Genomic DNA, 115343 nt, shown 5'->3' on the forward strand with positions numbered 1-115343 from the left:
GATCAATTAGAAGCCGCTGGTATTGTAGGTCCTTTCGAAGGTAGCAAAGCACGACAAGTACTTGTACCAGACTTAATTGCTTTAGAGCAATTATTAGAAAGTGAAAAGAATTAATAATTATAAACTATTCCGAAAGTGGAAATAAGAAAGACGATGAAAAAAATAGGATTATTATTTATTGGATTATGTATTAGCATTAGTGCTATGGGACAAACAGATTCTTCTGAAGCAAAAAAACTGTTAGATGAAGTTTCAAATAAAATGGGTACCTACAGAAACATGGTTATAGGTTTTAATTCTTCTTTAATTAACAAAGAAGCGGGTATCACAAATGACCCTCCAATAAGAGGAGAAATTACACTCTCTGGTGAAAAATATAACCTAGACTATCTTGGAAACACCTTTATTTTTGATGGAAAAAAATTAGTTGTTATTAACCAAGATGAAAAGGAGGTTAGTATTAACAATGGTAATTTAGATGAAGAAGATGGCTTTATTTACCCTTCTAAATTATTAACTTTTTACAAAGAAGGTTATAATTACCAAATGGGGGCTTTAAAGAACAGTAATGGACGTAAAGTTCAGTACATAGACCTTACTCCTATTGATAGTAACTCTGATATTGTAAAAGTTCAATTAGGTATCGATGCTAAAACAAAACATATTTATAAACTTACCCAAATAGGCTCTAACGGAGCTGAAACTACTTTTACAATTACTAAATTTAAAAGTAATCAACCTATATCTGCTCAACTTTTTTCTTTTGATAGAACTAAGTATGCTAAGCAAGGATATTATATCGACTAAAAAATTACATAAAAGTTTTGTTACTGATTTGCTCAAAAATCATTAACAAAACTTTTGTGTTTATATGCCACTAACCTACTACCTTTGCATCTGTGAAAACATTAGACAGATATATATTAAAAAGCTTCTTAGTTCCTTTTTTAGCAACCTTCTTTATCATTTTGTTTGTATTAGTAATGCAAGTATTATGGTTAGCTTTTGATAATTTTGCTGGTAAAGGTATTAGCGCAGGAATTATTTTAAAATTCTTGTGGTACACAACTCTTATTGTCACTCCTCAAGCTTTACCTATTGGTGTTTTATTATCTTCTATTATGACACTGGGTAGTTTATCTGAAAATTATGAATTTGCTGCAGCAAAATCTGCAGGTGTGTCTTTACAGCGTATGGTACGCCCTATTGTTTTCTTAGCTATTTTTTTAAGTAGTATTAACTTTTTGTTTCTTAACTATGTATACCCATACGCAATGCTTAAGCAATTAAACATGAAGGTAAACATTAAAAAGAAACAACCTGCAATAGCGTTAGTTGCAGGAAGTTTTAACACTGAAATCCCTAATTTTCAAATAAAATTTAAAGAAAAGTACGGTAAAGATGATAACCTTTTAAAAGAAGTGATGATTTACGACTTATCTTCTAAAAAAGGAAACAATAAAATAATTACTGCAGAACGTGGTGAAATTCTTTCAGAAGAAGGTAGTCGTTATATGACATTGGTTTTAAAAAATGGACATTATTTTGAACATCATTTGAAAAACGGAGCTTCTTATAAAGAGCGAGAAAAAATGCCAGCTTCCTACGCAACTTTTAAAGAATATACTATTAACATTGATATCTCTTCATTTAATGATGATGGTTTGGAAGATGAAAAGTATAAAACAAATTACAATATGTTAAGTTTGGCTCAGTTAAAAGACACTTTGCCAACAATGAAACAAAATTATGATGCTTTTGTTAGTAGTAGAGCTAAAAACTTGTTTTTAAGTATTGATGTAGAAGATTTATACCAACACCCTGACTCATTAATAAACAAAAACCTTTCTCTAGACATTCTTGAAAACTTTGAATTAAAAGAAAAGCAAAATATTCTTTCGGTAGCTACCTCTAAATTAGAACGTACAATCAACAATAATAAATCCAACAAAGACATCTTAAAAAACAAACGAAAATATTTAAATTTATATGATATAGAGTTTTTTAATCGTATGGCCTTTTCTCTTTCTTGTTTATTACTTTTCTTTATTGGTGCTCCCTTAGGTTCTATTATTAGAAAAGGAGGAATGGGCTTACCTATGATTTTGGCAATTGCCATTTATGTACTATATTTTTTCTCCAATACCTTCGGAAGAAACTTAGCAGAAGAAAGCTCACTTACAGCTATTACTGGCTCTTGGCTAAGTGTATTTTTAATGCTACCTTTGGCTATTATTTTAACAGTTAGAGCTACCAAAGATAAAGGTCTTTTTGATATTAATAGCTTTTTTGCTCCAATACGAAACTTTGTAAAAAACTTATTCTCTAAAAAGAGAAAACCGCAACATAATGACAACACAAACACCAACTAATATTCAATTAAACACAATTGAAGAAGCTATTGAAGATATAAAAAACGGTAAAGTTATTATCGTAGTTGATGATGAAGATCGTGAAAATGAAGGTGACTTTTTAGCAGCTGCAGAAAAAATCACCCCAGAAATGATCAACTTTATGGCAACTCATGGTCGTGGGTTAATTTGTACCCCTCTTACTGAAACTCGTTGTAAAGAATTAGAGTTAGGAATGATGGTTAGTAACAATACCGACCCTATGGAAACTGCTTTTACTGTATCGGTTGACTTACGTGGAAATGGTGTTACTACAGGTATTTCTGCTTCTGATAGAGCTAAAACTGTACAAGCTTTAATTAATTCTGATACAAAACCTTTTGATTTAGCTAGACCAGGGCATATTTTTCCTTTAAAAGCTAAAAACGGAGGTGTATTACGTAGAACCGGTCATACAGAAGCTGCTATAGATTTTGCTCGTTTAGCTGGTTTAGAGCCTGCTGGCGTTATCGTTGAAATTATGAATGAAGACGGTACCATGGCACGCTTGCCTCAACTAATGAAAGTTGCTAAGAAATTTGATTTAAAAATTGTTTCTATTGAAGATTTAGTTGCTTATAGAATGGAGCACGACTCGTTAATTGAAAAGAAAGAAGATTTTAACATTCAAACTCGTTTTGGTGATTTCCGCCTTCGTGCATATAAACAAACTACTAATAACCAAGTACACATTGCCCTAACCAAAGGTACTTGGAGTAAAAATGAGCCTATTTTAACTCGTGTTAATTCTACTTTAGTTAACAATGATATCTTAGGAACCTTAACCAATAATGCTGACAAAAAATTAGATCAAATGTTCAAAGTTATTAATGATGAAGGTAGAGGCGCTATATTATTTATTAACCAACAAATGCAAGCATTAAACCTTTTAAATAGACTTCGCATTTTAAAAGAGAACCAAACAAAAGGTGAAATGAAAGCTCCTAATGTAGTCATGGACAACAAAGACTTTGGTATTGGTGCACAAATTTTACACGATTTACACATTCATAAACTACGTTTGGTTTCTAATACTAAACAAACTAAACGTGTAGGTATGATTGGTTACGGGCTAGAAATTGTTGATTATGTAAATTATTAATAAAAATTAGGAAGAACTACTGTTTCAATTTTTGAAATCGCCTCATCTAAAGATGTGTCTGACTTTCGTAAATGTAAGGCCATGTGGTTTACACCGGCGTCTTCGTAAGCTTTTAGTAATTCAGTTAAATGATTAATACCAACTGAACCACCAAAACGATGTGGTTTAAACATAGTATTATCATCTTGTAACAGATTTAAATGAAATGCCGAAATATAAGGTTTGCAGGCTTGATCTGTATCGTATAATGCTTCGCACCATCGTTTACGGTTTAAATAGGTTTCTTCAGGTGTTCTTGGATAATTAAACCAACCATTAGCATTTTTGGCAATCCACTCAAGACTTTGTCCGGAATGTCCAGCAACGACTAGCGGAATTTGATGTTTTGGCTTCGGGTATACCGCAACACCTTTATTTAAAAACGGATATATGGCCGATAAATCACTGTTGGTTTTCCAAGCTTCTTGCATAATATTTAGATGATCTCTAAACAATTTTGGTCGCTCTTGATAATCGATACCATACATTGGAAACTCAACAGGTCTATCACCCAAACCTAAGCCTAAAATAAGTCGGCTGTCACTTAGATGTTCTATCGTAGCGGTTGCTTTTGCTAGTTTTATAGGTTGATGTAATGGAGAAACTATTGCGGCTGTACCTAACAACACATTTTTAGTTGCGGCAGATAAATACCCTAAATAACTTAAGGTGTCAAATAACTGTGCGCCATCACCAAAATTAGGATCGTAAACTGGTACTTCTCTAATCCAAACTGCAGCAAAACCAGCCTTATCAATTTGTTTAACGTACTGTAAATGCTTACTAATATCTGGCACACCAAATGGTCTGCCATCTTCCTTTCGTTTTTTATCGCCTTCTAAAGACCAATCGTTATCTAAAGGAAATTCAATACCAAGCGTCATTTTACCTGGTTTGTATAGTTTATCAAAATTTTTCATAAAATTAAAAAAATTGAACTACATCAAACAGTTTAAAACTTAAATAAGTAAACATGTCTGATGTAGTTTTGTTCTTAGTCATTCCAGATACCCTCTGCTGTATACGGACCTTTTTCAACTTCCCAAAAAGTACCATCTATAAAACGATGATTTTTATCTAAAGCTTCAATACGTTTCATATCGTCTTCATTCAATTCAAAAGCAATAGTATTAAAGTTTTCTTGAAGGCGTTTTGGGTTAACCGATTTTGGTATTACCGAAACACCACGTTGTATATCCCAAGCTAAAAGTACCTGTGCTGCAGTCATGTTATTAGCAGTTGAAATATCGTTAATAGTCTTGTTTTTCAACAAATTTAAATCATCATCATCATTTGCACCAGAACCTATTGGTGCATAAGCCGTCATGTGAATGCGATGTGCTTTAGCGAATTCTAACAGTTCGTTTTGTTGTAAAAACGGATGCACTTCTACCTGAAGCATTTCTGGTAAATGTTTAGCATGATCAATAATATCTGTTAAATCATTTTGGTTGAAATTACTCATCCCAATATGCTTAGCTAAGCCTTGTTCTAAAGCATCTTCCATACCTTTCCAAGTGTCTGTAAGTGGTTGGTCTTCAAGCGGAATAAATTCTTCTGCTGTTTTAGGAAACTCGACACCTTTTTTAAAGGCAATTGGCCAATGGATTAGGTATAAATCTAAATACTCTAACTGTAAATCGTTTAAGGTGTTTTGTAACGCAGGAATAACGTTTTCTCTTCCATGAGAATCGCTCCATAATTTTGAAGTAATCCATAGGTCTTCACGTGTAACAATACCTTCTTTAATGGCATCTGCGATAGCGTTTCCTACTTCTTTTTCGTTACCATATACTGATGCACAATCAATATGTCGGTAACCTATTTTAATAGCTTCGTATACCGACGTGTACACTTCGTTAGGTTCTGATCTAAAGGTACCAAGACCTAAAATTGGCATTTCGTCGTTATTTCTAAATTGTAAAGTTTTCATTGTTTTAAAGTTTTTCTTTTTTGTATAAAATCAAAGTGATTAAAAAGCCGACTATTACTAATATACTACCTACCCAAGGTGTTGCGCCAACACCAAGTGAAGATTCAATAATAAGTCCGCCAACATAAGCACCAATTGCAATACCTACATTAAAGGCTGCTATATTTAAAGCTGATGAAACATCTTCGGTACCTGGCAAGTACTTTTCAGACATTTTTACTACATACAATTGTAATGCTGGCACGTTAGAAAAGGCTAATATGCCCATAAAAAATAGTGTAACCACTGACCATATTTGGCTAGATGCTGTAAAATAAAGTATTAACAATACTATAGCTTGTAAGGCAAACATAACCATTAAGGCTTTCCCTGGTTTTTTATTAGATACTTTACCGCCTATTACATTACCTAATGCAATTGCAATACCGTAAACTAGTAATAAAATACTCGTCATATTTGCTGAAAAACCAGTAACTTCTTCTAATAAAGAAGCTAAATAGGTAAAGGTTACAAAAGTACCACCATAACCTAAAGCTGTGATAGAAAGTACCAGCAAAATAGAACGGTTTTTAAGTACTTTTAACTGATCTACAATACGAAGTGGTTTTGATGTTTTAATCGACGCTGGTACCAAAAAGTAACTTGCTACCGCACCGATAATTCCTAAGATAGCAACACCTATAAAGGTGGCACGCCATCCAAAGTTTTGTCCTATATAGGTTCCTAATGGTACACCAGTAACGATTGCTACAGTTAAACCTGCAAACATTATAGAAATGGCAGAAGCACGTTTATCTTCCGGCACTAAACTAGCTGCAATTGTTGAGCCTATTGAAAAAAACACACCATGTGCAAAACCTGTTAAGATTCTAGCTAAAATTAGTAAGATAAAACTAGGTGCAATAGCTGCCAATCCGTTACCAATTATAAATAATAGCATTATGGCTATTAGCAGTCGTTTTCTTGCAATTTGACTTGTTAATGCGGTTAATACTGGCGCACCAATTGCAACGCCAACGGCGTACAGACTTACTAATAAACCTGCAGAGGATATTGAGGTGTTTAAATCGTTTGCTACTGTTGGCAGTAAGCCAACAATAACAAATTCTGTAGTACCGATACCAAATGCACTTATGGTTAATGCCCATAATGCAGCTGGTAGGCTTTTACGTTTTGATTTTGCTTTTAAAGTTCCTATTTGCGTTTCCATTTTTAGTGTTTAGCCTTTAAAAGTTCTACAATTTTTTCTGCTGCTAATTTTGCAGAAGCAGGATTTTGACCTGTTACTAAACGCTCATCTACGCTTACTTTTTCTTGCCACATAGCTGCTTTATCTACAGTCGCACCACGTTCAATAAGTTTGTTTTCTAATAAAAATGGCACAACGTTTTCCAATTTTACATTGGCTTCTTCTTCATTTGTAAATACACTTACCGTTTTACCATCGACTAAATAATTACCATTAGATAATTTAATATTTACTAAAGCCGAAGGACCATGACAAACAGCTGCTACAATACCATCATTTTCGTAAATTTTTGCAGCAATTTTTGCTAGTTTTTTATTGCTTGGGAAATCCCACATTGTTCCATGTCCACCAGCATAATAAATAGCGTCGTAATCTTTAGCTTTTACTTTTGAAGCTTTTAATGTGTTTTGAAGTTTGTTCTGAAATGTTGCATCATTCCAATATTTATTATTCACTTCATCCTTAAGATCAAAACCATCTACTGGCGGGTTTCCTCCTTTTGGACTAACTAGTGTTATCTCATAATTATTAGCTTCAAAAACCTCATAAGCATGCGTAACTTCACTTAAATAGTAGCCAGTTTCTTTTCCGGTTTTACCTAATTCTTGGTGACTAGATAGTACCATTAACACGCTTGGTTTGTTTTGTTTTTTTTGTGCTATTAATGCAGTGCTAAAAAATAAAGCAAGTATGAATGTATAAAATCTTGTTTTCATTGTTTTGTTTTTTGTTTAAATTTCTTAGACAAAATTCAATGAAAACCTTAGCATATACGAGGATGTATGTCACAATTTTAAAGTGATGTATCGCAATATAAAAATGTGATGTATATCATTTTTTAACCTTTAAAACGACTTAAAGTTTCTCTAGAAACTCCTAAGTAAGCTGCTATTAATTTTTTGGGTACGCGTTGTACTAGCTTAGGTAATTTAAATAATAGAGCATCATAACGTTCTTCAGCTGTTTGAGTTAATAAAGATAAAATTCGTTGCTGTAGGTTAATAAAACCGTAATTAGATTTAACCCTAAAAAAGTTTGCTATTGCAGGAATTTTTTCGCAGATAATTTCTCTTGATTCAAATGATAAACAGAAAAATTCTGAATCTTCAATACAATCTACTATAGTTGTCGCTAACTCTTTATACTGAAATGCATAATAATCACTAACCCAATACTCTTCCATAGCAAATTGAAGAATATGCTCGTGCCCTTTTTCATCTATAATATATGATTTTATGAGCCCTTTAATAATCCAAAACTCACAATCTACTGGTTGTTCTGTTTGTATTAAAAACTGGTGCTTTTTAAGTTTTTTAAATTGAAAATGAGGTTTTATAATATTCCATTCCTCATCTGTAACCTTAACAATTTCTTCAAAATGCCTCCTCAGTAATTCATATTTATCTTGCATTCGACAAATTTAAATAATAATTTCAATAGAGTTTATATACAAAAAACAACACATTATTTATATAAACAAAGTGTTTAATAACTTTTCACAGAACTTTAATATAATTTATACTAAAAAGAAAATAATTTTGTCCTTTGCAATTAACTTTATAAATTATAAAACAATGAAAACATATCCTAAACGATTTTCTCATATTGGAATTACAGTACCTGATATTAATAAAGCTGCTAAGTTTTATTCAGAAGTAATGGGCTGGTATACTATTATGCCTCCATCTCTAGTAAAAAAAGAAACTGATACAGCCATAGGGCAAATGTGTATTGATGTATTTGGTGACGATTGGGAAACCTTTGAAATTGCCCATTTAGCAACCTCTGACGGAATAGGTGTTGAGCTTTTTAGTTTTCCTCACGGCAAAAAAGAAGCTCCAAAATTTAACCCATTCAATACAGGGTTGTTTCATTTTTGCATCCAAGATCCTAATATTGAAGGCTTAATTGAAAAAATAGTTGCAGCTGGAGGAAAACAACGTATGCCTATTAGAGAATATTATCCGAACGACAAACCCTATAAAATGTGTTATGTAGAAGACCCTTTTGGAATTGTTTTCGAAATTTACACACACAGCTACGAGTTAACATATTCTTCTGGTGCTTATGCTAATGAAGAAAAGTAAAATATTTTAAAATGAAAAAAATACTCATACTATCGCTATCTATTTTCTCTCTTATTACTTGTAAAAACGAAACTAAAAGAGAAACTAAAAAACCTGAAAACAAGCAATCTATTTCAGAAAACAAATCAAACATTACAGAGATTGCTAGCTTTAAAGGGCAGCAAGTTACAGGAGTTACTGTAACTCAAGACGGTCGTGTATTTGCTAATTTTCCTAGATGGCGAGATTCAGTAAAATATTCAGTAGTCGAAGTGTTTAAAAATGGTTCGTATAAACCTTACCCAAACGAGGTTTGGAATCTTTGGCAACTAGGAAAACACCCAAAAGAAGATCAATTTCTTGCTATACAATCTGTTGTTGCTTTTGAAGATAAACTATACATTTTAGACACGAGAAACCCAAAATTTAATGGTGTTGTAGATGCTCCTAGAGTGTTTATGTTCAACTTGAATACTAATATTTTAGAGCAAACGTATAAATTAGAAAAGGACAGCTATCATACCGATTCTTACATTAACGATTTACGTGTAGATAAGACCAATAACAAACTATATCTTACAGATTCTAACCACGCAGGATTAGTCGCTTTAAATTTAAACACAGGAAAAAGTACCCGTATTTTAGATAATCATAAAAGTACCATGGCTGAAGTATCTGAACTTACGTTTGACAACACAGTTTGGAAAAACGTTGTGCATTCCGATGGAATTGCGTTTGATCAAAAAAATCAACGTTTATTTTACCATGCACTTTCAGGTTATAGCTTGTACTCTATTCCAGTAAATAGTTTCAATTTAAAAGACAAATCTAAAATAGAAGCTTCTGTAAAATTTGAAGCTAAAACGTCTGCGCCAGATGGAATGATTTTTGACCAAAAAGGTAATCTTTATTATGGCGATTTAGAGCACAACAAAATTAATTATATTACTCCAAATGGTACTATTAAAACTTTAATAGAAGGTGAAAAAGTAAAATGGGCAGATACTTTTAGTATATACGATGGAGATTTGTATTATACCAATTCTAGAATTAATGAAGCCTCAGGCGATATCAGTAACCTAAATTTTACCATTAATAAAATTGCATTGCCAAAATAATGTAATATCAATACATCTTTATTAAAGTATTATCGTCTACTAAGTGAATATGAAAAATAATTCACCTATGAAAATAGACAAACATTGTAATCGTTAAAACAAAAAATCGGCTTAAGTTTTTTGAAATTTTAAGCCGATTTTTTATACTGAGACATTACTACAAAGTCCATTTGAGACATCTATACACTAAACACTTTTTTAATAAATAAAAAAGTATTGTAAACTATATTTATAAGTAAAAAATAAAGTTGAAATAAATGACTTTTAGATAGCAAACGCTTCTAATATTTATTAATACATTGAAAAAAAATGGAAATAATAGTTATTTAGTTGATAAACTTCAAGATAAAATGACTGTAAAATATAAAAATAATCAACGTCTTAATTATATAGTTTTGTAAAGTCTATTGTTTAGTTTCGTCTTTAAATAGTATGCAACACTTTAAAAATATAGCCGCTTATTGTAAGGCAATTAATATTTCACCACCAAAGCATCCCGATTTTGACATCAGAAGCTTTAAAGACAATATGCCTACAATAGTTAGTCAAATGCCCGCTTTTAGGCATGAGTTTTATGCTATTGCTATAAAAGTTGAAGGTAGTGGCATTGCTATTACAGGTCATTTTAAAGATTTTCCAGACGGTTCTGTTATTTTTTTTAACTCGCCTTTTCAACTTATTTCCTGGGATATTATTCCAGATTGGAATGGTTATTATCTGATGTTTTCTAAAGATTTTATCGCTAAATCTAATTTTCTTCAAGATATTTTAAGTCATTTTTCGTTTTTAAAAATTGAAAAAAGCATGCCTTTTGAAGTAAATAAAGACGATGTGACTAAAATACTGTCTATATATAATGCTATTTACAATGAATACCACAGCGATAACGTTGACAAGTTTCAACTTATCGAATCGTATTTATTACTATTACTAAATGTGGTAAAACGGTACTTTCACAAAAACATTAGCAATACAAATGCTGCTGCCGAAATACGTAAAACCGATTTAAAAATTCTATCTCGTTTTCAATCACAAATTGAAATAAGCTTTTACCCTAACTCAATTATTTCTAATAAAACCAATCCGCACACCACACGATTTTATGCCGAATTATTAAATATTCATCCTAATCATCTAAATGCTGTAGTAAAGCTAATTACTGGTCAAACTGCAAAACAAACTATACAAAAACACGTCTTGCATTTGGCTAAATCACGTTTAATACATTCAGAAGCCAGTATTAAAGAAATTGCTTATGGTTTGCATTTCGATACACCAAACAGTTTTAGTAGTTTCTTTAAAAAACAAACTCAAAAAACACCAGCTAACTACCGTAAAATAGCTAATCTTTGATTTTCCTACCTCTTGCTTTGATTCTATAAATTTTTCTTCGCTGTTCCGTAGCATCTTTGTACCGTAAAACAAGATTATGAAATATTTATTAACGATTGCTACTCTCTTAGTGGCAATTACAATACAAGGCAAAACAATGACATCACCAAAAGACATCGTTTTAAAGTTATTTAAAGCATCTGATGAAAGGGATTGGTCTCAAGTAGAAGACTGTTTTAACACCGAAGTTGTATTAGATTATTCCTCTATGGGAAGTCCAGCAACGACCTTAAAACCATCAGAAATTACCAGCACTTGGAAAACCATTTTACCAGGTTTTACCTACACTCATCATCAAATAAGCAACCTTACGGAAACCATAAATGGTGAAACTGCCAAAGTGTTTGCTTATGGCACAGCAACCCATTATTTAGAAGACGACAAAGGACATCTTTGGACGGTAGTTGGCACTTATAATTTAGACTTAAAACTAATAAATAAACAATGGAAAATCACTAAAATGATATTTAATTTTAAATATCAAGATGGTAACCTTTCCTTACCGCAAAAAGCTATCAATAATGTTACAGGACATGTAAAAGAATTATCAACTTCAGAAAAAAACATCCGTACGGTTAAAGCATTCTTTAAAGCACTTGAAGATGAAAATGCAGGAACTGTAGCCAATCTTTTTGCAGAAGATGGTAAGCAAATTAATCCATACCATTCAGACCTTTTTCCTAAAGGAGCGCAAGGACAAGCAGGAATAAAAGCCTATTGGGAACCTGTTTTTCCAAATTTTGATGGAATGACATTTAACATTGAAGACATTTTTGCAATGGAAAATACTGCAATGGTATATGCAAAATACACAGGACACATAAAACTAAAACATAATGCAGGCATATACAGTAACAACTATTATTCAACTTTTAAATTCAATACTGAAGGTAAAATTACCGAATATGTCGAAATTTTCAACCCAATAGTAGCCGCAAGAGGTTTTGGCTTAATCGATAAAATCAAATAAACATGAAAATATTAACAATAGCACTTACAGCATTTATAGCAATTACTGGCTATAAAGCCATCACAAAAAACAGCCCACAAAAACTAACAAAGACAAAAGAAATAACACATAAAAAGATGAAAAAAGTAACATTTAAAAGCGATGGATTAAACTTAGTAGGCCATTTATATTACCCAGCAAATTATAGAGAAGGAAACACGTATCCTGCAGTAGTCGTTTCAGGAAGTTGGACAACCGTTAAAGAACAAATGGCTGGTTTATATGCTGAAAAACTAGCGGAAAAAGGGTTAATTACATTAGCTTTTGATTTTAGAAATTATGGTGAAAGTGAAGGTGAACCACGTTTTTACGAAAGCCCAAATCTTAAGAAAGAAGATATAAAAAATGCAGTCTCTTTTTTAGAAAGTTTAAAAGAAGTAGATAATTCAAAAATTGGTGCATTTGGTGTTTGCGCAGGTGCAATGTATACCTTAATAGCTTCTTCAGAAGACAACCGCATTAAATCTGTAGTCACTACAGCATCTTGGTTACACGATGCAGAAGCTGTAAAATTATTTTATGGAGGTAAAGAAGGTGTGCAGGCAAAAATTAAGGCAGCACAACAGGCAAAAAAAATGTATGGAGAAACAGGGGAAGTAGCTTATATTCTAACCATTTCAAAAACAGACTCAACTGCCGCAATGTACGGACCATACGATTATTATTTAAATAAAGATCGTGGTGCTGTAAAACAATGGAGTAACGATAAATTTGCTGTAGCAAGTTGGGAAGATTGGTTAACAGTAGATCCAATGCCAACTGCAAAAAAATTAAATAAACCTGTATTAATGATACATTCAGACGGTGCTGTGCTACCAGCATATACCAAAAAATATTTTAATAACATTGCAGCAACCGACAAAGAATTGTATTGGATGGATACAGAGTTAGAATCACCATTTCATCAATTCGCATACTACGACCAAGATGCCGAAGTTATTGAAGCTGTAAAAAAAGCAAGTAACTGGTTTGTTAATAAAATGTAAAAAAGAAATAGGTTATAATAGTGATTTAAATAGTATTTAAATCACTATTATAATTTTAAGTTAAAAAATTGTATGTACAACTAATTACATATAACTTTGTCTCATAATTTTAATAAAAAAATGAGTACACCTTTAAAGTCTTTTCAGGAATGCTGTTTGTATTTTACTACAAACACTCTATCAAGGTATATAGGTAAACTGGCAGAAGATGCCTTCAGAGTTACTAGTCTAGCACCATCTTATGCTCATTTAATGTTATTAATAATTGATGAACCTAATTTAAGTCAAAACGAATTAAGTAAGCGTATAAATGTAAAAGCATCTACAATGACTCGTTTTATAGATAAATTAGTTCTGATGCAATTAGTAGAACGAACTCACGAAGGCAGAAACACACTTATTATTCCTACTGAAAAAGGTAAGAACCTAAAACCTTCATTAGACGAAGCACTGGGTAACTTATATAAAGCTTACTGTAATTTATTAGGAGAAGAATTTGCTGTAAAACTAACTGCTGACATGCATTTAGCTAATACAAAACTTAACGAAGTAGAATAAAAGTCTATCAATACTTTGATAAATGAAAGGCTCTAAATTAAATTGTATGTACAACTAATTTAAATACTAATGAATACAAAAACTATAGAGTATGAACAACTAATGCATACTTTTCGAAATAGAAAATTTACTAAAAATGATATTAAAAGCTTTGTTTACAAAATATTTTCTATGTATGAACGGGCTACTTGTAATAACGAACATGTATCTGCAGAAGCTTTCAATAAATTAATTGCAGATGATATTTTCGTAGACTTTCCAGCTTACAAAAATATACATTCAAAATCTGAATTTTTGGAATGGCATAGATGGATACATGATTTACTCATTTCTGATGATCATGACATCGAAAAAATAGATGTAAGTTACCTTAGTAACGGTAAGTATATGGCTCAATTTATTGTACACTGGCGGGCTCTTTTTAAAGACAACACTTACTCTGATCTCCGTGTAGATCAACAATGGATAATGCGAGAAGATACCAATGAACCATTACCTATTATAGAACGCTATTTGGTAACGGGCGCCACAAATTTTAAACAAAAATGAAAACATTAATGATTTTAGCGCATCCAAATCTTAAAGATTCGGTAGCCAATAAACATATATCAACAGAAATTGCAGCACAATTTAATCATTTTGAGATCAGTGATATCTTCAACCAATATCCCGATTTTAAAATAGATGTAGAAGCCGAACAAGCCAAACTACTTGCTGCAGATACGATTATTTTTCAATTTCCATTTTTTTGGTACAATATGCCAGCCATTTTAAAACAATGGTTTGATGAAGTGTTTAGTTTCAACTTTGCATATGGTTCTAAAGGTGATAAATTAAGAGGTAAAAACTTTTTGTTAAGCATTACCGTTGGCGGACCAGAAGAGGCATACACGCCAATAGGTTACAATCATTTTGCCATAGAAGAACTAATCAGACCCTTACAACAAACGGCATATTTAAGTCAAATGAATTATCTAAAACCGGTTTATACACATGGTTTAACTTATGTTCCGGGTGTGTATAATACCAAAGAGGTTGTTTTGCAACGTGCCGATAATCATATTAAAAAATTAGCTGCTGTTTTAGAGGAAATAACCAATACTAGTGCAGAAGTACGTATTGAGCGCTTTGTAAAAGATTGGTTTGCCAAATTTGATGTTTTGGCAGATGCATCTTCATTTACGCCTTATATAAATAACGATACGCAATTTCAATTTGTTGAGGGAGAATTTACTGGTATTAAAGGGTTTGAAACTTGGTACACCAACATTAAAAATACCTTAAAACCCAATAATGAACATCGTATTGAGTCCATAATCATTCAAGAAGAAAACAATGCTTTTGATGTGTATTTAACTATTAAGCTAAAAGCAGAAAAAGTATCTGGTGAATTATTACAGCTCAATGTTAAAGAACATTGGAAGCTAGTCCTAACAACTAATGGTCAAATACAAATTAAAGAATATATAGTAAACGAATTATAAAAATGAAAAAAGTAATTATAGTCGGTGCAACAGGCATCATTGGTTCAAAAGTACAAGATATTTTATGTAAAGATTATGAAATTATTACTATTAATCGTACAAGTGGCAATTATAAATTAGACATGGCAAATGCAGAAGCAGTAGATACTACGCTTAAAAGCATTGGTGGTTTTGATGCACTAATAGCAACAAGCGGTTATGGTAAATGGGGAAACATAGAAGAACATAGTATTCAAGATTTTCACGACGGTTTGCAAAGTAAGTTAATGGGGCAAATAAACTTAGTTATGCTGGGTAGAAAGTATGCCAATCCAGGTGCGACTTTCGTATTATCTTCTGGTATCTTAGCAAAACAACCAATGGTTGGTGGTTTATCTTTAAGCGTTATTAATGCAGGTGTAGAAGCGTTTGTAAAAGCAGCTACCGTAGAAAGCAAAGAATTTAAAATTAATGCGGTAAGTCCATCTTTTGCAAAAGAAACTATGGAACAAATGGGAATGGATTCTACCTATGGTGTACCAGCAATTGAGTTTGCCAAATTGTATAAACAAGCCATAGAAGATGATAAAACAGGTATGATCTATCACATAAACCAATAAACATATTAGTATGAAAAAAAAACAGTTTTTAATGGTAATTTTTACAGCCTTAATGCTGTTAAATTGCACCCAAAATCAAATAAAATCTTTAGAAAAAAAAGAAATTAAAACCATGCAACAAACAGCTACAGGTTTACCACAGCTCCATCAAGCTATTATAGATAATGATGAAGTTAAAGTACACGAACTAATTGCCAATGGTGCCGATATTAATCAATTAGATAGTCGTATGGGTAATGCTCCATTACATATTGCTTCGCAGACCGATAATCCAAAAATGATCGATATTTTAATTAAAAACGGTGCTTTTGTAAACCAAATTACACCACGTGCTGGGCACTCACCTTTAATGGTTGCTGCTTGGTACAGTAAAGGTGAAAATATAAAAGCTCTTTTAAAAGCAAAAGATATTAATATTTATGTAAAAAGCCCTAACGGTGGCATTATGGCTAGAGATATGATTGGTGGCTGGGATTCCTCTCCAAACGATAATGACCAGAAGAGGTATGATTCTCTTCGCAAGATAATTGATGATTATGAGGTGGATTTGAAAGAAAAAATAGCTGAGCAAAAAATATATCAGGTAGTAATAAACAAACAGCTAACCGAAGACCAAAAGCTTGAAAAAGTAACTGCTTTAATAGCAGCAGGAGAGCCTGTAAATACTGAATCGTATATAACAGGAACAGGTAACGATAAACATTCTCCGCTATTAGTAGCTTCTAGGAATAATTATCCTAAACTTGTTAATGTATTACTGAATGCTGGTGCAAACATTGGTCAGCGTGGTTACCCAATGAATGCAATTGCGTTTCATAAAGGTGGTTATAAAGGCAATCCAGAAGTTTTAGAGTTATTGGTAGCGCACAAAGACGCCCAAAAATATATAGACGATCAAGGATTGAATAATGGCTACACACCTTTGCATGATGCTATTTGGCACAACAATCCAAAAGCGGCACAGGTGCTAATAGATGCAGGAGCACGGTTAGATCTAAAAACCTATGAAGGCGATACGCCTTTAGATTTGGCGAAACGTTATAACTATACTGAAATAATTAAGGCTATTGAAGTAAAATAGAAATAAACTTAAGACAAAAGTCATTAAGTTTATTTACTCTTTAACGAACCATTAACTACTATATTATTTATTTGTAACACGATTGATGTTACCTTTGGAGTTTACATATAATCTATGAATTTTAAGCATATAATACTTTACCTTCTTGGCATTAGTTTATTACTTTTTGGTAATCGTAATTTATGGGATAAGTGGCAAGAATCTCGAGAAAAATATAAACGAGAAAAAGCACTTGCTACTGTTAATGACAATGTTGAAAAACGTTTTGAAACTCAAAAAATCACCTACGACACCATTACAAAAACATGGAAAAATTCTAATTTTTATTTTCAAACAATAAATTTAGGAAATGTAAACTTCAAAGCTTTACGAAAAAAAGGACGAACAACTATAGAATTGGATGGAGATGAAAATGCCTCAAGTAGCCAGTAAAGCCTATATTACACAAACCCGGTTTCTATTTCATTGTCATATTAAAATTAAAATTCCTGCAAATTATCCAGAAACTTTGTTAGAGGATTGTTTCTCTTTATTAGAAATAGTAGATAGCACCTACAATTCGTATCAAAAAGGTTCTTATTTTAATCAAATTAATACCAATGCAGGTTATTGGGTTACGGTTGATAATGTTACAATTAATTTACTAAAGCAAACCATAAAAATAGCAGAAATAACAAATGGAAGTTATGATATTTCTGCTATGCCCTTAATACGTTTATGGGGATTTTATAAGGAAAAACCTACTCAACCCCCTAAAGAAACAGCAATAGTAAGATGTTTAAAACAAGTAAATTATAAAAACATTCAAATACATGGTAATCATGTAAAAATAGCACCACAACAAGAGTTAATTACAGGATCGTTTATAAAAGCCTATGCTGTAGATCAACTTGTAGCCTTTTTAAAAAACAAAGGTGTTACAGATGCTATTATAAATGCTGGTGGTAGTACTATTTATGGCTTATCAGATAACACACACCCACAATGGTATATTAAAATACCACATCCTAATTTAGATAATAACTTTAAACGCTTGTCGATACAAAATACTTGCTTTTCATTATCATCTACTCAAACTCAGTTTTTAGAAATTAATGGTAAAAAATATAGTCATATTATAAATGCACAAACCGGATTTCCCTCGCAAAACTTACAAGTTGGTTTATGTTCAAAATCGGCATGTTTAGGCGATATGATTTCTACAGCCTTATTTGGGGCAGACATATCTCAATTTAAAACTATAGTGTCTCAACTTCAAAAAGTGTTTGATTTTGAAGTTTATATTATAGACCACCAAATGCAACTACATTCGCAATATTTTAAACCCTTTTTAAGCTTATGATGCATATTCCATCATTAAAATCGAAAACAAAATCAAAAACAATAAAAACACTTGCGACTCCAAAATACTTATATATGCCTTTACAAGCTTACCGAGGTAATTTGAAGCCTTTGGTAGGTATAGGTGACAATATTTTGAAACATCAAAAAATCGCTAGTTCCGAAGGTATTTTTGCGTCATCAATACATGCACCAGTATCAGGCACTGTGATAGACATAATAAGCAATGATGGTTCATCTTATATTAAAATTGAAAATAATTTTAGGGAAGAAGAAGTTTCTAAAAAACCAATTAATATTGAAGCTTTAACAAAGGAACAAATTCTTACGTTTATAAAAGAATATGGTATTGAAGGTAGTGGTGGCGCGCGTTTTCCTTCTGCAACAAAATATCAAACCAATACGCAATCTATATCGTATTTTTTAATTAATGGTGCCGAGTGCGAACCTTATTTGAGTGCAGATTATGCGGTTATGCAACAAGACGCAGAAGCATTAATTAAAGCCATTAAAGTTGTACAAAAAGTAATTAAAGCTAAACACATTATTTTTGGTATTGAAAAACAACACAAAGAATTAAAATCTCATTTGCAAAATGTAGCCTCTAGATTAGGCATTACAATTCAAGTAAAATTATTACCTAACACTTATCCTCAAGGTGGTGAATTACAGCTTATAAAATCATTAACTAAAAAAGAAATATCAAAAGGTAGTATTCCTGCAAATCATGGTATTATGGTTAATAATGTTGGTACTTTATGGGCATTGTATCAAGCATTTTATAAACAACAACCTTATACCGAACGTATTGTTACAATTTCTGGCGAGAAGGCTGTAAACCATGGTAATTATAGAGTAGCTATTGGTACACCTTTAAATCATATTTTAGAAACATTAGGTCAACCATGGGATAACGATATGCAAACGGTTATTTTGGGAGGTCCCATGATGGGAAAGGCTGTACACCATCCAGAAACACCTATAAACAAAGGTAGTGGAGGCTTATTGACTATGCCAAACCCTAAGAACAAACGTTATAACTGTATCCAATGCGGATATTGTACCGATGTTTGTCCGCAGCGTTTAATGCCAATGGAGTTTGCGCGTCATGCTGCAAATAAAGATACTCAAAAGTTAAACGATTTTAACTTAATGGACTGTATAGAATGTGGTGCTTGTGCGTATATATGTCCTAGTGATGTGCCTTTAATGCAAAGTATTTTTTCTGGTAAAACCTTAATACAACAAGCATGAGTTTAAACCCATATATAAAACCAAAATTTGGTAGTACTTCTGCTGTGATGTTAGATGTTATTATTGCATTATTACCTTTATCCATTATTAGTATCATTGCGTTTGGTATGCTTGCTTTAAGCTTACTGTTAGTGGCCATAGGAACTGCTTTATTAACAGAACTTGTTTGCGCGTTCTTATACACAAAAAATTATAAAAGTATTTTAGATGGCTCTGCTATTGTAACTGCTTTGTTAATGTGTTTTACAATTTCGCCAATAACACCTTGGTATATCGTTGCTTTTGGTGCTGCTGCTGCGATTATTTTTGGTAAAGTAGTTTGGGGCGGATTAGGTAAAAATAGATTTAATCCTGCATTAGTAGGACGAGAATTTATGACTACTTTCTATCCTGTAATTATGACCTCGGCAAGTATTTGGGCAACCAAAAGCTTTGTTAACACACCAAGTATTAACTTATTCTCGGGTTTAGAACATCCATTTTTGTCTCAATATTTAAACCAACTAGTTTATAATACTAGTGGAGCTATGGGAGAATATTCAATATTGGCTATTAGCTTAGGTGGACTATATTTATTATTTAAAAATAGAATATCTTGGCATATTCCGCTAGCGTTATTATCTGTATTTTTTCTTGGTTTTTGGTTAATAGATGGTGGTGAAAATTATCATTTTTCTTTAGCAGGCGTATTATTAGGTACTATTTTTATGGCTACCGATATGCCTTCTAGCCCTACCAATACCAATGGTAAACTGTATTACGGCGCTATGATTGGACTTGTAGCTTTTTTATTGCTTTTAGGCAACGTTAGTTACGAGTATATGTCTTTTTCAATTTTAATCCTTAATGGGTTTTCATACTTAATTTCACAAGCATTTAAACCTAAAGTTTGGGGTAAAAGCATAAATAGAAAAATACAAATAGAACAGCTGTTTTTTCTTACGCTAGCTATTATAGGTGTTACTTTATCTGTTATTACCCTTAACTATTATCATTTAACCGCTTACGTTGTATATCTATACATTATATATATTATTTTAAAATTTAATTTTTCATTTAGTAAAAAAATATTCAATCCAATACAGTAGTAATTATGAAGAAGTTTTTGTTTTTAGCTCTTAGTATAGCTTTATTTTCTTGTGAAGAAAAGCCCGTAGAAAAAACAACCTATTCTGGGTCACAACGCGAAGCCATTATAGACAATATTTTAACACGCCGATCTATTAGAAAATATACAGATCAACAGGTTAGTAAAGCCCAATTAGATACAGTTATGAAAAGCGCTTTATTTGCGCCAAGTGCATTGAATAAACAACCTTGGGAAGTACGCGTTATTCAGAATCAAGAATTATTAATCGAAATTAATAATCGTTTTTTAAATTACGCACAAGGCAAAGAGTTTCAAGGTAGTGCCGCACGTTATAGAGAACCTGGTTTTAGCATTTTTCATAGCGCCCCAACGCTTATTGTTATAGCTAGAAATAAAAGTAGTAATATTAGCTATTTAGATAGTGGTATTATTTTACAAAACATTTTATTAAGTGCGCATGCTATAGATTTAGGCACGTGCCCATTAGGGACTTTAGTACCAATTTTAAATCTAGAAGAAAATAAAGACATTTTAGAACTACTAAACATTCCTGAAGGTTTTGAAGTCGCTATTAATGTTGCTTTGGGGTATCCTGACGAACAACCTGTAGCACCAAAACGTTACCCAGATCGCATTAAAATTATAGAATAGATTAAAATATTTTTTATATTTAGTGTTCTCAAAATTGCTATATATTTCTTCATTATATTTTTTAGTTGTCAGTAAGATTTGTTAGCAATTTTATTAAACTCATAAGTATTTTATGAATGAAAAGAAAAATTTAATCAAAAATTAAAATATGATAGAAATATTAGCATTAGTTTTTTTAGGTAAGAAAATAGCTGAATTAGCAGGAGAAAAAGGAGAAAGCCCTAATAAATGGAGAGGTATAATGATTGGCTCTTGGTTTGGAGCAGAAATTTTGGGAATTGTAATATTTGCCTCTACAATTGGAATAGGTGATGATACTATTTTTCCTGCTGCAATGGTAGGGCTAGTTTGTGGCTTAACTAGTTATTTTGTTGTAAGAAGCATATTGACTTCTAAACCTGATGCTGTAAAGGAGTTATCTTAACAATAAAGTATAATAAAAAGGCATAACATTCTAAAGAATGTCATGCCTTTTATGTTTTACAATATTTTAGTCAACAGGTATACAAATATCTACAATACATTTTCCTTCGGGGTGTTCATTAGGGTTGTTATAAAAAATTTCATATGGATCTTGGTCAGCTTTTTTGAAACCATGTTCACTCATCCACACAAAGCTACTTTCCCATGCTTGTTGAAATTCTGACGGAGTAATTTCTAAACGAGATACTATACATTTTAATTCAGGTATTTCTTTTACACTTACTTCTCCTTCAGTTTTTACCTCTGAATTTAAAGTTAAACAAACACTCATTCTTATTTTGTCTTCATCAGTAATTTTAGGACTGTCGTGATATACCGTTAACATTCTTAAATTTTCCTGCTGCATTAACCCTTTAGGATAAGCCCACTCCATTAGCTTATGGTAAGCATTTTCTACTGCATCCATTTTTCCTTGATGTGTTAAATAGGCTACTTTTAAGGTTGGCATTTTTTTTACTTCGGTTTTAGCTTTCATTTGCATCCATTTTAAGTTTGTATTTATATTACAAATGTATTGCTCAAACTGTGTTTCTATTTTTCCATTCTTGCTTTCTGTTTTACAAATCTTGCTATATTTAGATGGACTTTCTTTTTTAAATTCAGCAGGACTCATTCCGTAAAACTTTTTAAAAGCTCTTGAAAATGATGACAAGGTTACAAAACCTACTATTTCGGATACTTCTGTAACTGTTTTATCTTTTTTATTTAGTAAAAAAGAAGCTGACTTTTCTACTCTCTTTCTCGTTATAAAATCATTAACCGTTTCTTTGGTTACGGCTTTAAAAAGCCTATGAAAATGATATGGAGAGAAGTATGCCTTTTCTGCTATTTCTTCTAAAACAAGTTTTTTATCCAAATTTCTTTCAATAAAATCAATAGCATTACTTATACGGATTACTGTTTTATTGGGTATTTTTTTAGTTGAGTTCATAACTACTTCTTATTTAGAAACACCTACTTATCAAGAATTAATTTCCTTTTCTTGCAAAATTAAAAATACAAAACCTCCAATAAAATATAAAATAACATCAAATATGTCCGCTGTATATCTTTCCATATATTTCGGTATTATAAACTCAAAAAAAAATGAATATAATGCACATATATAAACCATTACCCCTAATGGTATTTGATAATGTTTATTATTCTTACTCCATCTTAAAATATAAAGGCATATAGTTAATATTATAGGAATTATTAAAAAGTCGTTTACATAATTATTAACTAATGTAGGTAGTTTTATAATTAACTTTTGTGCTATATAAATTAGACTCCCTATTAGTATTGAAATAGCAAAATAATATGTAAGTATCTTTTGTTTCACGCTACCCTACCCTGCTGCTACCATTGCTATAAACCATGCTATTAAAGCTCCAATAGCACTCACCAATAAATATGCTGAATATAAAACCCAACCAACAATACGGTACAGCCAAAACGAATGTTTTTTTAACCGTTCTGCTAAATTAGGATTTTCTATTTCATGCTTCGCTTTTTTGAGTTCTTCTTGCTTATAAGCTGTAACTTTTTCTTCTTGTTTTTTTTCAAAAGAAATTAATGTATTACAGTTTTTACAGTAATCTCTATTTTTATTGAAAACTCCACAGTTAGGACACTTAATATTTCTAGTGATTGCCATTTTCTTGTTCTTTAAAGCTATACTTATTTTTCTTTTTATAAGGGCGAATAATTAACCTTGTTTCTCTATCAAAACGTATGTAGTTATATACCCAATTCATAAACACTACCGCTTTATTTCTAAATCCGATGAGTGAAAATAGATGTACAAACATCCATATAAACCATGCAAAAACTCCTTGAAATTTCCAACGAGATAAATCTACTACCGCTTTATTTCTTCCAATGGTTGCCATAGATCCTTTGTTGTTGTACACAAATGGTTTTTGTTTTTTGCTTTTTATTTTGGCTAAGATATTTTTACCCAATAATCGTCCTTGTTGAATCGCTGGTTGCGCCATCATTGGATGCCCCCTTTTATAAGTTTTAGTTTCCATACATGCTACATCTCCAATAGCATAAATATTATTGTAGCCTATTACTTTGTTGTATTCATCTACTTTAAATCGATTAGCTCTTTCAACTACACATTCTTCATTTAAACCATTAACAGCAGCTCCTTTTACTCCTGCTGCCCAAATAACCGTTTGTGCTTTAAAATGATCTTCTCCGTTTGTAGTAACAGTTTCTCCATCATAATCAAGTACACGAAGATTTTTCCACACATCTACTCCTAATTTTATTAAAAAATCTTCCGCTTTTTTAGAAGCTCCATTACTCATTCCTTTTAATAGCTCTCCTGAGCTTTGAATGAGATTAATTTTCATCTGCCGAATATCTAAGTCTGGGTAGTCTTTAGGTAAAATTCCTTTTTTCATTTCTGCCAAAGCTCCTGCCAACTCCACTCCTGTTGGCCCACCTCCAACGATAACAAAATTCATTAATGCTCTTCGCTTTTCTAAATCGGTTACCAATAATGCTTCTTCAAAATTCTCTAAAACCAAACTACGAATATTTAATGCTTGTGGAACCGATTTCATTTCCATAGCATACTTTTGAATATTTGTATTTCCAAAAAAGTTTGTTGTTGAACCTGTGGCTATAATCAACTCATCATACTCTAAATTTCCTATCGTAGTTTCTATATAGTTTTTCTCGGCATGTATTTGGGTTACTTTTGCTAATCTGAAGAAAAAGTTTTCTACATCATTAAACCTTTTTCTCAAAGGGAACGCTATACTGTCAGGCTCCAATCCTCCTGTGGCTACTTGATATAGTAAAGGTTGAAAAGTATGGTAATTGTGCTTATCTATTAATACTACTTGTAAATCTTGGTTTTCTAGAGCTCTTGCTACTGCCAATCCTGCAAACCCACCTCCTATAATTATTATTCGAGGAAAACTTGTTTGAGGTATGTTCATTGTTTATTAGGATTTTAAATCTAATTAGCAAATTTAACTAAAAGAGAAAGGAGTTAGTTAAAATTTATTTTTTAGTTTTACGCTCGCCCCCGTTAATCAAATCAATAACTGTCATGTTTAATTTTTTTAAAAAGAAAAAAGTAACGAGTTTAACTATTATATGTGATACTAACATTATACATGTTAATAATAAACCTCTTACATTTCCTACTAATTATAATACTTTAATTGATGTTTTAGGCAAACCTAGTAGAGAATTAAAAAAAAGTAATAATTATATTATTTGGGATACACATGGTATTTTTTGCGGTTATACTGATAGAGATAATATTTTATCCATAAATGTTTATCAAAATAAAAAAGATAGAAGTGAGTATAACACCCAAAAGCAGTTTAAAGGAAAGCTTTTTTTAAATAATGAAGAAATTACTAATAATGAGTTTGGTAAAATTCCATTAGGTAAAGTAGCTATTCACAGACTTGGTAGAGAGAGTGACACCCGTTTTGGATTTAGTCTTGGCGTTAATAGAGATTATAAAGATTTATAACTCTAATTTAACTTGCTGTAAGGTTTTGTTTGTTGTGATGAGTTTGTCAATTATTTTTCTTCTTAAAGTTTCAATATCCTCTTCATAATAACGTGCCCACTTGTATTCTTTAAACAGAGTTTGAATTTGTTTTAAACGCTGATGTGCAAACTCTGAAGTCATTAAAAAATGAGCTTCTTCTGAATTATTTTGAACTCTTTTAATATTCACTTTATGCACTGTATAACCTACTTCTAAATAGAATACTTTATCAGTACTATTTAATGGATAAAAATCAGACCAATTTGCGTACCCTACATAATAATTTTGATTTTTATAGTTTTCTATTCCCTGAATCTTCCAACGACAATTGGCAACTCTACCCCAGTGATTTGAATAACGAAAAACACCCTCCGCTGTGTAATAGTAATAACTACCTGATTTACTTTGAAAATGTGCCTTCATATCATCAAAGAAATTGACATTTTGCATTTCAAACTCACAGTACGTACTTCTGTAAAAATTGAATTTATGATACTTCATTTAATTTCCAAAAGCGGTTAGTACTATTTTTCTTTTACCTCCATAATTTCTGTGCTCACCTAAGTATATTCCTTGCCAAGTTCCTAAGTTGAGATTTCCATTGGTAATTGGAATTTGTACCTGACATCCTAACATAGAACTTTTAATATGTGCTGGCATATCATCGGCACCTTCATAATCGTGTTTATAGTATGGCATATTTTCAGGAATCATTTTATTGATATGCGATTCGAAATCTATTCGAACGGTAGGATCTGCATTTTCATTAATAGTTAAACTAGCAGAAGTATGCTTTATAAATACCTGTAACTGTCCTATTTGAATATTTTCAAGCTCTGGAAGTGCTTCTAACAAAACATCTGTAATTAAGTGATAGCCTCTATTAAATACTGGTAATTGAATTTCTTTTTGGTAAAATTGCATTTTACAAATCTAAAATACTTCTTTTATAATTTTTAGAAATTCTTGCTTTTTTGTTTTTGAAATAGGAATTGTTGTTTGATTTTGCATTAGTAAAAAATCTCCGTCTTTTTTAACAAATTTTTCTAAATAATGAAGGTTTATTAAGTAAGATCTATGACATCTAAAAAATAAGTTGTTTCCCTGAAGTTGATTTTCAAAGTATGCTAGTGGTTTACAAATTAATTCTCTTTCTCTATTTGCTAAATGTACTTTTGTATACATTCCATCTGCTTCTAAGTATAAAATATCTTCATGCGAAACAAAAATAATTTCTCCTGGTACTTCTAAAGCTATTTTATGTGATGATAATGATTGAATGGCTTTTTTTAACTCTGAAAATTGTGCTGTTACCTTTTTTTGGTTAATATTAACTTTTGCTTTATTTATAGCTACTCGTAACTCTTCTCTGTCAATTGGTTTAACCAAATAATCTATTGCAGATAATTTTAGTGCTTCTAATGCGTATTGTTGATATGCTGTTGTAAAAATTAATTGAAACTCTATAGGCTCTGAAATAAAATCTAATATTTCTAAACCTGAGTACTCAGGCATTTCAATATCTAAAAAAACAATGTCTGGATTGTTTTCTTTAATTGACTTTACTCCATCTACTAAGTTATCTGCTGTAATAACATTTTTTATTTCAGGAAAAAACTCTGTAAGCATCGTTTTCATTACACTACGTGCTTTTGCCTCATCATCAATTATTAAAGCTTTCATTATTAAATTCTTTTTATTTTTAGTGTTACTATCGTTCCTGTAGCATTATTGTTTTCATCTACTTTATCCGTAAAATCTACTGAAATATCAAATAACTTTTCTTTCTTATACAACGAAACTCGCTCTTGGGTAGCGTTTACAGCAAAAGACTTATGCCCTTTTCTTTTCTTATTAATTTCTGAAGATTTTTTTCGTCCAACACCATCATCTTTTATCGTTATAATTAAAACCTTGTTAATATTTTCTTCTATTGTTATCCATAAATTCCCTCGGTCTTTCTTATGAACAAGTCCGTGTTTTATAGCATTTTCTACAAAAGGTTGTATAAACAACGGCGGAACTTCAATTTGATCTTTATTTATGTTTTTATCTACTAAGAAGTGAACCTTAAATTTATTTTCAAATCGTAATTGCTCTAATGATATATAAATCTCGAGTGAACTAAGTTCTTCTTTGAGTAGTATTACATTTACTCTACTATGATTTAAATACATTCTTATTAAACGAGAAAATTTAACTAAGTAATCACTTGCTAAATATTTCTCATTCTTCATTACATAATCTTGAATAGCTCCTAAGGAATTAAAAATAAAATGAGGGTTCATTTGTGAGCGTAAGTTTTCTAGCCTTAACTTACTTATTCTACTATCTAAAATTACCCTTTCTAGTTCTCGTTCTCCTTCCTCTTCTTTCCATTTTAATTTAATTCGGTAATATATTATTATTCCTAAAACAGATATTATAAATATTGTCACAATAAACCACCAACTTTCCCAAAAAGGCTTTTGTACAATTATTTTAACTCCTTTACTTTCTTTTCCTATACTTCCATCTAAACTTTTAGTTCTAAGTAAAAACTTATATCTTCCTGATGGAATTCCAATATATCTTACTACATCATCGTTTAACTCAGATGTTTGCCATTCTGTATTAAAACCTAAAAGTTTATATTGAAAAACATTTTTACTACTAGATTTAAATCCATTAGCATTAAAGTTAAATGTAATGTCGTTAGTTTTGTAAGGCAGTTTGTATTTTGTTTTTATTTCTTGTTCTATTCCTCCAATTTTAACATTACTTATGTAGGCTAACGGAGCTAATTTTGGTTCTATTAACTCTGGAACAGATGTGTTTATTCTACATAAAAAATTGTTACCAGGTATCCATAAATAATTATTTTGTATTACTGGAGTTTTAAATTTTATAGCACTTTTATCAGTTAAGTTTATTGTATTTATTATTTTTTTATCTGTATCGTATCGCTGTATTCCTTTTTCAGTAACAATCCATAGAAAATTGTCCTTCCCTAAAATTCCTTTTATTTGAGATTTTAACAATCCGTTTAAACAGGTTATGCTATCAGTTACTTTTCCTGCCTCTAAAGCTAAAATTTTATCTCTTGTAGTTGCCCATATTTTACCGTTAGTAATTTGAGTGTATTCAGAAAAAATAATAGGTTTATTTTGATGATGTACTGGAATAGTTTGTAATTTATTGTTATAGGCTACTGTTCCATCAATATAAGTAACGTAAATAAGTTTGTTTTTTGAATCGTAATGAGTACTAATAGGTCTTTTGTTTTCTAAAACTATATAATCTTTATTTCTAGAAAGTTGAGTATAAATAATAGCACGTCGATATGATAGATACACCAATGAATCTTTATTTATTTTCGTAAAACCTTTAGCTGTGGTAAACTGATTTCCTACATTAGTAATTTTCAACTTTTTTATATCATATGTATAGCTACTGGTTCCGTTTGTGCTTATATATGCTTTTTGTAGGTTTTTATTATATTTTATTCTATTAACAGGTCGTTGATTAGATAAACTGATAATTTTATAATAATTATCTTCTGTATTGTAATCTATTAAGTTACCATTTTGAGTTCCTAATAATAATCTATTATTACCAATGGTTTCTATTGAGATAATATCTTCTTTTATTTCCACAAAACTTTTCTTCGTTATTTCTAAACTTGGCACAACGAAAATTCCATTTTGCAGTGTTGCAAGCCAATAATTATTCTCATTATCTTTTAGAACATCAGTTATATGATAATCTTTAAAAATTTGTTTAGTATTATTTACTTTGTTTTTGTTTAAAGTTATATAAATACCTTTTGATGTTAACAACCAGTTTTCTTTAAACTTTTTGGTATTATAAACTTGTGCTTTTTTAAGAGCTTCAGGAAGTTTTGTGGTAGTTATTTTTCTCGTATGTATATTAACTGAAAATATCTTTGAGTTCTCCTTTTCTACTTTAACAACAACATCATCAAACCATTCAAACATTTGAAGCTTTCCTTCATTTAAAAAGTTTTTTTCTATATCAAAGTTTATTTTTTTAAAAACTGCTTGCCCACTTTCTTCATAAACTTGAGTTATAGTATTAGCTTCTTTTAAATTGTAGTAAAAAAAACCATTTTTTGTTTTTGCTATTTTAGAAATATTGGCATTTAGGTCTTTTTTTATCGACGCAGTTTTTTTATCTATTTGGTAACTTTTTCTTTGTGATATAAAGAACACATCATCATTAAAAACAATTAAGCTTGCAAATGCTCCTTTCAATTCATTTGAAAAATCTTTAAATAATTGTAGTTCTTTATTTACTACTTTATAAATATGTCCTGAAATGGTCGAACACCAAATTTGTCCTTCCTTATCTATTTGTAAGTTAAAAATACTTTTTGTGGTAGAAATAGTATTTTTAACTTGCCTAAATCTTTTACCGTTGTAATAAAACAAACCTTGCTCCCCTCCAACCCAAACTAGGTTATTTTTATCTTGTATAATATTATAATTTGCTAAAGATACTAATCCATCATCAGATGTAAATTGTGTATAAAAAGGCTCCTGTGAAAATACATTTTCAAAGAGAAAAGAAATAAAGATTAGTATATAAAAAGTTTTTTTCACAAATTTAATTTTATTACAAAAAAAGGTGGTTATGCAATAATACGCAAAACACCACCTTTTAGAACTATTCTTAACTTAAAGTCTGTATTTTAGTTTTTAGGTTTAGCATCACATTTTACATACCCTCCATAAGGAGCTCTAATACTTCCTCTGTTAATTCCATTAAAAAAAGGACTCCCATATTTTCCTCCACCTATATAATCTTTTCTTACTATAAACTGTTGCAACATACATTGCCCATCTGAATTTTTCTGTACAACAGCTCCTACAGCCCATTGATATAAAGGTACCCCTGTTACCTTATGTTTTACAGTTGACCATTTATCAGATGTCATGTATTGATATATATTTTTCATACTCATTTTACCATAATATTTATTCAATCCACTTACAGCTGCATTTTTAATTGCTGAGTTTTTATCAAAACTCCCTTTTGCTGGCATTGTTACACTATTTAACTTTGCTCCTAACCAATCTTTACGTAAGTTATCAAACTTAGCAAAAGTTGTTTGAGATGTTAATTCAGGATTTTTATAATACTTCTTAATTTTTTCTGGATTTTTTGCAGCTATTACAAACTGCTTTGGTTGAGCATTATTCATCCACTTATGACCAACGTTATCGTTTTTATGATATACCTCTGCTCCAATTAATAATACTCCTGGTTCCAATAAGAGAACATTAGCATTAGTCCATTCTGGTCCGCCTCCCATTCCAAATTGGAACTGAATATTACCTTTATCGGCAGATTTTCTATATTTTTCAGGAACCACACCATAACGTTTTTGGTTTGGTGAAAAATATGCATTTAACTGATATGATGTTGGATCATATTCAATAGAAAAGCCTTCGTAAATATCACCTGGATTGCTATCAAAATGACTTGAAGGATTTCTAACAAAGTATTGTGATAAATGGTAGTAACCAGACAGTTCCATCTTATCAGAAAAACCACCATCATAAGCAGGCATTTTTTTAAATTTCGTTCTGTTTAATACATAAATTTGATTGTCTTTAAATTTATCATTTTCACTACTTTCTATAGGTGAAGGAATTTCGCTCACAACTGTTCCTTTACTATTTTCTTTAGCTAATAAAGCTTCTTTTTCCGCTACTTGTTTTTGTTGATATTCTTTATACTTTTTAAAATAAAAATCTTGCTTTTCTTTGTCGTTGGGATACTTTTTAGCTAACTCTTTCTTAAACTCTTCATCTGAATACTCATTTGTATTAGACGTTGAATTAGTATCTGAACTTGTAGTTGATTTTTCTATTGATGAAGAAGCTTTCTCTTCTATTTTTTTTGTTACTTTTTGCTTAGCTTTTTTTAACATATTACCAAACTGAGCATTGGCTGTTTGATGAAACAAAAAACTAGCTAAGAATAAACAAACTAATATTGTATATTTTTTCATTTCTATTATTGTTTTTATGCTATTAGAAGCTACCTGCTTTTTACACAGGTAACTTTCTTTCTTGAATTACTATTTAAAGGGAATGTTTTTTATTGACATGCGACTGTATTCCAAGAAGCTCCAGATGGCTTAACCCATTGGTTTGCTTGTGTATTTGGTGGATTCAAAGGATCAAAACCAGCATCATGTTGAATACATGTTAAGTTATCATTTCCATCTGCAATCATATAAATGAAATTTACATTATTACCATTTGCTACGTTTAAACTTGTTAAATTATTATTTCTTAAATGCAATGAAATTACTCTTGAATTATTAGAAATATCCATGCTTGATAAGTTGTTATTATAAGCAACAAGTGTTCTTAAATCTGGATACATAGAAACATCTAACGTACTAATTTGATTCTGTTCTAAATATAAAGTTCTTAAACCGTTTGCAATAGTAGGTAACACTAACGTAGAAATATTGTTACCTCCACATTGAAAATTCACTAAGCTAGAATGATTTGTTAAATCTATTGTACTAATACTATTTTGCTGAATTAATATTGTTTGTAAAGCTGTATTAGCTGAAAGATCTAATGAAGTTAAGTTATTGTTTTTTAACGACAAATGTGTTATTGCTGTGTTTTGGCTTAAATCTATACTTGTTAAAGAGTTGTTCATTGCATGAAATTGTGAAATATTTTCAAAAACCTCTAAACCAGTAGCATCTGAAATACTAAGACCATCTACACGAATGACACCTGTGTAAGCTTGTGCTTCTGAAACCTGAATTTCACCATCTCCATTTGTATTTATCGATGAATCCCCTACCAATGCTGACTTAAAGTTGGCATCTGGTATGTTTACAATATTACCTGTAGCAGCTTGCAACCCCTTTCCACTAATAATAATAGCATAACTCGGTTTTGTAGGATCATTACTTTCTACAACTATCATTGCCTGCTTTTGTCCTTCAGATTGTGGTGTAAAACGTGCTGTTACTTCATAAAAGCTATTAGGAGCAATCGTTTGTGGTGCAGATACATTTACCAAAGTAAAGTTATTAGCATTGGCTCCGCTCATTCTAATATTACTTACCTCTAAATTTCCTTGACCATTATTCTGAATAGCAAAAGTTAAATCATTTCCAGAGTTCCCTACAGTAACATCACCAAAGTTTAATCCTGTTTCACTAAAAGCAATTGCAGGTTGTGCTGGCGCTGTTCCTGTTCCATTCATTGGTAAAAACACTTCATTTTCACTAGAGTTATTAAAAAATCTAATAGATGCTGAAGCAAATCCTTGTGAACTTGGCGTGAACTTAACTTCAAAAGTATATGTATCACCTGGAGCAATAGTTCTTATTAATGAACTTGTTCCTCCTATTACTGTAAAAGATGATGATGAACTACCTCCTATAATATTCACATTAGTAATCTCTAAATCTGTATTTCCTGTATTAGAAACTATAATATTTTTAGATAAGTCTTCACCTACTTCAACATTCCCAAAACTTATAGGTGATTCACTAAACTCTATAACTGACATAGGTGTTGCTGTAGCTTTACCGCTTAAGGCAATGGCTTTAACACCTGCATTAGTTGTCACCTCTAAACTTGCTGTTTTTTCTCCTACATTGGTTGGCTCAAATACTACCGTAATGGTTTTAGTTTCTCCTGCAGCTAAAGTTTCTGTTGTTGCTGAAGTTGAAAAGTTAGCAGCATTGGTCCCTTTTATTTCAAAGCCTGTAATTTCTAAGTCTGCATCTCCACTATTAGTTATAGTAAACGTAGCGTCTTTTGTTTGATTAATCTCTACGTTTCCAAAAACCAAAGCCGTTTCACTTAAATCAACACCTGGTAATGGTTTTGGTTTTGCAATTCCTGTTACTTTTACTTCTTTTTTCCCTATATTAGTCGTAATTTCTAAGATAGCCTTTTTTTCTCCTTCTGTTAAAGGAGCAAAGGTAATTTCAAAAGTATACGATTCTTCCTTTTTAATTACTTTTGGTACTGCACTAGTTGAAAAATCAGCAGCATTTGTTCCTTTTAATACAAATTCATCTATTTCTAAATCTGAACCTCCCTCATTTGTTACTTTAAACGAATAGTTAATAGTTTGTTCTACTTCTACTGCTCCAAAATCCTTTTCTATATCAGTAATAGAAAACTCTGCTGGAATAATTTCTTCATCCTTATCACAACTTGTGATACTTACAAGTACAAAAAGAATAGCACTTGCATACATGTTAATTTTTTTTCTCATGTGTGTTTATTTTTCTGATTTATTTTTTGTGCTTCCTTATAGTTATAAAGCACTTCTCCCTTATATTGGAAGTAAAATTACACACAGGATACCTCTTACAGTGAAAAAACTGCTGAAGTGATTTTATCTTTTTCTAAAACACTTTTTTTTTTTTCTAAAACACCTAATATCTATTTAAAAGCAAAAAAGCCCGTCAAATGACGAGCTTTTTTACATCTACAGTCCTAATAAAACTTGTAATGCTTTTTAGGATAATACAATCAAATTTATTTTACTTCTTCAAAATCTACATCTTCTACATTATCTCCTCCTTCAGCTGAAGCTCCTGCATCTGCACTTCCTTGCGCACCAGCTCCATTTGCTTGTGCATCTTGTTGTGCTTTATACATCTCTTCAGAAGCAACTTTCCAAGCTTCGTTAATCTTTTCCATTGCAGCATCGATAGCAGCAAGGTCTTTAGATTCGTGTGCTTTCTTTAACTCTTCTAAAGCAGCCTCGATTGGTTCTTTCTTATCTGCTGATAATTTATCACCAAACTCTTTTAATTGCTTTTCAGTTTGGAAAATCATAGAATCTGCTCCGTTAATTTTATCTGCAGTTTCTTTAGCCTTTGCATCTGCATCTGCATTTGCTTCTGCATCTGCTTTCATCTTTTGAATTTCTTCATCTGTTAATCCAGAAGAAGCTTCGATACGGATGTTTTGAGATTTACCTGTTGCTTTATCCGCTGCAGATACGTTGATGATTCCGTTTGCATCAATATCAAAAGTTACTTCAATTTGAGGAACTCCTCTTGGTGCTGGTGGAATATCTGTTAATTGGAAACGACCAATTGTTTTATTGTCTGCTGCCATCGCTCTTTCACCTTGTAATACGTGAATATCTACCGATGGTTGGTTATCTACTGCTGTAGAGAATACTTGCGACTTTTTAGTTGGAATGGTTGTATTTGCATCGATTAACTTTGTAAATACATTACCCATTGTTTCAATTCCTAATGATAATGGTGTTACATCTAATAATAATACGTCTTTTACATCACCAGTTAACACTCCTCCTTGAATTGCTGCTCCTAACGATACAACTTCGTCTGGATTTACTCCTTTACTTGGCGCTTTTCCGAAGAACTTCTCAACTGCTTCTTGAATTGCAGGAATACGAGTTGAACCTCCTACTAAGATAATCTCATCGATATCAGAAGTTGATAAATCAGCATTTTTTAACGCTGTTTGACAAGGCTCGATAGTTCTTTTTACTAAATCGTCAATTAATTGCTCAAACTTAGCTCTACTTAACGTTCTTACCAAGTGCTTTGGTCCACTAGCTGTAGCAGTGATATATGGTAAGTTAATTTCTGTAGAAGTTGTGCTTGATAATTCTATCTTCGCTTTTTCAGCAGCTTCTTTTAAACGTTGTAATGCCATAGGATCTTTACGTAAATCCATATTTTCTTCAGCATTAAACTCATCTGCTAACCAGTTAATGATTTTTTCATCTACATCATCGCCTCCTAAGTGCGTATCTCCATCAGTAGCTAATACTTCAAATACTCCATCTCCTAATTCTAAGATAGAAACATCATGTGTACCTCCACCAAAGTCAAATACTACAATTTTCTTATCATCATTTGCTTTATCTAATCCATAAGCTAAAGCTGCAGCTGTAGGCTCGTTAATAATACGACGAACTTTTAATCCTGCAATCTCTCCTGCTTCTTTAGTTGCCTGACGTTGAGCATCGTTAAAATATGCTGGCACAGTAATTACAGCTTCAGAAACTCCTTGACCTAAGTAATCTTCAGCAGTTTTCTTCATTTTCTGTAATATCATTGCAGAAATTTCCTGAGGTGTATACATACGATCATCAATTTTAACTCTTGGTGTATCGTTATCACCTTTTGCTACCTCATAAGGAACTCTTTCTGCTTCTCTTTGAGACTCAGAATATTTATTCCCCATAAAACGTTTAATAGAATAAACTGTTTTAGTTGGGTTTGTTACTGCTTGACGCTTTGCAGGATCTCCTACTTTACGTTCACCTCCTTCTACAAATGCAACTATAGAAGGGGTTGTTCTTTTTCCTTCTGCATTTGGAATTACTACAGGCTCATTACCTTCCATCACAGACACACATGAGTTCGTAGTACCTAAATCTATACCTATAATTTTACTCATAATCTTTATTTATCTTTTTTTAAGTTTTAAATTCAATTTTACGAGTAGTATTAGTCAAAGTGTATGCCATTGGTTTTTTATTTGTATTTTGACAGAAAAAGACACAAAACCAATCATTTTTTATGACAGAGTGTCATTAATCGATGTTATCTAGATAAGATTCATAGACCATTACTATATTAGCAAATGTATTCTGTAATGCTTCAATTGTTTCTTTTTTATTTTTAAACTCTGCTTTTGTAATACCTTCTTCTAATTGAGGGGTTAAACTTCCTTCATAATTAGAAAACATTAAATACCAGTGTGTTTCTTTTAATCGATATTCATTTTGTTGTATAAACAAATGGTATGTAATAAGGAGTTCTTTATTAATAATTAGTTTTTCAATACCACATTCTTCTTCCACTTCTCTTATTGCTGCTTCCATTAAGTTCTCTCCTTCCTCAACACGTCCTTTGGGTAAATCCCATTTATTTCCTCTGTAAATAAACAATACTTTTTTACTTCCGTTTAAAACCAAACCTCCAGCAGCAATTATTACTTTAAATTTAACCTTAAAATCTTTCCAATCTTCAATTAAATTATTAGAATAGATATAAAAACCGTTTAACTTACCTACTTTTAACTTATAAATAAGTTCTTGAATAATTGTATTTTTGTAAATATAAACTGGAAAATCTTCTTCATTTTTAAATGAAGTTGTAAAGATTATTGGTTTATCATTAACAAAAACTTTATACATTTGCGCTATGGATTTTAACAAAGATACAGCAAAAAAAACTGCCGAGCTTCTTTTGCAAATTAAGGCTATAAAATTAAGTCCCCAAGAACCTTTCACATGGGCTTCTGGCTGGAAATCACCTATTTACTGTGATAATAGAATCACGTTATCATACCCTCCTGTTAGAAACTTTTTAAAACAAGAAATTGCTAAACTGGTAGAAGAAAAACATGGTAAACCCGATGTTATTGCAGGAGTTGCTACTGGTGCTATTGCTATTGGTATATTAGTTGCTCAAGAACTTGGAGTACCTTTTGTGTACGTTAGACCAGAACCTAAAAAACATGGTAGACAAAATCAAATTGAAGGACATATAGAAAGTGGTCAAAACGTTGTAGTGATTGAGGATTTAATTAGTACAGGAAAAAGTAGTTTAAATGCTGTAAAAGCACTTAAAGAAGCACATACCAATGTAAAAGGAATGATAGCTATTTTTTCTTACGGATTTAATATTGCCACTGAGAATTTTAAAAATGATAAAGTAGAGCTTACTACTTTGAGTAATTATGAACATTTATTAGAACAAGCCTTAGATAGTAAATATATTACTAGTGAAGAACTTCGAACATTAGAAGATTGGAGAATTGCCCCTAGTGAATGGAATCAAAACAATAAATAACAGCACAACAATGAATATAGAAGGAAATACAGTTACTGTAAAAAAATCATCTAAAGATTTATTTGAGTTTCTAACTAAATTAGAAAACTTTGAACAACTAATGCCTGAAAACACTCAAAAATTCGAGGTTGATGGTGACAGCTTTATTTTTGGTTTAAAAGGTATGCCAGAAATTCGCTTAATCATGAAAGAAAAAACAGAATATTCTAATGTTACTTTAGGCGCTGCAAGCAGTAAACTACCTTTTACATTAGCTGCTGATATTAATGAAATTAACGATAGTGAAAGTAAAGTTACTTTAAAGTTTAATGGCGAATTTAATGCTATGATGGCTATGATGGTTAAAGCTCCTTTAACAAAGTTTATAGGTACATTAACTGAAAATTTAGAAAAGTTATAAAGTAGCAAACGAAATTTCTTTCAAACCAAATTCTTGAATCGTTTCGTTTTCTAATTCTATTTGGAGGTTTCCACTTTTTGAAACTCCAATAATTTTCCCCATAAATAAAGTGTTCTGACTATTTTTAAACATTGTTGGAACATTTTTTTTATACAATACTTTTAAGTAAGCCTTTTCTAGTAAGTCATATTCTTTTTTTTCTAAGAGATTAAAATAATCTTTTAGCTTCATTAAAATACTTTCTAGCAACATTTCTAAATCAAACTCTTTTCCTAGAATCATTTTTATAGAAGACGCATTTGGTAAATTTTCGGGAAATAATGCTTGATTTACATTGACCCCTATACCAATTACAGAAGACACTAAATCATTCCCTTTAAGAGTATTTTCAATTAATATACCCACTATTTTTTTATTTCCTGACAGAATGTCGTTTGGCCATTTTACCGACAATTTTGGTATTCCTAATGCTTTTAAAGCTTGAAAAACACTTAATGAAACACTAAAATTTAAGTACTTGTGCTCTCGAATATTTAACCCTACAAACCTTGAAAACACACTAAAAGTAAGGTTTTTTCCCTCTTCAACAACCCATTCAGAGTTCATTTGACCTCTACCTTTAGTTTGTGTTTTTGCGACTACCACCGTAAAATCATCAACTACCACTTTTGACACCATATTCTTTAAAAAACTGTTGGTAGATTCGATGGCATTAAGTTTGATTATTTTCATATGAATTTAGCGTGTAAAACAAGTATCAATATTACATAAATTACTCGCAAAAAAATAATAACTTTGCTAAAACTTAATTTTTTTTAATGACAATAAAACAAACAAACACAGACGATCTTTTAGCTGTGATTATTAAAGGGATTGATGATGTAAAAGGAGAAGATATCCAATTACTAGATCTAAGAGAGATAGAAAACACTGTTTGTGATTATTTTGTAGTTTGTTCTGCTAATTCGAACACACAAGTTAATGCCATTTCCGGCTCTGTACAAAAAATAGTAAGTAAAGAACTAAAAGATAAACCTTGGCACATTGAAGGGCAAGGAAACTCTGAATGGGTTCTTATGGATTACGTAAATGTTGTTGTACACATCTTTCAAAAACAAGTTCGTGAATTTTACGATATTGAAAGCCTTTGGGGAGATGCAAAAATTACAGAAATCAACCCAGCATAATTGCTAACATTTTATACACCTTTTTATGAGTGATAATAAAAAAAATGCGCCAAAATTTAGTTTTAATTCATTTTGGCTATACATACCAATAATAGTTATCCTACTAGGATTAAGCTTTTTTAATTCTGGTAATTTAGGTTCTCGTAATATTACAAAAAACGAGTTTACTAAAATTCTTCAAGCAAACGATATTAAAGAAATCGTTGTAGAAAACAATAATGTTGCTCAAATATTTTTAAAGCCTGAAGCTGAGAAAAAAGAAGAGCATAAAAAACTAGCAGATTCTCCATTTTACAGAAAAGGATCTCCTCTTTACACTTACAACTTTGGTGATTTACAAAATTTTGAAAATGAAATTAACAAAGAAAAAGAGGATAAAAATCTTGACTTCGATAAAGTTAATGTTGAAAGGACTAGCATGATGGATACCATTATTAGCTTCCTTCCTTTTATTTTATTGATTGTTATTTGGCTTTTCTTTATGAGAAGAATGTCTGGAGCTGCTGGAGGCGGTGGTGCTGGAGGGCAAATTTTTAACATTGGTAAATCTAAAGCTAAGCTTTTTGACGAAAACACTAAAGTTAAAACTACCTTTAAAAATGTAGCTGGCTTAGAAGGTGCTAAAGAAGAAGTTCAAGAAATTGTAGACTTCTTAAAGAGCCCTGAAAAATACACCAAATTAGGAGGTAAAATTCCTAAAGGAGCTTTATTAGTAGGACCTCCTGGTACAGGTAAAACCTTATTAGCAAAAGCTGTTGCTGGTGAAGCTGGAGTTCCTTTTTTCTCTTTATCTGGTTCAGATTTTGTTGAAATGTTTGTTGGTGTTGGTGCCTCACGTGTACGTGACTTATTTAAACAAGCACAACAAAAATCTCCTTCAATCATTTTTATTGATGAAATTGATGCTATTGGACGTGCTAGAGGTAAGAACAGTATGACTGGTGGTAATGACGAACGTGAGAATACCTTAAACCAATTATTAACTGAAATGGATGGTTTTGGTACTGATACTAATGTAATTGTATTAGCTGCTACCAACCGCGCTGATGTATTAGACAAAGCTTTGATGCGTGCTGGTCGTTTTGATCGTCAAATTTATGTTGACTTACCAGACTTACACGAACGTAGAGAAATTTTTGAGGTTCACATTAAACCTTTAAAATTAGCTGCTAATGCCGATTTAGAATTTTTAGCACAACAAACACCAGGATTCTCAGGTGCAGATATCGCTAACTTGTGTAATGAAGCCGCTTTAATTGCTGCAAGAAAAGGTAAAGAAGCTATTGAACATCAAGATTTTTTAGACGCTGTTGATAGAATCGTAGGTGGATTAGAAAAGAAAAATAAGGTTATTACTCCTAAAGAAAAGAAAGTAATTGCTTTTCATGAAGCTGGTCACGCAACTGTTAGTTGGATGTTAGAACATGCTGCCCCTTTAGTAAAAGTAACTATTGTTCCTCGTGGTCAATCGTTAGGAGCTGCTTGGTACCTTCCTGAAGAGAGAAAAATTGTTCAAACAGAACAAATGCTTGATGAGATGTGTGCTACTATGGGAGGTAGAGCAGCTGAAAAACTAATTTTTAATAAAATCTCAACTGGAGCGTTAAGTGATTTAGAAAAGGTTACTAAACAAGCTCGAGCTATGGTTACTGTTTATGGCTTAAATGATAAAGTAGGAAACGTTACTTACTATGATTCTTCAGGTAATGATTCATTTGTAAAACCATACAGTGAAGCAACTGCACAAAAAATTGATGAAGAAATCTCTGAAATAATAGAGAATCAATACAAAAGAGCTGTTGACATACTAGATCAAAACAGAGATAAATTAACTGAATTAGCTGATTTATTACTTGAAAAAGAAGTTATATTTAAAGACGATTTAGTAAAAATATTTGGAGACAGACCTTTTGGAAAAGAAGAAAAACCTCAAATTACAACAGAAGAATAGTTTTTATTTTAATGAATTTTTTCAAAAAAATATTTAAAATATATCAAGAATCATCTAAAGAAAAAAAAGCCAACGAACAAGAAGTTTATTTGTCTTTAGATGATTCTTTTGTTCATCATTTTATTAATAAAGGAGGAAAATTTTTATACTGTACATCAATAAACGAAGTAAGTAATAATTTAAAGAACATCTTACAAGAAAACAATTGGCGCAAAATTACTTGTACCGATTTTGATTTATTAAAGATTACTGAAAAAATTGATATTTCTGTACAAAACCATTCCTCAGAATCTGTACCTTTTTTTACTTCTTGTGAACATTTAATTGCCGATAAAGGAGAAATTTTATTTTCATCCAATCAATTAGGCAGTCATAAAATAGCTTCTCTTTCTAAACATTTTATAGTTTATGCAACTACGAGCCAGCTTGTAAAAAACACTGGAGAAGGATTAACAGGTATTAAAACACATTTTAGCGGTAATATTCCAACAAATATCAGTTCTGTTAAGAATTATAAATTTGAAGTTGAGGATGATAATTTTTTGAGTTATGGTAATAATAACACAAAAGATTTATATTTGCTGCTCTTTGAAGACCTTTAAAATATGTCTAACCTTTTTGTAAGAAGTCTTTCCGCACTTGTTTATGCTATTCTATTTATTTCTGCTATTCTTTTTTCTGCAGAAACATACATAGGATTACTTGCTTTGTTTGCTACTGTTTGTATTTGGGAACTTTCTAAAATTATACAAACAAAAAATATAATTCCATATATACTTTTAGCTAGTGTTGTTTATTTAACTTTTAAGAATACAACTTTTAAGTACACTGATTTTTTATTTGGCATTACTATAGTTGGATCTACTGCTTTGATTTATTTACTTATTAGCTCCAAACTAATTAAAACAGATACTTTAGCTAAAAAACTTTTTTTACAAGTTATATATTTAGTATTACCATTTTACTTCTTAATGAACCTTCCTTTCATTAATGGTTCTTATCATCCAAACATAGTTATTTATATAATATTTATTATTTGGACTAATGATAGTTTTGCCTTTTTAGTGGGTAAAAATTTTGGAAAACGAAAATTATTTGAAAAAGTATCTCCTAAAAAAACAATTGAAGGGTTTATAGGCGGTTTATTATTTTCAATAATTGCAGGTTTTGCTATTGGTCAATACTCTGGAATTTTTTCTATCTTAAACTGGATAGTCATTGCTATCATAGTTGCTATTTTTGGTTCTTTAGGGGATTTAGTAGAATCTAAGTTTAAAAGACAAGCTAACGTGAAAGATAGTGGTACAATTATGCCAGGTCATGGAGGCTTATTAGATAGGCTAGACAGCTTGTTTTTCCTTGCTCCCTTCGTATATTTGTACATTCATTACATAATGTAAACTATCTATAGGCACAAACCTCAATTATGAAAGATGATTTAGATTTAAAGTTTAAAGAAGCTTATCAAAAAGCATCTAAACTAGAGGAAAAGCTTCCTCCTGATGTTATGCTACGTTTATATGCTTACTATAAACAAGCTGTAAAAGGAGACAGGTTTACATTTAATGATAATAGTGACTTACGAAATGCCTTTAAATTTAATGCTTGGATGCAGCTTAGAGGTATGAGTGAGTCAGAAGCAAAAAAAGAATACATTAAACTAGTAAACTCAATTATAAAATAAACCTCATGAAAAAAATCGTTTATTCTTTAGTTATTTGTTTTACAGCTTTTCAAATGACATCTTGTAAATCTGAAGCAAAAAAAGAAACAAAAACTACAAATAAGGAAATTAAAGTAGAAAACAAGGCTGCATTCGTATTACAAGATGCTGACAATGTTATAAACTGGACAGCTTACAAAACTACTGAGAAAATACCAGTAAATGGAGAATTTAAAAAAGTAAACATTACCGCTGGTGGTGAAGCTAACACAGCTAAAGACGCTATAAATAATGCTGAATTCTCTATTCCTGTAAGTAGTATTTTCACAAAAGACACTAGTAGAGACTTTAAAATTAAAAAGTTTTTCTTTGGAGTAATGGATAAAACTGAATTACTTTCTGGAAAATTAGTTCTAGAAAATGACTCTATTGGTTATGCTAATATTACCATGAATGGTGTTAGTAAAAAACTTCCTTTTAACTACACATTAAACGGAAAAAAGTTTAGTTTAAATGCAACTATGAAAATTACAGACTGGCAAGCTAATAAAGCATTAGAGTCTTTAAATACTGCATGTAAAGACTTACATAAAGGTGCTGATGGTGTTTCTAAAACTTGGGATGAAGTTGCTTTAAACATTACATCTGTTTTTAAATAAAAACCGATTAAACATATATTTGAAAGCCTCAGAGTAATTTCTGAGGCTTTTTTAGTTTTAATGTACTTCAAACATCCATTTTTTTACAGGCTTATAAAAAGCAATGACTAATAAACCTATTATTACTGATATTACTCCTAGGTTGGCATACACAGAAACATATGAGTACAATTGGTGAAAAACCTCAGGTTGCCCCATAACGGTTGTGGATGATAAACCGGTTAATAATTCAGTTACTTTTCCAAAAAAGCCCTTAGAAAATACTCCTAGACTACCGTTAACAACTGTTGTTAAATTGGCTATTTTACCTGCAAAAAAATGACCATAAAAGTTTGCTGAAAACCATACGCCCATTATAAAAGCAATATACTTTCCTGGAGATAACTCTGTCATTTTAGATAATCCAATAGGAGATAAAAACAGTTCTCCTGTTGTTAGTATAAAGTACCCTAAAATCAAATACATCATTGGAGTTTTAGCTAATTCATCAACTTGATAACCTGACAAACCAAAAGTTATAAAACCTACCCCTAAAAACAATAACCCTAATCCAAATTTCACAACAGAGTTTGGATTCTTATGTATTTTATGCAAATACCCCCAAAGCATTGAAAATGGGATTGCCATTAGAATTATAAAAGTAGAATTAATACTATTTGTTTGAGCTGCATTTATTCCTACTAAGTTGACATTTCTATCTGCAAATAAAGTCAGTGAACTACCTGCTTGTTCAAAAATTGCTGCAAACAACGTATACAAAACGGTAAAAAATATAGCTACAGAAAGTTTTTTACGCTCTTTTGAAGTCACAGTTCGTAAAATCTTAATTAAAAACAATATCAGAAATAACGAAACTACCCAAACCAAGTAATGCTCAAACTCATGGTAATAAACTATCAATGCAAATACAGGAACAGACAAAAGTGCTGCAATTGTTATTAAGTTTCCTTTTTTTACTCCAAATTGTTTCTCATCAAATAATTCTTGATTTGGTACTAAGCCTTTATCTTCAAAAACATTTTTCTTAAGTCCACCTTTAAAAACTAACAAGCCTAACAACATTCCTATTCCAGCCAAAACAAACCCATAATGCCAACCATATAATTCAGCTAACCAAGCACATAATAATGGAGCTACTGCTCCACCAATATTAATTCCCATATAAAATATGGTAAATCCTGCATCTCTCCTATTATCTCCATCAGCATATAACTTTCCAACAAACGAAGATATATTGGGTTTAAAAAAACCGTTTCCAACGATAATTAAAGATAACGAACCATAAAAAAATATCGGATGTTCAAATGTCAAAAAGAAATGTCCTAATGCCATTAGCACACCTCCTAAAACAATTGCTTTTCTAAATCCTAATATTTTATCAGCAAGCATACCTCCTATCATAGGAGTCACATACACTAACGACATATATGCTGCATACACACCAAAAGACATTTCATCAGAAAAAAGTAAATGTTTTGTCATATACAACACCAATAAAGCTCGCATTCCATAAAAAGAAAAGCGTTCCCATAATTCAGCAAAAAATAAGTATAAAAGTCCCCTTGGATGCCCTAAAACATCAGTTCTTGAATTCATATATTCCATAAATTTTAAGTTTATACGAATATATTTTTCGACATCTAAAACCTAAAGGTATGTAGTTAATTGTAGTAAAAAATAAGCTTTTGTAAGTTTTTGTAACCAAAAAATTAACATCTTATTAATATCTACAAACGCTTATTTAATAGTTTTACTATTATATTTGCGCTATTAATTTTTATTTATGAAAAATTTACTATCAAATTTAAAAATAGAGATCCCTTCAGGAATATACATCAAAGACCCTGAAACCTCTGATTTGGGTAAAAGAATAATAGAGAACAGTATTATACTTATTGAAGAAATTGGTTTTGAGAATTTTAATTTTAAAAAACTAGGAAAGTTAATAGGCTCTAACGAAAGTTCTATTTATCGTTACTTTGAAAGTAAACATAAACTTTTAGTTTACTTAACTTCTTGGTATTGGGGGTGGATTCAATATTTATTGGTAATCGAAACTTACAGTATTAGTAACCCAAAAGAGAAATTAATTAAAGCCATAGAAGTTCTAGCTAGAAAAGCTGAGAAAGACAATAATTTTTCACATATTAATGAGGCATTACTTAACTTAATTGTAATTAACGAGAACTCAAAATCATACTCTACTAAAGAAGTAGATACAGAAAATAAAGAAGGTTTTTTTAAATTGTACAAAGAAGTAGTAAAACGTTTTGCTGAAATAATTAGTAATTATAACAATAATTATAAACATCCATTAACACTTGCAAGTACTATAATTGAAGGTATATTACATCAGCAATTTGTAAAATCTCATTTTAAATCACTAACTAATTGTGATAAAAGTACAACTACCACTTCCTTTTTTATTGAACTAACTTTAAACGTACTTTCTAATGAAAGAAAAAAATAAACTAACTCCATGGCAGCGATTTCTAGGATTAATAAATCTAGAAAAAAAAGACACCTTACAAATAGCATATTATGCCATTTTTGAAGGAATTGTTGCACTATCATTACCCTTGGGAGTACAGGCCATTATAAACTTGTTACAAGCGGCACAAGTATCAGCTTCCTGGATTGTTTTAGTCATCTTAGTTACTTCTGGTGTTGTTTTTAGTGGAATATTAAAACTAATGCAATTTAGAATTATTGAAACCATACAACAAAGAATTTTTACAAGAGCATCCATAGAACTTAGTTATCGTTTTCCTAAAATTAAAATGATAGAATTAAGAAACTACTATCCACCTGAACTTGCCAATCGTTTTTTTGATACGCTAACCATTCAAAAAGGTATTTCTAAAATATTGATTGATGCTCCATCAGCCATATTACAAATTGTTTTTGCTTTATTACTATTATCTTTTTATCATCCATTTTTTATTGTTTTTGGATTTTTAGTTATGTTACTAATTTATGTTGTATTTAAATATACAGCACAAAAAGGTTTAGATACTAGTTTAAAAGAATCTAAAAACAAGTATAAAGTTGCTCATTGGTTACAAGAAATAGCTAGAACTATAATAAGTTTCAAATTATCAGGAAAGACAAGGTTAGCCCTTGAAAAAAGCGATATTTTAGTAGATAATTATTTAAAATCTAGAGAAAGTCATTTTAAAGTGCTTGTTATGCAATATATTCAAATGATTAGTTTTAAAGTTATTATTACTGCTGGGTTACTTCTTATAGGTGGTTTTTTGGTTCTTACTCAACAAATGAATATTGGTCAATTTGTTGCTGCAGAAATTATTATAATTTTAATTATGAACTCTGTAGAGAAACTAATACTTGGACTCGAATCTTTTTATGATGTACTTACATCTATAGAAAAGCTTGGGGAAGTTATTGACAAACCTATAGAGCCACAAAAAGGCAGTAACATTAATAAAGATAAGCCTTTTAAAATTGAACTTCAAGATGTTTCCTACATTGTAAATAATAGACAAAAACCTGTCATAAATAAAATTTCATTTGAAATTAATCCACAAGATAGAATTTTAATTCAAGGAAGTAGCAACTCAGGAAAATCTAGTTTAATTCAACTTATCTCTGGTTTAATAGAGCCTACTTCTGGTAATATATTTGTAAATGATTTATCTTTAAAGGGCATTTTTATTAATAATTACAGATCTAACTTGGGCTTGTCTCTTTCTGAAGAAACTCCTTTTAAAGGAACTATTAGAGAAAATATAACTTTTGGTGACTCTTCAATAACTGATGAAGAAATATATAGCATCTTTAAAGTTGTGGGATTAACAGAATTTTTAAAGCAGCAACCTAAAGGTTTAGATACTTATTTAAAACCTGAAGGAAAACTTATTGCCTATACTGTAGCAAAAAAAATCATCCTTTCAAGGGCTATTATTAAAAGACCAAAACTACTTATTTTAGAAGACCCTCTAGACCAATTTGAAAAAAATGAAGCTAAGAAAATTATCGATTTTATTACCAATATTTCTCAACCATGGAGCTTAATTATTGTAAGCCGTAATGAACATTGGAAAGAAAAATGTAACAAACAAATTACCCTTGAAAAAGGCAGTATTACTAACTTTAAATCGTAAGTAATCATGTTAAACATATCAAAAAATACAGTTTCGGACCAAATAGATATTACGAAATTCAAATCTGGAAAAGAAATTTTTAACAAAGAGTATCATAAGTTATTTAAAAGCTTTTTATTAGTTTTTTCTGTAATTTTAATAATTATTTTATTTCTACCCTGGACACAAAATGTATCTAGCGAAGGGCTTGTTACTACGTTAAAACCTAACCAAAGACCACAAACATTACAATCTCAAATACCTGGGCGTATAGAAGAATGGTTTGTACAAGAAGGTGATTTTGTTAAAAAAGGAGATACTATTTTAAGAATTTCTGAGATAAAAAGTGGTTATTTTGATACTAAGCTTGCCGAAAGAACTGGTAAACAGTTAAACTCTAAAACACTTTCTGCTAAAGCATATAACAATAAGATTAGTGCCTTGCAAAATCAGATTATAGCTATTAAAAGAGAACGTAAATTAAAACTAGAGCAAGCAAAAAACAAATTAAAACAAGCCTACTTAAAAGCTAAAAGTGATAGTATTGATTTTGAAGCTATTAAAATTAAGCAAAAAATAGCTCAAACTCAATTTGATAGAACTGTTACCTTAGAAAAAGAAGGTTTAAAAGCTGTAAAGGATGTTGAAGAAAAAAGAGCAAAACTTCAAGAGTTATCCGCTAAATTAATTTCTCAAGAAAACAAATTCTTTACTTCTAAAAACAATATTATTAATGCACAATTAGCTATTAGTAGTACACAAGCTTCTTATGCTGATAAATTATCTAAAACAGAAAGCAGCTTGTATAGTGCACAATCTGGTGCTTATGAAGCTGATGTTCAAGTTTCAAAACTTGAAACTAGCTTAGCTAATTACAACAAGCGAAGCTCTTTATTATTCATTACTGCTCCACAAGACGGTTACATTAATAAAGCTATAAAATCTGGTATTGGTGAAACTTTTAAAGAAGGTGAAAAATTAGTAAACATTATGCCTGCAAATTACGATTTAGCTGTTGAAATGTATATACAACCTATAGATTTACCTCTAATTCATATTGGTGAAGAGGTGCGTGTTGAGTTTGATGGTTGGCCCGCAATGGTTTTTAGTGGCTGGCCTAATGTATCATACGGAACTTATGGTGCTAAAATTGTAGCTATTGAAAACTTTATTAGTAGCAATGGAAAATACCGTGTTCTAATTGTTCCTAATGAAAAAGAAGAACCTTGGCCGAAAGCCATTAGAGTAGGTTCAGGTGCAAAAACTATTGCTTTATTAGAAAATGTACCTATTTGGTTTGAGTTATGGAGACAAATTAATAGCTTTCCTCCCAACTTTTATCAACCAGATAACAAAGGAGGTGATAAAAAAGCTAAAAAAGAGGAATAATAAACTTCTTAGTAGATTAAAGCAAGTTAAAACATCACTCTAACTAATAATTAAAAAGACAACTAAATGAAAAGGCTATACATCCTTTTTTTGTTACTAAGCTTTATAGCTACAGCACAAGATAATTTAAGTACTCAACTTAGTTTAGAAGAGTATTTAGGTTATGTAAAGAAACACCATCCCGTTATTAAACAAGCGGAACTTATTACAAGTACCAATGAGGCTAAATTATTAAAAGCTAGAGGTGGTTTTGACCCTAAAATAGAAGTAGATTACGATAGAAAAGAGTTTAAAGGTAAAGACTATTACAAAAAGTTAAACTCAACCTTTAAAATTCCGACTTGGTATGGAATAGAGCTAAAAGGTAGTTATGAGAATAATTCTGGTCAATATTTAAACCCTGAACACAATACTCCAGAAAAAGGACTATATAATGTTGGTGTATCGGTTTCTTTAGCAAAAAACTTATTCATTAATAAAAGAATGGCTACTTTAAAACAAGCTAAACTCTACACACAGCAAGGTAAACTAGAACAACAGTTACTCGTTAACGATATTTTATTTGAAGCCATCAACACCTATTTAAACTGGTTACAGTACTACCAAAGTTATAATATTTATAAAGATTATTATGCCAATGCTGATATCAGACTAAAGAACATAAAAAAAAGTTTTACAGCAGGTGATAAACCAGCTATTGATACTTTAGAAGCTAACATCAATTTAAAAAACAGAAAGTTAGACCTAGAAAAAGCAAATATTAAATACATTAAATCTAAGTTAGAGCTTTCTAATTATTTATGGATAGGCAATAATATTCCTATGGAAATAAAAGAGGAAATAATTCCTGATAGTAGCACTTTTTCTAATATTGATATTATTCTAAATACTTCTGTAACCACCTTATTTGATAATGAGTTTGAAAACCATCCTAAATTAAAGTTACTAGAGTTAAAGAAAAGAAACCTAGAAATAAATAAGCAACTAAAAGTAAACAACCTATTACCTAAAGTAGATTTTCAGTATAACTTCCTTGCTTCAAAAGTGGATAATTTTGATGCTTTTAGCACCGCTAATTATAAAAATTCTCTTCAAGTTAGCATTCCTCTATTCTTACGTAAATCTAGAGGAGATTTAAAACTTGCTAAGCTAAAACTACAAGATATCGACTTTGAAATTGCATCAACTAAAGTTTCTTTACAAAACAAAATAACGGCTACCAAGCAAGAAATTACATCATACAAAAAGCAAAATGATATTTTAAAAAACCTTGTGAAAGACTATCATACAATTGTAAAGAGTGAAGAACGTAAATTTTCTTTAGGAGAAAGCTCTATTTTTTTAATTAACTATAGAGAAGTAAAATTAATAGAAAGTAAATTGAAAGAAATTAAAAACCAGTACGAATACGCTAAAACTAAAGGAAAACTCATAAAGCTATTAGGAGAACTAAATAATTTATAATTGTTGTTTGTACTCTTCTAACAATGCTTCATCAATAATTATATGCTCAGGAAGAATTCGCAAACGATATTTACTTTCACCTACAAACGTAATTAGATCTTTACGATCTAATTTTTCTTCTTCTAGGTTTAAAATTGAATTTATATTATCTATAATTCGTGTAACATAGGTTTGACTTTTTATATCACCTCCTGAATTAACTATAATTGATTGTTTTTCCGCCTCTAAAAACTTTCTTCTATAAGCAAATGTTAGTAGGTTTTTATACTGTGTTGTTTTTGAGCCAAAATCTACTTTAGCATTGACTATTCCTTTAGATGGAATGGTAAGCTTTATCAGTGACCAGTCTAAAAACTGAATTTTCATTTCATTAGGTTTTGGTGTATGAGCCAGTTGTATTACCCAACTTGTTGCCAATACTAAAAAAACCGATACTAACGATGTTTTTGCTACAACCCTAATTAATTGATTTGCAAATTCATTATCAAAACCAATAAAAATGTCCGACAATTGGGAAACGAACAACAAAAAGATTACTATAACTGATATAAAAGCTACCAACTTTAAGTCTCGATGCATAAAAGTCTTGTAAAAAGAAACTCCCATTAAAAAACATAAAAAAGTTGTTAGTAAAACATCTGGAAGTGCTGCTATTTTTATTCCATAATAAAAATCATTACCATATAAAAAAGAAAATGATAAAGTTATGGAAGCCACAATAACAATTATAATCGCTATAATTTTTACATTCTTTTCATTTCTATAAATAAATTGGGGGGCATCGTGCACATAATATAATGCCATTAACCAAAATAAGTTATTTATTGTAGACAGAATGTTTATTCCTACTTGATGAATTGTTGTTTTTTCAAAAGTAAAATAACTTGCAGAAAGTGCCCAAATACCAGAAACCACCCAAACCAACATTCCAAAGCTAAAATACAACAAGCCTTTATCAACTCTTTTAATTGAATTTCCTTCTTCTAAAACTTCTTTAAATCGCTTTGTAATATTATAGTAGATTGCTAATAATAACACAGCTCCAATAAAAGAAATACACGTATGTAATAGGTTATGAAACTGTGTTACTTCAGCCATTTATTGTAAAATTTTAGATACTAAATCTTTTTTCGCTTTTTTATCATCTCCAAACAACCACTGTAACACATTATCTTCCCACATTTCGTCTTTCTCTTGCTCATTAATAATCTTTCTATCAATAGCTAAATCTAAAATTTTCCCTGGATATGATGATTGAATTTCACTCTCCATCTCTCCTAGTGGATATGGATCATCCAACCCTATTAATACTTGTTTAGATCCTTGATTTTTAATCAACAAATCCAAAGAACCAGTATCATGAACCAATGTATCAAAGAAGATGTTTTTATGTCCTACAGCTTTACGAGGGTGTTGTTTTCCTTCAAACAAATCAGGTCTTCCATCAAATCCTTGAATACGACGCCCTAAATTCATTTGTGCTAACTGACCTCCATGCGCAAAACAAACTCGCATATTAGGATATTTTTCATAATATCCATTTAACGTTAAAAAGTGATAGGCATCTGCGCATTGTGCCAACATCCAAATTAAGTGAAAGCGCCAACTTGTATTTTGTAGTTTAATGAATTTCTCCCCGTCATACGGATGAATTTCAACTGCTAAATTATACTTATCTGCTAATTCAAAAATAGGTTCATTTTCCTCGTCAAAAATACAACGCCATGTACCAATAGTGTCCATATAGTGTGTTGGCAAACACAACAAACGCATCCCTAACACCTCAACACACCGCTCTATTTCCCACAAAGCTCCACGAACAAACCCCGGATGCACCACAAAACCACAAGTAAACTTCCCCGGATTATCATGTTGAACACGTGCATTAAAATCGTTTTGAAAACGTAACGCTTGCTTCATTTCTTCTAAACGAAGTCCATTACCATATAATTGAGATAGGTTCAAAACGACTGCATGATCAATTTTAAAATGTTCCATCCATGCTAGTTTTTCATCTAAAAAGAAACTAGAATCCGTCACGGGACGACTCCAGTCTTTTTGTAACATGAATTTTCTATCCTTATCTACCCAAAAAATCCCTTTGTCTTTCATAAACTGCGGAATTTGCTCTGGATAAGGCAATAAATGCGAATGTCCGTTTATTCTTAATTTGCGTTTTTTCATTTTAGTTTCTATTGCAAAATTTATGCTTTGTTTGGTGCTTCCATCACAGTACCACATTTATCACAAGTACATTTCTCTTTGTCAGAATAGTACTTATCAAAAATTATTGGCATATCAGTTTCAATATTATCTAAAGCAAATTCTTCTCGGTATAATTGATGTCCACAATTTTCACAATACCATTCCAAGGCATCCATCATTCCTTCATCACGTGGATATTCAATAACTAAACCTACTGTATTCGCTTTACGTTGTGGTGAGTGTGGCACCTTCCCTGGTAACAAATAAATATCTCCTTCATTAATTTCAACATCAATCATTTCACCCTTATCATCAATAATTTTCAGTACCATATCTCCTTCTAACTGATAGAAAAATTCTGGAGTTTCATTGTAGTGATAATCTTTACGATTGTTAGGTCCTCCAACAACCATTACGATATACTCCCCATTATCCCAAACTTGTTTATTTCCAACTGGTGGTTTTAATAAATGACGATTTTCATCAATCCACTTTTTAAAATTTAAAGGTTGTACTAACTTGCTCATTTTATTTAGATTTTTAGACTTTTAAACACAAGAGTTAAGATTGTTTTAAAGATACTTAAATAGTCTTATTTCAAAAAGTCTTTATTTTTGATCTCTTTTATAAAGATTTTGTTCTTCCTCCATCAACAGGAACATTAATTCCGTTGATAAAACTTGCTCTTTCACTTGCTAAAAATACAATAGCATTAGCTACTTCTTCAGGTTTTGCAAAACGTTTTGCTGGTGATGCATTTTTCATCATTTCTGCTACCTCTTCTATCGATTTACCTGTTTTAGCGGCTTTATTATTGATAATTTCTGTCAAACGTTCTGTCGCTGTTGCCCCAGGTAATACATTATTTACAGTAACTCCGAACTGTCCTAACTCATTCGCTAATGTTTTACTCCAATTGGCAACTGCGCCACGTATGGTATTTGAAACTCCTAAACCATCTAACGGTTGTTTTACTGATGTAGAGATCACATTAATTACTCTACCATAACCTTCCTCTTTCATAAAAGGAACTACCGCTTGCACCAACACATGATTGCATTTTAAATGCATGGTAAAAGCACGTTCAAACTCTTCTAACTTGGCATTAAATACTGGACCTCCTGCAGGTCCTCCTGTATTATTCACCAAAATATGAAACTGTAAGTTAATCGCTTCTAATTTCTCTTTTAAATCTACTGGATTGGTGAAATCAGCAACTAAATACCCATGATTTTGTTTATTGTTTGGTAATTCTGTCAACACAGCTTTCAGCTTTTCTTCACTACGAGCCACTAAGGTTACATTTACTCCTTCTTGGGCTAATTGTATTGCTGCTGCTTTTCCTATTCCTTGCGTACTACCACATACTAAGGCATTTTTATGTTGTATCTCTAAATTCATCTCTATTCGTTATTCTGAATCATTTGTTTAATCTTAACTGCTTTCTCAAAATGATCTAATTGATGCGTTTGAATCCACCAAGTAGCCACTTCCATTAATATTTTCGGATTGTCATTTTTATTTTTGAAAAATGCATAAAACGAAAGCCCTACATTTTCTCCTTTTTTAGCAATCTTCTCTTCACATACAGCAATTATTTTTTCCTTTATTTCTTTATTCATATTTTATACATACATTTTTGGGTTCTGTAAAAAAGCGTAATGCTTCAAAACCTCCTTCACGCCCTACTCCACTCGCTTTTTGACCTCCAAAAGGTGTTCTTAAATCACGTAATAACCAAGTATTCACCCAAACAATTCCTGTATGTAATTCTTTAGACATACGCATGGTTCTTGTCAAATTGTTTGTCCATAGTGTTGATGACAATCCATACACCACGTCATTAGCTAACTGTAAAGCTTCTTCTTCTGTTTTAAAAGACATTAAAGTAACTACAGGCCCAAAAATCTCTTCTTGATTTAACCTACACTTATTACTTGAAACTTCAATAATCGTCGGTTGTAAATAGTAACCGTTCTCACAATTCTTAACAGTGACTCTGTCACCTCCGTATAAAATCTTCCCTCCTTCTTGTTCCGCAATATCTATGTATGATTTTACCTTTTCTAAATGTGGTTTCGATACCAAGGCTCCAATATTTGTATCTTGATCAAAAGGATTTCCTATTTTTAATTGCGATACTTTTTGAACAAAATCTTTTTTGAATTGCTCGTAAATACTTTCCTCTACAAAAATTCTACTTCCGCACAAACAAATCTGACCTTGATTTGCAAACGATGAACGTACAGTAGTTTCTAACATTTTATCATAATCACAATCGGCGAAAATGATGTTTGGATTTTTACCTCCTAACTCTAATGATAATTTCTTAAACATTGGCGCTGCTGTACGAGCTATGTGTGCTCCTGTAGCTGTTCCTCCTGTAAATGAAATCGCTTTAATATTTGGATGCTCAATAATGGCTTGTCCTGTGGTAGTTCCTAATCCGTGAACTATGTTTAATACCCCTTTAGGTAAACCTGCTTCATTACAAATCTCCCCTAACAAATAGGCTGTCATAGGTGTAACTTCACTCGGTTTTGCTACAACACAATTTCCTGCAGCTATTGCTGGAGCTATTTTCCACGTAAATAGGTAAAGTGGCAAATTCCATGGAGAAATACATGCAACTACACCAATCGGTTGACGTAACGTAAAGTTCATCGCTCCTAAACCTACACTTTCGTGAGCTTCGGATGAAAATTGCGTAATTGCATCTGCAAAATATTGAAAATTAGATGAAGCTCTCGGAATATCAATCGCTGTAGCTAAACTTAATGGTTTTCCATTATCCTTTGCCTCAGCTTCTGCCAATTCAGGTAACCTTTGCTGAATTAACTGTGCTATTTTAGAAAGAATATCCCTACGTTCGTTTAAGGTAGTGTTTGACCAAGACGGAAAAGCTTTCTTAGCTGCTTCATATGCTAACGCTACATCTTCTTTAGTAGAATTAGGAATTTGACCATACACTTCTCCAATAGATGGATTATAATTATCAATATAATTATTTGCTACCGGTATAACGAATTCTCCGTTTATATAATTTTTAATAGTCATTTCATTCACAGATTAAAGAAACCAAGAGAGGAAAAAGTCTCTTTTCTTTTCTAATGGTTCTTTGTTCTTTATTCTTGCTTTTTGTACGCTACCACTTTAATTTCAATCAATAAATGAGGATGTGGTAATTGATGTACAGCTACTGTTGTTCTAGTTGGTCCGTTATAATCAAAATATTCAGCATATACTTCATTATAACCTCCAAAATCATTCATATTCACCAAAAATGAAGTTACATCTACAATATCTGATAAGTCTGCTCCTACTTCTTGTAAAATATCTCGAATGTTTTCAATTACCGCTCGGGTTTGCTTTTTAATATCTAAGTTGGTCGTTCCAAATTTATCTACGGCAACACCTTCAAAAGAATTATCAGGTCTACGTGAACTGGTTCCAGATACATAAATAAAATCTCCTACTTGTTTTACATGCGGAAACTTTCCTCTTGGTATTGCTTTTCCTTTGATTACTTTACTATCCATGTTTTATATTTTTTAATTTCAAATGCATTTTTCATGAGATTTCTCCCTTTGATAGAAATGACATTTACGAACTGGCTAACTCTATTAATTTATTCGTGGTTTTAAAGTTACGAGTAGTTGCTGAAACTTTTAACTTTCTTTCAAAAAAATTATTCGTCAATTTTGTTTTCCCATACCCTCCAGCTGCATTTACATAAACCACATCTTTTAAGATGGTGTATTCATCTTCTTTCGCATCTACTTCTATCTCTTTTATTGTAGTTTCATTGAATAAGAAAGTAAAATATATTTGTTTTTCGTTTAAATTACTATAAGGGTTGTTTTGAAGAATCTCTTTTATTTCTTTTACTTCTTTTGCTAGAACAAGAACATCATAATCATATTTTTCTTTAATTTTTGTATGAATATTCTTTTCTACCTCTTTTGAGTCTTCTCTAGTTTTTAACACAATATTGCCACTTTGGATATAGGTCTTTATAGTATTATATCCCAGTTCTTCTAACAGTGTTTTTAATTCTTGCATCGGAATTTTATTTTTCCCTGAAACATTAATCCCTCTTAACAAAATAATTATTGTGTTCATTTTATCCTTGCAATCCTTTTCTTAAAACCTCTTTAATACCTTCTAAATTATCTGAAAATGACATCATTTGGTTTAATATTTGAGCCATTTCATTTTTATTCCCCAAACCTTTTAGCTTATTATTCTTAACAAAAATTTCTTTTATATCATTCCATCGGTTTGCTTCGTTTTCTGATATATCTCCTATTAATTCTTTATACTTCAATAAATTTGCTTCAGCAGAAGATGTTAATGTTTGAGATTCACTTTCATAATGAGACAATACCAGTCTTTTTAACTCATTATCATTCATTATTGGTACTACTTTAGCTACTAACTTATTCATGTCTCGATATGAACCTTGTAACTTAAAAGAGGGTTCTGTTCTATATTCATCTTCCTTTGCAGCCGACTCAATATATGCTTTATTTACTTTTAAGATGGTATTCCTTATAGTTATTACTTTTTCTAATACCGAAATATAATCTTGAATCTCTTGCTTTGTATGATTTCCTTTCAACTCCCCTTCTTCAGTATTATTTTCAACTCTATTTATCAAAGCATAAACATCTTCAAAATATTTACTACTTAACTGGTGTAGTATAGGATTTGATGTTAATGAGTTTTCTATTAAACTAAGTTTAAATAAATGATCTGTATCTCCTATAATATCTCCTAAGTTATATATATCAGCTCGGTTAGCCAACATATCAGGTATTTGAAACTTATCTCCACTTTCAGTATATGGGTTTCCAGCCATAATTACACAAAACTTCTTTCCTCTTAAATCATATGTTTTTGGCTTTCCGTTATATACTCCTTCTATTTTTCTTGTTCCATCTGAAAGAGAAATGAATTTTTGTAAAAACTCAGGATTACAATGCTGAATATCATCTAAATACAACATTACGTTATCTCCCATTTCAAAAGCTAAATTTAACTTTTTGAGTTCTTCTCTAGAAGCTGAATTTGTTGCTGCTTCCGGGTCGACTGAGGTTACCTCATGACCAATGGCAGGTCCATTAATTTTCATAAAGATTAATCCTAACCTATTGGCTAGGTACTCCATCAAAGTAGTTTTTCCATAACCTGGGGGTGATATTAAAAGTAACATCCCCATTCTGTCTGTACGTTTATTATCTCCAACCGTTCCTAACTGCTTAGATAAGTTATCTCCTATCAAGGGAAAGTAAACTTCATCTATTAGCTTATTTCGAACAAAGGAAGATAATACTCTTGGCTTAAATTCATTTAACTTTAATGTCTCTTTTAAATTTTCTACCAATAGGTGTTTCGCCTCTTTGTATGCTAAAAAATTAGGTACGTCTTCTTTTGAAAAAACCTCTAATCTTTCAATAAAACTATGATAATTAAATTCAAAACTTCCTTCAATAATAGTATCGTGTTCTCCTCTTAACTCTTTAATGGTTTCTTCAGGGTTTGCATGTAAAACAGCATTAGGCTCATGGTGAAATAATAATAACGAAATTACTTCATCTGTGTAATTTTCATTTCCATCAATAGATGTTATAAATGAGCTTACCCATTGTTTAGTCAGCTGAATTTTTGCGCTATAATCTGTAGTCTTTTCAAGATTACTTTTAAACACATGTAATGCATCTTGTTTTGTTAGATACTTTATAAAGTCTTCTTTTATTCCCAACGCAATAGCGCTTATTATAAATGAATTAGTGCTTTTTAATTGGTTAAATAGGTAACTAGCTATTGTTTTTCCTACCTCTTTAGAAAACAATAAAGTTTCTTCTGAAAGAGTAGTTATTTCTTTTTGTAATTTATTTATTAAAAAATCGTATTCTTTACTTTCAGGAAAGAATCGTAGGACATCTCCTGATGCTTTTATTGAAAAATTATAATAATCTTGATGCTCTTTAGGCAAAGAATTCCAAAAATATTGAGCGTATGCTCTAGTGTTTGAAGCGTATGTTAATAAACCTAATTCGTGATGTTTATGGACTAGTGTATACAATATTTTAAAAGCATCAATATCGTGCACGCCTTTTACATATCCTTCTGCAAACAAGCTTCCACTTTCATTTTGAACTAACGCTAATAAACCTTGTTCGTTTAGCTTTAATAATTCATCTATTGAATACGAAGTAAATAATTTATACGCCAAATAAGAAGATCTATACACTAAATCGTTCTCAGAAACTAGTTCTTGATTCCAATATTTTTCAGATTTAAGTAAAATTTCATTTTCAACTTCTTGATAGAAATTGGTTCCTGTTAAATGATAATGTAACGTTTGATCTTTGTAAACTATTGATAAATCCAACGGTTGTTTATTAACTCCAAACTTGTGTTTTCCTAAGCGAATTATATTCTCACCATCTTCATATAACTCTTGTTTATCTTTTAATTTTCTTAATGCATCTTCTTTAGCTACTTTAAGTTGTGTTTCTATAGCTTCAGCTTTACCAACTGACTCTAAATCTTTTAATTGATTAACAATATCTCTAACTTTGTTAATCATTAAATCAGCAGCAAAATATCCGTTAATATCTTCAACTGAGGGGTAACTTTGTGCCTTTTTTGCTATACTTTTTAAAATTCTTTCAGAAGCAGCGCTTAATGCTTCTATTTTCTTATTTCTTTTTTCGAGTATTGTACTCTTTCGGGCATCAAAAGCATTATGAACTTCTTCTCTCTTCTCTATAATTAAGGAAATAAATTCTTCAAAATCGGCAAACTTACCTTCAATTTCCTCTAACTGAATTGCTATTTTTGTGAGGAACTCATCACATTTTTCTGGCGTAGTAGCCATATCAATGTAATTAATAATACTTTGATCTATAAGTTTTAATTGAGCAGAAAAATCTGCCTTAGCTTCTTTACTTCCTAAAGTTTTAATTGTATTTTTAATTCCTGCTTTTAATTGATTTAATGTAGCAAAGATTAAAGAGATATTATCAATAATTCTAGTCGATTGAGAAGTATCTTCTATTTCTAAATTTGTTACAATTTCAATTAAAAGTTCTAAATCTGTTGTTATTTGATCTACTTCTTTTTCAAGTTTTTTAGCTTCTACTACCTTTTTTATAGATGTTAAATCATCTTGCCTTTCTTGAACGCGTTTATGGTAGGGTTTTAGAGCTTGATCATTCAACAAAAATTCTACACATCTTTTTGATATTATTGTGTTTTGTTCTTCAATTGAGTTTTCAATTTCTTCTAATATATCAATTGCTATATAACGAACATCTTTCAAGCTTATGACCTGCCCTCTTAATACTCGTAGTTGATTTAATAAGTCAACAAAATCTTCTATGGTCTTAAAAGAAGTACTTTTGATCTTACTTAAAAGTTCATTAGATTTTTCTTGAATAATCTTGCCTTCTTTAGCTGCTTGTTGCTTTAATTGAGTTACCTTTTCAAATTCATCAATAGCAGCATTTGCTGCATCGTTAATTTCTGCAACAGGTACACTTAACTGTTCTGTTTCGGGCTCATTTATCCAGTAATAACTACTATTAATATCATTAGATTTCTTAGCTATATCACTATATAAACCAGCATAACTATCTTCTTTATTTAAAAGTGTTATTAATTCATGGCACTCTGCCATTGCTTTTACAATATCTTTATTACCAATCTTATAAAGTAAGGTATCTTCATGTAATGATGGAATACTGTCTGTTTTTACATAAGGTGTTTGCCAAATTTGAACAACATGGTGTTTTGTTTGCTCATTTTCAGTTTTGAAGTAACACAATTCTCCATTCTCTAAAATTGTAAAACCATTGCAAACAATAGGTGTTTTTACCTCTTGCTCAATAATGTTATAAGACATTAATATATATAGCCCTCTTATTGTAGCATAAAACACATATAAAAAGTCTTCTCCGTTGGGAGAAACTATTTTCTCTTGGAACTTAACGTCTTTAGCGTTATTTTCAAAAAGTTTATACTGCCCTGTTTGTAAATAATATCCATCAGGAAAAATAAGACCTTGATCGTCTGGTAATAATACAGCACAGTCTTTAACACTATTTACTTTTTGAACTTCTTGTAACTTATGATTATAAATAAAATAACGAGCTTCTTCCTGAAATGGTTTTATCTCTAATAAAATAAGGTTTCCTAAATCGGCATAACGAAACTGACCATCATCTAATGTTTGATCAACATGTTCTACTGGCTCTTCAAGAATTCCTTTTCCTTCATCAGTGTTATCTTCTATCTTAATAGTTAAATCACCTCCGATAGTTTCGACAAAAACTTTATCTAAAATAGAAATATGAGAGTAAGTACCATAACGGTGCATATCTCGGGTTACTTCTTGCCAATTAAATTCATGTTGCTTTGGAAACCTGTATTCATGCTCACTTCTATTATCAACATATACTAATTCATTTTCCTTTATTAACCACTTAAAAGTTTTCACATCGGTTTTACTCTCACTTAACTGGAAAACCATGTGAAGGTAATTATCTATAATTGCAAATTTTGCAAAAATAGTATTTCGATAATACTTGTATAGGTTAGTAAAGTCAGTTATGAAAGTTTCATTATGAAGAAAATCTAATGATTTAGGCTGAAAACGATTGTCTTTAAACTCATAAGCGCTGAAAACATCCGATAACTTAATATCTGTTCTTAGTCCAAAATGAACATTATACCCAAAGATTGAAGTGTTTCCTAGAGATACAATATCTCTAGCTATACAGTTGTTTTCTGTGTTAATTCTATCATTTGCTATAAGCTTTGTTTCAATTGTACCAAACACATGCTTTCTAGCATCATTTAATCTTTGTAACCTATTTAGTAGCTCTTTTTTTTGTTTTTGAAGACGGCTCTGAATAATCTCATAAGTTCCGCCATCAAGTTGTTGATTATCCATATAAAATTACGAGTTAAAATTAATTTTAAAACACTTATTAAAAGAAATCCCGAGTGTTGAAAAATCAATACCCGGGCAAGTGTTATTCTAACTCATTTTTTTATTAGATATATCTAAACCTTTTGCTAAGCTAAAAAGGTTTCCTAAAAGCGTTTGATCGTCATCAGATGTTGCTCTTTCTTTAAGAGTCATTAATAAGTTAGCAATTGTTAGGTTTTTAATATCATCAGAAGAAATTCCGTATTTTACAGCAAAATCTCTAACGCGTTCCATTAAGTTTCCTTTCACATCATCACTACTTAAAATAGCATCCTTTACCTCTTGTAAATTACTACTATTTTCAATCATCTTATCTAGTCCTTTAGCCTTAGTAATTTGTCCCATTATTTGCTCAAAGAACATAGTCTCTCCTCCTACTATATCAATTTTAGCAGATTTTAATGCTTGTGCAATAACATCAGCTTGTGCATCTGCAATATCTTTTTGTATGTTGATGTGCGCTAAATCTACTTTTAAATCTTTTTCTAGACGCAGTTTAAACTCTTCGTGTTCTTTACCTACACCATCTAATTTTTTCATTGCTGCTGCTTTTTCTTCAATTCCAGCTGCATCTGCTAAGGCTTTTTCTCTTATAATTTCCGCTTCAGCCATTCCTTCTTTTCTTAGTGCTTCAGCTTTTGCTTCAATACCTACAGCCTCTGCTTTTGCTTTCTTCTCAATAATAAGTGCCTCCATTGTACCAAATCGTTCACTAGCATCTGCTTTGGCATGCATTACTTGAGCTTCTGACATTCCTAAAGTAGCTTCTTCTTTTGCTTTTGCATCTGCTAATGTCTTACGAGCATCAGCTTCTTTTTCACTTGCTTCTTTATGTGCCTGCGCTTCAATGTTTATTTCTTCTGCTTTTTGTTTTGCAGCTTCTTTTTGAGCCTCAGCTTCTTTAATTGTTTTAATTAAATCTTCTTGAGCTTTTGCTTCAGCTAACGTAATGGTAACTTGCTTTTCTCTTTCTGCTGTTTTAAACGCCTGAATATCTTTCATATTCTCTTGTTCTTCAACAACTCCTTTTTCTAAAGTAACACGATCACGAATAACATCTTGTATGTTTTTCTTTTCTACTTCAACTACCTTTTCTTTTTCTATTTGAGCTAATGTAACAATTCTTTCACGCTCAGTAGCTTCTAACATTCTATCTTTTTCTACTCTTTCAGTTTCAACAACATCTGTACGTAATTTATTCTTAGCCGCTACAATAACTTGTCGTTGTTTATTTTCTTCTGCTACTTGTACTTTTTCCTCTGTTGCTATTCTTGCTGATTCTGATTTTAATAGCTCTTCTTGATTAACTTTTAAGATTTCAGCTTCTTCTCTTGCTTTAACGTTGGCTATTTCTCTTTTTTGTTGTTCTTCTTTTTCCGCTAATTGTTTATCTAATTCTAAAATAGCTTCACGAGCTTCTACATCTTGCTTTCGAATAGTTTTCTCTTCATCTCTTTTTATCAAGTTTGCTTTAATATTTTGTGCAGCTGTTAATTCAGTAATTTTTTTAATTCCTTCTGCATCTAAAATATTATCTGCTTTTAAATAAGATACTGATGTTTGCTCCAAGTAGTCAATTGCACAGTCTTCCAGTGTGTATCCATTTAAGTCAGTTCCTATTATATCAACAATTTCATCTCTAAACTCTCTACGAGCTTCATACAACTCTGTGAAGTCAAATTTTTTCCCTACCGTTTTTAAAGCTTCAGAAAACTTAGCTTCAAATAAATCTTCTAGAGTTGAAATGTCTGATGCTCTATCGCAACCTATAGTTTGTGCTACTTTTTTAATAAATTCTACTTCATTGTTTACTCTTACAAAAAAGGCAACTTTAATATCTGCTCGCATGTTATCCTTACAAAGCAATCCATCATTACCTAAACGTTCTATTTGAATTTTCTTTACAGAAATATCCATAATTTCTACTCTGTGAAATACAGGTATTACATACATTCCTTTATCTGTTGCTACTTTAGTTCCTCCGAAACCTGTACGTATCAATGCTTGCCCTTGCGGTACTTTTTTGTAAAACATTGCTATTATAGCAAAGTATAGAATAATAAGGAATAGAATTAAACCTACACCTACTCCAATAACCTGTAATAAACTGTTTGTCATAGTTCTTTTTTTTTAAAATAATTTGTTTTTAATTTATATATGATTGTGCGTAATAAAAAGACTTATCTTGGCTTTGTTTTATAATCAAGATTTGCTCTCTAAATTGTATAGGACTCCCATCTAACGATTTAATATTTATTGATAAGTGAGTCCCTTCAGCTTTTACTTCAGCTGAACCTAATTTTTTTTCTTTGATGTTCGATAAAGAAACTCCTACTCTACCTACTATATCTATCGGTAAATCTCCGTGTTGATTTAAGTTCTTAAAAAAACTTTTAAAAGGTGTTGTAAAAATTTTATTGATAAACAACGAGGGTAAAAAACCTATTAACATTAATGCAAAACCAAAGCTATTGTTTATACTTCCTGTTAAAACAGTAGAAAATGCCGTACAAATCCACCAAATAAAAATCCAACAGGTAAACGTAAACATAAAAGGTAACCCTACAAAATTGAAGTAAATCAGAAAAATTTGCCACCATTTTAATGGTTTTCTTCTCTTGCCTAGTACATCTTCTTTATTTACTTCTGCATTTGAAACATCATGAAAATCTGCATTCCCTCCTTCTATTCCTGAATCTGTATCAATATCAAAATCTGCATCGATATCTACGTCTATATCTAAATCGAAATCAACTCCTGAAATCATTGTCACTATCCAATACAACAAAAGTATAATTACCAGTATTGTAAGTGGCAAGTTAACAGATGAAAATATAATATCAGTAAAAGTGTTCAATTTTATTCTTCTTTACTATTTAACCCTAATTTTTCTTTTAATTTTGACAGACTTTCTTCTGCCGAAGTTTCAGTTACATCTGCTGCCTCTGACAGCTCCTTATCTATTGATTTAGATGATTTCGCTATTTCTCCATAAGCTTCAGCCAAAGCTTCTTCTTGTTTCACTTTCTCCTTCATACGCTCTAACATAGCAACAGTACTAGCACTATCAATATCAGCCATTTGTTTATTCAAATTCTTAGTTGCCTTAGAAACTTTAACTCTTGCTTTTAATGTTTTTAATTCATTTTCCCATTTACTAATATTCTGTTTAATCTCTTGAATATTGTGCTCTAATTTACTTACTGAGTCATTAAACTGAGCTTCTTCTTTTTTTACCATTCCTATTTTATGGTTTGTCTCTTCTTTTTTCATTAGAGCTTCTTTTGCTAATCGATCTGCTTCAGATACTTCTATATCACCATTTTGTCCTTTCTTTAAAATCAACACAGCTTTTTGCTCATAATCTTGACTCTTATATGTTAATTCTTCTACATCATTTTTAGCTCTAATAGCCAACGCCTTTACTTGCGCTAAGGATTCTAAACTCTTCTCTAAATTCAGTTTTAAGTCTCTAATTCCTTGTTCTGTCATTTTAATAGGATCCTCCATTTTATCTATCGCAGAATTTGCTTCTGATTGCCCTATTTTAAAAAGTCTTTTAAAAAAATTCATATCTATTTTTTTTAATATTTTGAAAAATTAATAATGTGATCTGAGTATTCACTTAAGAGTAAGCTAAGTGAGTTTAAACTCGCTTCAAACTCATTGGCGTCTAAATTCTCTAATTGAAGTGTATCTCTAAAAATAACACGCTCTCCACTTTCATCTAAGACAAAAGCTCCGTGGATTATATCTCTATTCTTTTGCAGTAAACTCCTAAAAACTTCTTGATTAGGCTCTTTAATTTTAAAGATATATTGTTCAAAAATTATAATTGGATTTGCAACTCCTATAATTAAGTTTTTAATTCCTTCGTTTTCTTTCTCAACAACAAAAATACCTTCTTCTTGATTTTCTTTTATTATATTGAAATTTAACCCAAGTAAAAACTCCTTTACCTTACTAAAATGTGTATTCATTTTTAAGCAGTTTGATTAGTTAATATAGCATTCTTTTTAAGCGATAATATTACAAAAAGTTTCTAAAATCAAAGACACTTAACATAATATTATTAGCAATATAGATTCAAAAAATTAATTTTAAACATCCCCCTACTAATTTTTAAACTAAGAAAATTAGCAAAAACAAAAATAATTAGCTAATATTGTTTACTCAAATATACAAAAATAAAAACATTTAGCAAATAAAATTAGCAAAAACATGTCGTTCTTTGGTAAAAACATAAAAAAAATCAGAAGTGTTAAACGTTTAAGCCAGCAAGCTTTTGCAGAACTCTTCAACCTTAAGAGAGCTACACTGGGCGCTTATGAAGAAGGCAGAAGCGAACCAAAAATTGATACCATTATAAAAATTGCTAATTATTTTAGCATTCCTATAGACAATTTATTAACTTCAGAGCTCACAGTTAATAATTTACTTCAGTTTAAAGAGGATTTAACCCTAGAAACTGAAAAACTATCAAAAGAAACCTTCACCATTATACCCTGCATAACCGAAAAGACAATTACAGAATACATAAAACACCACAACAAAACTTCTTTTATTGATGATTTATCCAAAATTCAACTCCCTATTAACTCTCAAAAAAAACTCAGAGCTTATACTGTTTCTAATTTAGAAATGGCTAATCACAATAATGGATTATACCCTAACGACATAGTAATAGGCCAGTTTACACCAAACAATACTATTAAGAACTTAAAAAATGGAGAACTCACACTAACTCTTGTTAAAAATGAATTGATTCTACGCAAACTATACATTGAAAACGATTCTGTAACTCTACGTGCAAACCATAAAAACATCCCCGATAAAACATTTTCTATTACAGATATTAAAGAATTGTGGAAAATACAATATGTATTTTTCAATAGAATTCCTGACCTTAACACCTCTATAGAAAACAAACTTTCTTTTTTAGAACAAGAACTTTTGAAACTAAAAAGAGAACTACAATAAACAACTATCTAAAACCCGCTATTTTATCTTCTTCTAAAATTTCGTTGGTTTCTTCTTGCACCTTTTTTAATACCTCATTCAAATCGGTGATTGCATCTAAATCATGATGAGCCACCATATTTAACAGAGCTTTATCTTGCGCACGTCCTTTTTTCATCGCTTCTGCATACGGAATCTCTTCATTAAAAGTTACCATAGAGTACTTTGAAAAATATTCTATTGGAAACGTCTTCTCTAAGTCCATTTCTAACTTCCTCTTTTGCTTAAATAATGGATTTGCTACATGATCACGCATTTCGTAAAAATTATCGATAGCTAAATCAGCAATCGCATCAGTATCTTCTTTACGTGCTTTTTCATACGCTTTAAAAGTAGCTTGCCAATCTCCTTCGTGCGTATCTAGAATCGTATCAAATACGGTTACATCTTCAAACGAAGCATTCATTCCTTGTCCATAAAACGGAACAATCGCATGTGCTGCATCTCCCATTAACAAAGTTTTGTTTTGATAATGCCAAGGCGAGCATTTTACCGTTCCTAAAGCTCCTGTTGGATTGTTTAAAAACTCATCTTTAATACTCGGTATCAACGCTAAGGCATCTGAAAATTCTTTTTCAAAAAACTCAGTTATCTTTTCTTCGGAAGTTAAATTATTGAAATTGTATTTCCCTTCATCAAAACTTAAAAACAAGGTTACCGTAAAGCTTCCATCTAAGTTCGGCAATGCAATTAACATGTACTCTCCACGAGGCCAAATATGCAAATGATCTTTACTTATTTGGTGTTTTCCTGACTTGTCTGCAGGAATTTCTAATTCCTTGTATCCGTGTGTTAAGAAATTCTGCGAATAGCTAAACAAGAATTTTCTTTCTAAATAGTAGCTTTTCCTCAATGCAGATCCTGCACCATCTGTTCCAAAAATCACATCTCCATCTACTGAAAACTCTTCCTTCGTATTGTAGTTTTTAAAATGCGCTACCGTATTTTCAATATCAACCGAAGTACATTCTGTATTAAAATGAATGCTTACATTTTCGTGTGCTTCCGCTTCGTTTAATAAGATTCCGTTTAAGTCTCCTCTCGAAATAGAATTGATATATTCTCCTTCTCTACCTGAATAATTAGAAGCAAACGTATTCCCTTCTCTATCGTGCATTAAACGTCCGTACATCGGAATACAAATTTCACGCGCTTTTTCTTCTACACCACATAAACGAAGTGCTTTAAAACCGCGATCAGATAATGCTAAGTTGATAGAACGTCCTGCTGAAATATCGGTAACTCGTAAATCTGGACGACTTTCATACATTGCTACCTTATAGCCTCTTTGTGCTAAACGAAGTGCTAATAAACTTCCGCATAAACCAGCACCTATAATTACTATGTTATCTTTTTTACTCATTTATTATTTGAATCGCTTTTTTATATGTTTCTTCACTTGTTTTCGTGTGAATTTCAGGAATAAATTTTTCTCTTGGCGTACCGCTTGCATGAAACAGTTTTTCAACAGGAAAACATAAATTGATCTTAGTATTTGGTAATCTATCACATTCAATAGCTCCTAACAATTTTGCCATCTCAGTTCCCACTACTGTTGCCGATTTTATGTTATCAAAACCTTGTGCTATTGCTTCTCCTACACTTCCTGTCCACCTTCCTGCTAATACAATAACTGGTTTTTTATATGGATTTTTTAAAGGTGTTAATAACTCAATCCAACTTCTTTTTATACCAAACTCTCTTTCTAAACTTACTTTTTCATGTTTTTGATATGGAATTGTTTCCGATATAAACTTTCCCATAATACTTTTAGCTACTTCAGCATTACCTCCACTTGGTGTATCTCTTAAATCTACAATTATCGCTTTAGTATCTCTAAACTCATCTACCTTTTTAGGAAAAGCTTTAATTACCTCATTGTTTCCTAAAGAATTATTTAGCTTTATATAACCTATATTTCCTTTTATAATTCTTGAACTTAAAGTTCCGTTTTCTTTTTTTGAAGCTGTAGGTTTGTTTAGTTTATATTGTTTTTCTTTTCCATTTTCTAGCACTAGAACCACTCTTTCTTCATTATGCTTTCCAGCAAACCATAAATTGGCAAAAAACTCTTTTACATCGCCTTTTGGGTTTTTAAAAGATTTTGGCAGTACTTCCTCTACTAAATCTTCAATTTTACGATTGTTAATACGAAGTAATTCATCTCCAACTTTTAATCCTGTTTCTTCAATTTCAAAACCCGATCTAATGTCAGCTATGTAATATTTCCCATCTTTTATTTTTATCCACGCATCAGTTGATGTTGGAATTAGTCGGAATGAAGACTTTAAATTTCGATTAATCCCCGTATGAGGGTCGTATAGTTCGTACGTTATATTCTCTATTAACCTAATAAACTGAGAATCATCCGAAACATTTTCTACCTCTTTTTGATAAATCTTTTTTACCTCATCCCAATTTGTTTGTTTTTGATCAAAGTAAGCGTAGAAGCTATCAAACATACTCCACAGATAATCAAAATCTTTTTGATACTTGGTTTGAGCTATACTACTAAAGCTACATAGAACTAAGAAAACAATAAGTACTTTTTTCATTTATAATAATGTTTTTAAAATTTCAACCATTCTGTATACATCTTTAAAACTGTTATACATTGGCACCGGAGCACAGCGAATTACATCTGGTTCTCTCCAGTCGGTTATGATATTGTTTTCGGTTAGTTTTTTGTGTAAACTTTTATCTGCATGCTGCACTTGGATAGATAATTGACACCCTCTTTCTTTCGGATTAGATGGCGTAATTATTTTAATTCTATCGGTATCAATCTGATTGATTAGATATTCAAAATAGCCTGTTAATTTTTCCGATTTAGCTCTCAGCGCTTCCATTCCAACTTCTTCAAACATATCTAACGAAGCTCTAATGGCTGCCATTGATAAAATAGGCGGATTTGACAACTGCCATCCCTCTGCTCCTGGCATCACATCAAAGGGTTGACGCATGTTGAAACGAGTTTCTTTGTTATGATTCCACCAGCCTGCAAAACGTGGTAATTCTTTATTATGTGCATGCTTTTCATGTACAAATAACCCTGCTAAACTTCCCGGACCCGAATTCAAATATTTATAGGTACACCAAGCTGCAAAATCTACTCCGCTATCATGCAATTCTGGCGAAATGTTTCCCGCACCGTGTGCTAAGTCAATCCCTACCATACAGTTTTTTGCGTGTCCTATTTCTGCAATACGTTTGATATCTAAATACTGCCCTGTATAATAATTCACTCCTCCAATCAACAACAAAGCAATTTCATCACCTTGCTCATCTACTATTTTCTCTAAATCTTCAATACGCAATAATTCTTCTCCTTCACGAGGTTTCCATTCTATCAGTCCTTCTTCTGTATCAAATCCATGGAATTTTAATTGCGATTGTACTGCATATCTATCCGAAGGAAAAGCATCACTTTCTATAACGATTTTATACTTTGTTTTACTCGGTTGATAGAACGACACCATTAACAAATGTAAGTTGGTCGTAAGCGTGTTCATCACCACTACTTCAATTGGTTTAGCTCCCACTATTTTTGCCATTGAATTGGTTAAAAACTCATGATATGGCATCCATGGGTTTCGAGCTTCAAAATGACCCTCTACTCCATATTTTGCCCAATCGTCTAATTCTTGTTGAATGTATTGTTGTGTTTGTTTTGGTTGCAACCCAAGAGAGTTTCCTGTAAAATACAACCAATCATTCCCTTTTGCATCTTTAGGAATATGAAACTGTGCTCTTAAGTGTGCTAATTTATCTTCTTTATCTTGTTGCTGTGCGTAATCAAGTGTTGGTTTGTACATACTTATCTTTATTTCTAAAAACCATTTCAAAACACTAAAGATACTTCATTTTTGATTCTAAATAAAAAACTAAAGTGTTTCATATAATAAAACGTTGTTTCATAAATCTACATAACTTTATTATATTAGTCAATAATTTTCCAAAAAAATGAAGCTAGATTCCAAAAGTTTAAATCAATCCATCATCAAAGCATTTACGGTTTTAGATGCTTTTACCAGTAATAAAAAAGAATGGGGTGTTAGAGAACTAGCTGCTAAAACTGGCTATAACAAGAGTACGGTATACCGATTACTAAGCACATTAGTTTCGTTGAATGTTGTACAACAGAATGATAATGAGAAATACCAACTGGGCAGTAAGTTGTTTGAATTAGGCAATCGAGTTTCAATATACAAATCACTAAGAAATTTAACTAATGAACCTATACAAAAGGTAGCTTTAGAAATTCAAGAAACGGTTTTATTGGGTATTTTAAAAGAGCAGCAAGTGCTACACATTAATAAAGCTGATAGTTTACAAGGACTAAAAATAAGTACTTCTATAGGTTCTTATACTCCCATTAATGGAAGTGCTATTGGAAAATTATTACTAGCTTTTGCTTCACCAGAAGCACAAGAATACTTTCTAGATTCGGTTACTCTAAGACCTTTTACCAAAAACACCATCACCTCTATTTCAAAATTCAAAGAAGAATTACTACTAATTCAACAACAAAAATTTGCATTAGACATAGAAGAATCAGAATTAGGCTTGGTATGTATTGCTATTCCAATTTATAATAACAAAGGAAAAGTGATTGCTGGAATCAGTTCTTCTGGACCTTTAAGTAGGTTTAAAATGGAGAACGTAACAAGTTATATTCAAATTTTACAGAAAGGAGCCAATATCATAGAACAGAATTTAAGTGACTTTGATAGTTTATAAAATTATGGAACAAATAAAAACACTCTTGCAATCTTTTGCTGACATCTCTGAAAAGGATTCAAACTATTTTTGCTCTAAACTCCAAAAAGTGACACTTCAGAAGAAAGAAATTGTATTAACCAAAGGAACCACTGAAAACTATCTTTCTTTTGTTGAAACAGGAATTTTAAGGTTATTCATTCCTAAAATTGAAAATGATGTAACATTTGGTTTTGTTTTTAAAAACAGCTTTATCAGTGCTTATGACTCTTTTTTAGCACAAACTCCTTCTGAATATAGTATTGAAACGTTAACCCCTACTATTTTATGGAGATTATCTTTTAATGATTTAGAAGACATTTATCAAAACACCTCCATTGGCAATGAAGTAGGAAGGAAAAACGCGGAGAATTTATTTTTACTAAAATCGAAACGAGAACTTTCTCTTTTAAACAATACACCTGAAGAAAGATACCTCAACCTTTTTCAAGAAAGGCCTGAATTAATCCAACACATTCCATTAAAATACATAGCATCTTATATTGGAATAACTCCACAAGCACTGAGTAGAATTAGAAAACGAATTTATTAACCCAAGTTCATTGACTCCTTCTTAAAGTTTCTTCAATTTTGGATAAAACTTTTTAGGCAATGAAACCATTATTTATTTTACTTCTAACTTTTATAGTTTCTATAGGAATACAAAGACTTATTTCAAAAAACATTAACTACCTGATTTCTGCCAGAATAGCCATGTGCACTATGCTATTGTTTACTGCATTAGGGCATTTTCTATTTACTGATGGCATGAGTAAAATGATTCCAAACTTTATTCCTTTAAAGCCAACTTTAGTATTAGCAACAGGAATTTTAGAAATTATATTAGCTATAGGCTTATTATTACCTGTTTACCAGAAAACAACTGCTTGGATTCTTATCTTTTTCTTACTACTTATGGTCCCTGCAAACATAAAAGCTAGTTTAGAAAACTTGAATTATCAAACGGGAACTTATAACGGAAAAGGACTTTCTTATTTGTGGTTTAGAATCCCATTACAACTCTTTTTTATTGCTTGGGTTTACTTTTCCACCTTAAAGAAATAACTATAAACAAAAACAAGGTCTACATTTTACTGCAAACCTCGAATAGTAAAAATTACATAGAATACGTTTTTAATACAGTACTCTAAATTTAATTGTTCCTTCAACTTTTTTAAGCTTTGTTATTACTTCTTGATTATATTCTTTATCAACATCAGTAATTACATACCCTACTTTTTCATCTGTAGAAAGATATTGTCCTGTAATATTCAATTCATATTTTGCTAACACCTTATTAATCTTTGCCATTATTCCAGGTACATTTTTATGAATATGTAAAAAACGATGTGCATTTTTATGCTTAGGTAAACGAATATTTGGGAAATTAACCGCATCAACCGTATTCCCTGAATTGATATACGCCATAATTTTGTTCGGAACAAAATCAGCAATATCTCTTTGAGCTTCTTCTGTACTACCTCCCACATGTGGAGTTAAAATCACATTATCTAATCCTTTTAACTCAGTATAAAACTCACCATTTTTTCTTGGCTCTTCAGGATACACATCTACAGCAGCACCTGCAAGTTTACCTGATTTCAACGCATCCACCAATGCTTCAATATCTACTACAAATCCGCGAGAAAGGTTTACCAAATGCGCTCCATCTTTCATTTCAGCTAACTCTTCCTTTCCTATATAGTTTTTGTTTGCTGAATTATCATCTACATGCAAGGTTACCACATCAGAAATATTCAACAACTCTTTTAATGTATCTAATCTTGTTGCGTTCCCTAAAGCTAATTTATCTTCAACATCATAATAGTACACGTCCATTCCTAAAGCTTCTGCCAATACAGATAATTGTTTTCCTATGTTTCCGTATCCAACAATTCCTAACTTTTTACCACGCACCTCTCTTGAACCTTGTGCTGTTTTATTCCATTGACCGTTGTGAATTTCTGTACTTCTTTGAAACACACTACGCATCAACATAATGATTTCTCCAATTGCTAATTCTACTACCGAACGAGTGTTACTATATGGTGCATTAAAAACTACTACTCCATTTTCTTTACATGCTTCTAAATCGATTTGCTTCGTTCCAATACAAAAAGCAGAAACCACCATTAACTTTTCAGCAGCTTCAATTACTTTACGAGTTACTTGTGTTTTAGAACGGATTCCTAACACATGAACATCTTTTAATTTTTCAATCAATTCATCTTCCGATAAACTTCTTGAAACAGTTTCTACAGAAAATCCATCACCTGTCAACTTTGTAAAAGCATCAGGGTGCACGTTTTCTAATAATAATATTTTAATTCTGTTCTTTGGGTATGATAGGTTTCTAGGCAATTTGTTAACGTATAAAAATTCATCTAAATTTGGGGTAATATGGTCGGCATTTGCGATTGTCTTATCTCTCGACACATTTTCTGTATAAGCAAAAAAAGTATCAGCAACACCAGCTTCTTTAGTTACAGCATCACTATAGCCATCTCCAATTACTTGTACTTCACCTTCTAAATTTAAGGATTTTAAACAATCTATCTTTCCGTTGTGCTTAGATAATGGATTTTGGGTATCAAATCCAACAATAACTCCATCTTTGTCAAACTCAAAAGTATTTGCGAATACTCTTTCCGACGGAATGTTATACTCGGCAACGATTGGGTCGATAAATTCTTTAAAGCCTGCTGAAATCACATAAATATCATCAGAAAAACTTTCAAAAAACTCTTTATTTCTCTCTATAGAAGGAGATACTTTTTGCTTTAGCTCCTCTATTAATAAAGGTAAATCAGACTTTTTTGCACTTAATAACTGAATACGTTTTTCTAAGGACTCAGTAAAAGAAATATCTCCATCAACTCCTTGATTAGTGATATGGATTACCTCTTGAATAATCTCATCTTTTTTCGGACTCCCATTTAAGGTGATTTCGGCTAAAACATCTAATGCTTCCACACTGGTAAGTGTACTATCGAAATCGAAAACGAAATTTCGTTTTACTAAATTCATGTTACTCAATTTGTGTTTTTGTTGTTGTGTTGTTAAGCCAACGAATGTACAAAGGTTTTCTTAAAAACACATATTACAAAACCCTTAAGTTTCAGTTTTTAACTATAAAAAACACGCTGCTTACAAGCTATTACTTTTTAGATTTCAACACCTGCTAAAAGCTTCAATCTTAAACTAACAAAAATAACCACCAAAAAATGGGAATTGCCTCAACCCAAAAAGAACTGTAGTATTTAGACTGATTTACTCTTGCTCTCATCAATAAAATTAACAATACGGAAAACACCAATAAAAAAGCTGTACGGTATTGAGTATTCGGACTAATCATAAACTCCAACACCAAACACACCCCAAGCAAAACAACCCCAAACTTTTTAGTGTTTTCTAAACCTATTTTTTTAGGAATTGTTTGTAAAGAAATAGCATCGTATTGCACATCTCTAATATCAAAAGGAAGGATTAATATTATTACCAACAAAAAACGCTGTATTACACACAAGTACACCTCAGTTGTGAAAGAAATTTCACTAGCATATATTGGCAATAACACCGTAGTTACTGCCCATACCAAGGCCACTACTATTATTTTTAAATAGCCAACACTTCGTAAGTTTTTTTGAAATCCACTTAAAAAAGGTACTGCATATAAAAAAGTTAAAACCCCTAAAGGCACGAAAAACAATAAAGTTCTTAAAGGTAGTAACCATGCATAATAACACATTAGCAAGAAACAAATCAACGAAAATATTTGAATGATTTGCAAGTTTTTAGTCAAACTTCGATGATGGAGTTTCGCTACTCCTGCATATTTAACAAAATTATACCCAGTAATTGTGGCAAAAAACACAAAAAAAACGAGTGATTCATCATACGAAAAACCAAAGTATAATTCAGTAATTATAAACAAAGAAATCACCGATAAGGCTACATGGATACTAGAATTTATATAAAAGTCAAGTACTTTTTTAAAAAGGTTCATCTAACAAAAATAACTTTTCTGTTTATAACCAGCTGTTTTGGTTAATAAAATATTGTTTTTAACAAAAAAATATGTAGTATCAAATCAACCAATTTCACTATTTTTGAGGCACGAAAAACAACAACACAATAATGAACACAAATTCATTTCAACTTAGGCATATAGGTCCTCGTGTTAAAGATCAGGATCAAATGCTTCAAACAATTGGCATTGAGAATTTAGACCAATTGATTTATGAAACTATTCCCGACGATATTCGTTTACAAAAAGAGCTTGATTTAGCTCCTGCCATGAGCGAATATGAATACCTAAATCACATTAATGAATTAGGTGCAAAAAACAAAGTTTTTAAAAGTTATATAGGTTTAGGATACCACGAAGCTATTTTACCTAGTGTTATCCAACGTAATATTTTAGAAAACCCAGGATGGTATACTGCCTATACCCCTTACCAAGCTGAAATAGCACAAGGACGTTTAGAAGCCTTGTTAAATTACCAAACTATGATTTGTGATTTAACAGGAATGGAATTAGCTAACGCTTCATTATTAGATGAAAGTACTGCAGCTGCAGAAGCCATGGCTTTATTATTTGATGTTCGTGAAAGAGCACAAAAAAAAGCAAGCGTAAACAAGTTCTTTGTTTCAGAAGAAATTTTACCACAAACCTTATCGGTATTACAAACACGTGCTATTCCTATCGGAATTGAATTAGTTGTTGGTAACCACGAAGAATTTGATTTTTCAGAAGAGTTCTTTGGCGCTATCGTACAATATCCTGGTAAGCACGGACAAGTATATGATTATACCGATTTCGTTGCTAACTGTAACGCAAATAATATCAAAGTAGCGGTTGCTGCTGATATTTTATCATTAGTAAAGTTAAAAGCTCCTGCTGAATTTGGTGCTGACGTTGTCGTAGGTACTACACAACGTTTTGGTATTCCTTTAGGATATGGAGGACCTCACGCTGGATATTTTGCTACTAAAGAAGCTTACAAGCGTAGTATACCTGGTCGTATTATTGGAGTTACCAAAGATGTTGATGGTGGTCGTGCGTTACGTATGGCATTACAAACGCGTGAGCAACACATTAAACGTGAAAAAGCAACTTCAAACATTTGTACTGCACAAGTATTATTAGCGGTTATGGCAGGTATGTATGCTGTATACCACGGTAAAAATGGTTTACAATACATTGCAGATCGTGTACACACAAGCACTACAACCTTAGCAAAAGCCTTAAACGATTTAGGTTTCAAACAAAAGAATAGTGCTTATTTCGATACTATTTTAGTGGAAGTTGAAGCAGACAAGTTACGCCCAGTAGCAGAAGCAAACGGAATAAACTTTAATTATATCGATGCAGAACATGTTTCAATCTCTGTAAACGAAACAGTAGGTTTAAAGGAAATCAATGAAATTGTTGATTGTTTTGAACAAGCATTCAATATCAAAGATATTTTAGTTACTGAATTTACTTCAACAGATGTAATTCCTGCAGACGTAAAAAGAGCTACTTCTTTCTTAGATAACGAAATATTTAACACGTATCAATCAGAAACTGATATGATGCGTTATATCAAAAAATTAGAACGTAAAGATTTAGCATTAAATCACTCAATGATTTCTTTAGGGTCTTGTACCATGAAGTTAAATGCTGCTTCTGAAATGTTACCATTGAGTAATCCTCAATGGGGAAATATTCACCCATTTGCTCCATTAAACCAAGCAGAAGGATACCAAATCATGTTAAGCAACCTTGAAAACCAATTAAATGTGATTACTGGTTTTGCAGGTACTTCTTTACAACCTAACTCTGGTGCGCAAGGTGAATTTGCCGGATTAATGACTATTAGAGCCTATCACGAAGCAAATGGAGATACCCACAGAAACATCTGTTTAATTCCTGCATCAGCTCACGGAACGAACCCTGCATCTGCTGTTATGGCGGGTATGAAAGTGGTGGTTACCAAAACTGATGAAAGAGGAAACATCGATGTAGAAGATTTACGTGCTAAAGCTGAAAAACACGCTGATAATTTAGCTGCTTTAATGGTAACCTACCCATCTACTCACGGAGTATTTGAAAAGGCGATTAAAGAAATTACGCAAATTATTCACGATAATGGTGGACAAGTATATATGGACGGTGCAAACATGAACGCACAGGTAGGATTAACAAATCCTGCAACTATTGGTGCCGATGTTTGTCACTTAAACCTACATAAAACATTTGCGATTCCTCACGGTGGTGGTGGACCAGGTGTTGGACCAATTTGTGTGGCTCCTCAATTAGTTCCATTTTTACCTACCAACCCTGTAATAGCAACTGGTGGTAACAATGCCATTACGGCTATCTCAGCAGCTCCTTGGGGTTCTGCATTGGTATGTTTAATCTCTTACGGATACATTACCATGTTAGGTGCTGACGGGTTAACAAACTCTACTAAGAACGCTATTTTAAACGCAAACTATATTAAAGAGCGTTTAAGCGGACATTATAGCACTTTATATACTGGTGAAATGAACCGTGCTGCTCACGAAATGATTTTAGACTGTCGTGAGTTTAAACAAAACGGAATTGAAGTTACTGACATTGCGAAACGTTTAATGGACTACGGATTCCACGCGCCTACGGTATCTTTCCCTGTAGCGGGTACAATTATGGTAGAGCCAACCGAATCGGAAGGTGTCGCTGAATTAGACCGTTTTTGTGATGCGTTAATCTCTATTAGAAAAGAGATTGCCGAAGCGAGTAAAGAAAATCCTAACAACCCGCTTAAAAATGCACCACATACGCAAGAAATGTTAACTGCTGATGAGTGGGATTTACCATACTCTCGTAAACAAGCAGCATTTCCTTTAGATTATATTGCAGACAATAAGTTTTGGCCTTCAGTACGCCGTGTAGACGATGCTTTTGGTGACCGTAATTTAATTTGTTCTTGTAATCCTATTGAAGATTATATGGAAGCAGAAGCTTAATAAATATAACACCTATAAAAAAGACCTCGAAATTTCGAGGTCTTTTTTATTTATGCAACTCTTACAATTCTTTCTAATGGAATAATAGTAGATTCTTTTAAAATTACCGAGGCATCAGTAATACCCCAAACGGTTGTTTCTACTCTCTTTAAACCATCCACATCCATAAAAAATATTTTTACCTTTTCTCTTTCTAAATTTCCTAAAGACAAAGCCCGCTGTAAATCTAAAATACGATTTACTATTGCTTTCTTTTTGTTTAACACCTCTTCTTTTGGGAATTTTAAGAACTTGATCTGTTCTTTTGCTACAGTTATAAAACCTGTTTTTGTAGTCATATTATTGGGGAATTTAAGGTTACTACTTTATAAAATTAAGATTTAAGTTATAGAACTAAAATCTCATTGCCAATGTATACATTTCGAACTTTATTTACAAACAATACAACAAAACAATATAAAATTTAACATTTACACAAAATAAGGAGTTGATTTTTAACAAACACTCAATAAAACCAATACTAAACTACAAAACACTCAAAAACAGAAACTTAAATATTATTACTAAAGAAGATTGTTTCGTTTCCCTCACAATAACTATAAATAAAACGTCATTACGAAGGAGGTTACGACTGAAGTAATCTCTCCATCAACTAGCAGATTGCTTCGTTCTACTCGCAATGACGAAACATACCGTCATCTCGAACTGAAGCAGCGCGGAATGTGAGAGATCTTAAGAATAGAAGTTACTCTCTTCATGAGATTCCTCACATCCGTTTGGAATGACGTTAAGTTAATTAGAATGACCATACCTAAACGTCATAGCGAGGAGGCTCATTGAGCGAAGTCGAAATGAACGACGTGGCTATCTTCTACTCGGTACACCATATACAGATTGCTTCATTCCATTCGCAATGACGCTTGTACTCTACCCTATTTTTATATATTTGAAAAAAAAATTACTAGTAGTCTCAATGCTATTTTAAATGACTTATTTATCTATAATTATACTCGTAGGTATTTTTCTTGTATTCAAAAAAAGCACCTCAACACCAAAGTGGAAACAACCTACAACTCCTTTTCCAAACAAATGGAAAGTTATTTTAACTAAAAAAGTCGCTTTTTACAACGCACTCACTCCTGATGAAAAAGAATTGTTTGAATTCAAAGTTTTTGAATTCCTGTTAAATCATGAAGTTATTGGTGTTGATGTTACAGTTACGATTACGGACAAACTTCTGATAGCTTCTAGTGCTGTAATTCCTATTTTTAATTTTCCTGAATGGCGTTATCCTAATATCAAAGAAATTATTTTATACCCTGCTATGTTCAACGAGCATTTTGAAACCGAAGGAGACAACCGAAGAATTTTAGGAATGGTAGGTAACGGGTATTTAGAAGGAAAAATGGTTTTATCGAAACCTGCTTTACATCTAGGTTTTGAGAATGAAACCGATAAAAAGAATACCGCTATCCATGAGTTTGTGCATTTAATTGACAAACTAGATGGAAATATTGACGGAGTTCCGCATGTATTATTAGAAAAACAATACAGCATTCCGTGGGTAGATTTAATCAACAAAAAGATTGAAGAAATATATAACGACGCTTCCGATATCAATCCGTATGGCGGAACTAACAAAGCGGAATTTTTCTCGGTAGCTAGTGAATACTTTTTTGAGCGTCCGAAGTTATTAGCTAGAAAACATCCTGAGCTTTATGCATTGCTAGAGCAAATCTTTAAACAAGATATGGACGACATGAACCTGCATTTAAAACGTCTTGATATTTCCAGAAACGATCCTTGTCCTTGTGATAGTGGAGTGAAGTACAAGAAGTGTTGTGGGGTAAACTAATTGTCTCCTCTTCTCGTCATTACGAAGGAGGTTACGACTGAAGTAATCTCTCCATCTACTAGCAGATTGCTTCGTTCCACTCGCAATGACGATAACTTAGACATCATTTCGACAGAGCGATTTTATGAGCGACGAGAAATCTCAACAATGGGAGTTACTCACATGAATAAGATTTCTCGTTATCACTCGAAATGACAGTAATCGAGACGTCATAGTAAGGAGGCTCATTGAGCGAAGTCGAAATGAACGACTTGGCTATCTTTTACTCGGTACACGATATACAGATTGCTTCGTTCCACTCGCAATGACGTTTTTTACAGGTCAATCTCCTTTAACGCTTTGATGTTGTTACGTTCTAAGAAAGCATCAATCGTTTCAAAGTGTTCGATAACGCGTTGGTCTTTAAATTCAAATACTTTTTGAGATAATCCTTGTAAGAAATCACGATCGTGAGATACTAAAATCAACGTTCCGTCGAAGTGTAATAAGGCTTCTTTAATTACTTCTTTCGATTTTAAATCTAAGTGGTTTGTAGGCTCATCTAAAATCAACACGTTTACAGGCTCTAGTAACAATTTCACCATTGCTAAACGGGTTTTCTCTCCTCCAGAAAGTACTTTTACCTTCTTTTCTAAATCATCGCCCGAGAACATAAAACGTCCTAATATATTTTTGATTTGTGTTCTAATGTCTCCTTCAGCAACCTCATCTACGGTTTGGAAAATTGTTAGTTCAGGATCTAACAATGATGCTTGATTCTGTGCAAAGTATCCCACTTTAGCGTTGTGTCCTAAGCCACATTCACCCTCAAAATCAATTTCTCCCATAATTGCTTTAATCATGGTCGATTTTCCTTCTCCGTTTCTTCCTACAAACGATACTTTTTCTCCACGAGCTATAGAGAAACTTGCGTCTTTAAATACTGTTAAGTCTCCGTATTGCTTCGTCAATCCTTCTACTTTTACAGGATAATCTCCTGAACGTGGTGACGGTGGAAAACGCAGTTTTAATGCTGAGGTATCTACCTCATCAATTTCTACAGGAACCAATTTTTCTAACATACGCTCACGTGAAGCTACTTGATTCGTTTTTGAATAGGTTCCTTTAAAACGTTCGATAAATGCTTTGGTATCGGCAATAAACTTTTGTTGTTCTTGGTAGGCTTTTAACTGATGTGCACGACGCTCTTTACGCAACTCTAAATAGTGTGAGTAGTTCGCTTTGTAATCGTGAATGGTTCCCATCGTTACCTCAATGGTTCTGTTGGTAATATTATCGATAAACGCTTTATCGTGCGAAATTACTACTACCGCCTTGGCTTTGTTTAATAAAAAGTTTTCCAACCAAATTACCGATTCGATATCTACGTGGTTGGTAGGCTCATCTAACAAAATTAAATCGGGTTTTTGCAGTAAGATTTTCGCCAACTCAATACGCATACGCCAACCTCCACTAAACTCTGAGGTTGCTCTTTCAAAATCTTCTTGTTTAAATCCTAACCCTTTTAAAGCTTTTTCTACCTCTGCTTCGTAGTTTATTTCTTCTAACGCGTAGTACTTCTCCCCTAAATCCGATACACGCTCAATGATTTTCATATAATCATCCGATTCGTAATCGGTACGAGTTTCTAATTGTTTGTTGAGGTCGTCCATTTCGGCTTTCATGGCAAAAATAGATGCAAATGCTTTGGATGCTTCTTCTTTTACCGTGCAGTTGTCTTCCATTAACAAGTGCTGCGGTAAGTAAGCGATTACGGTATCTTTCGGACTACGAACGCCACCTTTAGTTGGTTTAGAAACTCCTGCTATAATTTTCATCATGGTGGATTTTCCTGCGCCATTTTTACCCATTAAGGCAATTTTATCGTTCTCGTTTATTACAAACGAAACGTCGCTAAACAGGGTGTTACCACTAAACTCAACCGTTAATTGATCTACCGTAATCATACAAAATATTTTAAGCGGCGAAATTAGCAAAAATGGTGTATACCTTTGATAAAATTTTGGTATAACCTGAGTTTTATAAATTAACTAAAATCAATAGGGTGTTATGTCGATAGCATAAAATATGAGTGATGAGACATCTCAACAATAGATGTTACTCACTTTAATGAGATCCCTCTTTTCAATCGAGATGATACTTTCAAGTAATCTTTAATGGTAAAAACCAATACTGTTTACAGCTGCTAACTCATACTACAACTAACAAAATTCTACTTTTAAGTATTGGTTGGTAGCTTTTTCTTAAGCTCTTTTAATGTTTTCTCCGAGAGCTTTTATGAAATCTGTTGGGATTTGAGGCTACGGCTAGCAATGCTGTCAACTTTTTTACGAGTGCTATTAATTTATCTATTGCCGTAGTATTAGCACTCCATGCCGTAGTGTCAACGGAGCATGCCGTGATATCAGCGACCCATGCAAGGGAGTATTCAATAAAGTGTGGGGAGTATTCAATAAAGTGTGTCAACTTGTTTTTTGATTTTCTAAATAAGGTGTCAGAGATCGTTAATAACAACTAAAACTACTTTTAGTATCTAAATAGTTGCGATTATGGGTTTCCGTAAGAAAATTAAATTATTATTAGTAAGTTCGTAAATGTATAAACAAACATAAAATACAATCATAGACCTACCTAAACAGGTGTATAACGATGTATTTTACATCTATATAAACAAGTTGTGTGCCATAAGAAAAATCACTTTAGAGATTGAATAAACTTTTAAAATATCGAGAAAAACTAAATCTGACTCAAGAGGAATTAGCAGAAAAAGCAGGAGTTTCAACCAGAACCATTCAACGGATTGAAAAAGGAACTGAACCCAAAGGACATACTTTAAAAGTTTTGGCTAAGACTCTTGGAGTTACAGAAGATGAATTAAAAGAAAATATAGCGGAACCTAAAACAGAAACCATAAACTATCAACTCACTAAACAAATTAATCTTTCTTCTATTTTAGGTATCATTCTTCCACCAATTAATATACTGCTTCCTTGGTTTATTATGAAGCGGAAAAATCAAGTGAATGAAATAACAAAACAAATTATTTCTGTTCAAATATTCTACACAATTATTGCTTTAGTATGTATTCTATTAAGTCCGTTTATAAGTAAGTGGTTCGGATTAACTAAACAAATAACTTTAATACTATTAATCGTTTCAGTTATCATAAATCTATATGTAATCATTAGAAATACTATTGAATTAGATAAAAACCAAAAACTATATATAAGACTGAATTTCAGTTTTTTATAACGCCTGTCAGATAATTGTCATCTAATTGTCAGGTAAATTTTTGTTTTTTATTAATTGGTATCAAGAGATTTGCAATTTCAAATATCAATCAAAATTTAATATGAAAACATATAAACTAATTTTTGCAGTCCTATTAATTCTAACAGCTAAAAACAGTGTTGCTCAAGTCGCTAATAATTCAAATTTATTTATTGAGCTAAAAAAAGCAGATAGCCTTATTTTTAATGAGGGGTTTAACAAATGTAATTATTCTGCTTTAAAAAAAGTTCTTCATAGGGATTTAGAGTTTTTTCACGACCAGAATGGAACTCAAAATTTAGAGCAATTTTATAAATCTTTTTCAAATAGCATTTGCTCTAACCCCAATTTCAAACCTATTAGAAGATTAGTAGATGAAACACAAAAAGTATTTCCTTTAAAAAATAATGGAGAAATATACGGAGCAATACAGACAGGTGAACATATTTTTTACATTAAAGAACCTAACAAAAAGCTCTATGCAACTGAACGAGGAAAATTTACACACACTTGGGTGTTAGAAAGTGGACAATGGAAGGTCAAACGAATATTAAGCTATGAACACAAGCCACCAACAAAAGATTACGGAGTAAAATTTAATGCTGATTATGCCTACAAACTGTTTGATAATGATAAAGAAATCGAAAAATTATTAGAAAGACACAAAATTCCGTCGATAGCAATTGGATTAATTAAAAATGGAAAAATTCAACAAATAAGAACATTTGGAAACAAAACTGCAAAACAACCAATTTCAAATAACAGTATTTATAAAGTTGCTTCTCTAACAAAACCAATTACAGCTTTTGTAGTTTTAAAACTAATTGATGAAGGTAAATGGAATTTAGATGAGCCTGTTTCTAAATATTTTATAGATAAAGACATAAAGAATAGTAAATATCTAGATAAATTAACTACAAGGCATATTTTGTCACATCAATCTGGCTTTCCAAATTGGAGGTACTTAACCGATAGCAAAAAATTACACTTTCAATTCGAACCTGGAACAAAATGGCAATATTCTGGAGAAGGCCTTGAATATCTGCGTAAAGCAATTGAAAAGAAATTTAAACGTCCATTTGAAGACATTGCAAAAGAAAAATTATTTAATCCACTTGGAATGAATAACACCCATTTTTATTGGACTAATGAGATCGATGAAAATCAATATGCTGTTGAACACAATGAAAATGGAAAACCAATACATTACGAAAAATATTCTGTTGCAAATGCTTCAGCCAATTTATTAACAACAGTCGAAGATTACTCTAAATTCTTGGAGTATATTTTAAATGGTGCAGATTTATCAAAAAAAACTTATAATGAATTTTTAAAAGTCCAAGCAAACGAAAAAGATGGAATTGATTGGAGTTTAGGGATGCAAATGTTATCTGACTTACCAAATAACGAAACAGCATTTATGCACACTGGTGGAGATTATGGAACAAAAACTATTGCATTGCTTTTAAACAATTCCAAACAAGGTTTAGTGCTTTTCTCAAATTCTGAAAACGGAATGGTTTTATGGCAAAAAATTATATCAGAATATTTCGGAGCGGTTGGAGAAGAAATCGTAAGAAGAAATTTGGAATAGAATACTTATGAAATATTTAATATCGACTTTCTTCGTAGTTTCTTTACTAGTGAGTTGCAAAAAAGAATTATCATTACATAATCCAAACTCATTAGAAAAGTATTCAGACTCATTATTCGCAGATGCTATAAAGAAAAATCAAATAGCTGGAGCATCTATTTTAGTGCTTAAAAAAAACAAAATCTTACTTGATAAAAACTATGGATATGCAAATATAGAATTATCAACCAATATGCCTATTAATGCGGTATTTGAAATAGGCTCTGTAACAAAACAGTTTACTGCTGTTGCAATTCTAAAATTAGCAGAACAAGGTAAAATTAATTTAGATGATGATTTTACCGACTATTTGAATTTTGACACAAAAGGCAGAAAAATCACAATAAAAAACCTTTTAGAACATACTTCTGGCATTGCTAACTATACAGATATTCCAAAGTTTTGGTCACTATCTGTTCAAAATTTACCAAGAGACTCTCTTGTTAGGTTAGTTGAACAAGAAAATTTTCAATTTGAGCCACAAGAAAATTTTGTCTATAACAATTCTGGTTATTTTTTCCTTGGATTAATCATTGAAAAAGTTACAGGAAAAACCTACGAAGAGTATTTAAGAAAAGGATTTTTCATCCCTTTGGGTATGAAAAACACAAGCTATTGCTCAATGAAAGCTATAGTTAAAAATAAAATAAATGGATATAGTTCAACAGAAGAAGGATTAAGACAAAAAGATTACATCAATCATATATGACCATATGCTGGTGGTTCTTTGTGTAGTACAACAAATGACCTATTAATATGGCTAAAAGCATTACACGAATACCGAATTTTATCTAAAGAATCATACCGTTCACTTATTGAACCCATAAGGTTAAGAAATGGTACTAAACTATTTTATGCAAAAGGTCTGGTTAATTTTTCAAATTATGGAAATGTAGAAATAGGACATAGTGGATATATCCCTGGTTTTGTATCCATAACACAGTATTTTCCGAAAGAAGATTTATATCTCATTTGCCTTATAAATACCTCTGGACTATTAGGTGTAAATCACTTTACCAATAAAATAAATTGGAAAATTTTAAAGAGAAAAATCTCAAAACCTATACCATTAGATTTTGATAATAAAATGATTGAAGGAATATATTCAGGTAAAATTGGAGGTGAAAAGCTATCGCTCCAAGTTTCTGTTAATACGAATAAAGTTATTCTGACTAATGTCCAAAATCAAAAAACAGATACTTTGAAAACCTATATAGGTAATAACACTTGGATGAATAGAAATGATGTTATCACAATTAAGAACGGTATGTATAAATTCAATTCTGAATACAAATATTATTGTTTAAAATTGGATTAAATATAATACGGCACATAACAAAGAACTGAGGCAAAAAACAAGTAAATTTTATACTTTTTTAAACCAACGTACTTTTATAATTTGCGTCATAAGGTAAACCACTTTTTACGATGGCAAAAGCTTGTTTTAGTAGCTTATTACACACCGTTATTAAAGCAAGTTTTTTAACCTAAAACCTTCCCTTTAAGAGTTTATAAAACATTCGTAATTTTGCCGTATGAAAATAAAACTACTCGCCATAGGTAAAACTGACAATAAGCAGTTACAGCAATTAATTGACGAATACCAAAACCGCTTAAAACATTACGTAAAGTTTGAGTTGGAGATTATTCCAGATATTAAAAACGTTAAAAACCTAAGCGAGGCGCAACAAAAAGAAAAAGAAGGAGAGTTAATTCTGTCTAAACTGCAACCTACTGATCAATTAGTTTTATTAGACGATAAAGGGAAACAGTATACTTCTGTAGAGTTTTCACAATACTTACAAAAGAAAATGAACTCTGGTATTAAGCAACTAGTGTTGGTTATTGGAGGTCCGTATGGATTTTCTGAGGCTGTATACAATAAAGCACAAGGAAAGTTATCGCTCTCTAAAATGACGTTTTCTCATCAAATGATTCGTTTATTTATTGTCGAACAAATTTATCGTGGGTTTACCATTCTTCGTAACGAGCCTTATCATCACGAATAAGTGTTGTTAAGCTATTTATTCATATCAAATTTTATGTGAGTCAAAACATTATGCTTTTAGTATCCTGAAAAACATGATAAAAAACATGATGAAAAGTTATTTTTTTTTCGCATTTAGCCATACTTTTGCGCCCCGAAAAAAACAAAAACTTAATACCATAAAATTAAAATGAAAACACTAAGATTCCTAGTCTCTTTAACTTTATTCTTAACGTTTACTTGCCAACAAGTAAATGCTCAAGATGACATTAAAACTTTAAAAGCTCAAGTAAAAAACAAGAAAAATCAAATTAGCGCTAATGAAGAAATTTTAGTTAGTGGGGTTGGTGCTTTAAAACGTGTAAAAGGAAATTTAGAGCGTTTTAAAACAAGTAAAAAGGCTACAAAACAAGAGGTAGAAAGAAAAGAAAAAATTGTTGCTAATATGCAACAAAGGTTAAGCAAGTTAAATAATCAAATTGATTTACATAAAAAAGACTTAGCGTCTCTTGAAAGAAAGTTAGCTAGAAAACTTAAAAAAGAAGAAGCTAAGAGAGCTGAGGAAAAAGAGGAAGCTAAAACTACTACTGTAAGTACTGGTCTTGTGGTATATGAAGATAATATAAGTGACGAACAGAAAGAAGTTCTTTTACAAAAACAAAAACTTGAAGAGGCCCGTAAGAAGTTAGACGAAGAAAGAAAAGCCAGAGAACTTGCTTATTTAAAAGAACAAGAGGCTTTACGTTTAGAGGAAGAAAAATTGAAGCAATTAAGTAACCAAATTAAAGCTAAGGAGCAAAACATTAGTAAAGAGAAAAACACGTTAATAAGTGACCTTGAAGATGATATTAGCATTAACGAAGAAATTTTAATTAGTGGTAAGGAAGGTTTAGCTAAAATGAAATCTAAATTAGAAGAGGCTAAGCAAGATGCTTCTACTTCTAAAGAAAGTATTGAAAGAAAACAAGCTATTATCAGTAAGATTGAAAATCGCTTGTTAAAAATTGAAAATGAAATTAATGCTAAAAAGCAAGAGTTAGCAAAAATAAAAGCTTAAAACTTTTTTCTCATAAACAAAAAACTCCAAGAATAACCTTGGAGTTTTTTTATTGTTTTTATGTTGTTGCTTTAGTTTTTCTAAACATTAACCAAAAACCGATTAACACTAGTGGAATACTTAACACCTGACCTGTGTTTAATGTATTGAATACCCAATCTTCTCTTCCTTCTACTTGTGCCTCTTTTAAGAACTCTATTACAAAACGTAACGTCCATAACACAACCATAAACAGTCCAAATAAAAATCCTGTTTGGTTTTTCTTATCTGTTTTCCAATAGAAATGCCATAATGCAAAAAACAAAACTAAATAACTTAGTGCTTCGTATAATTGGGTTGGGTGACGTGGTACCGTCTCTCCTGCTCTTTTAAAGATGACACCAAAGCTGCTTCCTGTTGGTTTTCCATAAATTTCAGAATTAAAAAAGTTTCCAAAACGGATGAAAAATCCTGCCAAGGCTACCATAATTCCTAATCTATCTAAAATAAACAACCATGGTTTTTGTAAGTGTTTCTTTGCGTAAAAGTACATGGCTATTGGAATTGCTATTGCTGCTCCGTGACTTGCAAACCCTGTAAACCCTGTAAATTTCCATCCATCTAACAATCCGAATAAAGCCGAAGCTCCTTCTTGCTTTTTAAATGGTAATATGATTTCTAGTAAATGATTTTGGTAATAATCCCAACTGTAAAAGAATACATCTCCTAAACGCATTCCTATCAACATAGAAACGAATACGTACATAAATAACGGATCTAGTTTTTCAACAGCAATGTTATCGTTGATGTAAATCTTTTTCATTAATCGAAGTCCTAAAATAAACGCTGCTACAAACATTAAACTGTACCAACGAATACCAAAACCTCCTAAATTTATTATTTCTGGGTTCCAATCCCACACTATGGATAAAAAATTCATCTACTTTAATTTAGTTTTTATGTCAATCCAAAACGCTATTGAGTTTATTTGTTTCTAAGGTTACTCAACGGTATAAAATGACTGTTATTTTTCTTTTTTCTCTGGAACAGGATCGTAACCGCTTCCTCCCCAAGGGTGGCAACTGAAAATTCTTTTCAATGCCAACCAACCGCCATAAAACAACCCATGTTTTTGCAACGCTTCAATTGTGTAGCTTGAACACGTTGGTGAATATCTACATGTTGCTGGTGTAAACGGAGATATGGCTGTTTGATAAAATCGAACTAGTAATATAAACGGATATGTTAGTATTTTTTTCAATTAGTTAACTGTAAACGTTGTTCCTTCTCTACCGTCTTTTAATTGAATACCTAATTCCAGTAATCTATCACGAATTTCATCAGACAATGCCCAATCTTTATTCTCACGTGCTTCTTTACGCATGCTAATTAACATTTCAACGACACCACTTAGTTTGTCTGAATTATTTCCTTCTGAAGTTTCATTCATTAATCCTAATACATCAAAAACAAACGCGTTGATTGTATTTTTAAACACGTCTAAGTCATCGGTAGTTAAACTTGCCTTTCCTTCTTTTATTTGATTGATAACTTTTACTGCTTCAAATAAATGTGCTATTAAAATTGGCGTATTAAAATCATCATTCATAGCATCGTAGCAATCTTGTCTCCATTTTTCAACATCAAATGAAGAAGAACTACCTGCTTCTATTTTATCCAAGAAATCTACAGCTTCCATCAACTTTGCATGTCCTTTTTCAGCAGCTTCTAACGCTTCTCCAGAAAAGTCTAAAATGCTTCTATAGTTCGCTTGCATATTGAAAAAACGAACCACACTTGCAGAAAACGGTTTTCCTAAAATGTTATTTTCTCCCGTTAAAATTTCATTTGGTAAAATAAAGTTCCCTGTTGACTTTGCCATTTTTTGACTGTTCAACAATAACATATTGGTGTGCATCCAGTAATTTACTGGTTTAACACCACTGCAGGTTTGCGATTGTGCAATTTCACACTCATGATGCGGGAATTTTAAATCCATTCCTCCACCATGAATATCAAACTGTTCGCCTAAGTACTTTGTACTCATCACTGAACATTCTAAATGCCAACCTGGAAAACCATCACTCCAAGGTGAAGGCCAACGCATGATATGACGATCGTCGGCTTTTTTCCAAAGTGCAAAGTCTTGCGGATTTCTTTTATCAGACTGTCCGTCTAACGCTCTTGTATTGTGAATAGCGTCTTCAAATTTTCTACCAGAAAGGATTCCGTAGTTACCTGTTTCATTATATTTTAACACATCGAAATACACCGAACCGTTTACTTCATAAGCAAAACCTTTTTCCATGATTTCTTTAATCATTTCAATCTGCTCTACAATATGACCTGTTGCTGTAGGCTCTATACTTGGTGGTAAAAAATTATAGTTGTTTAATACATTATGGAAATCAACTGTATAACGTTGCACTACTTCCATCGGTTCAATCTCCTCTAATCGTGCTTTTTTTGCTATTCTGTCTTCTCCTTCATCTGCATCGTTTTCTAAGTGACCAGCATCTGTAATATTACGTACATAACGCACCTTATAACCTAAGTGTAATAAATAACGATACACCACATCAAAAAACATAAAAGTTCGTACGTTTCCTAAATGGGCGTTGCTATATACTGTAGGACCACATACATACATTCCTACGCGTCCTTCTGTTACTGGTTTAAAAAGCTCTTTTGATTTGGTTAAAGAGTTATATATTTTAAGTTGATTTTCTTTGTATAATTCCATAGTAAAAATGACTATTTGCAATCGCTAATATAGGCACTTTATAAAGAATATAGAAAAAGAATTTGGTAGCAATTTTGTAGAAATAAAAAGTAATTTTGTTTGTATTTCTTATTGGTTTTTAACTTTTAATTGGCTGTATTTACCGTCTATTTCTATTTTCTTATCGTTTGAAATCAAAATAAACTCTCCATTATATTCTACACTTCCATCTTTTAGTTTCTTAACCTTATTACTCTGAATATCGAATTTTTTGTTTATCCCTGCTAAATCAACCCCAGCATCTGAATAACTTAAAAGTACTTTTAAATTATCATGACTAGGGTGTACTTTGGTTATGGTTAAGTTTCCAAACTTATTATTTACTTCAACATTGCTATAAACATTGTTTACTACCAACCCTGATGAATTAGAGTTTACGGTTGTATTGGTAACCGATGCTAATTGAGCATCGGTTACATTATTTAAGAACAACGTACAAGCGTTTAATGAATTTATGTTTACTGGTGAAAATGAAATATTTAATTTTCCACCGTCAAGTGCATCAGCTTTAAAAGTTCCATAACTAACCTTTCCTGAAGCTTTAGTTTTTGGTAGTTTTACTTTACAGTGTCGTGTATTCAAGTCAAACGTTGCCGATTTTGGAACTTTTATCGTAATCTTCTTTGTGATTTTTACTTTTTTCCCATTAATCATAAGGTTATTGCTGTCAGAAGAAAAAGAATAATTCCTGTGATTTTTTTTCATTTCTTCTCTAACCTTATGCATTTCCACTCTCGCTTTTGCTAATTGTTTTTGAATTTTTTCTCTGTCAATTTTTTTAAGCTCACTTTTAACTCTTTTTAGTTCGTCTCTTAATTTTTTTTCATTGAGAACTTGATGTTTTTTTGAGAAAAACATCTTTGTTTTAGAATTTTTATTATTCTTAAGATATTCTTTATATGCTTCCGTTTTCTTAAATTCCTCCCATTCTTCTTTTGAGGTTATATTTACATTATGTTTGCCATCTTTCCACTTAAACCTGACAAGCTCTTCATTTTCAAACATTTCCTCTACATCAAAATCCACATCTTGAAATAACTTTTCAAAATTAATTTCTGGAATTTCAATTTCAGGCATTTCTGGCATCTCAGGCATTTCCGGGATACTTACCTCTGGTATTTCTGGTATTACTACAACCTCACTTTCTGTATCATACTCAAATACTCTTGGGTAATTATTGTCTGATGAATTGAAGAATACAATATTGTCTCTTCCTATTCTAAAACTATTTCTATTGGCATTAATTTGTACCTTACTTTTATTCCCTAAGGCTTCAAATTTCCAGTTGTCTAAATATTTTTGAGCTTCTTTTTTATCTAGCCCTTCAACTTCTACAACTGCTTCTACTGAAACTTCATTTTTATTCCATGTAGTTACATCTACATCTGCATTAGATGCATTGATATTAACTACTACGTCTTTACTTGTTTTAAAATTTTCACTAAACTTTTTATCGTATTTCTGTGCAGATACAACGCCAGTTACTAACAGTAAAAAAACACTGATTTTAAATTGTTTGAATGTCATTTTGAGTTGGATTTTTAAATTCTTGTAATTGTTTTTGCATACGTTTTAACAGCTGTAAACGTAATTGCAGGTTTCCAATCAATGCATTGATAGTATCATCGTTAATTCCTTTTGTATTGAGCTCTTCGGTTAACGATTTATATTCTTTGGTTAATTCTCCTATTTTAATTAAATAACCATCAAAAAGTTCTTTATTATCTTCAGTTAATTCTAACTGACTTAGTTCGTAATTAATGGTATTTACATAGTAATCTTCCACCGTTTTTAACTCAGGAGATATGGTTCCTAAACTAATTTGATTTTGAGTTTCTTTTGGAAGCTCAGTTATTATTGGATTTACAGTATTAGTTGGGTAAAACTGAATTCCCAAACTCACCAACAACACAATGGATGCTGCTATATACAACCACTGATATGATTTTTTTGTTGATGGTGTTGAATGCAATTCATCCATCAACTTTTGTTGAAAACGCTGTCTGTGATTTGTTGATAACCTCTCGGTGTTTTCAACATTGTTTTTTAGTATTTCTCTAATATCTTTAGACATGGTGTACTGCTTTTAATTGTTCTTGCACTTGTCTTTTTCCTCTTAATAAATGTGTTCTCGAACTCACTTCCGAAATTCCTAATATTTGCGAAATCTCTCCATGATCATACCCTTCTAATAAAAACAGAGTCAACACAACTCTATACTTTTCTTTTAATTGCTGAATGCAGTTTACAATTTCTTGATACGATATCGTAGCGGCTACATTCCAATTATCATCATCTGCTACTGTGGTAATTTCTTCGTTAATAGAAACCAGTTCTAATTTTCTCTTCTTTAAATAATCAATACTTTGATTGATAACGATTCTTTTTAACCAAGCACCAAACGCTACTCCTTTTTTATATGAATCAATATTTTTAAATGCTTTTACAAATGCTTCTTGCATTACATCTTCCGCTATAAAAGAATCTTTTACATACCGTAACGCCACTGTATACATGGCATCACAATACAAATCATACAATTGCATTTGTGCTTTTGCATCATTGTTTTTACAGGCATCTATTACCGATTGATGTAACTGTTTGGTTGATTTCATTCTTGATTTCTTACCCTAAATACGAGACTTTTTCTACCGCGTTGCATTTTCCTGCATTTTTATTTCTAAATTTACGTTATTATTTTGTTTTATCTACATAATGACCGACAAAGACACATCTGCACTCTCTGAAAAAGACGGGGTTTCTCAGCCTGAAACCACCAGTAAATCATCTGCAGAAAAAATAAAACGTAACAGAAGAAAAACTACCTCAACCGAAGAATTTGTTACTCAAATAGTTGCTGGTAATATTCCTTTTTTAAGTAGAGCTATTACGTTAGTGGAAAGTACGAATCCAAAACACCAACAACAAGCCAATGAAATTTTAGAAGCTTGTTTACCGCATGCCAATAAATCGGTTAGAATTGGAATTACAGGTGTTCCAGGTGTAGGAAAAAGTACGTTTATTGAAGCTTTTGGTAAGCATTTAACTTCTTTAAGAAAAAAAGTAGCTGTTTTGGCGGTAGATCCAAGTAGTTCTATTAACAAAGGTAGTATTTTAGGTGATAAAACACGTATGGAGGAATTAGTAACTGATGAAAATGCTTTTATCCGTCCTTCTCCTTCTGGAACTTCGTTAGGTGGTGTTGCTCAAAAAACACGTGAAAGTATTATTTTATGTGAAGCTGCTGGTTTTGATACTATTATTATTGAAACGGTAGGTGTTGGACAATCAGAAACGGCTGTACATTCTATGACTGATTTCTTTTTATTGTTGAAATTGGCAGGTGCTGGTGACGAATTACAAGGTATTAAACGTGGAATTATTGAAATGGCGGATGCGATTGTGATTAACAAAGCAGATAGCGGTAATGAAAAAAATGCTAAACTAGCGAAAGTAGAATTTAACAGAGCTTTACACTTATATCCTGCTAAGGAAAGTGGTTGGCAACCCAACGTTTTATTAGCAAGTGCATTGCATCATCAAGGAATTGATGCTATCTATGCTATGATTGAAGAGTACATGAGTTTAGTGAAAAAATCAGGCTACTTTCAACAGAAAAGAGATGAACAAAATAATTATTGGTTGTTAGAAACCATCAATCAACAATTAAAAAACAATTTTTATAACAATCCTAAAATTAAAGAATTATTGCAGCAGGAAATTGCAAAACTAGAAAAAGGGAAAACGACACCGTTTACTGCAGCAAAACGATTGCTAGAAAATAACTAAATTATGGAGCTCATAATGGGCACTTAATAAAATTTTATTTTTAAACAACTATAAATACCTAACTGGTATAATTTACAGACATATGGAAGATAACACCCTCACTTGGAACGACTTTACAAAGGTAGAAATGCGTATTGGTACAATCATTTCTGCCGAGGTTTTTAAAGAGGTTAAAAATCCTGCCTATAAAATGCAGGTTGATTTTGGTGATTACGGAATTAAAAAAACCTCAGCACAAATCACTAAACTGTATCAGCCTGAAGATTTGATAGGAAAACAAGTGGTTGCTGTGGTAAACTTTCCTAAAAAACAAATTGCTAATATGATGAGTGAATGCCTTGTATTAGGTGGTTTAGGTGATGGTAAAGAGGTTACTTTGTTAACTACTGAACGTGCTGTTAAAAACGGGACAAAGATTGCGTAGCATATCTAAATTTCACTTATTATTCTTATAAATGATTTTAACTGAAGCTGATTTAAGGACATTAGAACTTAAATTAACAAAACATAAAATAAATTTTTTGTACAATAAAAATACTAAGGAACTTATAATTGGAAAATCCAAAAATACTAGCTCAAAATTATTCATTGGTATAACAGGGGTAGTTCTTTCTTTGATTAGCTTATTTTTCTTAAAAGAATGCATCACCATATATCTAGCTTAACTAAGCTCACCAAATAAAAAATTACCTTTGCGGTTTCTTAATACTTTTTTTATGATAGAATTTAGCAAATTCTAAAGCTAAAAAGTCTTCAATTTGCTCTTCTGTTTTCTTTTCTTCTATCATTTTAAAAATAGTTGATATATGATTATTTTTAAACTCATTGAGGATTCCATTATTAGCCACAACGTCCTGATATGTTAACTTTTGTAATTCTGACTGCATCCATTGATGCGCCTCCATTTTTATTTTTCTAGTCTGTAAATCTTTTTTATCACTTTTAGATATAAAGTTTCCTCTTTTCGCTTCTTGCTTCATCAAGTGTAGTAAACGATTATAACTTGCTTTTACTTCTTCATCTAGTAAGACTGCTTGTTCGTAAAGCTTCTTTAAACTTTTAAACGCTAACTTATGATACGTATTTATAAAGTCTTTGTGTTTATATAAATAGTCTAAATAATTTACTGCTGCTTTCTTATAATGTTTATTACTTACATTTTCATTATTTACGACATCTGTTTCTAATAAATTTAAATCATTTCTTACTTTTTCTATACTTTTTATACTTGCAAAAACAGGATCATTTAATAACTGTTTAATCTCTAAGGTAATTTTAGAGTGTTCTCCACTAAAAGTATGCTCTTTATACGAGAATGAAAATTCTTTTACTTTTTTATTTCTTTCTCTTTTTCCAAATTTGAATTTTGGTTTTTTCAATCCGAAGCTATAACTATACCCAAAAGTCACAGTTAATTCACTTAGTTTTTCTTGCTGTGTAGCTTCTCTGAATAACTGTATTGCATTTAAATTTAAATTATGGTTTTGTGCAATAGTTGTAGAAGCACTTGCCCTAAAATTTAAAACATTACTTGTAATTTCTTTGTTTACATTACTATTATACGAAGCTCCTAGAGTGGTATTTAATATGTTTTTAAAAAATAATTTATTCATATTTAAAGACGCTCCGTATGCTTTGCTATCATCTCTACCGATATCGCTATAATTGTAGTTAAGTGAAGGCGAAATTGTTAGCGATTTTTCAGGAAATCCTAATGTATAAACTACATTTCCGTTGTGAAAATTATTCGCTTGACCAATTCTAATAATACCATTCTCTTTATTTGCTGAAGATGCTAATGAATAGTTTAAATTAACATTCTGTGTAACATTTTTCTTTTTAGCCAACATCCAATTCAAGTTTATATTGGCATTTTGTGACAATTGTTTAAAATTTAATGCTTCTTGTTCTTCATCGGTTAAATCGTTGTCGTTAATATCATCAAACTGATTTAAACTTTTGTTCGTAAACGTGGTGAAGTTAGAATACATTCCTGATAAAGTAATTGCATCTGTCATCTGATACGTTGCATTAACGCTCCCTATATTTCTCCCTGTAGATTGTGCTTTTTGATTATTTAAATTATCCCTTTGGTATCCTATATTAAACGATAAGTTCAACTTATTTTTAAATAATGATCGAGCCATATTTAATGTGATATTCTCAAAATCATTATTAAAATAATAAGCTCCTAAGGTTTCATAATTAGGATCAATACGTTCATAGCCCAAACCAACTTTCATTTGTCCTAATTTTACATCTAAATCTGCTTTAATCGCATTGTAATATTCGGTTGATGTACGATTGTTAAACAAAAACCCTGCTAAATTGTTAGAGGTATTACTACTTTTATCTGCTCTTGTATCTTGTGTAATGGCTGTTGAGGCATATTCTGCCCTTATTGTATACTTTTTAGCAATGGTAGTTTCTCCTGTAAGACTTATTACTAAGTTTTCTTTAGGTTTTATATTTCTTTCTTCTGGTATTGCTGCTATAGAATTTTCTGCATCTTTTGCATAAAAACCTATTAGTCCGAACTTATAATTTGGCTTTTCCCAAGCTACTCTTGCTCCATATCCTGTACGTTTAAATGCTGGTAAGGTTTGTGGATTACCATCGTCTTCTGTTGCTTTTAATAGACGACCATACATGGCACTGAACTTTATTGGTTTGTTAGGAGTTAATTCAATACCTCCACCTGTAAATTGATGTCCGTTTAAGGTATAAGGAGAAAAATTCATGGTAACATCTCCTATATGCGCTTGTATCCATTTGTATTTTGGGTGTAAGCTCAACCTATTAAACTTAAAAGGCAGTTGGTAGTCAAAATTATCTCCTTGATTAGAAAAACTATAGGTAAAAGGGATATTAAAACTTAACCAACTTACATTCACTGTTCCTTGTAAAAAATACGTAAACGGAATACGTGCATTACGGGTATTTGCATTGTAATACACCATATTGGCATTGACATTACCACTTACTTTAACCTTAGTAGATTTTGTAATGGATTCTATATCTAAATTTTGCGCTAAACTTATACTACTTACTAAACATAGTAAGCTTACTAATATGTACTGTTTCCCCCTTTTCAATACTTCTTTTTCTTCTATTCAAATATTCTCTTTACTCCAATCAGTTCACTCCTCCTATAATTAGACTGGCTACACAATTCATTAATAGCTTCCTGCTATATCAACTCTAATTTTAGCTAAGATCTCCCCTAATAAGTTTTTCCCTTGCCAAGTTTCTCTTTTTTGTGCTCTTATATCGTTTTCTACTAATCCAATACCCCATATTCTATCATTCGGAGATGCTTCTACAATGGTTGTACCTACTGTAGACAATAGTTTATTTTTTAATTCTTCGTCTTGTGTAAATTTTGCCTTGTTTCCTTCATAAACAACTTTACTTCTATAATATTTCCATACCTCTTCATTAAATTCAGCAACATTTCGTCCTAACTCTTTAATTTTTCGAACATTATTTGTCTTCATTATTTTTTTGGCTGAATCAATATCTAAAAAAATAATTGCTTTATGATACATCATAAACTGTTCAGCTGAAGAATATTCTTGATCAGGGTAAGGAAATTGATCTTGGAGTACATATTCTCGTTTAGTTTTATTCATACATACTCCCTCAATTAAACAAGTAGATGCTGTAAAAATTGATTTATACCATTGAGAAAAAGAAGACTTAGTTTCCCAAAAAAAAGTAAACTTTTCATTTTCTTTAATTGCATGATAGTATTTAACTAAAGGAGTTACGTAGTTCGTATTTTCAGACAATTCGCTATTTAATGCAAACTCAATTTGTTCCTCTAAAGTAATTCCCTCAATACCTCTTTTATTGATTATAAATTCATAGTCACTAAGAATTGACTTCTTTTTTTCGTCAAAAGACAGTAAGGACCACTCAAAAGCTTCTACTTTATTGTAATATTCATACCTCTCTTGTCTAGAAAGTTTTTTTAATTGCTCTTCAGATAATTTAATCATAACTCTGTCCCTTATACAATTCCTTAACCTACAAAGTAGATCTACATTTTTTAGAGTTGCTATATAGACAACCTAATTATTCTCATTTTTTATTCTTTTCAAATATTCTTCTTTACTCCAATCTGCACCAGTACCCCAATATTTAGAAAATACTTCATCCATAATCTTATCAAAATTAGGTTCAAATTCCTTTGTCGATTGATACCACTCTAGAGTATAAATAGAATAAGGGTCTAAACCACTCTCTACCTACCAGCGCATTTGTTGATGTAATCGTCCTGACCAAAAACTTACTTTTTCTTGAAAAGAATAATTAGGGTAAATTTCATCTCTTAATTTTATTTGTTTTTGATATTCTTTTTCTGCCTCTAAATCAAATAACCTAATCTTTTCTTCTAGAGATAATTTAGAAAATTCATCATCTGTATAATCTTTCATTGTTTTTTACCGTTTTCAGGATTTATAGTAAGCTCCGGTATATCATCTATTCTGTATGATAAATTCTGGCTTAGTAATACTTCTTGCTGTATCATCATACAGTTATCATTTCTTGAACATAAATTTTTTACCATAATCGGAAATATCATCAATAAAAACTAAACAAATCTCCTCATAGGTGGTTCTTCATTAGAAGCAATAACATTCCATATTAAATCTTTCACGGATAACCAAACACTTTCTTCTGAGTCATCGGAGCCTATAAAGTTGGTTTCATATCCTATTTTTACCCAACTCCATTCAGGGTCATTTAATGCTTGAATAAATTCTTTTTTTATTCGTTTAGTGTAGTCAGGTTCTGCATTAACAAATGAAGAAAAGGTTTCTTGATATTCTTCTTCTGTTAATTCCCAATCCGCTGAAAACAATTCAATAGCATATCTTAAATGTTTATATTTCTCCATAATTATTCTATTGGAAACATTGTATTTATTTCGTACTTTCCTGTTGCACGATTTAATTTATAACGAACTTCTATTTTGGTTAGACCATTTATTTTTATAGGATTTCCTGATAATTTTTGTCCTGTTAAAACATAATTAGGTGTTCCTATAGGTTTTTTATAACCTAAACCAATAGTTTCTCCCAAATCAACTTGAAATTTAAATAAAGGTGGAGTATCTGTACCTTTAGCTAGTTTTTCTGCCTTTAAAGCTTCTTTAAAAGCGCTTGTAGATACATCTACTGCGTTTAACGCTTTTTTCATACTGATAGCATCTATAAATTTAGATGACATTGGCGGTATTATATTCCCTATTCTTCTACCTCCTTGTCGTTTAGCAATAGAAGAGCCATCTGGAGCAATGCCTTCTGTAGCTCTTCTTTTTAATAAATCATCTGTTACTTCAAAGCCATGCCTTTCAATAGTATGAGCAGCTTCATTTGCTCTAAGTTTTGCTATATCAATTTCATCTAAAACTCCAACTTCAGAGGTAGTCAAACTCTTCCATTCAACATAGCTTCCAGCATTTTTAATCTCATCTACAATTACTTCCGCTGTTTTATTTTTTGCCTTTAGATGTGTTGTTACAAAACTTAGCTCTTCTAAATTTGTTCTTAAAGCATCTTCTCCAACTGTATCAAACACCCACCAACTAGTAATAGTTTCTGGGTTTTCATCTATAGCTGTTACTAAAGCCTTCCCTATATCAGTAGTAGTATCAATATCTTTTGTAAAGCGAGACCATCTGAGTTCACAGTCTGTTTGGGCAAAAGAAAAAACTACACTAAATATCGTTAGTAATACAACTAGTTTTCTTTTTAATTCACTTATTTTCATTTAAATAACATTTTTATTATTTCACTGGTATTCTTGTTATAAATAACCAACCATCATCTGTTAGCTCACACTCTACATTTATAACTTCAAGAAAAGATATTAGTTGATCTCTGATTTCTTCGTCTTTAAACTGTAAACTAATAATATCTGTAGTCTCTCTTTTCAAATCTTCTAGAACTTTTCCAAAATTATACGTATTGTTAAAATTTACATACTTCCTTTTAACAATGCCCTTTGCAATACTATCAATAGTCCGTTCAACACGATTTTTATCATAATAATGTGAAGGGACATCCCTATTAGAAACCCTCTTAAACTCTTTATTTTTTTTATTTACTCTTATTGGACCAGGTCCTCCAACTTTTCCATACCTGTCATCAAAGTCTATCCCTCTTAATTTTTCTAATTTTGTAAATGCATAAATGTAGGTTTCATCTTCATAGGTATCGTATATGTATTCATCTTTTGGAATCATGTCCTTTAATAATATTCCTAGTTCTTCAATTGTCATATTACCTCTTTAAGACTGCTCCGGGACTCTTGTTATGACTAACCAACCGTTATCTTCTACCTCACATTTTACATTTAGGTCTTCTAAAAACGCTTTTAACTTGTCTCGTATTTCTTCTATTCTAAAATGAGCTCGTATTTTTTCTCTATCTCTTTTATAATCATAAAATACTCTTCCAAAGTTAAAATACTTTTCTCTTTCTCCTTCATAAACTAATTCAACAAAATATAACATATCATGTTCGTTAACATATTGTCTTTTTACAATTCCAGTGGCTATGCTTTCTTTAGTTGGTTTAGGGTCATTTTCAAATATTTCTGAAGGAATGTCTAAATAATGAACTTTTTCAAACTCTTTTTTTTCCATATTATATCTAATAATTCCTGGACCTCCTGTCATTGCTTTTCTATCATCTACACTATCATCTTTTTTACCTAATATATATATATATATATCATGTGTATACGCTTTATAAGGTGAGTCATCTCCTGTATAGTCAAATATTAATTTTCTTAACTCTTCATTTGTCATAATATAATCGCTTTTAATTACACAAAAACCTTTTCGTTATTTCTAAGTCTTTAAATCTAGTTCTCCATTCAATTTTAATTCCTTTACTTTCCATGAGCAACCATGAATCAAATAATACTGGATCTTTATTAAACTTATATAAGTTATCTAAATCATTATTAAATTCTTTTACAAACTGTTGCAATTTATTCGTTGGTAATTCTTCTAATGTATTCAATAAGTTTTCTGGCATATTATCAATCCAACTATACACTTCTTTCGGTAAATCTTTTTTTAGTATGTTTCGAGAGATATATTTATGGTCACTATATAAGATTTCGAATATATCAACTGAAGTAAATTTTTCATCAATAAATTCTTTATCTAAAATTTGACCTGTTTGAACATCTATAACTTCCCATTTTTTGTTTTTGGTTCTTACAGCATTAAAAACATGGTGTGTTGTATTTATATTTTTAACCTTATCTAATATTGGCTCTCTATAAAGCCCCATTAAAATCACACTTTCTTGATGAATATCATTTAATTTAGTATTTAATTCATTATAACTAAATGATAATCTATGTTCTTTTACATTTCCTTCTCCAAAAACATTTCTTATTAATGTAGCTACTTCTTCTGGAGGTACCCCATTTTTATAGTTTCTTATGATTTGCTCAATTACCTCATTTGACCCCTTGGTTACTTTATTTTGAAACTCAATAGCACAGGTAGCACAGTTATGTGTTAAACCATCTGGATTTATCTCCTTTCTTAACTTTAATAGTTTTTCAACTTTATTTTTTACTATATCATCGCCAATACCTGCAGCTAGCTTTATGTAAACATTTTCATTATCGCTATTTACTAGTATTTTTATATTACTTACTTTTCGTATACCATTAATAGTAGTTATAACACGAGGAATCTCTCCTAATTCTTTAGGGTTTTTAATGGTACTTGGTAACCATTTAGAGGATTCTACAAGAACAATTTCTTTGTTTTCATTTAATAAAACCTTACCTAATCCAGTTAATTTATTATTATAATCAATTGCCAATGTAGGATTATAAGGTGTACTTGTAGGCTTTACTTTAATTACAAAAGAGTTGGGTGTTTTAAATATAGTATTAAGCTCCAGTTTAAGCTCTATTAATTTTCTGTAAATAATACGTTTACTTAAGGTTAGTATTTCAGACTCTTTTTTTATAGCTAACGCTAAATCATCCAATTTAAAAATTACATCTAATTTTTGCTCTGCACTTAATTTCTTAAATTCTTGTATAAAATTTGATTTATTTTTAAAATCAAAAACCAGTTTACGTAAAAACTTAGCATCACCAACCTCAGTAGTAGTATATTTAAACAATGCTTTACTTCCTTTACCTATTGAAGTTGCTAAAGCTGGTAGGTGTCGTAAATTATAAATGCCATAAATACCTGTCCAAACATTAAAAAACTTTTCATTTCCTAATAAACTTTCATTATCAACATTATTTGCAATAGTAAATACAATATCTGCTGTGGCTAAAGTAGCATCTATTGTTAAAAGTATTGTTGATGCTCCTCCTGTTAATGGTATTGCAGCAACAGCCATTACTTCAGTAAATACTCGTAAAAAAGCTTCATTGTTTTTACCGTTAATGTTCGTAGCCAACCAATGAACAAAGATTCTAGGTACTAATATTTTTTGTTCCTTAAATACTTTACCTCCTATTTTAAAATCATGACGAATATCCATAACGACATAATCATATGGAGAGTATGTGTTTTTAAACGCTATACCTGTTATGCTTCCTCCTGGTTTAGTTCCTGTACTAACTGTTATATTAACTAAACCTCCTTTTAAAGAAGTTTCCATTTTATATGGCAAACTATTAGGTTCTGCAAAACCAAACATATTGTTCATTGCTGTAGGAACTACATTGAGTTTGCTATAACTTTCATAATTGAAAGGAATTTCATTCCATGATTCAGCTTTATTAACCATTTCTTTATAAAGCTCTTTTGGACTTCTAGCAATAAGCCATTTAGAGATGTAACTAACAATGTCTTCAAATTGTGGATTATTATTATCCGCCCAATCATTAGTTATATTAACTATTTTAGTTAATAGCTTATAATTTTCAACTTTTAATATATCTAGAATTTTTTGTTCTCTTTCATCATTACCATCTGCTAATTTGAAAATTTTTAACAGTAGGTTTTCTGTTTCATTCCCCCAATCATCTCTTTCAGAAAGTGCTTTTAAAACTAATGTTAGATTATCGAAACCTAGCTTTTCAAAAAAGCAGTCCCAATTATCAGAAGAAACACTTTCATAATTAATATCCATTATTGATCTAAATGTTTCTATAATGTCATCATGATCGGCTTCTTTCAAAATTTCAAAATTCTTTACTTGATCAGCTACAATTGGATAGTAATTTAGATTATATTTTTTCCAATGATTAATTAAACTTTTAGCATTATAAATGTTACTATTTTCTTCATGACTATCTTCAAACATATCTGAAGTATATGTAGAAGTAGCTCCTGATTTTGTAATTCTTATATGAGTTTTTACAATTAACTTCAATAATTGACCAGGAACTCCAGTTTTAAAACATCCTTTTAAAACATTATATTTCTCTAACTGAGTCGCATGGACAAAAACATAAGCATCATTATCATAAAACTCCTTCCCATCAAAACCAGCTTTGTATATATTATCAATTATGAACTGCTGAACTTCTTCACTTAAAGCAGGGTCGAACTTTGGTGCAGAAATTTCATTAAACTTTACAACATCTTTCAATCTTTGAGATAGGAAATCATATTCTTGATAATCTCCTTCAGCTGTATAATCCTCTCCGCCATTTTCAGGTGTTATAGAAAGTTGTCCTACTTTGAATATTATAGCTCCATTAGCTACAGCAGGAAAACCGACAATCGCTTTAGTTATAGATTTCTTCGTTAATACGTCCTTATAGGTATTGTCTAAGCTCGACATATAACCCATAAATTCTTTTGCTTTACACTTCCATGCAGCGGTGTAACGTTTGTCTTTGTAAACAAAACTAGTCAAAGTACCAAAAGGCTTTATCCTAAATGGATTTTCAGTATCTACTTCACATTTTTCAGAATCTCCTGTACTAAAAATAACTTCCGTAATATTTCCTGGTACAGTAATTGGTTTTCCTGATCTAGCAATAAACGTTAATGAACCATCTGGATTGGCAAACTCTTTTAATTCACTAATATCTGTAACTGTAACTTGTTGCCCCTCTTCATCCTTATCAAAAACCCCAATACGTAATTTAGGATTGTGTATGGCTTGCCAGTGTACAAAAGGAAGTTTTGTTCCGTCTTTATAATCAAGTAACCAATTGGTAGCTTTTTGTGCATACTGGTAACTCTGTGAAGAGAATGGGTGCTTTAACTGGAAGGCTCCATGTCCTAACTCGTGAGCAGCAGTCAATGCTACACAGTCTACAGTTGAACAGTTGGTCGTATACACATACCCAAACTGCCTACCTAAAGGCATTAACCCTTTTTCGCTAGTAGAAGAAGGTGTTTTATCTGTTACAATCAAATAGTAAGCATCTTTCTGGTATTGTGAGTGTTGTTTTAGTTTATTATTAATTTGACGTTGTTGTTCGGTATATTGTGCTGCAAAACCGCTTTCTCCACTTTGTATGATTCCATTTGGAGTTAAAGCTTCTAAATCGTTTTTAAAATCGTTAATTTCAGTAATGGTAAGGTTTACCATTGCTTGTTGATATATGTTTTGTAACGATTCTTTTATTATACGTATAGTAGTATTAGAGGTATTTACTACTACTACTTTTACGTTTTTAGGGGTTACTTGGTATTGTATAAATGCACCTGCAACCTCATATTTAGTTCCTTGTTTTACTAAGGCTTGTGTTTCTATTTCAGCATCGTCAAAAACACCTTTTAATTGTAAGGTATAAGAAGTAGCTGTACTATCTATTTTTGTAATAGCTACTCCTTCTTTTGTTTTAAAAACAATATCTTGAGGTTTAATTTTGTTATCTGTAATAGCTAAATTCGCTACAATAGTTTCTGTATCGTTTTTTGCAACAGCTTTATAAGGAACATAATAATTGTTACCTAATTTTTTGTATAAATCTTTCGTAGCACTATAGTTACTTTCGTAGCTATCAAACCCATATTTACTATTGGATGCTTTTTTAAAGGTTACTATTACTCCTTTGGCTGATATCGCAGTAGCTTGACCATTGGTATTAACACCATTGGTATTTTCTGGATTGCTAGCTCCCCCTTCCGCTTGTGTTCCTTGTGGAGTTACATTACCTTCTTCATCAACCGCCCAAACTTGTCCGTTACTATCTGTTATTACAATATCTTCACCCCCCGGTAATTCTACTAATTCTCCGTTTTCTCCTATAACTAATATGTCTCCATTCGGATCTAACTGTACATCTGAAACTGGGAAATCTACCTCGGTTGATTCTGAGTTTCCAGTTCCACCTTGAGTCCAGTCATTGGTATCTTCTACATCTCCCCAAGTTGGGTCGTAAGTCGTTTTTACCACACCTTCTATCAATTGATAGTCGGTATTGATACTTATAGCATCAAAGGTTACCGCTATTTTAGTGTCGCCCAAATAAGGAACTACAATGTATCCTACTCCTGTAAAGGTTCCGTTTCCTCCTTGTATCTGTTTCACAGTTACAGGGAAATCACCTGCTGTAAAGGTTTCATTGATTCCTATATTTTTTAGAGGATCGTTATTATCAATTTGTATTTCTGGAATAATTCCGCAGTTATAGCTACTCCCCATTTCATCTTTAGCAGGCATGGTAAACTGACTCATATGACTGTACGAATAGTTTTGGTCAAAATCTGTCAGTTCATTACAAGTACCTCCTACTCGAAACATATACGTTTTTCCTTCTCGTAAATTACTTATTTGGGCTTGTGTGTTATAAGTATATACTTCAAACCATTCAGCATCGGGTATATCTGCTCTTTTATATTGTACATGGTATTTTTTATGGTCTGGGTGCCCTTGCCAAGTAAGTTTAATACGATCTTTGGCTACTACTTCTGACAATACAAAAGTTGGTGGGTAACAGGCATTAGTGTAGGTAAAGTAATAAATTTCACTATAACCATCATTTTTAAAAATGGAATTTTCGCTAACTCCTGTAGTAGATTTCGCTTTAACCCGCCAACCATATCTTCTATTAGGCAATAAGGTAGGTTTTCCTATATTATATAACAGCGTTGTTGTATAGGTAGTTTCTGAATAATAATTAGGTGACGCTAAAAAAGCTGCTTGCGGATCTACTTGCGTATCCCATAATTCTCGTAATTCAAACTCATAGGATACATTGGTAGCATTGGTGTGTCTTGGCGTCCATTGAAAAATAATATTCATAGGATCTTGCGCCACAATTTGATCTCCTTTATAAGGTAAATTTAAAAACGGTGGATCGTTTAGTACTAAATACACATTAGAACAACCCGCTGTAGGATGATTTAATTGTTGATTTGTATACGCATCATACACTTCCCAACAAAAAGAATACATTCCTTCTGGTAAAGGTTTGTTATACTGTTGAGGCGAAATGCCTATTAAATTATTAGGTTGAAAATAAGCCGCTAAATCGATATTTGTAAACTGCTGTAGTACTCCCCCATTCAAAATCACTTGTGAAGCTCCCGCAACAAAATCTGTTGACTGAATATCAAAACCATTCCCTTTGATATGTAGCTTTAATCGTACTTGCTTGTTATTAGCTACAACATCTGTTAATAACACGTTTAAACGAAACTTAACATCGCTTGCCGTTGCATAATCACTTAATTTTGTTGAATATGGTGGAATAATGGTTTGCGTTACTTGTACTGGATAACGTTGCGCATATACTCCTACAACTAGCAATAAGCAATAAAAAAACAATGATTGTTTTAATCTATATTTTAATTTCGATACATTCATTCTAAGGCAATTTTTGAACTTTAATATCACAAAGGATGTATGAATTACTTCCGTTATCTACAAACTCCTTTATTTTTATAGCTCCTTTTCTTCCATCAACAGTTTGAAACAGTACAATTCTTGGTTTCATAGTATTATCAAAATGTAATAATCCGTTTGGAGTTTCCGTAATTGTTATAGTTTGTAAAGGAGTGTCATTGTTCATTGCATCAAATTGAGCAACACTAAAACTTACCCCACAGCTACAACTTTCTTGAGAGTTAATTAATTTAGTTTGTTGTGCATTAGGTATTGATACAAAACCATTGGAACCTGCTTCAGTTGGTGACAGAAATTTATTATAAGTAAAACCATTACTAAGTCCCAGAAAAACGAGATCTATTTTATATCCATTTTCTGTAGTAACTTCATTTGCAGTAAATGTTTTCCTTAATTCTGTTGAAAAAAAGGCTCCCACATTATTGTTACTATGAGCAGAGTTGATTCCTAACTTAACATCTGTAAATGTTCTTAAATTAGTATTTGGTTTTACCTGTATAGTTTTTGTTGTTATCTTTTCTGTCTTCCCATTAGAAGCAATCAACTTGATTGTATATGTCCCTATATTTTGAAAAGTAACCTCTGGATTCTCTTCTATACTTTTACTAGGTGCTCCTCCTTCAAAAGTCCATTGATAACTTATAGCATCGGTTGTTTTATTTTGTAAGGTAATAGTTACTGGAGCTTGATAATCATCATCAAAAAAATCGACTTCCCAATCAAAGTCTATATCTATATCAGGTAAAACTGTTATGATTTCTTCTTTGGTTATTGTTTCAAAACCGTTTGACACCGCAACTTGTATACGGTGTTTTCCTGGTTCTTCAAATACTATATTTGTAGGGTTTTTATCTGTTGACTTTGCTGGTTTTCCTCCTTCAAAAGTCCATTGATAGGTTAAGTTTTCTCCAACTGTATTATTTGTTAATTTAACTTCTACCGGTGGGTAATTACTTTTAATTGTTTCTGTTGAGAACTGTATGTCTATTCCTTCTACAACTGTAATCTCTTTTGTTAAGGTCTCTTCCAAACCATCAACATTGGAGACTTTTAATGTTATTGTATATGTTCCTGCTTTCGTATATTCAATACCTCCTGGATTTTTATCTGTTGATGAAGTAACTGTGGCTCCTTCAAAAGTCCATTCGTAAGTATCTGCCCCTTCTGTTTTGTTTCGAATACTTATTTGTACAGGTACAGATTCATCATCATTAACAAAAGAAGTTTCAAAATCCGCTTTTATAAACATTGGGGTCTCTTTATAACATGCAGTCATCACAAAAATTACTGCTAGTAAAATATATGTATAGTTATAAGTTTTCTTCATTTTTTAATCTACAATCATTCTTTTTACCTGTGTTTGCTTTGCTGTTTCTAGCACTACTACATACATTCCTGAAGCTAAATTCACTGTAAACGGAATACTATATTCTTCTAATGTCTCATTGGGTATATGTTTTGTTATAAATTGCCCTTGTGCGTTAAAAATACGAAGAGAAATAGGGGTTACTTCTACTAAATCTATACTAACCTCAAAGCTTCCTTTATTTGGATTTGGAGAAATACTAAACGCCTCAATAAATGGGGTTTCTGTATCTCCTGGGTCGACTAATCCACTTTCTTCTTCAACTACTACTTTTTTGTATACTTCTTGTACACAGTCACCAACTTTTGTTAATAATCCAACTTCGTAGGTTCCTGCTTTAGAAAAGCTAAGAACTACTGTATTTTCTTTCTCTTCTACTAATTCAGCTTCCTTGGGCAACACCCATTCAAAAGATTCAGGGGCAGGGTTACTTGTGTGGAATACAACTACTTCTTCATTAATATATGCTTGGGACGATAGTAAAAACTCAGCGTTTATTTCTTGGTTCCTGTAATTAATTGTTATAGTGTCAGTAGCTACACAACCTAATGAAGATGTTGCTGTTACAGTATATATCCCTCCTTCTGTTATAGTTATTGATGCTTCTTTTGAGCTAAACCCACTACTTGATATCCAATTGTATGTTGCATTTTCATCATCAATACTGGCGTCTAAAACATAGGTTTGATCTATACATAAGGTTTTGTCACTCCCCAAGTCTATAATTAATTTTTCAGGGTTTTCTAATTTTACTTCTGCAAAAGCTTTACATCCATTGGCATCTGTTAATGAAAATTTATAGGTTCCTTCTACTAAGTTCAATAAACTTGTAGCTTTTTCTCCTGTTTCCCATTTATAAGTATATGGTGCTTCTCCTCCTGAAATATCTAAAGAAATGGCTCCATCATTTGCACCATAACAAGTAGGATTCTTTTTATTTACTTCAATTTTTAATCCTCCAGGTTGTCCGATTGTAATACTTCCTGTTACTTCACAACCTCTAGCATCAGTAACAAATACCAAATGGTTTCCTGCTATTAAATGTTCTGCTGTTGCTGTTGTTGCTCCATTAGACCACTGTATATTATAAGGAGGTATTCCTCCTGAAATAGCTACAGTTGCTGTTCCATCATTTCCTGTATCACAAGAAATTTCTGTAGCAGATAACGATAGTGCAAGTAATTCTGGTTCTTCAAAGCTAAACAATACATCTGATGGATTGATTAACTGTAAACTTTCATAAACACCTATTATAACTCCTCTACTATCTTCTACATTTAAAGCGTATTCTCCTGTTGATAAATCAGTAGCTATTGGATTGTTTTGATTCAAATCTTCATATACTCCACTACTGTTTTTCTTTTTCCAATAATATATGTACGACTGCCCTGTACTAAACGGTAACCCTCCAGTTATGCTCGCCTTTAAAGCCCCATCCGCATAAGGATTGTTAAACTTATTATTCTGATTACATGAAATTGGCTTTTCAATGCTAATAGTGGCTTCTATTGGATCATATAAGATGAATTCTTTCTCTACATAAGTACATCCTTCTTTTGTGGTTGCTGCTATATAATTTGCATCTTCAATCGTTAAGTGATATAACCCTTTGGGGATATTGTTTATTTTTATTTGAAATTTACCATTTACGATACTTGTTTCCGTTTGCCCATTCAATATTGTTCCCTTTTCATCCTGCCAATAATAAGTATAACTACCTTCAGCAAAAGAGGTTCCTCCTTCTATTTCGGCTTGTATCCAACCATCAGATGCTCCTCCTGTAGAAGGTGTAGCAAAAGAAGTATAATTTATACTTATAGGGTTTTTTGGTTGATTTATTAAAATACTTCCTGTTACTTGACAGCCTCTTGCATCTGTAACCGTAACGCTATACTCTCCTTTTGTTAGGGAATTTATTTGTGCTACTTTGTTTCCTCTTTCCCACTCGATGTTATATGGAGATATTCCTCCTTTAATAATTGCTTTTGCCCAACCATCACTACCTTCGTAACAATACACATCTTGCTTTTCAAAAGTTAATTCCAGCAATGGTGGTTCTTCAAAATTATAAATTACATCTGTTGGGGTTTCTAATACATTGTTTTTATATACACCTAAAATAATACCATTAGCATCTTCTATATTTACTGCATAATTTCCTGCGTCTAATCCACTTGCTATATTTGAGGTTTGTGTAGTCAATATTGTCCAAACCCCTGGACTTGTTTCTTTTTTCCAAGTATAGTAATAAGGTAAACCATTATTTTCATTGGGTTGTAGTTTTATCCCTCCTTCAGCTATTATTTCTAAAACACCATCAGAAAAAGGATCTCCGTAACTATTACTACTATTACATGAAATTGGTTTTCTTAATTCAATACTTGCTTTTAACGGTTCGGGGTCATCAATATAATATTCACTTTCAATTACAGTACACCCCTTTTTATCAATTGCCAAAGGGTAGTTTTTATCTTGAATTGTTAGCTTATATGTTCCCTCTCCTATACTATTTAAGGTTAATTCATAACTCCCCGTATTAGAACTTGAAGTTACCTGAGTATTTAAATTATTTCCATTCGCATCTTGCCATTTATATGTATAAGAACCATCGTTTAAAGGAGTCCCTCCTGTTATTGTAGCTTTAATCCACCCATTTGTAGCACCAGCGAATGTTGGTTCAAAAAAGTTATAATTTATATTAATAGGATTCTGAGGTTCTTCAATTGTTATTGTTTCTTGAGCTTGACATCCTTTTTCGTCGGTTACCTCAATAGTATAATTACCAGCTACTAAGTTTGATATATCTTCTGTAGTTTCTCCTGTACTCCAAGAGATGGTGTAGTTCCCCGTTCCTCCTGTTATTGTAGTGTTTATAGCTCCATCTGTCCCTTGATGACAAAATACATCTTGTTTAGTGTATGTTATTTTTAATAATTCTGGCTGTTGTAGCTCGTATTCTTTATCTGTTGGAGTCACTAATGTATTATTGTTATAACTTCCTATAATTATTCCATTAGCATCTTCAATATTAACTGCATATTCTCCTGCTCCTCTATTTTCAAGTACATTTCCTGTTTCTCCAGGTATGATTTGATAAACACCTGACGCATCTTTCTTTTTCCAAGTGTATTTATACTTGTATTTACCTCGTATAAGTGGCCTAAAAGGGACTCCTTCTGAAGCTATAGCTGTAAGCTCTCCGTCACTAGATGGATCTCCATAAGTATTACTACTATTACAAGAAATGGAATTCGTTTCTTCTATTTTTAATTTTAATTTCGGTGGTTGCTGTAAGATATATTCAGCATTAACTATCGTACACCCTTCTTTATTTGTAGCTTTATTATAATTTGCATCTGTTATAGTTAAGCTATATTTTCCTGCAATTGCATTTTCCAAAGTTAGGTACCACCCGTCGGCATTTACAATATCACTAAAGGTATTCCATGTAGTACCATTTTCGTGTTTCCACGTAAAATTATACTTCCCATTAGGTAATGGAGTTCCTCCTGTAATTTCAGCACGGATTCTTCCATCTGAAAACCCAAAAGCTGTTGGTTGTTCTTCATGCACAAAATTTATTTTTACAGGTGAATCGGGTTCATTAACCATTACAGAAGCTTTTTTTTCTTCTCCTAAACCTATAATATTTCCTGCCCCATCTCTTACGGGTATTTTAGCGATACAATTATTTGCATCTTTTATTTGAACAATATAATCTCCGGCTGATTTTCCTGTGATAACTTGGGTAGCTTCAAGTTTTCTGTTTCGATAGGTTCCTGTAAAAGTTGCTAGGTTTTTAAACTCAATCCAATCACTATCTAACACAGGACTTGTATCTCCTTCCTCTCGTAATAAATATTTATACTTTTTTCTGTCTTGCCCGCCACTAACTTTTATAGTAATTATCCCATCACTACCTCCTTTACACCATACACTGGTAGAACTTACTGAAAATTCTATGGGGTTGGGTTCATCTATGGGAAAATCTTTTTCATGTGTATCTCCTCCTGTATAAGTGGAAGCTCCATTAATATATCCTGTCAACTCTACACGAAAATTACCACTGGGTAGCCCTTTCCCTATTTTAGAACTAAACGTAAACGAATTATCAGTCTCTAAATCCCCTTCACCTATGTTGGAATATGAATCAACATTTTCATAAATAGGGTTACCATCTTTATCTACATCTATTTGATTATTTAAATCTACAATATTAATACTTAGAAGCTCATTAGGTAATATAGCTCTGTCAAAATTTATTTTTACACTACCATCTTCCTCTTCATAACAACTGATATCCATAGGTTCTACTGACATTATATGAGGTGCCCCCTTTAAATATGTAAATTGGATAACATTTGAGGTGTTATTATCATATGTATCAATCAATTCTTGTGTATAATATTTGTCATAGAATTTAGTTGCATTTTTATTTAATTGATTATAACATTTTTTCCATAGAATAAAATTTCTAGAACATCTATAGAAGATATTAGCAGCTTCAGAGTAAGCATCTCTAGCTGCTATATGACTTGCTAGCTGTGCTCCTATATCACACTTTGTTTCTGCCCAAACTGATATCGTTTTTCCAAAATCTGAATTTGTTAAAAAGTCTTCTCCTTTTAAGTTTAAAATATTTGTATTATTAAATGAGCTAGGAATCGACTTAGTAGCTCCATTCCCTACTTTATACTTCCAATTGTAATGCTCATTATTCAATGTGTTTGGCAAGTCAATTGTTAAAAAACTTGTTTCATCTAAATACAATGGAGTTCCTTTTTCTTCAATAACCGTTATTGGTCTTGAATTTATTGAAACTCTTTTAAGTTGATGCCCTAAATCATTTGCAAAACCATTAAAACAAGTATTATTTATAGAGATGGATGTGTTTATATCTCTTGGGCCACCATTACAACCAAAAGTTGTTTTCCATCTATTTATTTCATGAAAAAGCACTTCTGTTATAACATTACTTTTACTGTATTCTACTACATGGGTAAAAGAATCTCTATATCTTCTTCCACTCCATACAGTCTGTATTCTTCCATCCTTATACTTTACTTTAATACTTCGTAATCCAAAAATATCTCCACATGCTTTACGATCTATCAGTGCATATCCACTAATTGTTAACTCGTATTTAGCTTCTCCTCCAAGATTTATTTGAGAAAATATTCTACTGGTAGTTAGTATCAATAAAAAAAGAACTATAATCTTTTTCATTTTCTAAAATTTTATTTCAATAGTTTTTACTTTAGCATAGCCTCCTTTTTTTAGTGTAGCACGTATATGATATATATATATTTCGTTAGGGCTTACTTCTTTATCTATAACTGTTCTTATGTTAGCTGGTAAAATACGCCAAGTACTTGGTTGTTTTTCTTTCAGTTGCTTGTAAATAGTATACTCAGCTATTTCATCTTTATTCGCTCTCCAAAAAAGTTCTATATGATTTGTTTCTCTATTCACCACATAATCCAATCCCTTTATATATTCTTTTGGAGCTAAGTTGACCATCTCAATAGTTAAGGGAGTTGAAGGAAGCGAAGTCAATCCACTTTTATCAATCGCTTTGATATGATATCGATACCTATTATTTGTTTCTAATTGAGTATCTATATATTGATGTATTGTATCATAAGTACTAAATACAGTTTCTAACTCCTTCTTTTCGGTAAGATTCTCTCGTAACAAAATATGTGTTGCATTTTCTTCTGAAGAAGGTATCCATTCTATTATGATTTTTCCTTCTTTTATTTTATATCCTGAAAAAACAGGAGCAGTTGGAGGAATTACATCTGGTTTTTCTAATACCAACACTTCTGATTTTTCGGAATGATTGTGACGCTTATCAACAGCTACTATACTATAAAATACCTCAGCATTTAAATTTTTTACTGTTACGGTATCTATAAAACTATTTTGGCTTATAGGTGATACTGTTATTTGTGAAGGTTCTTCATCTTTTAAAAAACCTCTAAAAACTCGATATCCTAAAAAATCAGGTTCTATATTTTGTTTCCAAGTGATATGAACTACACCTAAACTATCTATTTCCCCCTTTAATTCTGTAGGTATAGCCGGAGGAATCCTATCTAAAGGTTGTATCAATTTTGAAAACGATGTTTTTTCTTGTTTTGGGTCTTTTCCTATAGCCTTAATTTTAACATAATTTGATGCTTGTAATTTGGAATACGTAAGCTTACGTTGTTGCGGAGAAATGTTATCTACAGCCACAACATATGGGCCTTTATCAACTGGAGCTATGAGTAGTTGAAATTTTTCTAACAGTGTTTCTCCCTTTTTAGGAAACTCCCAAGTAATTATTGCTTCATTGGTGTTTTTGGTAAGTTCTACATCGTAAACTCTTGGTGTATAAGGTAAAATAGGTTTTCCTACTCCTGAAATTATTGTAGAATACAACCCTTTTTCTCCAAATGGAGAGATTCCGTTAACTCTATAATAATACGTCTTCGTATTGTTCGCTAAGGAATCAATATAAAACATACGTTTAGCTGGGGCTTCAGGTTTATCGTTCAAATTGACCAAAGGCTCTTTGCTTAACGATGTAAAGTTTATACCATCCTCTGAACGTTCTAAATTATAAGAAGTATATATTGTTTTAAACAATTGATACTCCCATGTTAGAATTACATTTTTATCTCCAAAAATCCCTTGAAAATCTATCGGAGCCGGTAATGGCTCGTATTCTTTAATACTAGCTATGGTAGCAGTTCCTTTTATTTTAACAGTTTCTGAAGTATTCTCTATAATTGTAGGTTTAATTTTATATACATACTTTTCATGGAGTTTTACATCTGTATCTTCAAAACCCCATCCTGC

Annotated in this window: 102 protein-coding genes and 1 pseudogene (2 of these 103 cut by a window edge); 47 read left to right on the top strand and 56 right to left on the bottom strand. The window is 31.5% G+C overall.

Annotated features, from left to right (window positions below; genetic code table 11):
• The 4 genes from NH341_RS05180 to ribB form a co-directional block, all read left to right on the top strand.
• Positions 1 to 114, top strand: the 3' portion of a protein-coding gene (locus NH341_RS05180; protein WP_253055891.1) for a DNA translocase FtsK. 2355 nt of this gene lie to the left of the window's left edge; the window shows 114 of its 2469 coding nt (coding positions 2356–2469); its start codon lies off the left edge, out of view; the stop codon is at positions 112 to 114.
• 39 nt (positions 115 to 153) lie between these two features.
• Positions 154 to 807, top strand: a complete 654-nt coding sequence (locus NH341_RS05185; RefSeq protein WP_047789293.1) for an outer membrane lipoprotein carrier protein LolA — start codon at positions 154 to 156, stop codon at positions 805 to 807.
• A 92-nt stretch (positions 808 to 899) separates the two neighbouring features.
• Positions 900 to 2372, top strand: a complete 1473-nt coding sequence (locus NH341_RS05190; RefSeq protein ID WP_073181290.1) for an LptF/LptG family permease — start codon at positions 900 to 902, stop codon at positions 2370 to 2372.
• Positions 2350 to 3492 (top strand): 3,4-dihydroxy-2-butanone-4-phosphate synthase, encoded by a 1143-nt coding sequence (ribB, locus tag NH341_RS05195; RefSeq protein WP_047789295.1) that lies wholly within the window; start codon positions 2350 to 2352, stop codon positions 3490 to 3492. The genes NH341_RS05190 and ribB overlap by 23 nt, the downstream gene beginning before the upstream one ends.
• Here ribB and NH341_RS05200 read toward each other — a convergent pair.
• The 5 genes from NH341_RS05200 to NH341_RS05220 form a co-directional block, all read right to left on the bottom strand.
• Positions 3489 to 4451 (bottom strand): TIGR03571 family LLM class oxidoreductase, encoded by a 963-nt coding sequence (locus NH341_RS05200; RefSeq protein ID WP_253055893.1) that lies wholly within the window; start codon positions 4449 to 4451, stop codon positions 3489 to 3491. The two genes, ribB and NH341_RS05200, sit on opposite strands and share 4 nt — an antisense overlap.
• Positions 4452 to 4525: 74 nt before the next feature.
• Complete coding sequence (locus NH341_RS05205) at positions 4526 to 5464, bottom strand: aldo/keto reductase (RefSeq protein ID WP_253055895.1); 939 nt, start codon at positions 5462 to 5464, stop codon at positions 4526 to 4528.
• Between the two features lie 4 nt (positions 5465 to 5468).
• Positions 5469 to 6674, bottom strand: a complete 1206-nt coding sequence (locus NH341_RS05210; protein WP_173360665.1) for an MFS transporter — start codon at positions 6672 to 6674, stop codon at positions 5469 to 5471.
• A gap of 2 nt (positions 6675 to 6676) precedes the next feature.
• A complete protein-coding gene (locus NH341_RS05215; protein ID WP_159616078.1) occupies positions 6677 to 7429 on the bottom strand; it encodes a type 1 glutamine amidotransferase domain-containing protein in 753 nt (250 codons plus the stop codon).
• Positions 7430 to 7551: 122 nt separating this feature from the next.
• Positions 7552 to 8124, bottom strand: a complete 573-nt coding sequence (locus tag NH341_RS05220) for a Crp/Fnr family transcriptional regulator (protein WP_253055897.1) — start codon at positions 8122 to 8124, stop codon at positions 7552 to 7554.
• A 163-nt stretch (positions 8125 to 8287) separates the two neighbouring features.
• Here NH341_RS05220 and NH341_RS05225 point away from each other — a divergent pair, with 163 nt between their 5' ends.
• The 16 genes from NH341_RS05225 to NH341_RS05300 all read left to right on the top strand — a co-directional run bounded on the left by NH341_RS05225 (position 8288) and on the right by NH341_RS05300 (position 21766).
• The gene (locus NH341_RS05225; RefSeq protein WP_047789299.1) at positions 8288 to 8800 is read left to right on the top strand and encodes a VOC family protein; all 513 of its coding nucleotides are present in this window, start codon (positions 8288 to 8290) and stop codon (positions 8798 to 8800) included.
• 11 nt (positions 8801 to 8811) lie between these two features.
• Entirely contained in the window at positions 8812 to 9897 is a 1086-nt protein-coding gene (locus tag NH341_RS05230; protein WP_253055899.1) for a major royal jelly family protein, read from the top strand.
• Between the two features lie 432 nt (positions 9898 to 10329).
• Complete coding sequence (locus tag NH341_RS05235; protein WP_253055901.1) at positions 10330 to 11250, top strand: AraC family transcriptional regulator; 921 nt, start codon at positions 10330 to 10332, stop codon at positions 11248 to 11250.
• A gap of 76 nt (positions 11251 to 11326) precedes the next feature.
• Entirely contained in the window at positions 11327 to 12259 is a 933-nt protein-coding gene (locus NH341_RS05240; protein WP_239178925.1) for a nuclear transport factor 2 family protein, read from the top strand.
• Positions 12260 to 12261: 2 nt separating this feature from the next.
• Complete coding sequence (locus tag NH341_RS05245) at positions 12262 to 13284, top strand: alpha/beta hydrolase (protein WP_253055903.1); 1023 nt, start codon at positions 12262 to 12264, stop codon at positions 13282 to 13284.
• Between the two features lie 120 nt (positions 13285 to 13404).
• The gene (locus NH341_RS05250) at positions 13405 to 13842 is read left to right on the top strand and encodes a MarR family transcriptional regulator (RefSeq protein WP_073181308.1); all 438 of its coding nucleotides are present in this window, start codon (positions 13405 to 13407) and stop codon (positions 13840 to 13842) included.
• Between the two features lie 69 nt (positions 13843 to 13911).
• Entirely contained in the window at positions 13912 to 14391 is a 480-nt protein-coding gene (locus NH341_RS05255; RefSeq protein ID WP_253055905.1) for a hypothetical protein, read from the top strand.
• Entirely contained in the window at positions 14388 to 15326 is a 939-nt protein-coding gene (locus NH341_RS05260) for an NAD(P)H-dependent oxidoreductase (RefSeq protein ID WP_253055907.1), read from the top strand. Before NH341_RS05255 ends, NH341_RS05260 begins: the two co-directional genes overlap by 4 nt.
• A 2-nt stretch (positions 15327 to 15328) precedes the next feature.
• Positions 15329 to 15925 (top strand): short chain dehydrogenase, encoded by a 597-nt coding sequence (locus tag NH341_RS05265; protein WP_253055909.1) that lies wholly within the window; start codon positions 15329 to 15331, stop codon positions 15923 to 15925.
• A gap of 10 nt (positions 15926 to 15935) precedes the next feature.
• Positions 15936 to 17006: an ankyrin repeat domain-containing protein gene (locus NH341_RS05270; RefSeq protein ID WP_253055910.1), complete on the top strand. Its 1071-nt coding sequence runs from the start codon at positions 15936 to 15938 to the stop codon at positions 17004 to 17006.
• A gap of 114 nt (positions 17007 to 17120) precedes the next feature.
• Positions 17121 to 17438, top strand: coding sequence for a hypothetical protein (locus NH341_RS05275; RefSeq protein WP_073181312.1), 318 nt, complete (start codon positions 17121 to 17123; stop codon positions 17436 to 17438).
• The gene (locus tag NH341_RS05280; RefSeq protein WP_253055912.1) at positions 17413 to 18348 is read left to right on the top strand and encodes an FAD:protein FMN transferase; all 936 of its coding nucleotides are present in this window, start codon (positions 17413 to 17415) and stop codon (positions 18346 to 18348) included. The genes NH341_RS05275 and NH341_RS05280 overlap by 26 nt, the downstream gene beginning before the upstream one ends.
• On the top strand, positions 18345 to 19601 hold the full coding sequence (gene rsxC / locus NH341_RS05285) for an electron transport complex subunit RsxC (protein WP_253055914.1): 1257 nt from the start codon (positions 18345 to 18347) through the stop codon (positions 19599 to 19601). The genes NH341_RS05280 and rsxC overlap by 4 nt, the downstream gene beginning before the upstream one ends.
• Positions 19598 to 20689, top strand: coding sequence for an RnfABCDGE type electron transport complex subunit D (locus NH341_RS05290; RefSeq protein ID WP_253055916.1), 1092 nt, complete (start codon positions 19598 to 19600; stop codon positions 20687 to 20689). The genes rsxC and NH341_RS05290 overlap by 4 nt, the downstream gene beginning before the upstream one ends.
• 5 nt (positions 20690 to 20694) lie before the next feature.
• Positions 20695 to 21342: a nitroreductase gene (locus NH341_RS05295; RefSeq protein ID WP_073181315.1), complete on the top strand. Its 648-nt coding sequence runs from the start codon at positions 20695 to 20697 to the stop codon at positions 21340 to 21342.
• 148 nt (positions 21343 to 21490) lie between these two features.
• Positions 21491 to 21766, top strand: coding sequence for a hypothetical protein (locus NH341_RS05300; protein ID WP_047789310.1), 276 nt, complete (start codon positions 21491 to 21493; stop codon positions 21764 to 21766).
• Between the two features lie 66 nt (positions 21767 to 21832).
• Here NH341_RS05300 and NH341_RS05305 read toward each other — a convergent pair whose 3' ends face one another.
• From NH341_RS05305 to NH341_RS05315, 3 genes are all read right to left on the bottom strand, one after another.
• Complete coding sequence (locus tag NH341_RS05305; protein ID WP_253055918.1) at positions 21833 to 22756, bottom strand: GyrI-like domain-containing protein; 924 nt, start codon at positions 22754 to 22756, stop codon at positions 21833 to 21835.
• A 399-nt stretch (positions 22757 to 23155) separates the two neighbouring features.
• Positions 23156 to 23464 carry a hypothetical protein gene (locus NH341_RS05310; RefSeq protein ID WP_047789311.1) on the bottom strand — a complete coding sequence of 103 codons (309 nt, stop codon included), beginning with the start codon at positions 23462 to 23464 and terminating at the stop codon, positions 23156 to 23158.
• Complete coding sequence (locus NH341_RS05315) at positions 23451 to 24764, bottom strand: NAD(P)/FAD-dependent oxidoreductase (protein WP_253055920.1); 1314 nt, start codon at positions 24762 to 24764, stop codon at positions 23451 to 23453. Before NH341_RS05315 ends, NH341_RS05310 begins: the two co-directional genes overlap by 14 nt.
• Before the next feature lie 113 nt (positions 24765 to 24877).
• On the opposite strand from NH341_RS05315, the gene NH341_RS05320 reads away from it, so the two are divergent.
• Entirely contained in the window at positions 24878 to 25312 is a 435-nt protein-coding gene (locus tag NH341_RS05320; RefSeq protein WP_047789313.1) for a hypothetical protein, read from the top strand.
• On the opposite strand, the gene NH341_RS05325 is transcribed toward NH341_RS05320, so the two are convergent.
• The 8 genes from NH341_RS05325 to NH341_RS05360 form a co-directional block, all read right to left on the bottom strand.
• Positions 25307 to 25834, bottom strand: a complete 528-nt coding sequence (locus tag NH341_RS05325) for a hypothetical protein (RefSeq protein WP_159492500.1) — start codon at positions 25832 to 25834, stop codon at positions 25307 to 25309. The genes NH341_RS05320 and NH341_RS05325 overlap by 6 nt on opposite strands.
• Entirely contained in the window at positions 25835 to 26257 is a 423-nt protein-coding gene (locus NH341_RS05330; RefSeq protein ID WP_253055922.1) for a secondary thiamine-phosphate synthase enzyme YjbQ, read from the bottom strand.
• A gap of 9 nt (positions 26258 to 26266) precedes the next feature.
• Positions 26267 to 27016: a LytTR family DNA-binding domain-containing protein gene (locus NH341_RS05335; protein ID WP_047789316.1), complete on the bottom strand. Its 750-nt coding sequence runs from the start codon at positions 27014 to 27016 to the stop codon at positions 26267 to 26269.
• 2 nt (positions 27017 to 27018) lie between these two features.
• On the bottom strand, positions 27019 to 29934 hold the full coding sequence (locus tag NH341_RS05340; protein ID WP_253055924.1) for a histidine kinase: 2916 nt from the start codon (positions 29932 to 29934) through the stop codon (positions 27019 to 27021).
• Between the two features lie 89 nt (positions 29935 to 30023).
• Entirely contained in the window at positions 30024 to 31349 is a 1326-nt protein-coding gene (locus NH341_RS05345) for a hypothetical protein (protein WP_047789318.1), read from the bottom strand.
• An 89-nt stretch (positions 31350 to 31438) separates the two neighbouring features.
• A complete protein-coding gene (locus NH341_RS05350) occupies positions 31439 to 33601 on the bottom strand; it encodes a choice-of-anchor D domain-containing protein (RefSeq protein ID WP_253055926.1) in 2163 nt (720 codons plus the stop codon).
• A 266-nt stretch (positions 33602 to 33867) separates the two neighbouring features.
• The gene (gene dnaK, locus NH341_RS05355) at positions 33868 to 35775 is read right to left on the bottom strand and encodes a molecular chaperone DnaK (RefSeq protein ID WP_047789320.1); all 1908 of its coding nucleotides are present in this window, start codon (positions 35773 to 35775) and stop codon (positions 33868 to 33870) included.
• Between the two features lie 136 nt (positions 35776 to 35911).
• Positions 35912 to 36517, bottom strand: coding sequence for an NUDIX hydrolase (locus NH341_RS05360; RefSeq protein WP_159492505.1), 606 nt, complete (start codon positions 36515 to 36517; stop codon positions 35912 to 35914).
• A gap of 7 nt (positions 36518 to 36524) precedes the next feature.
• On the opposite strand from NH341_RS05360, the gene pyrE reads away from it, so the two are divergent.
• Both pyrE and NH341_RS05370 read left to right on the top strand, forming a co-directional pair.
• A complete protein-coding gene (pyrE, locus tag NH341_RS05365; RefSeq protein ID WP_047789321.1) occupies positions 36525 to 37175 on the top strand; it encodes an orotate phosphoribosyltransferase in 651 nt (216 codons plus the stop codon).
• A gap of 10 nt (positions 37176 to 37185) precedes the next feature.
• Entirely contained in the window at positions 37186 to 37575 is a 390-nt protein-coding gene (locus NH341_RS05370) for an orotate phosphoribosyltransferase (RefSeq protein WP_047789390.1), read from the top strand.
• On the opposite strand, the gene NH341_RS05375 is transcribed toward NH341_RS05370, so the two are convergent.
• Complete coding sequence (locus NH341_RS05375) at positions 37570 to 38307, bottom strand: biotin--[acetyl-CoA-carboxylase] ligase (protein WP_253055928.1); 738 nt, start codon at positions 38305 to 38307, stop codon at positions 37570 to 37572. The two genes, NH341_RS05370 and NH341_RS05375, sit on opposite strands and share 6 nt — an antisense overlap.
• An 86-nt stretch (positions 38308 to 38393) precedes the next feature.
• Here NH341_RS05375 and rsfS point away from each other — a divergent pair, with 86 nt between their 5' ends.
• From rsfS to NH341_RS05405, 6 genes are read left to right on the top strand one after another with little or no spacing between them, the layout of a single operon-like run.
• Positions 38394 to 38762: a ribosome silencing factor gene (gene rsfS / locus NH341_RS05380; RefSeq protein WP_047789323.1), complete on the top strand. Its 369-nt coding sequence runs from the start codon at positions 38394 to 38396 to the stop codon at positions 38760 to 38762.
• A gap of 25 nt (positions 38763 to 38787) precedes the next feature.
• Positions 38788 to 40713, top strand: coding sequence for an ATP-dependent zinc metalloprotease FtsH (ftsH, locus tag NH341_RS05385; RefSeq protein ID WP_047789324.1), 1926 nt, complete (start codon positions 38788 to 38790; stop codon positions 40711 to 40713).
• A gap of 11 nt (positions 40714 to 40724) precedes the next feature.
• The gene (locus tag NH341_RS05390; protein WP_047789325.1) at positions 40725 to 41315 is read left to right on the top strand and encodes a hypothetical protein; all 591 of its coding nucleotides are present in this window, start codon (positions 40725 to 40727) and stop codon (positions 41313 to 41315) included.
• 3 nt (positions 41316 to 41318) lie between these two features.
• Entirely contained in the window at positions 41319 to 42113 is a 795-nt protein-coding gene (locus NH341_RS05395) for a phosphatidate cytidylyltransferase (RefSeq protein WP_047789326.1), read from the top strand.
• Between the two features lie 26 nt (positions 42114 to 42139).
• Complete coding sequence (locus NH341_RS05400; RefSeq protein ID WP_047789327.1) at positions 42140 to 42397, top strand: acyl-CoA-binding protein; 258 nt, start codon at positions 42140 to 42142, stop codon at positions 42395 to 42397.
• A gap of 5 nt (positions 42398 to 42402) precedes the next feature.
• On the top strand, positions 42403 to 43035 hold the full coding sequence (locus tag NH341_RS05405) for a YceI family protein (protein ID WP_047789328.1): 633 nt from the start codon (positions 42403 to 42405) through the stop codon (positions 43033 to 43035).
• 57 nt (positions 43036 to 43092) lie between these two features.
• On the opposite strand, the gene NH341_RS05410 is transcribed toward NH341_RS05405, so the two are convergent.
• Positions 43093 to 44640 carry a peptide MFS transporter gene (locus tag NH341_RS05410; RefSeq protein ID WP_253055930.1) on the bottom strand — a complete coding sequence of 516 codons (1548 nt, stop codon included), beginning with the start codon at positions 44638 to 44640 and terminating at the stop codon, positions 43093 to 43095.
• Positions 44641 to 44818: 178 nt separating this feature from the next.
• Here NH341_RS05410 and NH341_RS05415 point away from each other — a divergent pair, with 178 nt between their 5' ends.
• The 4 genes from NH341_RS05415 to NH341_RS05430 all read left to right on the top strand — a co-directional run bounded on the left by NH341_RS05415 (position 44819) and on the right by NH341_RS05430 (position 49991).
• Positions 44819 to 45505, top strand: a complete 687-nt coding sequence (locus NH341_RS05415) for a TetR/AcrR family transcriptional regulator (protein WP_253055932.1) — start codon at positions 44819 to 44821, stop codon at positions 45503 to 45505.
• Positions 45489 to 47159 carry a peptidase domain-containing ABC transporter gene (locus NH341_RS05420; protein ID WP_253055934.1) on the top strand — a complete coding sequence of 557 codons (1671 nt, stop codon included), beginning with the start codon at positions 45489 to 45491 and terminating at the stop codon, positions 47157 to 47159. Before NH341_RS05415 ends, NH341_RS05420 begins: the two co-directional genes overlap by 17 nt.
• A 6-nt stretch (positions 47160 to 47165) precedes the next feature.
• Complete coding sequence (locus tag NH341_RS05425) at positions 47166 to 48527, top strand: HlyD family secretion protein (protein WP_047789332.1); 1362 nt, start codon at positions 47166 to 47168, stop codon at positions 48525 to 48527.
• A 66-nt stretch (positions 48528 to 48593) separates the two neighbouring features.
• A complete protein-coding gene (locus NH341_RS05430) occupies positions 48594 to 49991 on the top strand; it encodes a TolC family protein (RefSeq protein ID WP_047789333.1) in 1398 nt (465 codons plus the stop codon).
• Here the strand turns inward: NH341_RS05430 and NH341_RS05435 are convergent.
• The 13 genes from NH341_RS05435 to NH341_RS05495 form a co-directional block, all read right to left on the bottom strand.
• The gene (locus NH341_RS05435; protein ID WP_047789334.1) at positions 49986 to 51089 is read right to left on the bottom strand and encodes a hypothetical protein; all 1104 of its coding nucleotides are present in this window, start codon (positions 51087 to 51089) and stop codon (positions 49986 to 49988) included. The two genes, NH341_RS05430 and NH341_RS05435, sit on opposite strands and share 6 nt — an antisense overlap.
• The gene (locus tag NH341_RS05440; RefSeq protein WP_047789335.1) at positions 51090 to 52175 is read right to left on the bottom strand and encodes an amidohydrolase family protein; all 1086 of its coding nucleotides are present in this window, start codon (positions 52173 to 52175) and stop codon (positions 51090 to 51092) included. It lies immediately after the preceding gene.
• Positions 52176 to 52195: 20 nt separating this feature from the next.
• Positions 52196 to 52723 carry a 3-hydroxyanthranilate 3,4-dioxygenase gene (locus tag NH341_RS05445; RefSeq protein ID WP_047789336.1) on the bottom strand — a complete coding sequence of 176 codons (528 nt, stop codon included), beginning with the start codon at positions 52721 to 52723 and terminating at the stop codon, positions 52196 to 52198.
• A gap of 97 nt (positions 52724 to 52820) precedes the next feature.
• Complete coding sequence (locus tag NH341_RS05450) at positions 52821 to 53597, bottom strand: SDR family oxidoreductase (RefSeq protein WP_073181338.1); 777 nt, start codon at positions 53595 to 53597, stop codon at positions 52821 to 52823.
• 2 nt (positions 53598 to 53599) lie between these two features.
• Positions 53600 to 53818, bottom strand: coding sequence for a DUF6500 family protein (locus tag NH341_RS05455; protein ID WP_073181339.1), 219 nt, complete (start codon positions 53816 to 53818; stop codon positions 53600 to 53602).
• Positions 53811 to 55253, bottom strand: a complete 1443-nt coding sequence (locus NH341_RS05460; RefSeq protein ID WP_253055936.1) for an aldehyde dehydrogenase — start codon at positions 55251 to 55253, stop codon at positions 53811 to 53813. The genes NH341_RS05455 and NH341_RS05460 overlap by 8 nt, the downstream gene beginning before the upstream one ends.
• Positions 55254 to 55321: 68 nt before the next feature.
• Complete coding sequence (locus tag NH341_RS05465; protein WP_047789340.1) at positions 55322 to 55735, bottom strand: RidA family protein; 414 nt, start codon at positions 55733 to 55735, stop codon at positions 55322 to 55324.
• A 64-nt stretch (positions 55736 to 55799) separates the two neighbouring features.
• Entirely contained in the window at positions 55800 to 56318 is a 519-nt protein-coding gene (locus tag NH341_RS05470) for a DUF1697 domain-containing protein (protein ID WP_047789341.1), read from the bottom strand.
• Between the two features lies 1 nt (position 56319).
• A complete protein-coding gene (locus NH341_RS05475; protein WP_253055938.1) occupies positions 56320 to 61158 on the bottom strand; it encodes a DNA repair ATPase in 4839 nt (1612 codons plus the stop codon).
• 87 nt (positions 61159 to 61245) lie between these two features.
• Positions 61246 to 63315, bottom strand: coding sequence for an SPFH domain-containing protein (locus NH341_RS05480; RefSeq protein WP_159615686.1), 2070 nt, complete (start codon positions 63313 to 63315; stop codon positions 61246 to 61248).
• 28 nt (positions 63316 to 63343) lie between these two features.
• A complete protein-coding gene (locus NH341_RS05485; protein WP_047789344.1) occupies positions 63344 to 64054 on the bottom strand; it encodes a hypothetical protein in 711 nt (236 codons plus the stop codon).
• 2 nt (positions 64055 to 64056) lie between these two features.
• Positions 64057 to 64770 carry a PspA/IM30 family protein gene (locus NH341_RS05490; RefSeq protein WP_239178949.1) on the bottom strand — a complete coding sequence of 238 codons (714 nt, stop codon included), beginning with the start codon at positions 64768 to 64770 and terminating at the stop codon, positions 64057 to 64059.
• A gap of 11 nt (positions 64771 to 64781) precedes the next feature.
• Positions 64782 to 65177: a molecular chaperone Tir gene (locus NH341_RS05495; RefSeq protein WP_047789346.1), complete on the bottom strand. Its 396-nt coding sequence runs from the start codon at positions 65175 to 65177 to the stop codon at positions 64782 to 64784.
• Between the two features lie 241 nt (positions 65178 to 65418).
• Here NH341_RS05495 and NH341_RS05500 point away from each other — a divergent pair, with 241 nt between their 5' ends.
• Positions 65419 to 66177, top strand: coding sequence for a helix-turn-helix domain-containing protein (locus NH341_RS05500; RefSeq protein WP_047789347.1), 759 nt, complete (start codon positions 65419 to 65421; stop codon positions 66175 to 66177).
• Between the two features lie 4 nt (positions 66178 to 66181).
• Here NH341_RS05500 and NH341_RS05505 read toward each other — a convergent pair whose 3' ends face one another.
• From NH341_RS05505 to kynU, 3 genes are read right to left on the bottom strand one after another with little or no spacing between them, the layout of a single operon-like run.
• Entirely contained in the window at positions 66182 to 67579 is a 1398-nt protein-coding gene (locus NH341_RS05505; protein ID WP_239178951.1) for an NAD(P)/FAD-dependent oxidoreductase, read from the bottom strand.
• The gene (locus NH341_RS05510) at positions 67572 to 68771 is read right to left on the bottom strand and encodes a S41 family peptidase (protein WP_253055940.1); all 1200 of its coding nucleotides are present in this window, start codon (positions 68769 to 68771) and stop codon (positions 67572 to 67574) included. Before NH341_RS05510 ends, NH341_RS05505 begins: the two co-directional genes overlap by 8 nt.
• On the bottom strand, positions 68772 to 70031 hold the full coding sequence (gene kynU, locus NH341_RS05515; protein WP_253055942.1) for a kynureninase: 1260 nt from the start codon (positions 70029 to 70031) through the stop codon (positions 68772 to 68774).
• A 148-nt stretch (positions 70032 to 70179) separates the two neighbouring features.
• Between kynU and NH341_RS05520 the strand changes: the two genes are divergently transcribed.
• From NH341_RS05520 to NH341_RS05530, 3 genes are read left to right on the top strand one after another with little or no spacing between them, the layout of a single operon-like run.
• Positions 70180 to 70956: an IclR family transcriptional regulator gene (locus NH341_RS05520; protein WP_253055944.1), complete on the top strand. Its 777-nt coding sequence runs from the start codon at positions 70180 to 70182 to the stop codon at positions 70954 to 70956.
• A gap of 4 nt (positions 70957 to 70960) precedes the next feature.
• Positions 70961 to 71527 carry a Crp/Fnr family transcriptional regulator gene (locus NH341_RS05525; protein WP_073181362.1) on the top strand — a complete coding sequence of 189 codons (567 nt, stop codon included), beginning with the start codon at positions 70961 to 70963 and terminating at the stop codon, positions 71525 to 71527.
• A gap of 59 nt (positions 71528 to 71586) precedes the next feature.
• Complete coding sequence (locus tag NH341_RS05530) at positions 71587 to 72039, top strand: hypothetical protein (RefSeq protein ID WP_073181363.1); 453 nt, start codon at positions 71587 to 71589, stop codon at positions 72037 to 72039.
• Positions 72040 to 72108: 69 nt separating this feature from the next.
• On the opposite strand, the gene serA is transcribed toward NH341_RS05530, so the two are convergent.
• Both serA and NH341_RS05540 read right to left on the bottom strand, forming a co-directional pair.
• Positions 72109 to 74001 carry a phosphoglycerate dehydrogenase gene (serA, locus tag NH341_RS05535; protein ID WP_073181364.1) on the bottom strand — a complete coding sequence of 631 codons (1893 nt, stop codon included), beginning with the start codon at positions 73999 to 74001 and terminating at the stop codon, positions 72109 to 72111.
• Positions 74002 to 74170: 169 nt separating this feature from the next.
• On the bottom strand, positions 74171 to 74980 hold the full coding sequence (locus NH341_RS05540) for a hypothetical protein (RefSeq protein ID WP_253055946.1): 810 nt from the start codon (positions 74978 to 74980) through the stop codon (positions 74171 to 74173).
• Between the two features lie 131 nt (positions 74981 to 75111).
• Between NH341_RS05540 and gcvP the strand changes: the two genes are divergently transcribed.
• A complete protein-coding gene (gene gcvP / locus NH341_RS05545) occupies positions 75112 to 77967 on the top strand; it encodes an aminomethyl-transferring glycine dehydrogenase (RefSeq protein ID WP_159615666.1) in 2856 nt (951 codons plus the stop codon).
• Positions 77968 to 78017: 50 nt separating this feature from the next.
• Here the strand turns inward: gcvP and NH341_RS05550 are convergent, their stop codons facing one another.
• Positions 78018 to 78305 carry a hypothetical protein gene (locus NH341_RS05550; protein ID WP_047789357.1) on the bottom strand — a complete coding sequence of 96 codons (288 nt, stop codon included), beginning with the start codon at positions 78303 to 78305 and terminating at the stop codon, positions 78018 to 78020.
• A 647-nt stretch (positions 78306 to 78952) separates the two neighbouring features.
• On the opposite strand from NH341_RS05550, the gene NH341_RS05555 reads away from it, so the two are divergent.
• The gene (locus tag NH341_RS05555) at positions 78953 to 79822 is read left to right on the top strand and encodes a zinc-dependent peptidase (protein ID WP_047789358.1); all 870 of its coding nucleotides are present in this window, start codon (positions 78953 to 78955) and stop codon (positions 79820 to 79822) included.
• 314 nt (positions 79823 to 80136) lie between these two features.
• Here the strand turns inward: NH341_RS05555 and NH341_RS05560 are convergent, their stop codons facing one another.
• Positions 80137 to 81768, bottom strand: coding sequence for an ABC-F family ATP-binding cassette domain-containing protein (locus NH341_RS05560; RefSeq protein WP_073181369.1), 1632 nt, complete (start codon positions 81766 to 81768; stop codon positions 80137 to 80139).
• Positions 81769 to 82528: 760 nt separating this feature from the next.
• Here NH341_RS05560 and NH341_RS05565 point away from each other — a divergent pair.
• The 4 genes from NH341_RS05565 to NH341_RS05580 all read left to right on the top strand — a co-directional run bounded on the left by NH341_RS05565 (position 82529) and on the right by NH341_RS05580 (position 86043).
• Complete coding sequence (locus NH341_RS05565) at positions 82529 to 83074, top strand: helix-turn-helix domain-containing protein (protein WP_253055948.1); 546 nt, start codon at positions 82529 to 82531, stop codon at positions 83072 to 83074.
• Positions 83075 to 83174: 100 nt separating this feature from the next.
• A complete protein-coding gene (locus tag NH341_RS05570) occupies positions 83175 to 84686 on the top strand; it encodes a class A beta-lactamase-related serine hydrolase (protein WP_253055949.1) in 1512 nt (503 codons plus the stop codon).
• A 7-nt stretch (positions 84687 to 84693) separates the two neighbouring features.
• Complete coding sequence (locus NH341_RS05575) at positions 84694 to 85434, top strand: serine hydrolase (protein WP_253055950.1); 741 nt, start codon at positions 84694 to 84696, stop codon at positions 85432 to 85434.
• A gap of 18 nt (positions 85435 to 85452) precedes the next feature.
• The gene (locus NH341_RS05580; RefSeq protein WP_253055951.1) at positions 85453 to 86043 is read left to right on the top strand and encodes a hypothetical protein; all 591 of its coding nucleotides are present in this window, start codon (positions 85453 to 85455) and stop codon (positions 86041 to 86043) included.
• Positions 86044 to 86101: 58 nt separating this feature from the next.
• Here the strand turns inward: NH341_RS05580 and NH341_RS05585 are convergent.
• Positions 86102 to 86209 (bottom strand): annotated as a pseudogene (locus tag NH341_RS05585) (IS110 family transposase); the annotation flags it as partial.
• Positions 86210 to 86260: 51 nt separating this feature from the next.
• Here NH341_RS05585 and rlmH point away from each other — a divergent pair.
• Together rlmH and NH341_RS05595 are read left to right on the top strand one after the other, a co-directional pair.
• Positions 86261 to 86734: a 23S rRNA (pseudouridine(1915)-N(3))-methyltransferase RlmH gene (gene rlmH, locus NH341_RS05590; protein ID WP_167713456.1), complete on the top strand. Its 474-nt coding sequence runs from the start codon at positions 86261 to 86263 to the stop codon at positions 86732 to 86734.
• Positions 86735 to 86902: 168 nt separating this feature from the next.
• Complete coding sequence (locus NH341_RS05595) at positions 86903 to 87769, top strand: hypothetical protein (RefSeq protein ID WP_047789781.1); 867 nt, start codon at positions 86903 to 86905, stop codon at positions 87767 to 87769.
• Between the two features lie 58 nt (positions 87770 to 87827).
• On the opposite strand, the gene lgt is transcribed toward NH341_RS05595, so the two are convergent.
• The 6 genes from lgt to NH341_RS05625 form a co-directional block, all read right to left on the bottom strand.
• The gene (gene lgt / locus NH341_RS05600; RefSeq protein ID WP_159613009.1) at positions 87828 to 88688 is read right to left on the bottom strand and encodes a prolipoprotein diacylglyceryl transferase; all 861 of its coding nucleotides are present in this window, start codon (positions 88686 to 88688) and stop codon (positions 87828 to 87830) included.
• A gap of 84 nt (positions 88689 to 88772) precedes the next feature.
• Positions 88773 to 89009 carry a membrane protein insertion efficiency factor YidD gene (yidD, locus tag NH341_RS05605; RefSeq protein WP_073181389.1) on the bottom strand — a complete coding sequence of 79 codons (237 nt, stop codon included), beginning with the start codon at positions 89007 to 89009 and terminating at the stop codon, positions 88773 to 88775.
• Positions 89010 to 90491, bottom strand: a complete 1482-nt coding sequence (gene cysS, locus NH341_RS05610; protein WP_239178975.1) for a cysteine--tRNA ligase — start codon at positions 90489 to 90491, stop codon at positions 89010 to 89012.
• A 108-nt stretch (positions 90492 to 90599) separates the two neighbouring features.
• Positions 90600 to 92057: a hypothetical protein gene (locus tag NH341_RS05615; protein ID WP_253055952.1), complete on the bottom strand. Its 1458-nt coding sequence runs from the start codon at positions 92055 to 92057 to the stop codon at positions 90600 to 90602.
• The gene (locus tag NH341_RS05620; RefSeq protein WP_159490063.1) at positions 92038 to 92604 is read right to left on the bottom strand and encodes a hypothetical protein; all 567 of its coding nucleotides are present in this window, start codon (positions 92602 to 92604) and stop codon (positions 92038 to 92040) included. Before NH341_RS05620 ends, NH341_RS05615 begins: the two co-directional genes overlap by 20 nt.
• Positions 92597 to 93145, bottom strand: coding sequence for an RNA polymerase sigma factor (locus tag NH341_RS05625; RefSeq protein WP_253055953.1), 549 nt, complete (start codon positions 93143 to 93145; stop codon positions 92597 to 92599). The genes NH341_RS05620 and NH341_RS05625 overlap by 8 nt, the downstream gene beginning before the upstream one ends.
• Positions 93146 to 93245: 100 nt before the next feature.
• Here NH341_RS05625 and meaB point away from each other — a divergent pair, with 100 nt between their 5' ends.
• Positions 93246 to 94319, top strand: coding sequence for a methylmalonyl Co-A mutase-associated GTPase MeaB (gene meaB / locus NH341_RS05630; protein ID WP_253055954.1), 1074 nt, complete (start codon positions 93246 to 93248; stop codon positions 94317 to 94319).
• A gap of 82 nt (positions 94320 to 94401) precedes the next feature.
• Positions 94402 to 94743 carry a tRNA-binding protein gene (locus tag NH341_RS05635; RefSeq protein ID WP_073181404.1) on the top strand — a complete coding sequence of 114 codons (342 nt, stop codon included), beginning with the start codon at positions 94402 to 94404 and terminating at the stop codon, positions 94741 to 94743.
• A gap of 262 nt (positions 94744 to 95005) precedes the next feature.
• Here the strand turns inward: NH341_RS05635 and NH341_RS05640 are convergent, their stop codons facing one another.
• From NH341_RS05640 to NH341_RS05690, 11 genes are all read right to left on the bottom strand, one after another.
• Positions 95006 to 97414: a hypothetical protein gene (locus NH341_RS05640; RefSeq protein ID WP_159613015.1), complete on the bottom strand. Its 2409-nt coding sequence runs from the start codon at positions 97412 to 97414 to the stop codon at positions 95006 to 95008.
• Positions 97415 to 97495: 81 nt separating this feature from the next.
• Positions 97496 to 98320, bottom strand: coding sequence for an NADAR family protein (locus tag NH341_RS05645; RefSeq protein WP_159613017.1), 825 nt, complete (start codon positions 98318 to 98320; stop codon positions 97496 to 97498).
• A gap of 249 nt (positions 98321 to 98569) precedes the next feature.
• Complete coding sequence (locus NH341_RS05650; RefSeq protein ID WP_159613019.1) at positions 98570 to 98758, bottom strand: hypothetical protein; 189 nt, start codon at positions 98756 to 98758, stop codon at positions 98570 to 98572.
• A gap of 158 nt (positions 98759 to 98916) precedes the next feature.
• The gene (locus tag NH341_RS05655; RefSeq protein ID WP_159613021.1) at positions 98917 to 99222 is read right to left on the bottom strand and encodes a hypothetical protein; all 306 of its coding nucleotides are present in this window, start codon (positions 99220 to 99222) and stop codon (positions 98917 to 98919) included.
• A 2-nt stretch (positions 99223 to 99224) separates the two neighbouring features.
• The gene (locus NH341_RS05660; protein WP_253055955.1) at positions 99225 to 100097 is read right to left on the bottom strand and encodes a hypothetical protein; all 873 of its coding nucleotides are present in this window, start codon (positions 100095 to 100097) and stop codon (positions 99225 to 99227) included.
• 16 nt (positions 100098 to 100113) lie between these two features.
• Complete coding sequence (locus NH341_RS05665) at positions 100114 to 100608, bottom strand: hypothetical protein (RefSeq protein ID WP_253055956.1); 495 nt, start codon at positions 100606 to 100608, stop codon at positions 100114 to 100116.
• 9 nt (positions 100609 to 100617) lie between these two features.
• On the bottom strand, positions 100618 to 101139 hold the full coding sequence (locus NH341_RS05670; RefSeq protein ID WP_253055957.1) for a hypothetical protein: 522 nt from the start codon (positions 101137 to 101139) through the stop codon (positions 100618 to 100620).
• 13 nt (positions 101140 to 101152) lie between these two features.
• Complete coding sequence (locus tag NH341_RS05675; RefSeq protein WP_253055958.1) at positions 101153 to 107092, bottom strand: hypothetical protein; 5940 nt, start codon at positions 107090 to 107092, stop codon at positions 101153 to 101155.
• A gap of 1 nt (position 107093) precedes the next feature.
• A complete protein-coding gene (locus NH341_RS05680; protein ID WP_167713444.1) occupies positions 107094 to 108458 on the bottom strand; it encodes a PKD domain-containing protein in 1365 nt (454 codons plus the stop codon).
• A gap of 3 nt (positions 108459 to 108461) precedes the next feature.
• A complete protein-coding gene (locus NH341_RS05685; RefSeq protein WP_253055960.1) occupies positions 108462 to 113723 on the bottom strand; it encodes a T9SS type A sorting domain-containing protein in 5262 nt (1753 codons plus the stop codon).
• Positions 113724 to 113726: 3 nt separating this feature from the next.
• Positions 113727 to 115343 carry the 3' portion of a fibronectin type III domain-containing protein gene (locus NH341_RS05690; RefSeq protein WP_167713441.1) on the bottom strand. Its footprint extends 489 nt past the window's final position, so only the last 1617 of its 2106 coding nucleotides appear in the window; the start codon falls outside the window, past its right edge — the gene reads right to left on this strand; the stop codon is at positions 113727 to 113729.

Origin of the sequence: Tenacibaculum sp. XPcli2-G (genome assembly GCF_024124505.1) — a bacterium.
GTDB lineage: Bacteria > Bacteroidota > Bacteroidia > Flavobacteriales > Flavobacteriaceae > Polaribacter > Polaribacter mesophilus.

Bases quoted from the DNA above. Each gene is read 5' to 3' on its own strand.
- NH341_RS05185 (WP_047789293.1), top strand. From the start codon at position 154: ATGAAAAAAATAGGATTATTATTTATTGGATTATGTATTAGCATTAGT.
- ribB (WP_047789295.1), top strand. From the start codon at position 2,350: ATGACAACACAAACACCAACTAATATTCAATTAAACACAATTGAAGAA.
- NH341_RS05200 (WP_253055893.1), bottom strand. From the start codon at position 4,451: ATGAAAAATTTTGATAAACTATACAAACCAGGTAAAATGACGCTTGGT.
- NH341_RS05205 (WP_253055895.1), bottom strand. From the start codon at position 5,464: ATGAAAACTTTACAATTTAGAAATAACGACGAAATGCCAATTTTAGGT.
- NH341_RS05210 (WP_173360665.1), bottom strand. From the start codon at position 6,674: ATGGAAACGCAAATAGGAACTTTAAAAGCAAAATCAAAACGTAAAAGC.
- NH341_RS05215 (WP_159616078.1), bottom strand. From the start codon at position 7,429: ATGAAAACAAGATTTTATACATTCATACTTGCTTTATTTTTTAGCACT.
- NH341_RS05220 (WP_253055897.1), bottom strand. From the start codon at position 8,124: ATGCAAGATAAATATGAATTACTGAGGAGGCATTTTGAAGAAATTGTT.
- NH341_RS05225 (WP_047789299.1), top strand. From the start codon at position 8,288: ATGAAAACATATCCTAAACGATTTTCTCATATTGGAATTACAGTACCT.
- NH341_RS05230 (WP_253055899.1), top strand. From the start codon at position 8,812: ATGAAAAAAATACTCATACTATCGCTATCTATTTTCTCTCTTATTACT.
- NH341_RS05235 (WP_253055901.1), top strand. From the start codon at position 10,330: ATGCAACACTTTAAAAATATAGCCGCTTATTGTAAGGCAATTAATATT.
- NH341_RS05240 (WP_239178925.1), top strand. From the start codon at position 11,327: ATGAAATATTTATTAACGATTGCTACTCTCTTAGTGGCAATTACAATA.
- NH341_RS05245 (WP_253055903.1), top strand. From the start codon at position 12,262: ATGAAAATATTAACAATAGCACTTACAGCATTTATAGCAATTACTGGC.
- NH341_RS05250 (WP_073181308.1), top strand. From the start codon at position 13,405: ATGAGTACACCTTTAAAGTCTTTTCAGGAATGCTGTTTGTATTTTACT.
- NH341_RS05255 (WP_253055905.1), top strand. From the start codon at position 13,912: ATGAATACAAAAACTATAGAGTATGAACAACTAATGCATACTTTTCGA.
- NH341_RS05260 (WP_253055907.1), top strand. From the start codon at position 14,388: ATGAAAACATTAATGATTTTAGCGCATCCAAATCTTAAAGATTCGGTA.
- NH341_RS05265 (WP_253055909.1), top strand. From the start codon at position 15,329: ATGAAAAAAGTAATTATAGTCGGTGCAACAGGCATCATTGGTTCAAAA.
- NH341_RS05270 (WP_253055910.1), top strand. From the start codon at position 15,936: ATGAAAAAAAAACAGTTTTTAATGGTAATTTTTACAGCCTTAATGCTG.
- NH341_RS05275 (WP_073181312.1), top strand. From the start codon at position 17,121: ATGAATTTTAAGCATATAATACTTTACCTTCTTGGCATTAGTTTATTA.
- NH341_RS05280 (WP_253055912.1), top strand. From the start codon at position 17,413: ATGAAAATGCCTCAAGTAGCCAGTAAAGCCTATATTACACAAACCCGG.
- rsxC (WP_253055914.1), top strand. From the start codon at position 18,345: ATGATGCATATTCCATCATTAAAATCGAAAACAAAATCAAAAACAATA.
- NH341_RS05290 (WP_253055916.1), top strand. From the start codon at position 19,598: ATGAGTTTAAACCCATATATAAAACCAAAATTTGGTAGTACTTCTGCT.
- NH341_RS05295 (WP_073181315.1), top strand. From the start codon at position 20,695: ATGAAGAAGTTTTTGTTTTTAGCTCTTAGTATAGCTTTATTTTCTTGT.
- NH341_RS05300 (WP_047789310.1), top strand. From the start codon at position 21,491: ATGATAGAAATATTAGCATTAGTTTTTTTAGGTAAGAAAATAGCTGAA.
- NH341_RS05305 (WP_253055918.1), bottom strand. From the start codon at position 22,756: ATGAACTCAACTAAAAAAATACCCAATAAAACAGTAATCCGTATAAGT.
- NH341_RS05310 (WP_047789311.1), bottom strand. From the start codon at position 23,464: ATGGCAATCACTAGAAATATTAAGTGTCCTAACTGTGGAGTTTTCAAT.
- NH341_RS05315 (WP_253055920.1), bottom strand. From the start codon at position 24,764: ATGAACATACCTCAAACAAGTTTTCCTCGAATAATAATTATAGGAGGT.
- NH341_RS05320 (WP_047789313.1), top strand. From the start codon at position 24,878: ATGTTTAATTTTTTTAAAAAGAAAAAAGTAACGAGTTTAACTATTATA.
- NH341_RS05325 (WP_159492500.1), bottom strand. From the start codon at position 25,834: ATGAAGTATCATAAATTCAATTTTTACAGAAGTACGTACTGTGAGTTT.
- NH341_RS05330 (WP_253055922.1), bottom strand. From the start codon at position 26,257: ATGCAATTTTACCAAAAAGAAATTCAATTACCAGTATTTAATAGAGGC.
- NH341_RS05335 (WP_047789316.1), bottom strand. From the start codon at position 27,016: ATGAAAGCTTTAATAATTGATGATGAGGCAAAAGCACGTAGTGTAATG.
- NH341_RS05345 (WP_047789318.1), bottom strand. From the start codon at position 31,349: ATGAAAAAATATACAATATTAGTTTGTTTATTCTTAGCTAGTTTTTTG.
- NH341_RS05350 (WP_253055926.1), bottom strand. From the start codon at position 33,601: ATGAGAAAAAAAATTAACATGTATGCAAGTGCTATTCTTTTTGTACTT.
- dnaK (WP_047789320.1), bottom strand. From the start codon at position 35,775: ATGAGTAAAATTATAGGTATAGATTTAGGTACTACGAACTCATGTGTG.
- NH341_RS05360 (WP_159492505.1), bottom strand. From the start codon at position 36,517: ATGTATAAAGTTTTTGTTAATGATAAACCAATAATCTTTACAACTTCA.
- pyrE (WP_047789321.1), top strand. From the start codon at position 36,525: ATGGATTTTAACAAAGATACAGCAAAAAAAACTGCCGAGCTTCTTTTG.
- NH341_RS05370 (WP_047789390.1), top strand. From the start codon at position 37,186: ATGAATATAGAAGGAAATACAGTTACTGTAAAAAAATCATCTAAAGAT.
- NH341_RS05375 (WP_253055928.1), bottom strand. From the start codon at position 38,307: ATGAAAATAATCAAACTTAATGCCATCGAATCTACCAACAGTTTTTTA.
- rsfS (WP_047789323.1), top strand. From the start codon at position 38,394: ATGACAATAAAACAAACAAACACAGACGATCTTTTAGCTGTGATTATT.
- ftsH (WP_047789324.1), top strand. From the start codon at position 38,788: ATGAGTGATAATAAAAAAAATGCGCCAAAATTTAGTTTTAATTCATTT.
- NH341_RS05390 (WP_047789325.1), top strand. From the start codon at position 40,725: ATGAATTTTTTCAAAAAAATATTTAAAATATATCAAGAATCATCTAAA.
- NH341_RS05395 (WP_047789326.1), top strand. From the start codon at position 41,319: ATGTCTAACCTTTTTGTAAGAAGTCTTTCCGCACTTGTTTATGCTATT.
- NH341_RS05400 (WP_047789327.1), top strand. From the start codon at position 42,140: ATGAAAGATGATTTAGATTTAAAGTTTAAAGAAGCTTATCAAAAAGCA.
- NH341_RS05405 (WP_047789328.1), top strand. From the start codon at position 42,403: ATGAAAAAAATCGTTTATTCTTTAGTTATTTGTTTTACAGCTTTTCAA.
- NH341_RS05410 (WP_253055930.1), bottom strand. From the start codon at position 44,640: ATGGAATATATGAATTCAAGAACTGATGTTTTAGGGCATCCAAGGGGA.
- NH341_RS05415 (WP_253055932.1), top strand. From the start codon at position 44,819: ATGAAAAATTTACTATCAAATTTAAAAATAGAGATCCCTTCAGGAATA.
- NH341_RS05420 (WP_253055934.1), top strand. From the start codon at position 45,489: ATGAAAGAAAAAAATAAACTAACTCCATGGCAGCGATTTCTAGGATTA.
- NH341_RS05425 (WP_047789332.1), top strand. From the start codon at position 47,166: ATGTTAAACATATCAAAAAATACAGTTTCGGACCAAATAGATATTACG.
- NH341_RS05430 (WP_047789333.1), top strand. From the start codon at position 48,594: ATGAAAAGGCTATACATCCTTTTTTTGTTACTAAGCTTTATAGCTACA.
- NH341_RS05435 (WP_047789334.1), bottom strand. From the start codon at position 51,089: ATGGCTGAAGTAACACAGTTTCATAACCTATTACATACGTGTATTTCT.
- NH341_RS05440 (WP_047789335.1), bottom strand. From the start codon at position 52,175: ATGAAAAAACGCAAATTAAGAATAAACGGACATTCGCATTTATTGCCT.
- NH341_RS05445 (WP_047789336.1), bottom strand. From the start codon at position 52,723: ATGAGCAAGTTAGTACAACCTTTAAATTTTAAAAAGTGGATTGATGAA.
- NH341_RS05450 (WP_073181338.1), bottom strand. From the start codon at position 53,597: ATGAATTTAGAGATACAACATAAAAATGCCTTAGTATGTGGTAGTACG.
- NH341_RS05455 (WP_073181339.1), bottom strand. From the start codon at position 53,818: ATGAATAAAGAAATAAAGGAAAAAATAATTGCTGTATGTGAAGAGAAG.
- NH341_RS05460 (WP_253055936.1), bottom strand. From the start codon at position 55,253: ATGACTATTAAAAATTATATAAACGGAGAATTCGTTATACCGGTAGCA.
- NH341_RS05465 (WP_047789340.1), bottom strand. From the start codon at position 55,735: ATGGATAGTAAAGTAATCAAAGGAAAAGCAATACCAAGAGGAAAGTTT.
- NH341_RS05470 (WP_047789341.1), bottom strand. From the start codon at position 56,318: ATGAACACAATAATTATTTTGTTAAGAGGGATTAATGTTTCAGGGAAA.
- NH341_RS05475 (WP_253055938.1), bottom strand. From the start codon at position 61,158: ATGGATAATCAACAACTTGATGGCGGAACTTATGAGATTATTCAGAGC.
- NH341_RS05480 (WP_159615686.1), bottom strand. From the start codon at position 63,315: ATGACAAACAGTTTATTACAGGTTATTGGAGTAGGTGTAGGTTTAATT.
- NH341_RS05490 (WP_239178949.1), bottom strand. From the start codon at position 64,770: ATGAATTTTTTTAAAAGACTTTTTAAAATAGGGCAATCAGAAGCAAAT.
- NH341_RS05495 (WP_047789346.1), bottom strand. From the start codon at position 65,177: ATGAATACACATTTTAGTAAGGTAAAGGAGTTTTTACTTGGGTTAAAT.
- NH341_RS05500 (WP_047789347.1), top strand. From the start codon at position 65,419: ATGTCGTTCTTTGGTAAAAACATAAAAAAAATCAGAAGTGTTAAACGT.
- NH341_RS05505 (WP_239178951.1), bottom strand. From the start codon at position 67,579: ATGAGTAAAAAAGATAACATAGTAATTATAGGTGCTGGTTTATGCGGA.
- NH341_RS05510 (WP_253055940.1), bottom strand. From the start codon at position 68,771: ATGAAAAAAGTACTTATTGTTTTCTTAGTTCTATGTAGCTTTAGTAGT.
- kynU (WP_253055942.1), bottom strand. From the start codon at position 70,031: ATGTACAAACCAACACTTGATTACGCACAGCAACAAGATAAAGAAGAT.
- NH341_RS05520 (WP_253055944.1), top strand. From the start codon at position 70,180: ATGAAGCTAGATTCCAAAAGTTTAAATCAATCCATCATCAAAGCATTT.
- NH341_RS05525 (WP_073181362.1), top strand. From the start codon at position 70,961: ATGGAACAAATAAAAACACTCTTGCAATCTTTTGCTGACATCTCTGAA.
- NH341_RS05530 (WP_073181363.1), top strand. From the start codon at position 71,587: ATGAAACCATTATTTATTTTACTTCTAACTTTTATAGTTTCTATAGGA.
- serA (WP_073181364.1), bottom strand. From the start codon at position 74,001: ATGAATTTAGTAAAACGAAATTTCGTTTTCGATTTCGATAGTACACTT.
- NH341_RS05540 (WP_253055946.1), bottom strand. From the start codon at position 74,980: ATGAACCTTTTTAAAAAAGTACTTGACTTTTATATAAATTCTAGTATC.
- gcvP (WP_159615666.1), top strand. From the start codon at position 75,112: ATGAACACAAATTCATTTCAACTTAGGCATATAGGTCCTCGTGTTAAA.
- NH341_RS05550 (WP_047789357.1), bottom strand. From the start codon at position 78,305: ATGACTACAAAAACAGGTTTTATAACTGTAGCAAAAGAACAGATCAAG.
- NH341_RS05555 (WP_047789358.1), top strand. From the start codon at position 78,953: ATGACTTATTTATCTATAATTATACTCGTAGGTATTTTTCTTGTATTC.
- NH341_RS05560 (WP_073181369.1), bottom strand. From the start codon at position 81,768: ATGATTACGGTAGATCAATTAACGGTTGAGTTTAGTGGTAACACCCTG.
- NH341_RS05570 (WP_253055949.1), top strand. From the start codon at position 83,175: ATGAAAACATATAAACTAATTTTTGCAGTCCTATTAATTCTAACAGCT.
- NH341_RS05575 (WP_253055950.1), top strand. From the start codon at position 84,694: ATGAAATATTTAATATCGACTTTCTTCGTAGTTTCTTTACTAGTGAGT.
- rlmH (WP_167713456.1), top strand. From the start codon at position 86,261: ATGAAAATAAAACTACTCGCCATAGGTAAAACTGACAATAAGCAGTTA.
- NH341_RS05595 (WP_047789781.1), top strand. From the start codon at position 86,903: ATGAAAACACTAAGATTCCTAGTCTCTTTAACTTTATTCTTAACGTTT.
- lgt (WP_159613009.1), bottom strand. From the start codon at position 88,688: ATGAATTTTTTATCCATAGTGTGGGATTGGAACCCAGAAATAATAAAT.
- cysS (WP_239178975.1), bottom strand. From the start codon at position 90,491: ATGGAATTATACAAAGAAAATCAACTTAAAATATATAACTCTTTAACC.
- NH341_RS05615 (WP_253055952.1), bottom strand. From the start codon at position 92,057: ATGACATTCAAACAATTTAAAATCAGTGTTTTTTTACTGTTAGTAACT.
- NH341_RS05620 (WP_159490063.1), bottom strand. From the start codon at position 92,604: ATGTCTAAAGATATTAGAGAAATACTAAAAAACAATGTTGAAAACACC.
- NH341_RS05625 (WP_253055953.1), bottom strand. From the start codon at position 93,145: ATGAAATCAACCAAACAGTTACATCAATCGGTAATAGATGCCTGTAAA.
- meaB (WP_253055954.1), top strand. From the start codon at position 93,246: ATGACCGACAAAGACACATCTGCACTCTCTGAAAAAGACGGGGTTTCT.
- NH341_RS05635 (WP_073181404.1), top strand. From the start codon at position 94,402: ATGGAAGATAACACCCTCACTTGGAACGACTTTACAAAGGTAGAAATG.
- NH341_RS05645 (WP_159613017.1), bottom strand. From the start codon at position 98,320: ATGATTAAATTATCTGAAGAGCAATTAAAAAAACTTTCTAGACAAGAG.
- NH341_RS05650 (WP_159613019.1), bottom strand. From the start codon at position 98,758: ATGAAAGATTATACAGATGATGAATTTTCTAAATTATCTCTAGAAGAA.
- NH341_RS05655 (WP_159613021.1), bottom strand. From the start codon at position 99,222: ATGGAGAAATATAAACATTTAAGATATGCTATTGAATTGTTTTCAGCG.
- NH341_RS05660 (WP_253055955.1), bottom strand. From the start codon at position 100,097: ATGAAAATAAGTGAATTAAAAAGAAAACTAGTTGTATTACTAACGATA.
- NH341_RS05665 (WP_253055956.1), bottom strand. From the start codon at position 100,608: ATGACAATTGAAGAACTAGGAATATTATTAAAGGACATGATTCCAAAA.
- NH341_RS05670 (WP_253055957.1), bottom strand. From the start codon at position 101,139: ATGACAAATGAAGAGTTAAGAAAATTAATATTTGACTATACAGGAGAT.
- NH341_RS05675 (WP_253055958.1), bottom strand. From the start codon at position 107,092: ATGAATGTATCGAAATTAAAATATAGATTAAAACAATCATTGTTTTTT.
- NH341_RS05680 (WP_167713444.1), bottom strand. From the start codon at position 108,458: ATGAAGAAAACTTATAACTATACATATATTTTACTAGCAGTAATTTTT.
- NH341_RS05685 (WP_253055960.1), bottom strand. From the start codon at position 113,723: ATGAAAAAGATTATAGTTCTTTTTTTATTGATACTAACTACCAGTAGA.